This is a genomic window from Fodinibius sp. (assembly GCF_034521915.1).
Classification (GTDB): domain Bacteria; phylum Bacteroidota; class Rhodothermia; order Balneolales; family Balneolaceae; genus Fodinibius.
Genome location: NZ_JAXHLU010000019.1, coordinates 1 through 109,223, shown reverse-complemented (window position 1 = coordinate 109,223; position 109,223 = coordinate 1). Strand labels below are relative to the sequence as shown.

Annotated in this window: 114 protein-coding genes, 2 tRNA genes and 6 pseudogenes; 29 read left to right on the top strand and 93 right to left on the bottom strand. The window is 43.8% G+C overall.

Annotation, left to right across the window (positions count from 1 at the left end; translation table 11 throughout):
- The 3 genes and pseudogenes from U5J89_RS14865 to U5J89_RS14855 form a co-directional block, all read right to left on the bottom strand.
- Positions 1–364, bottom strand: a pseudogene (locus tag U5J89_RS14865) ((Fe-S)-binding protein); the annotation flags it as partial.
- A gap of 158 nt (positions 365–522) precedes the next feature.
- Positions 523–2,025 carry an FAD-binding and (Fe-S)-binding domain-containing protein gene (locus U5J89_RS14860; protein ID WP_322576433.1) on the bottom strand — a complete coding sequence of 501 codons (1,503 nt, stop codon included), beginning with the start codon at positions 2,023–2,025 and terminating at the stop codon, positions 523–525.
- A gap of 72 nt (positions 2,026–2,097) precedes the next feature.
- Positions 2,098–2,580 carry an FAD-binding oxidoreductase gene (locus U5J89_RS14855; RefSeq protein ID WP_322576432.1) on the bottom strand — a complete coding sequence of 161 codons (483 nt, stop codon included), beginning with the start codon at positions 2,578–2,580 and terminating at the stop codon, positions 2,098–2,100.
- A 1,016-nt stretch (positions 2,581–3,596) separates the two neighbouring features.
- On the opposite strand from U5J89_RS14855, the gene U5J89_RS14850 reads away from it, so the two are divergent.
- The 3 genes from U5J89_RS14850 (at position 3,597) to U5J89_RS14845 (ending at position 4,570) form a co-directional block, all read left to right on the top strand.
- Positions 3,597–4,085 (top strand): PAS domain-containing protein, encoded by a 489-nt coding sequence (locus tag U5J89_RS14850; RefSeq protein WP_322576431.1) that lies wholly within the window; start codon positions 3,597–3,599, stop codon positions 4,083–4,085.
- Positions 4,048–4,182 (top strand): histidine kinase dimerization/phosphoacceptor domain -containing protein, encoded by a 135-nt coding sequence (locus tag U5J89_RS16125; protein WP_416208545.1) that lies wholly within the window; start codon positions 4,048–4,050, stop codon positions 4,180–4,182. The genes U5J89_RS14850 and U5J89_RS16125 overlap by 38 nt, the downstream gene beginning before the upstream one ends.
- A 130-nt stretch (positions 4,183–4,312) precedes the next feature.
- A complete protein-coding gene (locus U5J89_RS14845) occupies positions 4,313–4,570 on the top strand; it encodes an ATP-binding protein (RefSeq protein ID WP_322576430.1) in 258 nt (85 codons plus the stop codon).
- 54 nt (positions 4,571–4,624) lie between these two features.
- Here the strand turns inward: U5J89_RS14845 and sucC are convergent.
- Positions 4,625–5,834: pseudogene (gene sucC / locus U5J89_RS14840) on the bottom strand (ADP-forming succinate--CoA ligase subunit beta).
- Between the two features lie 596 nt (positions 5,835–6,430).
- Here sucC and U5J89_RS14830 point away from each other — a divergent pair.
- Positions 6,431–6,625 (top strand): hypothetical protein, encoded by a 195-nt coding sequence (locus tag U5J89_RS14830; protein ID WP_322576427.1) that lies wholly within the window; start codon positions 6,431–6,433, stop codon positions 6,623–6,625.
- A 100-nt stretch (positions 6,626–6,725) separates the two neighbouring features.
- On the top strand, positions 6,726–6,926 hold the full coding sequence (locus U5J89_RS14825) for a hypothetical protein (protein ID WP_322576426.1): 201 nt from the start codon (positions 6,726–6,728) through the stop codon (positions 6,924–6,926).
- Positions 6,927–6,947: 21 nt separating this feature from the next.
- Here U5J89_RS14825 and U5J89_RS14820 read toward each other — a convergent pair whose 3' ends face one another.
- Entirely contained in the window at positions 6,948–7,730 is a 783-nt protein-coding gene (locus U5J89_RS14820; RefSeq protein WP_322576425.1) for an outer membrane lipoprotein-sorting protein, read from the bottom strand.
- 478 nt (positions 7,731–8,208) lie between these two features.
- Between U5J89_RS14820 and U5J89_RS14815 the strand changes: the two genes are divergently transcribed.
- A tRNA-Ile gene (locus U5J89_RS14815) sits at positions 8,209–8,282 on the top strand.
- Between the two features lie 240 nt (positions 8,283–8,522).
- On the top strand, positions 8,523–9,707 hold the full coding sequence (locus U5J89_RS14810) for a tyrosine-type recombinase/integrase (protein WP_322576424.1): 1,185 nt from the start codon (positions 8,523–8,525) through the stop codon (positions 9,705–9,707).
- On the opposite strand, the gene U5J89_RS16120 is transcribed toward U5J89_RS14810, so the two are convergent.
- The 17 genes from U5J89_RS16120 to U5J89_RS14730 form a co-directional block, all read right to left on the bottom strand.
- Positions 9,699–9,914, bottom strand: a complete 216-nt coding sequence (locus tag U5J89_RS16120; RefSeq protein ID WP_416208544.1) for a GDCCVxC domain-containing (seleno)protein — start codon at positions 9,912–9,914, stop codon at positions 9,699–9,701. The genes U5J89_RS14810 and U5J89_RS16120 overlap by 9 nt on opposite strands.
- Complete coding sequence (locus U5J89_RS14805) at positions 9,911–10,372, bottom strand: heavy metal-responsive transcriptional regulator (protein WP_322576423.1); 462 nt, start codon at positions 10,370–10,372, stop codon at positions 9,911–9,913. Before U5J89_RS14805 ends, U5J89_RS16120 begins: the two co-directional genes overlap by 4 nt.
- 421 nt (positions 10,373–10,793) lie before the next feature.
- On the bottom strand, positions 10,794–11,192 hold the full coding sequence (locus U5J89_RS14800) for a cytochrome c (protein ID WP_322576422.1): 399 nt from the start codon (positions 11,190–11,192) through the stop codon (positions 10,794–10,796).
- A 63-nt stretch (positions 11,193–11,255) separates the two neighbouring features.
- Positions 11,256–11,729, bottom strand: coding sequence for a DUF411 domain-containing protein (locus U5J89_RS14795; RefSeq protein ID WP_322576421.1), 474 nt, complete (start codon positions 11,727–11,729; stop codon positions 11,256–11,258).
- 35 nt (positions 11,730–11,764) lie between these two features.
- A complete protein-coding gene (locus tag U5J89_RS14790) occupies positions 11,765–12,130 on the bottom strand; it encodes a P-II family nitrogen regulator (RefSeq protein WP_322576420.1) in 366 nt (121 codons plus the stop codon).
- Between the two features lie 63 nt (positions 12,131–12,193).
- Positions 12,194–15,337, bottom strand: coding sequence for a CusA/CzcA family heavy metal efflux RND transporter (locus U5J89_RS14785; protein ID WP_322576419.1), 3,144 nt, complete (start codon positions 15,335–15,337; stop codon positions 12,194–12,196).
- A 60-nt stretch (positions 15,338–15,397) separates the two neighbouring features.
- Entirely contained in the window at positions 15,398–16,825 is a 1,428-nt protein-coding gene (locus U5J89_RS14780; RefSeq protein ID WP_322576418.1) for an efflux RND transporter periplasmic adaptor subunit, read from the bottom strand.
- A 38-nt stretch (positions 16,826–16,863) separates the two neighbouring features.
- A complete protein-coding gene (locus U5J89_RS14775) occupies positions 16,864–18,141 on the bottom strand; it encodes a TolC family protein (RefSeq protein ID WP_322576417.1) in 1,278 nt (425 codons plus the stop codon).
- A 175-nt stretch (positions 18,142–18,316) separates the two neighbouring features.
- Entirely contained in the window at positions 18,317–18,751 is a 435-nt protein-coding gene (locus tag U5J89_RS14770; RefSeq protein ID WP_322576416.1) for a hypothetical protein, read from the bottom strand.
- Between the two features lie 178 nt (positions 18,752–18,929).
- On the bottom strand, positions 18,930–19,373 hold the full coding sequence (locus U5J89_RS14765) for a nuclear transport factor 2 family protein (RefSeq protein WP_322576415.1): 444 nt from the start codon (positions 19,371–19,373) through the stop codon (positions 18,930–18,932).
- 162 nt (positions 19,374–19,535) lie between these two features.
- Complete coding sequence (locus tag U5J89_RS14760; RefSeq protein ID WP_322576414.1) at positions 19,536–20,024, bottom strand: YybH family protein; 489 nt, start codon at positions 20,022–20,024, stop codon at positions 19,536–19,538.
- Positions 20,025–20,048: 24 nt separating this feature from the next.
- Complete coding sequence (locus U5J89_RS14755; RefSeq protein ID WP_322576413.1) at positions 20,049–21,134, bottom strand: DUF2231 domain-containing protein; 1,086 nt, start codon at positions 21,132–21,134, stop codon at positions 20,049–20,051.
- 11 nt (positions 21,135–21,145) lie between these two features.
- Positions 21,146–22,606 (bottom strand): multicopper oxidase family protein, encoded by a 1,461-nt coding sequence (locus U5J89_RS14750; RefSeq protein WP_322576412.1) that lies wholly within the window; start codon positions 22,604–22,606, stop codon positions 21,146–21,148.
- A 10-nt stretch (positions 22,607–22,616) separates the two neighbouring features.
- Positions 22,617–23,054, bottom strand: coding sequence for a hypothetical protein (locus U5J89_RS14745; RefSeq protein ID WP_322576411.1), 438 nt, complete (start codon positions 23,052–23,054; stop codon positions 22,617–22,619).
- A gap of 61 nt (positions 23,055–23,115) precedes the next feature.
- The gene (locus U5J89_RS14740) at positions 23,116–23,337 is read right to left on the bottom strand and encodes an SHOCT domain-containing protein (RefSeq protein ID WP_322576410.1); all 222 of its coding nucleotides are present in this window, start codon (positions 23,335–23,337) and stop codon (positions 23,116–23,118) included.
- 47 nt (positions 23,338–23,384) lie between these two features.
- Positions 23,385–24,098, bottom strand: coding sequence for a copper resistance protein B (locus tag U5J89_RS14735; protein ID WP_322576409.1), 714 nt, complete (start codon positions 24,096–24,098; stop codon positions 23,385–23,387).
- Between the two features lie 77 nt (positions 24,099–24,175).
- Positions 24,176–25,996: a copper resistance system multicopper oxidase gene (locus U5J89_RS14730; RefSeq protein WP_322576408.1), complete on the bottom strand. Its 1,821-nt coding sequence runs from the start codon at positions 25,994–25,996 to the stop codon at positions 24,176–24,178.
- 145 nt (positions 25,997–26,141) lie between these two features.
- Between U5J89_RS14730 and U5J89_RS14725 the strand changes: the two genes are divergently transcribed.
- Entirely contained in the window at positions 26,142–26,864 is a 723-nt protein-coding gene (locus tag U5J89_RS14725; protein ID WP_322576407.1) for a response regulator transcription factor, read from the top strand.
- Positions 26,865–26,869: 5 nt separating this feature from the next.
- A complete protein-coding gene (locus U5J89_RS14720) occupies positions 26,870–28,303 on the top strand; it encodes a sensor histidine kinase (protein WP_322576406.1) in 1,434 nt (477 codons plus the stop codon).
- Here U5J89_RS14720 and U5J89_RS14715 read toward each other — a convergent pair.
- The 4 genes from U5J89_RS14715 to U5J89_RS14700 all read right to left on the bottom strand — a co-directional run bounded on the left by U5J89_RS14715 (position 28,300) and on the right by U5J89_RS14700 (position 32,046).
- Positions 28,300–28,938 carry a class I SAM-dependent methyltransferase gene (locus U5J89_RS14715; RefSeq protein WP_322576405.1) on the bottom strand — a complete coding sequence of 213 codons (639 nt, stop codon included), beginning with the start codon at positions 28,936–28,938 and terminating at the stop codon, positions 28,300–28,302. The genes U5J89_RS14720 and U5J89_RS14715 overlap by 4 nt on opposite strands.
- A gap of 122 nt (positions 28,939–29,060) precedes the next feature.
- On the bottom strand, positions 29,061–30,353 hold the full coding sequence (locus U5J89_RS14710; RefSeq protein WP_322576404.1) for a hypothetical protein: 1,293 nt from the start codon (positions 30,351–30,353) through the stop codon (positions 29,061–29,063).
- Positions 30,354–30,516: 163 nt separating this feature from the next.
- Positions 30,517–31,215, bottom strand: coding sequence for a hypothetical protein (locus U5J89_RS14705; RefSeq protein ID WP_322576403.1), 699 nt, complete (start codon positions 31,213–31,215; stop codon positions 30,517–30,519).
- 24 nt (positions 31,216–31,239) lie between these two features.
- Positions 31,240–32,046 (bottom strand): potassium channel family protein, encoded by an 807-nt coding sequence (locus U5J89_RS14700; protein WP_416208547.1) that lies wholly within the window; start codon positions 32,044–32,046, stop codon positions 31,240–31,242.
- Between the two features lie 57 nt (positions 32,047–32,103).
- Here U5J89_RS14700 and U5J89_RS14695 point away from each other — a divergent pair, with 57 nt between their 5' ends.
- Positions 32,104–32,247, top strand: a complete 144-nt coding sequence (locus tag U5J89_RS14695) for a hypothetical protein (protein ID WP_322576401.1) — start codon at positions 32,104–32,106, stop codon at positions 32,245–32,247.
- 27 nt (positions 32,248–32,274) lie between these two features.
- Here U5J89_RS14695 and U5J89_RS14690 read toward each other — a convergent pair whose 3' ends face one another.
- The 25 genes from U5J89_RS14690 to U5J89_RS14575 form a co-directional block, all read right to left on the bottom strand.
- Positions 32,275–33,744 carry an NADH-quinone oxidoreductase subunit N gene (locus U5J89_RS14690; RefSeq protein ID WP_322576400.1) on the bottom strand — a complete coding sequence of 490 codons (1,470 nt, stop codon included), beginning with the start codon at positions 33,742–33,744 and terminating at the stop codon, positions 32,275–32,277.
- A complete protein-coding gene (locus U5J89_RS14685; RefSeq protein WP_322576399.1) occupies positions 33,642–35,120 on the bottom strand; it encodes an NADH-quinone oxidoreductase subunit M in 1,479 nt (492 codons plus the stop codon). The genes U5J89_RS14690 and U5J89_RS14685 overlap by 103 nt, the downstream gene beginning before the upstream one ends.
- Positions 35,121–35,123: 3 nt before the next feature.
- Positions 35,124–37,010 (bottom strand): NADH-quinone oxidoreductase subunit L, encoded by a 1,887-nt coding sequence (locus U5J89_RS14680; RefSeq protein WP_322576398.1) that lies wholly within the window; start codon positions 37,008–37,010, stop codon positions 35,124–35,126.
- 5 nt (positions 37,011–37,015) lie between these two features.
- Positions 37,016–37,324 (bottom strand): NADH-quinone oxidoreductase subunit NuoK, encoded by a 309-nt coding sequence (gene nuoK, locus U5J89_RS14675; RefSeq protein WP_322576397.1) that lies wholly within the window; start codon positions 37,322–37,324, stop codon positions 37,016–37,018.
- 7 nt (positions 37,325–37,331) lie between these two features.
- Entirely contained in the window at positions 37,332–37,847 is a 516-nt protein-coding gene (locus U5J89_RS14670; RefSeq protein WP_322576396.1) for an NADH-quinone oxidoreductase subunit J, read from the bottom strand.
- Positions 37,844–38,737, bottom strand: a complete 894-nt coding sequence (locus U5J89_RS14665; RefSeq protein WP_322576395.1) for a complex I subunit 1 family protein — start codon at positions 38,735–38,737, stop codon at positions 37,844–37,846. The genes U5J89_RS14670 and U5J89_RS14665 overlap by 4 nt, the downstream gene beginning before the upstream one ends.
- 19 nt (positions 38,738–38,756) lie before the next feature.
- On the bottom strand, positions 38,757–39,875 hold the full coding sequence (locus U5J89_RS14660) for a hypothetical protein (RefSeq protein WP_322576436.1): 1,119 nt from the start codon (positions 39,873–39,875) through the stop codon (positions 38,757–38,759).
- Positions 39,876–40,195: 320 nt separating this feature from the next.
- A complete protein-coding gene (locus tag U5J89_RS14655; protein ID WP_322576394.1) occupies positions 40,196–40,927 on the bottom strand; it encodes a hypothetical protein in 732 nt (243 codons plus the stop codon).
- 496 nt (positions 40,928–41,423) lie between these two features.
- Positions 41,424–41,786, bottom strand: coding sequence for an NADH-quinone oxidoreductase subunit A (locus U5J89_RS14650; protein WP_322576393.1), 363 nt, complete (start codon positions 41,784–41,786; stop codon positions 41,424–41,426).
- A 268-nt stretch (positions 41,787–42,054) separates the two neighbouring features.
- Positions 42,055–42,825: a glucose 1-dehydrogenase gene (locus U5J89_RS14645; protein WP_322576392.1), complete on the bottom strand. Its 771-nt coding sequence runs from the start codon at positions 42,823–42,825 to the stop codon at positions 42,055–42,057.
- 341 nt (positions 42,826–43,166) lie between these two features.
- Entirely contained in the window at positions 43,167–43,385 is a 219-nt protein-coding gene (locus U5J89_RS14640; protein WP_322576391.1) for a hypothetical protein, read from the bottom strand.
- A gap of 283 nt (positions 43,386–43,668) precedes the next feature.
- The gene (locus U5J89_RS14635) at positions 43,669–43,881 is read right to left on the bottom strand and encodes a hypothetical protein (protein ID WP_322576390.1); all 213 of its coding nucleotides are present in this window, start codon (positions 43,879–43,881) and stop codon (positions 43,669–43,671) included.
- Between the two features lie 49 nt (positions 43,882–43,930).
- Entirely contained in the window at positions 43,931–44,719 is a 789-nt protein-coding gene (lgt, locus tag U5J89_RS14630) for a prolipoprotein diacylglyceryl transferase (RefSeq protein WP_322576389.1), read from the bottom strand.
- Between the two features lie 25 nt (positions 44,720–44,744).
- Positions 44,745–45,890: an NAD(P)/FAD-dependent oxidoreductase gene (locus tag U5J89_RS14625; protein ID WP_322576388.1), complete on the bottom strand. Its 1,146-nt coding sequence runs from the start codon at positions 45,888–45,890 to the stop codon at positions 44,745–44,747.
- Positions 45,891–45,985: 95 nt separating this feature from the next.
- On the bottom strand, positions 45,986–46,132 hold the full coding sequence (locus tag U5J89_RS16115; RefSeq protein ID WP_416208546.1) for a YHS domain-containing protein: 147 nt from the start codon (positions 46,130–46,132) through the stop codon (positions 45,986–45,988).
- Positions 46,133–46,174: 42 nt separating this feature from the next.
- Complete coding sequence (locus U5J89_RS14620; protein WP_322576387.1) at positions 46,175–46,393, bottom strand: hypothetical protein; 219 nt, start codon at positions 46,391–46,393, stop codon at positions 46,175–46,177.
- 82 nt (positions 46,394–46,475) lie between these two features.
- Entirely contained in the window at positions 46,476–46,661 is a 186-nt protein-coding gene (locus U5J89_RS14615; protein WP_322576386.1) for a YHS domain-containing protein, read from the bottom strand.
- Positions 46,662–46,813: 152 nt separating this feature from the next.
- Positions 46,814–47,191: a cupredoxin domain-containing protein gene (locus U5J89_RS14610; RefSeq protein WP_322576385.1), complete on the bottom strand. Its 378-nt coding sequence runs from the start codon at positions 47,189–47,191 to the stop codon at positions 46,814–46,816.
- A 20-nt stretch (positions 47,192–47,211) separates the two neighbouring features.
- A complete protein-coding gene (locus tag U5J89_RS14605; protein WP_322576384.1) occupies positions 47,212–49,908 on the bottom strand; it encodes a heavy metal translocating P-type ATPase in 2,697 nt (898 codons plus the stop codon).
- Between the two features lie 160 nt (positions 49,909–50,068).
- Entirely contained in the window at positions 50,069–52,477 is a 2,409-nt protein-coding gene (locus U5J89_RS14600; RefSeq protein ID WP_322576383.1) for a hypothetical protein, read from the bottom strand.
- Positions 52,478–52,578: 101 nt separating this feature from the next.
- Entirely contained in the window at positions 52,579–52,845 is a 267-nt protein-coding gene (locus tag U5J89_RS14595) for a DUF5676 family membrane protein (protein WP_322576382.1), read from the bottom strand.
- Positions 52,846–52,919: 74 nt separating this feature from the next.
- Entirely contained in the window at positions 52,920–54,251 is a 1,332-nt protein-coding gene (gene nhaA / locus U5J89_RS14590) for a Na+/H+ antiporter NhaA (RefSeq protein ID WP_322576381.1), read from the bottom strand.
- A gap of 17 nt (positions 54,252–54,268) precedes the next feature.
- Positions 54,269–54,475, bottom strand: a complete 207-nt coding sequence (locus U5J89_RS14585) for a DUF2933 domain-containing protein (RefSeq protein ID WP_322576380.1) — start codon at positions 54,473–54,475, stop codon at positions 54,269–54,271.
- Positions 54,476–54,480: 5 nt separating this feature from the next.
- On the bottom strand, positions 54,481–54,774 hold the full coding sequence (locus U5J89_RS14580) for an SHOCT domain-containing protein (RefSeq protein WP_322576379.1): 294 nt from the start codon (positions 54,772–54,774) through the stop codon (positions 54,481–54,483).
- Between the two features lie 184 nt (positions 54,775–54,958).
- Positions 54,959–56,167, bottom strand: a complete 1,209-nt coding sequence (locus U5J89_RS14575) for an MFS transporter (protein WP_322576378.1) — start codon at positions 56,165–56,167, stop codon at positions 54,959–54,961.
- A gap of 337 nt (positions 56,168–56,504) precedes the next feature.
- Here U5J89_RS14575 and U5J89_RS14570 point away from each other — a divergent pair, with 337 nt between their 5' ends.
- Positions 56,505–56,999 (top strand): AraC family transcriptional regulator, encoded by a 495-nt coding sequence (locus U5J89_RS14570; RefSeq protein ID WP_322576377.1) that lies wholly within the window; start codon positions 56,505–56,507, stop codon positions 56,997–56,999.
- A 255-nt stretch (positions 57,000–57,254) separates the two neighbouring features.
- On the opposite strand, the gene U5J89_RS14565 is transcribed toward U5J89_RS14570, so the two are convergent.
- The 10 genes from U5J89_RS14565 to U5J89_RS14520 form a co-directional block, all read right to left on the bottom strand.
- Positions 57,255–57,578: a hypothetical protein gene (locus U5J89_RS14565; RefSeq protein ID WP_322576376.1), complete on the bottom strand. Its 324-nt coding sequence runs from the start codon at positions 57,576–57,578 to the stop codon at positions 57,255–57,257.
- Between the two features lie 45 nt (positions 57,579–57,623).
- Entirely contained in the window at positions 57,624–58,292 is a 669-nt protein-coding gene (locus U5J89_RS14560; RefSeq protein ID WP_322576375.1) for an isoprenylcysteine carboxylmethyltransferase family protein, read from the bottom strand.
- A gap of 37 nt (positions 58,293–58,329) precedes the next feature.
- Positions 58,330–59,358: a type II glyceraldehyde-3-phosphate dehydrogenase gene (locus U5J89_RS14555; protein WP_322576374.1), complete on the bottom strand. Its 1,029-nt coding sequence runs from the start codon at positions 59,356–59,358 to the stop codon at positions 58,330–58,332.
- 18 nt (positions 59,359–59,376) lie between these two features.
- The gene (locus U5J89_RS14550; protein WP_322576373.1) at positions 59,377–59,592 is read right to left on the bottom strand and encodes an SHOCT domain-containing protein; all 216 of its coding nucleotides are present in this window, start codon (positions 59,590–59,592) and stop codon (positions 59,377–59,379) included.
- A 278-nt stretch (positions 59,593–59,870) separates the two neighbouring features.
- Positions 59,871–61,193, bottom strand: a complete 1,323-nt coding sequence (locus tag U5J89_RS14545; RefSeq protein ID WP_322576372.1) for an APC family permease — start codon at positions 61,191–61,193, stop codon at positions 59,871–59,873.
- A 391-nt stretch (positions 61,194–61,584) separates the two neighbouring features.
- Positions 61,585–62,085 (bottom strand): hypothetical protein, encoded by a 501-nt coding sequence (locus U5J89_RS14540; protein WP_322576371.1) that lies wholly within the window; start codon positions 62,083–62,085, stop codon positions 61,585–61,587.
- A gap of 36 nt (positions 62,086–62,121) precedes the next feature.
- Positions 62,122–62,508 carry a DUF302 domain-containing protein gene (locus tag U5J89_RS14535; RefSeq protein ID WP_322576370.1) on the bottom strand — a complete coding sequence of 129 codons (387 nt, stop codon included), beginning with the start codon at positions 62,506–62,508 and terminating at the stop codon, positions 62,122–62,124.
- Between the two features lie 132 nt (positions 62,509–62,640).
- Positions 62,641–62,982, bottom strand: coding sequence for a P-II family nitrogen regulator (locus U5J89_RS14530; RefSeq protein ID WP_322576369.1), 342 nt, complete (start codon positions 62,980–62,982; stop codon positions 62,641–62,643).
- A 224-nt stretch (positions 62,983–63,206) separates the two neighbouring features.
- On the bottom strand, positions 63,207–64,052 hold the full coding sequence (locus U5J89_RS14525; protein ID WP_322576368.1) for a nucleotidyl transferase AbiEii/AbiGii toxin family protein: 846 nt from the start codon (positions 64,050–64,052) through the stop codon (positions 63,207–63,209).
- Positions 64,027–65,019 (bottom strand): type IV toxin-antitoxin system AbiEi family antitoxin, encoded by a 993-nt coding sequence (locus U5J89_RS14520; protein WP_322576367.1) that lies wholly within the window; start codon positions 65,017–65,019, stop codon positions 64,027–64,029. Before U5J89_RS14520 ends, U5J89_RS14525 begins: the two co-directional genes overlap by 26 nt.
- Before the next feature lie 379 nt (positions 65,020–65,398).
- On the opposite strand from U5J89_RS14520, the gene U5J89_RS14515 reads away from it, so the two are divergent.
- The 5 genes from U5J89_RS14515 (at position 65,399) to U5J89_RS14495 (ending at position 76,160) form a co-directional block, all read left to right on the top strand.
- On the top strand, positions 65,399–68,614 hold the full coding sequence (locus tag U5J89_RS14515) for a type ISP restriction/modification enzyme (protein ID WP_322576366.1): 3,216 nt from the start codon (positions 65,399–65,401) through the stop codon (positions 68,612–68,614).
- Between the two features lies 1 nt (position 68,615).
- Positions 68,616–71,408 (top strand): TrlF family AAA-like ATPase, encoded by a 2,793-nt coding sequence (locus U5J89_RS14510; RefSeq protein WP_322576365.1) that lies wholly within the window; start codon positions 68,616–68,618, stop codon positions 71,406–71,408.
- A 505-nt stretch (positions 71,409–71,913) separates the two neighbouring features.
- Entirely contained in the window at positions 71,914–72,759 is an 846-nt protein-coding gene (locus tag U5J89_RS14505) for a DUF3800 domain-containing protein (protein ID WP_322576364.1), read from the top strand.
- 431 nt (positions 72,760–73,190) lie between these two features.
- Positions 73,191–75,137: an ATP-binding protein gene (locus U5J89_RS14500; RefSeq protein WP_322576363.1), complete on the top strand. Its 1,947-nt coding sequence runs from the start codon at positions 73,191–73,193 to the stop codon at positions 75,135–75,137.
- A gap of 135 nt (positions 75,138–75,272) precedes the next feature.
- Positions 75,273–76,160, top strand: a complete 888-nt coding sequence (locus tag U5J89_RS14495) for a DUF4238 domain-containing protein (protein ID WP_322576362.1) — start codon at positions 75,273–75,275, stop codon at positions 76,158–76,160.
- A 97-nt stretch (positions 76,161–76,257) separates the two neighbouring features.
- Here U5J89_RS14495 and U5J89_RS14490 read toward each other — a convergent pair whose 3' ends face one another.
- The 29 genes from U5J89_RS14490 to U5J89_RS14350 all read right to left on the bottom strand — a co-directional run bounded on the left by U5J89_RS14490 (position 76,258) and on the right by U5J89_RS14350 (position 101,071).
- Complete coding sequence (locus tag U5J89_RS14490) at positions 76,258–76,557, bottom strand: hypothetical protein (protein ID WP_322576361.1); 300 nt, start codon at positions 76,555–76,557, stop codon at positions 76,258–76,260.
- Positions 76,558–76,588: 31 nt separating this feature from the next.
- The gene (locus U5J89_RS14485) at positions 76,589–76,876 is read right to left on the bottom strand and encodes a hypothetical protein (protein WP_322576360.1); all 288 of its coding nucleotides are present in this window, start codon (positions 76,874–76,876) and stop codon (positions 76,589–76,591) included.
- On the bottom strand, positions 76,833–77,408 hold the full coding sequence (locus tag U5J89_RS14480) for a hypothetical protein (RefSeq protein ID WP_322576359.1): 576 nt from the start codon (positions 77,406–77,408) through the stop codon (positions 76,833–76,835). The genes U5J89_RS14485 and U5J89_RS14480 overlap by 44 nt, the downstream gene beginning before the upstream one ends.
- Positions 77,409–77,411: 3 nt before the next feature.
- Positions 77,412–77,645, bottom strand: coding sequence for a hypothetical protein (locus U5J89_RS14475; RefSeq protein WP_322576358.1), 234 nt, complete (start codon positions 77,643–77,645; stop codon positions 77,412–77,414).
- Between the two features lie 17 nt (positions 77,646–77,662).
- Positions 77,663–78,049: a hypothetical protein gene (locus U5J89_RS14470; RefSeq protein ID WP_322576357.1), complete on the bottom strand. Its 387-nt coding sequence runs from the start codon at positions 78,047–78,049 to the stop codon at positions 77,663–77,665.
- Between the two features lie 5 nt (positions 78,050–78,054).
- Positions 78,055–78,609 (bottom strand): transglycosylase SLT domain-containing protein, encoded by a 555-nt coding sequence (locus U5J89_RS14465; RefSeq protein WP_322576356.1) that lies wholly within the window; start codon positions 78,607–78,609, stop codon positions 78,055–78,057.
- Positions 78,609–80,018, bottom strand: a complete 1,410-nt coding sequence (locus U5J89_RS14460; RefSeq protein ID WP_322576355.1) for a hypothetical protein — start codon at positions 80,016–80,018, stop codon at positions 78,609–78,611. Before U5J89_RS14460 ends, U5J89_RS14465 begins: the two co-directional genes overlap by 1 nt.
- A gap of 20 nt (positions 80,019–80,038) precedes the next feature.
- Complete coding sequence (locus U5J89_RS14455; protein WP_322576354.1) at positions 80,039–80,617, bottom strand: hypothetical protein; 579 nt, start codon at positions 80,615–80,617, stop codon at positions 80,039–80,041.
- Positions 80,617–81,030: a hypothetical protein gene (locus tag U5J89_RS14450; RefSeq protein ID WP_322576353.1), complete on the bottom strand. Its 414-nt coding sequence runs from the start codon at positions 81,028–81,030 to the stop codon at positions 80,617–80,619. The genes U5J89_RS14455 and U5J89_RS14450 overlap by 1 nt, the downstream gene beginning before the upstream one ends.
- 3 nt (positions 81,031–81,033) lie before the next feature.
- Positions 81,034–81,810 (bottom strand): hypothetical protein, encoded by a 777-nt coding sequence (locus tag U5J89_RS14445; protein WP_322576352.1) that lies wholly within the window; start codon positions 81,808–81,810, stop codon positions 81,034–81,036.
- 78 nt (positions 81,811–81,888) lie between these two features.
- The gene (locus U5J89_RS14440) at positions 81,889–82,500 is read right to left on the bottom strand and encodes a hypothetical protein (RefSeq protein ID WP_322576351.1); all 612 of its coding nucleotides are present in this window, start codon (positions 82,498–82,500) and stop codon (positions 81,889–81,891) included.
- Between the two features lie 91 nt (positions 82,501–82,591).
- On the bottom strand, positions 82,592–83,107 hold the full coding sequence (locus U5J89_RS14435; RefSeq protein WP_322576350.1) for a hypothetical protein: 516 nt from the start codon (positions 83,105–83,107) through the stop codon (positions 82,592–82,594).
- A gap of 28 nt (positions 83,108–83,135) precedes the next feature.
- Entirely contained in the window at positions 83,136–90,365 is a 7,230-nt protein-coding gene (locus U5J89_RS14430; protein WP_322576349.1) for a helicase-related protein, read from the bottom strand.
- Between the two features lie 4 nt (positions 90,366–90,369).
- Positions 90,370–91,656: a hypothetical protein gene (locus tag U5J89_RS14425; protein WP_416208543.1), complete on the bottom strand. Its 1,287-nt coding sequence runs from the start codon at positions 91,654–91,656 to the stop codon at positions 90,370–90,372.
- Between the two features lie 5 nt (positions 91,657–91,661).
- Positions 91,662–91,994 (bottom strand): peptidoglycan-binding domain-containing protein, encoded by a 333-nt coding sequence (locus U5J89_RS14420; RefSeq protein ID WP_322576347.1) that lies wholly within the window; start codon positions 91,992–91,994, stop codon positions 91,662–91,664.
- A 1-nt stretch (position 91,995) separates the two neighbouring features.
- Positions 91,996–92,385 carry a hypothetical protein gene (locus tag U5J89_RS14415; RefSeq protein ID WP_322576346.1) on the bottom strand — a complete coding sequence of 130 codons (390 nt, stop codon included), beginning with the start codon at positions 92,383–92,385 and terminating at the stop codon, positions 91,996–91,998.
- Positions 92,382–93,059 (bottom strand): hypothetical protein, encoded by a 678-nt coding sequence (locus U5J89_RS14410; RefSeq protein ID WP_322576345.1) that lies wholly within the window; start codon positions 93,057–93,059, stop codon positions 92,382–92,384. The genes U5J89_RS14415 and U5J89_RS14410 overlap by 4 nt, the downstream gene beginning before the upstream one ends.
- A 6-nt stretch (positions 93,060–93,065) precedes the next feature.
- Positions 93,066–93,335 carry a hypothetical protein gene (locus tag U5J89_RS14405; protein WP_322576344.1) on the bottom strand — a complete coding sequence of 90 codons (270 nt, stop codon included), beginning with the start codon at positions 93,333–93,335 and terminating at the stop codon, positions 93,066–93,068.
- Positions 93,336–93,337: 2 nt separating this feature from the next.
- Positions 93,338–93,670 (bottom strand): hypothetical protein, encoded by a 333-nt coding sequence (locus U5J89_RS14400; protein WP_322576343.1) that lies wholly within the window; start codon positions 93,668–93,670, stop codon positions 93,338–93,340.
- 8 nt (positions 93,671–93,678) lie between these two features.
- The gene (locus U5J89_RS14395; protein WP_322576342.1) at positions 93,679–94,101 is read right to left on the bottom strand and encodes an LPXTG cell wall anchor domain-containing protein; all 423 of its coding nucleotides are present in this window, start codon (positions 94,099–94,101) and stop codon (positions 93,679–93,681) included.
- A gap of 2 nt (positions 94,102–94,103) precedes the next feature.
- The gene (locus U5J89_RS14390) at positions 94,104–95,117 is read right to left on the bottom strand and encodes a transglutaminase-like domain-containing protein (RefSeq protein ID WP_322576341.1); all 1,014 of its coding nucleotides are present in this window, start codon (positions 95,115–95,117) and stop codon (positions 94,104–94,106) included.
- Complete coding sequence (locus U5J89_RS14385; RefSeq protein ID WP_322576340.1) at positions 95,117–95,338, bottom strand: hypothetical protein; 222 nt, start codon at positions 95,336–95,338, stop codon at positions 95,117–95,119. Before U5J89_RS14385 ends, U5J89_RS14390 begins: the two co-directional genes overlap by 1 nt.
- Complete coding sequence (locus U5J89_RS14380; RefSeq protein ID WP_322576339.1) at positions 95,339–95,719, bottom strand: hypothetical protein; 381 nt, start codon at positions 95,717–95,719, stop codon at positions 95,339–95,341.
- A 47-nt stretch (positions 95,720–95,766) separates the two neighbouring features.
- The gene (locus U5J89_RS14375) at positions 95,767–96,495 is read right to left on the bottom strand and encodes a hypothetical protein (protein WP_322576338.1); all 729 of its coding nucleotides are present in this window, start codon (positions 96,493–96,495) and stop codon (positions 95,767–95,769) included.
- Between the two features lie 153 nt (positions 96,496–96,648).
- Positions 96,649–96,888, bottom strand: a complete 240-nt coding sequence (locus tag U5J89_RS14370) for a hypothetical protein (RefSeq protein WP_322576337.1) — start codon at positions 96,886–96,888, stop codon at positions 96,649–96,651.
- 399 nt (positions 96,889–97,287) lie between these two features.
- On the bottom strand, positions 97,288–99,603 hold the full coding sequence (locus U5J89_RS14365) for a hypothetical protein (protein ID WP_322576336.1): 2,316 nt from the start codon (positions 99,601–99,603) through the stop codon (positions 97,288–97,290).
- Complete coding sequence (locus U5J89_RS14360; protein WP_322576335.1) at positions 99,600–100,367, bottom strand: CHC2 zinc finger domain-containing protein; 768 nt, start codon at positions 100,365–100,367, stop codon at positions 99,600–99,602. Before U5J89_RS14360 ends, U5J89_RS14365 begins: the two co-directional genes overlap by 4 nt.
- Before the next feature lie 199 nt (positions 100,368–100,566).
- Entirely contained in the window at positions 100,567–100,824 is a 258-nt protein-coding gene (locus U5J89_RS14355) for a hypothetical protein (protein WP_322576334.1), read from the bottom strand.
- Positions 100,793–101,071 carry a hypothetical protein gene (locus U5J89_RS14350; protein WP_322576333.1) on the bottom strand — a complete coding sequence of 93 codons (279 nt, stop codon included), beginning with the start codon at positions 101,069–101,071 and terminating at the stop codon, positions 100,793–100,795. The genes U5J89_RS14355 and U5J89_RS14350 overlap by 32 nt, the downstream gene beginning before the upstream one ends.
- Before the next feature lie 74 nt (positions 101,072–101,145).
- On the opposite strand from U5J89_RS14350, the gene U5J89_RS14345 reads away from it, so the two are divergent.
- The 4 genes and pseudogenes from U5J89_RS14345 (at position 101,146) to U5J89_RS14330 (ending at position 103,699) form a co-directional block, all read left to right on the top strand.
- Positions 101,146–101,556, top strand: a complete 411-nt coding sequence (locus U5J89_RS14345) for a hypothetical protein (RefSeq protein WP_322576332.1) — start codon at positions 101,146–101,148, stop codon at positions 101,554–101,556.
- Positions 101,557–101,773: 217 nt separating this feature from the next.
- Positions 101,774–101,847, top strand: a tRNA-Ile gene (locus tag U5J89_RS14340).
- Positions 101,848–102,200: 353 nt separating this feature from the next.
- Positions 102,201–103,376 carry a tyrosine-type recombinase/integrase gene (locus U5J89_RS14335; protein WP_322576331.1) on the top strand — a complete coding sequence of 392 codons (1,176 nt, stop codon included), beginning with the start codon at positions 102,201–102,203 and terminating at the stop codon, positions 103,374–103,376.
- A 198-nt stretch (positions 103,377–103,574) separates the two neighbouring features.
- Positions 103,575–103,699: pseudogene (locus U5J89_RS14330) on the top strand (type II toxin-antitoxin system VapB family antitoxin).
- Between the two features lie 279 nt (positions 103,700–103,978).
- Here U5J89_RS14330 and U5J89_RS14325 read toward each other — a convergent pair.
- From U5J89_RS14325 to U5J89_RS14320, 3 genes and pseudogenes are all read right to left on the bottom strand, one after another.
- Positions 103,979–105,538 carry a Fic family protein gene (locus U5J89_RS14325; RefSeq protein ID WP_322576329.1) on the bottom strand — a complete coding sequence of 520 codons (1,560 nt, stop codon included), beginning with the start codon at positions 105,536–105,538 and terminating at the stop codon, positions 103,979–103,981.
- Between the two features lie 188 nt (positions 105,539–105,726).
- Positions 105,727–105,942: pseudogene (locus U5J89_RS16110) on the bottom strand (HigA family addiction module antitoxin); the annotation flags it as partial.
- 9 nt (positions 105,943–105,951) lie between these two features.
- Positions 105,952–106,208, bottom strand: a pseudogene (locus U5J89_RS14320) (type II toxin-antitoxin system RelE/ParE family toxin).
- A 256-nt stretch (positions 106,209–106,464) separates the two neighbouring features.
- Between U5J89_RS14320 and U5J89_RS14315 the strand changes: the two are divergent.
- The 9 genes and pseudogenes from U5J89_RS14315 (at position 106,465) to U5J89_RS14285 (ending at position 109,121) form a co-directional block, all read left to right on the top strand.
- Entirely contained in the window at positions 106,465–106,737 is a 273-nt protein-coding gene (locus U5J89_RS14315) for a TOTE conflict system archaeo-eukaryotic primase domain-containing protein (protein ID WP_322576328.1), read from the top strand.
- Positions 106,691–106,789 (top strand): hypothetical protein, encoded by a 99-nt coding sequence (locus tag U5J89_RS16105; protein WP_416208542.1) that lies wholly within the window; start codon positions 106,691–106,693, stop codon positions 106,787–106,789. Before U5J89_RS14315 ends, U5J89_RS16105 begins: the two co-directional genes overlap by 47 nt.
- A gap of 281 nt (positions 106,790–107,070) precedes the next feature.
- Positions 107,071–107,133, top strand: a pseudogene (locus tag U5J89_RS16100) (SWIM zinc finger family protein); the annotation flags it as partial.
- A gap of 3 nt (positions 107,134–107,136) precedes the next feature.
- On the top strand, positions 107,137–107,796 hold the full coding sequence (locus U5J89_RS14310) for a hypothetical protein (RefSeq protein WP_322576327.1): 660 nt from the start codon (positions 107,137–107,139) through the stop codon (positions 107,794–107,796).
- Positions 107,772–108,026 carry a hypothetical protein gene (locus U5J89_RS14305; RefSeq protein ID WP_322576326.1) on the top strand — a complete coding sequence of 85 codons (255 nt, stop codon included), beginning with the start codon at positions 107,772–107,774 and terminating at the stop codon, positions 108,024–108,026. Before U5J89_RS14310 ends, U5J89_RS14305 begins: the two co-directional genes overlap by 25 nt.
- Before the next feature lie 54 nt (positions 108,027–108,080).
- Entirely contained in the window at positions 108,081–108,212 is a 132-nt protein-coding gene (locus U5J89_RS14300; protein ID WP_322576325.1) for a hypothetical protein, read from the top strand.
- Complete coding sequence (locus U5J89_RS14295; RefSeq protein ID WP_322576324.1) at positions 108,213–108,467, top strand: hypothetical protein; 255 nt, start codon at positions 108,213–108,215, stop codon at positions 108,465–108,467.
- Positions 108,468–108,484: 17 nt separating this feature from the next.
- Positions 108,485–108,610 (top strand): hypothetical protein, encoded by a 126-nt coding sequence (locus U5J89_RS14290; RefSeq protein WP_322576323.1) that lies wholly within the window; start codon positions 108,485–108,487, stop codon positions 108,608–108,610.
- Between the two features lie 268 nt (positions 108,611–108,878).
- The gene (locus U5J89_RS14285) at positions 108,879–109,121 is read left to right on the top strand and encodes a FitA-like ribbon-helix-helix domain-containing protein (RefSeq protein ID WP_322576322.1); all 243 of its coding nucleotides are present in this window, start codon (positions 108,879–108,881) and stop codon (positions 109,119–109,121) included.
- The last annotated feature ends 102 nt before the right edge of the window (positions 109,122–109,223 follow it).

Sequence of the window (109,223 nt, the reverse complement as noted above, 5' to 3'; positions counted from 1 at the left end):
CCAGGGCTTTGGTATGACAGTGTCCGTGAAGCTGTACTTTTTTTCCTTTTCCAAGATCGACAGGGTTGGAAGCCACAAGTTCTGATACCAAAAACTCCTCCCAAAGAAAGCTGTTTTCCGCAATTTTTTCGGCTTTATCCAGGCTCACATCACTACAAAGATCGGTGTATTCATCGCGCAACGTCAGAATTTCACTTGGCTCAAGTCCCACAATTGGAATACCAAGCTCAGCAAATGGAAAAAATCTTCTGATATTCTCTTCGCAGATGTCAGCGGCCTCATCAAGCAGGCCCTTTGAAATCTGCGGGCGGCCTGTGGGCCAGATGCCGGGTACCATCACACTGTAACCTAACGATCTTAACACCTGGCAGGCAGCAATGGCAATGTTCAGGATCGTGATAGTTTGTGAACAGATCCACCATCAACACCACTTGCCGGGCGCCTTTCACGTTGAATTCCGTCTCATGTTTTTTGAACCACGATTTGAATGTCTGCGAGGCAAATTCCGGAAGGTCGCGACGCTCAGTCAATTCCAAAAATCTTTTCAAGTATAGCTTTTGTCGGGACTTGTTTATTGATGAAGTTTGTGATTGGGGCAAAAAGTGACGCCAGTGGATAAAGCTTTTCAGGCTGACCAAAAAACCGCTCGCCGGCAGTGGTTCCATTTTCTTTGTGATAACCGTTCATAAACTCGGCTTTCATCTTGGCCATATCCACGTTCGCGGGACACTCACTTTTACACGCTTTGCAGCTGAGGCAGAGATCCAGCGCTTCCTTCAGTTCTTCGGAACGAAACGCCTCCTTTTGTTTACCTGAAAAAAGCTGACGAAACAGGTTGGCGCGCCCGCGAGTATTGTCTTTCTCTTCGCGGGTGGCGTGATAGGAGGGGCACATGGTTCCGCCGCTTTCGGCCAGCTTTCGGCACACACCGGCGCCGTTGCACTGTTCGATAGCGTTGTCGAATCCTTCGGCTTTTCGCCAGTTAAACGCGGTTGGAACATCGGGCCGATTGTAATCCGGGCTGAATCGGAGGTCGCTGTCGATTGGTTTTGGATCCAGAATTTTGCCCGGATTAAACCGGTACTCCGGATCCCAAATCTCCTTGGTTTTCCGCAGCAAAGGCATCATCTTTTTGCCGAGCACGGTTTCAATATATGGTGCACGCGCCCGGCCATCACCATGTTCGCCGGAAAGCGATCCGCGATATTTTTTCACCAGTTCGGCAACTTCTCCGGCAATTTGTTTCATGGTTTCAATGCCTTCCGGTTTCATTGTGTCCACCACGGGGCGTAGGTGCAGCTCACCTACTGAGGCGTGGGCGTAAAACACACATGAAGTGTTATGGCTGTCTAGAATTTGCTGGAACTCAGCTACATAATCCGGAAGATCTTCTACCCGCACGGCTGTGTCTTCCACAAACGTGGGCGACGGGCTTTTCCGCCCCAGCCCCATCAGCAGGCCGAGCCCGGCTTTGCGTAGGTCCCACACGCGTTTCATTTTATCTGGCTCAGACAAAAACGGATGGGCATAGCCAAGCCCAAGCTTTTTTAATTTTGATGCGAGTCCTGCGGCATGTTTTTCAAGATCGTCGAGGTCATCGCCTTCAAACTGTATAATCAGAATACATTTGGGATCCCCATCAAGAAAAAACCGGTTTTTACTCTGCTCGATGTTGCCTTTGGTTGCACTCAGGATAATGTCATCCACCAGCTCAACGGCCGCCGGATTCCATTTTACAATCTCAACTGTGGCACGCATCGCCTCCCGGATGGAGGTGAATTGAGGTATTACCAGCGTTTTGGCTTTGGGCAGAGGCACCAGATTTACTTTTGCTGATGCAGTCATTGCCAGCGTACCTTCACTTCCGCACAGCAGTTCAGCCAGGTTAAACGGCCGTCCGCCCGGTGTGATGGGATCCATCTCGCACATACGGTCGAGGGCATAACCGGTATTTCTCCTGATAATATCGGGATGGGGATAGTGGTCGAAAATCTCGTCACGATGTTTTTTGAGCAAATCCATCATGCCGCGGTAAATGGATCCTTCAAGCGTATCAAGCCTTAGTTTCTCCTTGCAGTTCGGCGTCGCTCACATGGTTTAAACACCACACTGTGACCCATCACTTAAAATGGTGTCCACTTCCAGAATATGCTCCCGCGTGGTTTTATGCTTGATGGAGAACGAACCGCAGGAGTTGTTGCCTATCATTCCGCCAAGCATGCAGCGGTTTGTGGTGGCTGTATCGGGTCCGAACTGAAGGCCCGATTTGGCTGCCTCGCGATTCAATGTATCACGGATCACCCCGGGCTGAACCCGCGCGAATCGTCCCGCCGTATTTATTTCAATAATTGATGTCATATGGCGCGACACATCCATAATAACGCCATCACCAGTTGTTTGACCTGCAAGGCTGGTTCCTGCGCTGCGAGCTGTAATCGAGAAATTCTTTTCGGCCGATTGAGTTACAAGAGCGCGAATGTCATCTACCGTTTCAGGGAAAGCAACGCCGGAAGGGAATTCTTCATATAGGGATGCGTCTGTTGCGTAGAGCCGGCGGGTAAGCGAATCGGTTTTAATCATGCAATAAGGGTAATCATTCTAAGAGCGGTCGTAGAAACTCAAACAGAAAAATAACAATGAATATTCATAAAACTTACAAATAAATGATATTTATCCGATAAAGAGAGCGGTATCATAGCACAAAATTCGGTATCTACAGTACGGGTCCATCAGCCCGAAAAACTGAGAATAAGTGAATTGTAAAAAGTTAGGCTAATGAGAACGATCCAGAACAGTAGGGTTAAATTATATCGAATAGTAGCAATATTTGTGTTGCTTGGCCTTTCTTTGAGCGCCGTTTCATACTTTGGTAATAAGATTCAGTCGGGAAACAGGGCTTTATATAAGTGGAGAATCGGAGTGGTCTAAAGCTCAGAAAGAAGCCTCTATTAAATTTGTTGCAATATGTAAGAACCGAGGATGAGCGATATCATGAAAAATATATTCAATCACTTCAGGTAATTTTAGGTGACAGGATTAGCCGAGCAAGAACTATTCAAAAGCTACACCAGATATTGAATCGGGCCCGTCAGGGATTTATTCGAGGGTAATAATCATCCTGATAATGTGGATTCAATGATATGGCTGATACAGAATTTCAAGTTCTTTAACTCAAATTCAAAACGCTTTATTTATCTGGGAGGCGGCTGATAGAATTGTTGTAGATTCAATGGAGCTTGCCGAAGAGATACATCAGGAGATTCGCTACGGAGGGCTGGATGATGATGCCAAAGAAGCTTATACAAACAAGGTAATCGGTATTAATGAGACGACTGAGTGGTAGCCGGGACAGAATTTTTCAGAGGCAATGAGTTCAGCCGGGCGTCTTTTTGGAGGATATATTTTTTGGTTCAATGTATTTTTATCCACGACTTTCATCTTTTTTGCGGCATATTATTCCATTTCGTACATGCGCCATCTGACGAGGTGCAAACGCGAAGCTGTTCCGGTCGGAGTACAAATTTCGAAACGTGCTTGAATCACTCGCGCGATGTTATTTATCAGATTAATATCGGGTGCGGTATAAATACGACTATATGAGCAGCTCAGTGAAAGATATGCTTGGATTAAGTGCAAAAGAGGTGATGGAGGGAGGGCCGAATTTAATTTTAGAGAGAGTTCACCCTGATGATATCGATCGGATGAAAAAGCGCCAGGAGCAAAACCAGTCGGAGAATGTTGAAGAATCCATGGTTCAGGACAGTGAGTTCCGAGTGAAACGTGCTGATGGCACCTATATTTGGGTGAATAATAAGCGGGCGGTTGTTCACGACAGTGATGGGAAGCCGGTCGCTATCGTAGGAAATGTGCGCGACATATCTGTTCATAAACACCAGATGGAGAAACTGGATCAATCGCTGAGCGAAAAACAGACACTGCTTGCTGAGATCCATCACAGGGTAAAGAATAACCTTGCCATTGTGTCGAGCCTGATTGAACTTCAGAAAGATGAGGTAGACCCTGAGACTGAAACCGGCCTTCAGAAATGTGCAGTCGCGTATCAAATCGATTGCATTGATTCATGAAAAACTTTACGAAAATACCATATTCTCAGAAGTGGAGCTGGCCGATTATCTTCGGGAGCTTTCGGAGATGATTTCCAATACCTACTCATTCACATGAAAACCGTGATTTCTATCGAGCTGCAACCTTGACGACGTAAAAGTGGACATGACAACTGCAGTACCCGTTGGTCTGATCTGTAACGAGCTTGATTAATAACTGCTTTAAGCACGCATTTAAAGGTCATTGAATGAAGGCAGCTGTAACAATAGGCCTTAAAGATTTGGGAGGCTATGTGGAGGTGTCGGTTTCGGATAACGGCATAGGACTGCCGGAAGATTTCAGCCTGGATGACACACAAAGTCTGGGTGTTACATTGCTGCAGGTGCTTACCAAGCAGATTAATGGAGATCTAAAGGCGGCCTCCGGCGAAGGATCTAAGTTTACACTCACATTTCCGGTAGAACATGAGGCCAATAAAAAAGCGAAAAAGAAAACCGGCAGTTAGGCACCGTTTCCCTTTTCGCTTAATGTATTTGATTCAGAATGCTGCTTGCAACAATTATGCGGCAAGAACTTTTGAAACAGCCTCTGCAGCCTCTTTAAGAAGCACGGCTGAGATGACATTCAGGTCGCTGTTGTCGATGATCTCTTTTGCTTCAACAGCATTGGTTCCCTGCAGACGCACAATAATCGGCACGCCTTCAACTTTTTTGGCAATTTCGGGATCTTTGATCGCCTCAATCACCCCGTTGGCCACGCGGTCGCACCGCACAATTCCACCAAATATGTTGATGAGGATCGCTTTTACATTTTTGTCTTCCAGAATAATGCGAAATCCGTTTTTCACGGTATCTACGTTAGCACCACCGCCCACATCAAGGAAGTTAGCCGGATCGCCACCGGAAAGCTTAATGATGTCCATGGTTGCCATAGCAAGTCCGGCGCCGTTTACCATGCATCCTACATTGCCGTCGAGCTTGATGTAGTTCAGACCAAATTTTGACGCTTCCAGTTCAATAGGGTTTTCCTCTGATTCATCACGCAGTTCAGCATACTTTTTCTGACGGAACATGGCGTTGTCATCGAACGTGAATTTTGCATCAAGCGCCATCACATCGCCGGTGGGTGTTTTTACGAGCGGGTTGATCTCCACGAGGTTGGCATCGGTCTCTTCGTAGCATTTGTAGAGCGCCATGATAAACTTTACGGCTTTTTTAAACGCATCGCCTTCAAGACCGAGTGCAAATGCAAGGCGCCGTGCCTGGTTTGGCTGAATATCCATGCCCGGCTCTACCCACTCCTTAATAATTTTTTCCGGAGTCTCTTCCGCCACTTTTTCAATTTCCACACCGCCTTCGGTTAGACACCATGATCACATTTTTGCTATTGCCCCGATCAAGCAGAATACCGAGGTAATACTCCTGCTCGATGTCCACGCCGTCGGTCACATAAATTGTATTTACTTTCTGGCCTTCGTCACCGGTTTGAATGGTGACCAGCGTATCGCCCAGGAGATCAGTAGCAGCCTTCTTCACTTCGTCGATCGTTTTGCAAAGAATTACACCTTTGGCATTGCTGCTTTTCGTGCGCCCTTTCCCGCGGCCGCCGGCGTGAATCATCGCTTTCACGACAAACAGGGTTGATCCATTTTCTTTCATTTCTTTTGCTGCGTTTACAGCATCATCAACACTATCAGCGGCAACGCCACCGGGAACGGCAACGCCGTACTCTTTTAAAATCTCTTTGGCCTGATACTCATGAATTTTCATAAATAACCACGTTTTTCATCAAAAATTACGGTTTAACAATTTCGGTTTAATAATACCCAAACTGGCAGGTAAAAAAAAGTTGAGTTCTTGGATGAGAGATTCATGTAGAACAAGTGCTGTATTTAGGAAGAGATAGATTAAATTAATTTAGACATATTAATCTACATAGATGCTTAACCTGAATTATTCACAAAAAATAATTGATGGAGATTATCTGTATGTTATTTTTCAATTTACATCAAGAAAAACTAAATTTTTATTCAACGTTTTGACACACGCTTCGAAATTTACCCGTGGGCTGCGTTGTCTCAAAAATGGTTTACTCAACGTCCGTCAGCCGACGGACGTTTCCACCACCCATTTCCTATACGCCTTGCCCACGTCCAAATTTCTTGGTGAATAATGCAGGTTAAATAACTCTTTCGAAAAAAAGTGTAAGGAGTACGGCAAAGAGAGATCATACAATAAAAAGAGATGTTATGGCACGACGATATAGAAAAGAGAAAGAGCTGAGTTACGTATCCCTTCAAATAGTGGCGGGTGTTCCGCTGTTTACGGACGGGCGAATGCTTCGATAAAATTAGTAACGGCCTAAAATGGTGCTGCGATCGCAGGGGGCTACGGATTTACGACTATGTGATTTTGCCCGACAGAATTATGCTGATGGGAAACGCTGGCCTGATGGAACGTTTGATGACATCATTGAGCGGATTTCGGATCTGTTCAGCTCAAAAGCGGTAATGCTGGTTTTGAGAGAAGGAATGGCCGGTTTGCAAGAGCATCATGGATGATCCCGGTCACTGAACAAAGTATGGATCAACCGATGGCCCAAACGGCCCAATGATTTGGAGGGAAGATCAAACAAACGTGTTCTGTATCAAACACATGATATTGATGCGACTGCCCTTGCTATTCGGCGGGCACCCTGTAAACCGTGGCATTGTCGAGAAAGAAGAGCATTACGTGCACAGCAGCGCTAATCCACGAAATCCGCTTGAAGGGTGGCAGGTAGCCGTAACCGACAGGGGATTTGAAAGCATTCGTTTTTTTGATTGTCGACACCAATGTCCACACGTATGGCAACATTTATAACAAAATTATGTCTCAGGTAATTTAAAGAATCAATGCCTCGTCTGAGGCCACGTTCAGAGAAATCGCCAGTCGGGAATGGATCACATTGGTTTCGCGGTTACTCCATGTAATTTCTGTGTTGCGATCATCTCTGAGATCGTACATCGTCATTGTTGAAGGCGACCAAAGTTCGTCAGTTATCTGCTCAAACTCTTCTGCTTCCAGGCGCTTGATCATCTCATCATTACTGTTAAAATAGTGTATTTCATTTAGCGTATAGCGCTCGCGGTCAATGAAGAATTCTACATAGTCATACTGATCAGATTCAGGTTTATTTGCTCGCACGCGATAAACAGAATCTTGCTCTTCAAGCCACATAAATTCATAGTCTTCCGCCTGCTGATCGCCCAGATCCTCAAATGTGAAGTCACTTCCCATAAATCGATCGCCTCGTTCGCCGGATGAGATTGTCTGAACTCGACCTACAGATGGTAAATATAGCTTTTGTGAACTATTTCCGTTTTCACGGATTGTCAGAAAAGCCGTACCACTCACATTGCCCGGATCTGAGAATACGATCAGGCTGCTTGAATTATCGCCGTTAGTGCTGCTCCACATGTTCATCGTACGGTTTCTCGTCCGCCCGCCTGAATCGGTAATTGTCATATCCATGATAGCAGTTTCAGTCGAAATGGAATTTCGCCGGTCTTCCACCTGCTCAAAAATAGCCCGTGCTTCGTCTTCATCGGTAATACGCTCCTGGGCAATGGATTGAATATTTAAAATTAGAGTCAGAATAAGGACGAAGAAAAGGCCGGATTTCACAGTATTGGATATTTGATTAAATATTAGTTTCGAAACCAGATAAACGGCATTAAATGGTTGTTCGTTCGAAAGGAGAGTTGCGAATAGTGAGGGGCAAGACGATGTGGAATGTGTTCAGAAATAAAAATTGCCACGCCCGTTAAGGCGTGGCAAATGTCAGGATCACTGAATAAGCTATAAAACTCAATCAGAATCCTTAACCCCAATTAAATATACGAGAAATTATGAGTCGAATAAAGTTATTTATTATTTAATAAAAACAATTATTTCGGTGTAAAGTATTGGCCAACAAATGCTAAGGAGATGATATATAGTATTATATACTTAGCTGAGAAGTAATTATAATTCAGTTTAAAAAGTGGTATAAAAGGTTCTTAGGGATCGAACGAGCGTTTGCAAACACAATTCTATCGGTTCAATTATTTGAGTTATTGTATCTGACATAGAAAGCCCTTAATTTTAGGGCTGTTTCAAAAAAGGGCCCGTAGCTCAGTTGGTCAGAGCAGTCGACTCATAATCGATTGGTCGCAGGTTCAAGTCCTGCCGGGCCCACATTTAAAAAAAACGAATGAGAGGGTGTAAAAACCCTCTCATTTACCCCTCCAGTTAAAAAAAAGCCTTATTTCTTACAATTTGTAAGCGAACCCAAGGGAACAAAAGTGTACACTTTGCTTCCCTTCTTTTCCCAACTACTATGTACACTACTATGTACAGTTTTGGAAGCTGGGAAAAATGATAAGGCTTCAAATTTGATGTTCGCACATCTAACATCAAATTTAGTGGAGAATACTTATGGCTTTTCTTATCAAACGTGGTAAGGTTTATTATGTGAATTTTTACTCTGAGGAATTGGGTAAAAAAAATGTTCGGAAATCTTTGGGCACTCGTCATAAAGATATCGCTCAAAAAATGGTAACCGAACTTGAGAAACTTGAATCCTTGGGTAAAATCAATCCCTTTTCAAAAGGATTCAATCCCAAAAAAGTACTGCAACAAAATACTCGCAAAGAAACGGTACACTGCGATACGGTTAGTGAGTCCATTGAGCTATTCTATAAATCTAAATCCCATCTTTCTCCGGCTACCATTGGTGCCTATCAAAGAGCTTTAGATCATTTTGTGGAATTAAATGAGTTAGAAGATGAACATCCGACCAATGTTTTGGCTTACCATTTTGAAAATGTAATTTTCAAAAAAGGCATTACCTCTGCCACACGGCACTACTATTTCCGACACTTTCGGTCTTGGTGGAAGTTCCTTTTGAAAAAAAAGATCGTTGAGAAGGACTACTTCCCTATGCTGAAAGAAGATTTACCAAGAATTAGAGAAAATACCCGGCCTAAAATGATTTCTGAGGAAGAATTTGGAATTCTTTTTAAGAAATTCGATGAAGAATTGGAGCGCAAGAAAGAATTACCTGAATTTGATCCTGATTTGGTTCAATACTGGTTTAAGCCCATTGTTGCTTTGTATTTTTATGGTGGACTCCGAAAACATGAAGCAGCTTACGATCCAGAGCTTTCCTATTCCGGCCTGCAAGGTGAAAACCTGATCTATGAAGATGGTAAGCTAAGCTACATTTCATTACCTCCAACCAAAGGCCGAAAAGAACGTCTAATTCCGATCATTAATGAATTAAAAGAGGAATTAGATGTCTATTTAAAAATTCGTGGGAAAATAAGCCCAGGTGATTACGTGTTCATTTATACGGGTGGTAATACAAAAGGTCAACCTGTTCGTGGAATACGTGTGTACAGAGAATTCAAGCGCTATTGTAAAGAAGCTGGTATTCCTACTACTCGAACGCTACACGGAATGAGACACCAAGCAGTTACTACGTGGATTGAAAAAGGATTTCATACAGCTGAAGCAAGCTATATGGCTGGACACTCAAGCCAGAAAGTGACGGAAAAATACACGCACTTGACATCGAGAAAGCTAAAGGAGAAAATGGACACGCTTATCAATTTAAAATGAGTGTTTCTGAACAGATGGGCATGGATTATCCCCATAAGAGCAAAACACACAACAGTCTTCCTTTTTGGGTTTTATAATCTTACTGCAATTAGGACACGCCCAAAAATACTGGCAGGAGTCGGTCAGCATTCTCTCTTTAGACTCGTATCCACATTCGGGACAAATTATGGTTGACTGGAGTTCTATCTGCTGATCCCGTTTATTCATTTTCTTAGTTGTTTTCCGGTTTCACTTTCACCTTTAAGAGTTTTCAAAATCGGGCAGTCTCCTTTCGGGCCATCACCGACACAGGAATCGATCAACTCCAGTAGCGTATTTTTAATCCGCTGCAGATCATGGATTTTTTTGGTAACATCCCGGAATTTTTCCTGGGCTTCACTTTTAATTTCCGAGCAGGTAGTGTCTTCATTTATACGAAGTTCCAATAGTTCCTGAATTTCACTGAGCGTAAAACCCAGCTCCTGGGCACGTTTGATAAATCGGATTTGATCAATATGTCGCTTGGTGAAAATACGATAGCCGGACTGCCGGCGGTCAGGTTTAGGGATAAGCTCCCGTTTTTCATAATAACGAACCGTTTCTTTGTTGACATCAGCTCGTTTGGCCACTTCCCCGATTTTATAGGTGACTTGGCCCTGGTATTTTTCTTCCATATCCTCAATCATAGGCAACCAATTTTTTTAAACCATCCGGGGAACGATGCCCCGAATGTTCTTATCTTAATTTTTCTTGACCATAGTTTTACCACAGCAACATGTTGGGTTTTGAGTACCCGAACAGTCGCTGGGTGCTCCCTTGGTTACAGTCACTTCGCAGCCGCAACTATTATCGGGACATTGGTAAACTTCTCCTTTTTGTAATGGCATAATAAAGCCTCCTTATTTATTACAGAATATTACTAATCTGTAATATAAGCCCTGTACCATGGTCGAGAGTCAAATTTTAAAGGAATATTAATATTCCATTTCTTATCTAATCTGAATAGATCACATTCCTTATCTGATATTTTACACATTAACCCAATGTAAGTACAAATCACGGAGGTTTTGAGTAAACAAAAATCAGATTAAGTTTGTCTGAGATGAATTAATAATCTGCATTCATCTTTACCCAGCGATTATAGGTTTGTTCATCCCAGTAGCTTTGGAAGTAGGCAATTACTGCGATTACCTCTTCATCACTAAGGGTATCTCCAAAAGCTGGCATAGTGCCGCCAAGTTTCATCCCTCCCTCGTTGACTTGCTGAACCAATACTTCCAGAGGGTGATGCCAAGCATGAGCTGAACCGTCGAGTGGTGGTGGAGGAAATGATCCATCTGGATTCCGCTGTTTCCAATCTTGAACAATTCCTTGGGCTTTTTCACCATGGCAACTTGCACATTGTGATATAAACACTTGTTTACCTAACCGAAATTGCTTTTCCGTAAACCAACGGCCTTCTGTTACAGGATCTGAATGTTTTTCAGACTTTTCTGAACAACTCAACAAAAAAGAACTGATAATAAATATTATTACGTAGAGTTTTTTCAAGATCTAAAATATATTCCATTAATGAGTTGCAAATAATGAGGAATTACCTTCTTTGTCAAAAAGCCTGACTTCGTAGGTATCATCGGTATCAATATCCATACCCGGTGAAGCTGCAGGCATACCAGGTGCGGCAATACCTACCGCTTCCGGTCTGTCCTTAAGCATTTTATTGATATCTTCTGCCGGCACATGGCCTTCAACAATATAATCATCTATAAATGCAGTATGGCATGATGCAAGATTTAAAGGCACGTTATTGGTTTCTTTAATTGAGATCATTTCATCCGAAATATTTACGGAAACTGGGAAACCCTGTTTCCTCAGGTAATTGGCCCATCTGTCACAGCATGTACATTGAGGGTTTTTATACATAACTACTTCAGGGAGATCTTTGTTAGCTGCTTCATTTATTTGATTTGACCTTTTAGCAAAAGCCCATACAGCTAAACTGGATAATAGAATTATACTTAGATAAATAATTGTTTTTTTCATCAGTTTGTGGGTTATAGATTTTTGAAATTAATTCTTTAAAGTGTTTTATCTCGGCGCTCATGTTGTAAAAAGCCACTACCGGAATCTCCCGATCGTATATGGATAGAGTTAGTGACTGGCGTTACATAAATAATCCCATCACCTGGCTGACCACTTCGCGCCTTTTTACGAATAATCTCGATTACCTGGTCGGTATCTTTTTCACTGCATACAACAACAAGCTTAACAATATGGGTAAATCGTTCAGCTATGCTTATTGACAATTGTGATTTCTCAGGATCAGACATGCGGCCGAGCCCCATAACATCGATAAGGGTCATGCAACAGAAGCCTTGCGCTTCTAGCCCGTCAATAACCTCTTCTGCTTTTCGTTTGCGAATAAATGCTTTGATTTCATTCATAATAGTCACCTTTTTTTAGACCTGTCAAGTATTCATAACCTGACAGATCTGGTTTATTGTTTTTTAATTGTTTACTTGTTGGTCTTCACTGGCTGTTTTTGGCAAGCGCTTTATTTCTCTGCTTTTCCAGAGATAATAGATAACAGGAAGTACAACAAGGCTAAGTATCGTTGCTGAAACCATACCGCCAACCATTGGCGCAGCAATCCTTTTCATAACAGTAGCGCCAGTTCCCACACCCCACATAATAGGGAGTAGGCCAGCGATGGTGGCAAAAACCGTCATGAATATCGGACGGATGCGCTGAGCCGAGCCTTCAATAATAGCCTGTTTCAGGTCGTCCAGACTATTCATCTTGTCGCTATATTTCCTGTTGTTGTATGCATTGTCAAGATAAGTAAGCATAATCACGCCAATCTCAGCGGCCACCCCGGCCAGGGCAATTGCACCGACACCCACAGCTACACTAAGATTGTAATCTAACAAATAGAGTAACCAGAAAGACCCTACCAGAGAAAAGGGCAACGTGAGTAATACAATCATACTTTCTTGCAGGTTTTTGAAGTTAAAATAAAGCAACAGGAAGATAATCAGCAGCGTAATCGGCACTACGATTTGCAGACGCTTTTTGGCCCGTTCCATATACTCATACTGGCCACTCCAGGCGAGGCTATAGCCGGAAGGTAAATCCAGGCTTTTGTCCACTGCCTGACGGGCCTCGTTTACATAGTTTCCAATATCGGAAGTGGTAAGATCTACATAGATCCAGCTTGAGTATCGGGCGTTCTCTGTTTTTATTACAGGTGCATCTTTTCGGATCTGAAGGTCAGCAACGTAGTTAATAGGTATTTGTGCTCCGGAGGGAGTGGGGATTAGTACTCGTCCCAGGTCGGTGAGGTTTTCCCGGACTTCCCGAGCGTATCGCACGTTAACCGGGTAGCGCTCGCGACCTTCCACCGTTTCCGTAACATTCATGCCACCAATAGCTGACTGGATTACATCCTGAACATCTCCGGTTGTCAGTCCATATCGTGCCGCTTCCTTTCGGTCAATGTTAAAATCAAGGTAATTGCCACCTGTCGTCTTATCTGCGAATACGCTTAGGGTACCAGGTACATCTCGCACCACTGAGGCGATATCCTGGCTGAGTTCGGAAAGTACCTGAAGATCCGGCCCCGTTACTTTAATACCTATCGGGGTTTTAATACCGGTAGAAAGCATATCGATCCGGGTTTTTATGGGCATGGTCCAGGCATTTGTGAGGCCTGGTATTTTAATGGCGGCATCCATCTCCTGTTTCAGTTTATCTATGGTCATCCCTTCACGCCACTCATCTTCGGGTTTCAACTGGATGATGGTTTCAAACATCGACAGTGGAGCCGGATCTGTAGAAGTTTGGGCCCGTCCTGATTTACCAAACACTGATACCACTTCAGGGAAACTGGCAATAATTTTGTCGGTTTGTTGCAGCAGCTCCTTAGCCTTAGTGATACTGATACCCGGATCGGTGGTTGGCATATAAAGTAGGTCACCCTCTTCAATGGGAGGCATGAATTCGGACCCCAGTCGCTGCAGAGGTACTATAGTAATAGCAAGTATTGCAACAGAGGCAATGACGGTAGTCCATTTAAATCGTAGTGCCAAATTAATCACCGGTCGATATATCCAAATGAGAAAACGGTTGACCGGGTTCTTATGCTCTGGCTGGATTTTCCCGCGGACAAGGTAACCCATTAATACAGGAACCAGTGTTACGGAAAGCAAAGCCGCTGCGGCCATGGCATAGGTTTTTGTATATGCCAAAGGCTTAAACAGGCGTCCTTCCTGACCCTGCAAGGCGAAGATTGGGAAAAACGAAACCGTAATGATTAAGAGGGAGAAAAACAGTGCTGGCCCCACCTCTTTGGAGGCATCTACAATAATGCGCCAATGATCTTTTTTACCGCGATCCTGTTCCAGGTGTTTATGAGCATTTTCCACCATAACAATGGCACCATCCACCATAGCTCCTATAGCAATAGCAATACCACTGAGCGACATGATATTGGCGTTAATGCCCTGAAAATACATAACGATAAATGCGATTAAAATTGCGATAGGCAAACTTATGATTACTACCAGAGAGCTTCTGAAATGCAATAGGAAGATGATTACGATAATTGCAACAACAATACTTTCCTCCAAAAGCTTATCCTCTAAAAATGAAATCGCCCGATTAATCAGGCTTGATCGGTCATAAGCTGTTTTTATAGTAACGCCTTCGGGCAGACCTTCTTTAAGTTCTTCGAGTTTGATTTTTACATTTTCGATGGTCTGAAGGGCATTTTCACCAAAACGCATAATCACCACTCCGCCTACGGTTTCACCTTCCCCATTCCAGTCGGCTACACCGCGGCGCAAGTCGGGCCCAAGGTGTACATTGGCAATATTTTTAATAGTTATGGAGGTGCCGTTTTCATCTACCCCAACAGGCACATTTTCAACATCTGAAACCGACTGTAAATATCCCTTGCCGCGCACCATAAATTCGGTTTCACTCATCTCCACAAGGCGTCCGCCTACATCGTTATTGCTTCGCTTGATCGCCATTTTAACTTTGGAAAGCGGGATATTGTAGGCCAGCAGCTTGTCTGGGTCCACCTCTACCTGGTATTGTTTGACGTGGCCACCAATACTGGCAACTTCAGCTACTCCGTCCACACTCAGTAGTTCGTATTTCAGGAACCAATCCTGGATGGAGCGTAATTCCTGGAGGTCGTATTGATCTCCTCCGTCTAACACGTATTCGTATACCCAGCCCACACCTGTGGCATCAGGACCGAGCGTGGGCGTGACCCCTTGGGGCAAGTTGTCAGTTGCGGTATTTAGATATTCCAACACCCGGCTGCGGGCCCAATACATATCGGTATCATCCTCAAAAATGATATAAATAAAGGAGAGCCCAAAGAAAGAGTAGCCACGCACCACTTTTGACTTGGGCACGGACATCATGGTGGTGGTCAAAGGATAGGTTACCTGGTCTTCCACTACCTGTGGGGCTTGGCCCGGATATTCTGTGAATACAATGACCTGCACGTCACTAAGATCGGGAATGGCATCCACCGGGGTATTATACATCACATACGTACCGCCTGCCAGCACTAGAATACTGGCAATGATCACCATAAAGCGGTTGTTGACGGATAGTTCGATTATTTTCTGTAGCATTTCTTAAATCTCCGAAATCGTTTAAAAGGGTTTCTTACTGAATAGGTTTTCAGGTGTTTGTTACATGTCCATTTCTGAATGATCGACGGTATCAGCGGTGCTGTCGGTGCCAGAATTATGGTTTATTTCCGTTTCCGGGGTTTCCATATCCATTTCCTCATCGGGAGCATCTTTTTGTTGCAGCATTTTCTGGATGGCTTCTTGTAGGCGGCTTTCACTGTCGAACAGAAACTGTGCAGAGGTGACAATCTGTTCCCCCGCTTTTACCCTTTCCAGCACTTCAATTTCATTATTGCGCTGGCCGCCTTCCATACCCAAGGTTACTTCACGCGGTTCAAAGGCACCTTCGCCCTTGGCCACAAAAACGATATTACGTTCCCCGGTTCTGATGATAGCCTCATTTGGGATAACTGTTACATTACTCTTAGGACGTGTTTGAATACGTACATTGGCAAACATCCCTGGCTTTAATTCAAGATTAGGGTTAGAAAATTCCAGCCGTACCTGAACAGTTCGCGTCTTTTGGTCTAAGGTCGGATACACGTAGGCCACGGTGCCGTGATATGTTTTTCCTGGCTGGTAGGAAAGTTCCATCTGGGCTTGTTGTCCTACTTCAATCCATGGAACTTCATAATCATAAACACTGGTTTGCACCCACACGGTTGAAAGATCTGCGATTTTATAAGCAGAAGTTCCGGCTTTAATAAATTCGCCTTCCACAGCATTCTTGTGCAATACCATACCAGTTGCGGGCGATGTGAGTGTGACCGCTTTTTTTATATCACCGGTTTTCTCCAGTTGATCAATCTCGGATGAGGGAATATCCCAATATTCCAAGCGTTTTTTGGTAGCCTCAAGCAAACTGTTTCCCCCTGCACGAATGGCTTCAAAACTACTGGCTTCCACTTTATCTCTTGTTTTCAGTGCAAGAAGATATTCTCTCTGTGTAGTAACCAACTCGGGGGAATAGATACTGAACAGAGGTTGTCCTTGTTGTACCATTTTCCCTGTGTAATCCACATAGAGTTGTTCTACCCACCCGGAAATTTTGGGGTTAACATTGAAAAGTTTCTGCTCGTCGAATTCCACTTTTCCAACGGCACTCACCACTGTAGAGAGATCTTTCTGTTGTACTGTTGCCGTACGTACATTCATGTTTTGAACCACTACGGGATTTATCTTGACCATGCCCTCTGAACTGGTGGCTTCATCGGCATAGACAGGTACCAGATCCATACCCATTCTGGACTTGCCGGGTTTATCATAGATTTCGCTGGGGTTCATTGGTGCCTGCCAGTACAAAATTTCACGATCTTTTTGGTTTTTGGTATCAGACTGTGCATCACTCTGCATGTCCTGATTCTGCATTTCCGAAGTTGTTTCAGTGGATGATATTGAACTAACTGTAGTTTGAGTGCCTAACCAATACCCACCAAAAGTAAAAGCGGCAATTAGGCTAAGGATGAGAAGTAAATATCTGGTTTTCATTTTGTATGTCCTCAATTCTGTTTTATTAAAAAAATGGTTTAAAACTCAGTGCCGGTAAGGGCTTCAATTTCTGAGATAGTTTTATGGTAGTCGGTTACAAACCGGTGGTAATCCAATTGAAATTGAAAAAGGGTCAATTCACTGTCGAGCAGTGATAGAAAGTCTACTTTATCATTCTGATAACCGGCCATTGAGGATTCTAATGACTCTTCTGCCTGAGGTATGATACCCGTTTGATAGAGGTCAATGAGCCGTAGATTTTTTTCAAGATTTGTAAGTGCTTGCTGAAGGTTTTGTTCAATAGCGTTTTCAACATTTTGGTAGCGATACTCTATTGAAGACTTCTTAATTTTTGTTTCCTGTATCTTTTTATCCTGCTTTTTATTGTAGAAAAGCGGGATTTTTACGTTAAACATGGCAGAAACAAAATCATACCCTGGCATACCGTTCTGCAATTCATTCCGCTGGGTATAGGCAACGCCAACAGAGAAATCAGGGTAGCGGTCTTTCAAGGCTAAATCTACCTGTTGGTTACTTTGCACAATAGCTGTCTTCCATGCGGCTAACATTGGGCTGGTACTATCGGCTTGTTGTATTAGCGTATTGAGCTCGTGTTTCGAGGATACCGGTTTAGCAGCTACCGGATTTCCAAGTGGGGTATCGGCAGGTTCATTTATTAGAGCATTTATTTGCGCTTGAATATCTTCACGTCGCTGACGAAGCTTTAATTCGCGATTAATCATTTTGGATTGTGCTACTTGGGCACGAAGTACATCCTGCTGGATTCCCTTACCCACGCTGTAGCGAGTTTCGGCTATTTCTACAAATTCCCTGAGCAATTCCTGATTTTTGGCAATGGTAGCAAGAGCTTGATCTATATAATAAAGCTCGAAATAGGACTGTTTTGTTTTTTTTATGAGTTGATTTTTGAGCTCCTCATACTGAAATAAGGTGATTTCTGATGCGCTTGTGGCGATGTCTCCTTTCAATCCTAACTTTCCGGGGAAAGGAAATGGTTGCATCAGTGAGATCTGTTTTCCGGTCATCGGTTCTTGATCTAATGCAAAACTGTTGACCGGAAGATTCATAAAGTTTAGGCCCAGCGTTGGGTCGGGTAATGCCTCTTGTTGGGAGATTCGGGTTTTACTGGCCTCCCAATCCTCAAAGGATGAATTAAGCTCAGGATTATGAGCCAATACTTTTTGAATGAGCTCATCCAGAACAAGTGATGAGTTTGTAGGCTGGGCGTTTCCTGCTCTGGTAATTACAAGACTCACTAAAAGTATAATGGTTATTAGATATGCATTGTATTTCATGGGATGTTTTTTATATAGTTCTATCGGGAATTAGATGTAAAGGTAGTTTAAATACTATGTTTGAGGTTCTTAATTATAAACTGTGCGTGTTACTGAGGGGTTAAGCACCGATAGTCATTGAACACAGTAGCCTTTATAGACTATTTGAAAGAACCTTTAAGAAAAGTGAGGTGGGCTAAATCAGGAACGTACTATTTAACAAGTATATCTCTTGGGTATTTAGGTTGTCCAAGAGTGATTTTTCAGGGAATAATTTATCTGCAATTTTTAAGGTAGGACTAAAAATTGAACCGGTTAATGGTATTCCAGGAATCTGAATATCCTGATGTTGGATGACCGGAGTTTCATTAAGTTCAAAATTTATTGCTTGTTCACAAACCTGATTCAGTAAACAATGATTTGTAAGATGCTTTTTTTCTTTGGTATCAGCTCCCATGTTCATCCAGCAAGAGAGGGATGTCTTATTCTCCGTTACAACATGTGTCTGAGCTGAATCCTTCTCGCAAAACAGTTGTGCTGCTTTCATTCCTGCTGGATAAACAAGATTTATGAGTACAGCAGCAAGTAGCCAAAAAGTCAGAAGTCGATATGTATTTGTATTTTTATTCAACGATTAATACAGTCTTATTAAAACTTGATGGAATTAATTTCTTAATTCTTTAAAAACAGTTAAACATCTCATTTCTGATAAAACTACAACCTGATTCCTTAAATGAACCTTAAATTGTTCAGGAAATTTTTATAGCCTAAAAAAATGCAATATTCCGAAAAATGTATAGGTTTTATTTTTAATTCAATCCGGCAGAGGACCAGTGTAACGCCGTTATTTTCCAACTACCATTTTTTCTTTCCAAAACAGCTAATTCAAGGCTGCTAAGGTTTAACTCCCGCTCATTGTAGGTGCCCCGGACATGTGTCCTGGTGGAAACCCAAGCCACGGTGCCCTCAATAGAAACGTTTTGGGACTCTATATCTCGTTTCATGGAACTTAGAAATTTTCCATCAGAATGAAAGTGGTGCGAGAGGTATTCCTCCTTAGTTTCAATATTGCCGCCTTCCAAAATTCTGACCGAATCGGATAACAACTGCCGCGCCTTGTCGGAGTCATTATCGACGATAGCCTGTTTGAAGTTGTCGAGCGTTTCAAGCACCGATTCTTTTTCGGTTTGCTGGCCATGGGCAACACCGAAGGTGATTAATACGACAAAAAGGGTTGTATATACGTTTTTCATAAATCTCGGGTATGGGGTTGAAATTAGAACTTCATATTAAAGGCTTGTTTTCAGAATAATAAAAATTGGTTGACTTTTATATGTATTTGTTTGTTACAACCGCAGGAATTACTGTGGCCTACGGTTGGTAGCCCATATAAACTGGGCATCAACAGGCCGGTTTTACTGTATAGCCCGCGATGACCCGTGGTTTTGAATAATTTTCCAATTGTCATTGATTTTCTTAAGTACGGAAGTGGCCACACCCTGTCGTTCGATGGTACGGGACTCTTCCCCAGCCGTTACGATCTTATAATTATACGTCTCGTAGGCTACGGCTATATCACCTTCCATGCGAATAGTGACGTTGTAGTCGCTAAAGGTAAATTCTTTAAAATGGCCGAGTTCAGGCCCTATATGATGATCGAGATAATCCTGGTAGGTACCTTCGTATTTGCCGTTTTCAAAGATGGCGGCATTTTCTGCAAAAAGCTTTTGAGTACCGCTGACATCCAGGCTTTCGAGTGCATTCTTGTAGCTTTTCAATACTTCTTTTACGGCTTCTGTATCCGGCGATCCGGACATGTTTTCGTGATTTTTATGATTGCTGTGCTGTCCGAAGACCAAGCCAGTTGTTAAGATTAGGATGAGGCTTAATATTGCTATTTTCATTGCTTTTTTTGTTGTCTTTGTAGGTTAGTTGTTGAGTTGAGTAAGTTTGATTTCCTTTATCTGGATGGTACCACTACCTTCCAACTTGAGCCCTATACTTCCAGCTTCCGGAGCATCTCCGTGCCCGTGTACGGCCATCTCTTTGTTGATATAGGCTCGGAAGTGAGTGTCGTTCACCACGGTGCGAATAAAAAGCATTCCAGAAGCTGAGTAAGATTCTTTTCCAAACACTTCCTGGTTCCCATTACTAACACGCCCTTGGGATATAGTGCCATCGGAAGACAGGGTTACAAAATCGTAGTTCCGGGCATCCTGTGCATGGTTTACCAGCGAAACCTGCCCTTCAAAACCAGATAGGTCCATATAATAATCGACCTGCACGTTTTGATAACTGTCGTGCGTCACAAAAAAATTGTTCAGGGCATTGCCGGACAGCTGCAGCAGATGAGTATCCCCGCTTTTGACCGAAGCGGGCTGCAAATCCTGAACCGATCCCTCCACCCAATGAAACCGCTCCAAATGGGTACTTACCGCATTCGGTCCTATATCCCAAGCCCAGTCGCCGTTTTCTTTCACGATAAAGGTAGATTGGGCCTCCGAGATCAAGCTGTCGGTTGAAGCCGGTGTCGCCTCCTCTTCCGGTTGTAGCAGGTTACCGGTACCGGCACCATATCCAAACACCAACTGCGCCCCGTGATCACCGGTTTGATAGAGTAAAAATACCCCGGGCAACGCAATCACAAACAGTCCGATTTTCATTGCCTTTCGATCTATTAATTGATACCAGTGCATCGCAATTCTTAATGCTGCATAAATTCCGAAAAACCATACCGTCCATAGCGCCCAGTCGGCATGATTATTTAGGACTGATTGCGCTTCGGATGGAAGGAAAACGCTATCAGCCGCCCAAGTTCCTGTGTAATAGGCGGCAATAGCAGCAATGGCACCAATTCCATAAAGCATGGTTGTTTTTAAGTCATCCCACCACTTGTCGGGTAGAAATAGGTTTAGAAAATCCATTAAAACCGCCAACAAAATAATGGCGATGGGAAAGTGGATAATTAAGGGGTGTATATTGGGAGCCCAATCGGGTACTAATAATGATTCCATTTTTTTTATGATTAATTTATTATTTGAAAGTTCGCCATCATTCCGGCGTCCTCATGCTCCAGGTTATGGCAGTGAAATACATACATGCCTAATGGGGCATCAAACTTCATGATAACTTTCACACGCTCACCCGGCATCACCAGTACGGTATCTTTCCACCCGGTTTCAGTTGGTAATAATCCACGATTGCCATTTCTCTCCAATACCTTGAAGTGAACGGCGTGGACGTGCATGGGATGGGGGAAATTGGTGTTATTGATGAATTCCCAAATTTCAGTATCTCCCTGATTCACTCGTTCATCCACCCGTTCCATTTCAAACTGACGGCCGTTGATGGTGTGACCTTGCATCATTTGCATATCAAGCTGAATCTGGCGAGTGGTTGTAGCATCACCTTCACTTGGAAAATCAACCGCTGAAAGCTGTTCGGGCAGTTCAAATGAGGTGTTGGCGTCGGATTTGGTGATGCGAAATTCCATGATTGAGAAACCTGTTCCCTGTTCAAAGCCCCTTCCCATCATATTTTGCATTCCCATCATCCCGCCGGATGGAATATCGAATGATTTGCTGATCAGCTGCACTTTTTCTTCATTAAACCCGTTTGAAAAATCCACAAGGATGTCGGCACGTTCTCCGGGTGCAAGAAGCAGTTCGTTGGTTTCTATGGGCTTGGGAAGAAGTCCACTATCTGTGCCAATGACCGTGAATGAAGCATCATTTTCAAAAGCGAGATTGTAGATCCGTGCGTTGGAGCCGTTAAGAATTCGCAGGCGATAGTAACCCGGGCCAACCTCATGAAAAGGAGTGGGTACTCCATTCACCAGGATCAAATCCCCTAAAAACCCGCTCATCATTCGATCCGGCATGGAGGGGTTATAAACGATCTCGCTGCCGTTAACTCTTCGGTCCTGTATTACCAAAGGAATTTCATAGTCGCCGGAAGGTAAGTTCAGGGCTTGTTCTTCCTCATCTTCAACAAGATAAAATCCTGCCAGGCCCTTGTACACCTGCGGACCGGTAATCCGATGCGGATGCGGGTGATACCAATAGGTGCCCGCTCGCTGATTGATAGTATATTCGTAGTCATAACTGCCTTCAGTAAAAGCATCTTTTGGATGCCCGTCCATATCGGGCGGGACAATCAACCCGTGCCAATGGATGATGCTTTCCTGGCCGATATTGTTTTCGAAGCGAATACGTACTGTATCTCCGCGCTTTTTTCGAATGGTTGGACTGGGTACGCTATTGTTAAACTGAAAAGCGGATAGCGAGTATGAATCTCCAATTTGAATATTGGAAGGAGATGCATTCAGGGTACTATTGGTTCCTGGTAACTCAGAAGGCAGGGCCAGCGGAAGTTGAAAGTCTCCATTCTGCACTGAGTTTACATCAAGGCAAGATACCAGAAGAGGAGAAAAAGTTACTGCACCTGCACTGAATCCGATTTGTTTAATAAATTCTTTTCGTTTCATATTCTGTCACTCATTTTTTCCATTTTATCTCAAACCTATCAGCCAAATAAATACTGGCTGCAGGAAGTAATGTAATTTGCACTATCGGGGAAAGTCCAACCTCATAGCCGAATACCGTTACTGCCGGCATTGCATCGGAATATTCCCACAGATCGAGCGCAATTGCTATCCATTCCAGTAAAATACTTACTGCAAAACTGATGAGGATCAAAATAAAATAACTTTTCCGATCCGGGTTGTAGTAGTTTATGAAAGGCACGACTACTGAAGTAATTTTCCAAAGTGCCAATACAATGAGGATATCCCCAAAAATAGCACCCCACATCCAAATGGTTGCTTCCCAAAATGGCCAATCCCACATATCGTATAGAAACAGGCATTGCCCAAATTCCCACCCGGTATGCAGGATAAAAGCCCAAAGAATGATTTGTTTGGTTAGATTACTCACGTACTACATCCATTTAATTTAGACTGACAAAGTGTGTTATATCCCTGGAATATTCACTCCTTTACGAAATCAGATCTTTCTTCCGCTTTTCAAACTCCTCTTTGTCAATTTCACCGTTGGCATATCGCCGCTTGAGAATATCCATAGGAGTTTCCGCAGGCGTGTTGGCGTTTTGTTTAGTTGAACCCATCAGTGCGCGAACGACGATTACAATAAGCGCGATAATCAAGAACCACCAGAAAATCATCATCCAGCCACCTCCAAAAAAATTAAAATCATGCATAAAGTAATATTGAAATTTTTAGTTTATTTGGTAACAAATGTTAAGCATTAAAACCACATGCGAATGCCACCTACCAGGCCGAGCGTTCCAACTTCTCCTCCTTCGAGGCGCGTAAAATCGGCCGTTTCTCCCAACTTTCGGTTCCAGGAAATGCCCACATAGGGTGCAAACTCCCGCTTTATTTCGTACCGTAACCGAAAACCGAGTTGTACGTTGTTAAATCCGGAACCCACGCTCCACTGCTCAACTTCCTGAAAAGCAAATGCGGTTTCGATTCTGGGTTGACCGATCAGCCGCTGGGTGAACAACAGGTCGTATTCCGCTTCAAAATTGGCTGATATATCGCCGTCTTCACTGACAAACAATGCGCCATCGACTTCAAAGAAATAGGGCGCCAGTCCCTGGAGTCCGATAACTCCAAATGCTCTTGACTGATTGAAATTCCTGCTATAAGCAAGATCATACCTGATACCTGCCTGCAGATCAAAATACGGGTCGATAGCCCGACTATAAAGCCCTTGAAACTCCATTTCGGCCTCTTTTCCAACAGTCAATGCTTCACCTTCGGCCTTAAACCATACCTTGTTGAAGTCCTTGCCGATATAGCCCTGAGCGTCCCATACCAACGGGTTGGGTCCACTGATAAAGCTGTACTCTAAGCGATCGGCTATAAAAAAGGTGTAGGTTTCATTATCCATCATTAGGTCATTGCTAAATTCAGGCGCCTTTTCTTGTGCAAAGGCTTGGCTGCCAGTCGCCAAAATTATTAAAAAAACCGCTATAAAAAAGATTCTAAATCGCTGCAACATAATTATTTACTTAATTTTTACTCGTTATTTTATAAGTTGGATTCTGCGTAAATGTCACCCTTTTCGTCAGCAACCTGTACAACGCGGAACATGCCGCGCTCCATGTGATAAAGAATGTGACAGTGGAATGCCCACCGACCCTTGTCGCGCGGGGTAACCCGGGCGGATATGCGTTGTCCGGGCTGCACCAGTAGTGTGTGCTTACGCGGATTGTATTGCCCGTTGCCGTTTTCCATTTCCATCCACATACCATGCAGATGAATCGGGTGCTCCATCATGGTGTCATTGACCAGGATTAGCCGCAGCCGTTCATTATGTTTGAACTCAATAGGACCGTCCACTTCGTAGAACTCTTTCCCATCGAATGACCACATATACCGCTCCATGTTACCGGTTAGGTGTAGCTCTACCTCGCGCCCAGGTTCCCGCTCGTCCGTGTTGGGATCCAGGCTTTTGAGGTCGCGATATACCAGCACCTTACGGCCGTCGTTGCCCAGGCCGATACCCGGCTCGTCCAGCCGGTCGAACTGGTAGTCGGCAATGGCTGCGGCGCTGATGCCGTGTCGATCCGAGCCGTGTTTGACCGGATCGGCGGCTTTGGCAGGCATCTGCATGTTTCCATGATCCATATTCATATTTCCGTGTTCTCCATGATCCATGCCTTCCATCTTCATGTTGCCATCGTCCATATCCATACCGGCCATGTCCATCTTCATGCCCATATCTTTCATGCTGCGTACCGGACGCGGGCGCAGTTCAGGCACCGGGGCTTCCATGCCCTCGCGGGGTGCAAGAGTGCCACGTGCGTAGCTGCTGCGGTCAAGAGATTCCGCAAAAATAGTGAATGCTTTTTCTTCTTTAGGTTCCACAATGACATCGTAGGTTTCGGCGATTCCAATGCGAAATTCATCCACCGCTACAGGTTCCACATTTTGTCCGTCTGTCTGAACGACCGTCATTTTCATTCCGGGGATGCGAACGTCAAAAGCCGTAGTGCCTGCTGAGGCATTGATAAACCGCAGGCGTACTTTTTCGCCTTTTTTGAACAGAGCCGTCCAGTTGGAATCCGGCCCGCGACCGTTCATGAGGTGAGTGTAAGTGGCCCCTGTGATATCCAGCAGGTCGGTCGCACTCATCCGCATTTGACCAAACATCCCATAATTTTTAAGTGCACTTCCAAGTCCGTCTTTCCTTGCATCTCGGAGAAATTCTCCCATAGTTCGTTGCTGGAAGTTGTAATAGCCGTCCTGCTTGACCAGGTTCTCAAGCACTTCATAAGGGTCTTCGAAGGTCCAGTCGCCGAGCACAACCGGATATTCCCGGTCATACTCCACAGGATCATTGTCAGCCGGATCAATAATCATAGGTCCGTAATGCCCGAGCTGTTCCTGTAGTCCGGAGTGGCTGTGATACCAGTAGGTACCGCTTTGCCGCACGGGATATTTATACTCAAACGTTTCACCGGGTTTAATGCCGTCGAAGCTTACCCCCGGTACCCCATCCATTTGGAAGGGGAGCAGAATACCATGCCAATGGATGGAAGTATCCTCATCTAGATTGTTGGTAACCCGGAGGGTAATATCCTGCCCCTCTTTAAGTCGAATAAGGGGGCCGGGAACGGTTCCGTTGATGGTGGTAGCCTGTGTTTTTTTGCCAGCTATAGTTATCGTTATTTTGCTGATGGTCAAATCGATTACATTATCGGGCCCTTGTGGAGTCAGCACATCCCTTTTTTTGAAGCCAGAAAAGGCGTATGCCGGCAGCAGAGAACTTACCCCGGCCATGGTGCCCATTGCGGCCGTATAGCGTAAAAAAGTACGGCGAGATATCTTGTTTTCTTTTTCCCTCATAGCGGTTGATATTTATAATTGTAAAATAATTTTTTTGAATGCAGTCTCTAATATAAAAGGCGAACCTTAAATAAAGCTTAAAACATTATTCGTCATCGTCTTTTATCTTAGATGGTGTTAATTCATAAAACCAATCTATAATTTTATGTGGATACTATTAGTAGAAGATGAAAAGCAGCTTGCAAATTCTCTGAAACGGGGTCTTGAAGAAGAGGGGTACGTAGTTGAAGTTATTCACGATGGAGAAGAAGCAGAGCTTGAGGGAATTGTCAACGATTACGACTTGGTAGTACTGGACTGGCGTTTACCAAAAAGAGATGGAAAAGAGATATTAGAGCGCTGGCGGAAAGAGGAACGAAATTTTCCAGTGTTGATGCTAACGGCGATGGGGGATTTGGATCACAAAATATCAGGACTGGATGCCGGGGCGGATGATTACATGAGCAAGCCCTTTTCATTCGAGGAACTGCTGGCCCGCATACGAGCTTTAAGCAGGCGTTCTTCTGATATCACCCATTCGGAGACAAAAAAAGTTGGCCCTATAGAATTGGACACGCGCAAACATAAGGTTATAATATGCGGGATAGAGCGAACGTTGCGACCCAAGGAATTTACGCTGTTGGAAATACTGCTTAACGAACCAGAAACGGTATTTTCAAAAACCCAAATTGCCGAGCGGGTTTGGGGATCCGCATATTACGTTAGTGATAATACGATTGAGGCCACCATTTCTACGCTGCGGCAAAAACTGGCAGAATCATTTGATGAATGCGAAAAGGTTTATTTAGACGATCATTCTCACATTATTGAAACAATTCGTGGTGCCGGCTATCGACTAAACAGCAGTCTAATTAAAGAGGGCGAATAAATACATTGGGTAAATTAACTTCATTTTTCAACCGGCTATCCATTTCAAAGAAACTCGCTTTTTGGTATGGGGTGAGCCTCTTTTTGATGCTCAGCCTGTTCGGCTATTTTTTATATGAGACATTCCATCAATCCATCCATCACAATTATGATCGTCATCTTCGTTTTGAAGCTGAACAGCTACTTTCATATATCCAAACGGAAGATTCCCTGTCGATAGATCTGACCGGTTATAGCAGAAACGGAGCGCTTAAGAGCGGGGTAGAGTATGGTACCTTTGTACGTTTATTTGATCAAAAAGGTAACCTCATGTATAGAAGTCCGAACTTTTCCGATGTTGAAGAACCGCTTGAAAATCAAATCCCCGACGATGTACAGGAAAATTCTTATAGCAGCCAGTGGCAGTCGCTGCCTGCTCGTACACTTTACTACCCTATAAAGGACAGTCAGGGAAAATTATGCGGCTGGCTGGAGCTCACTGGTTTTGAATGGACGCTCCATGAAGAATTAAACCGCTTCAAACAGTATTTATTTGTACTCATAGCGATAAGTGTGGCTTTTTCGATTCTCGGTGGATATTGGCTTTCAAGAAGAGCTTTATCACCGGTAGCTTCCATTATTGAAGCGGCCAAATCAATCACCGCCACCGATCTTGACAAGCGAATCCCTGTCAATTATCAGGTAAGAGATGAATTGACTGACCTGGCTGAAACCTTCAATATGATGCTCAATCGCCTACAAAAGGGGTTTGAGCGGGAAAAACGGTTTACTTCTGATGCCTCTCACGAACTTATGACCCCACTCTCCTCTCTCCAAAGTGAGGCGGAAATTATGCTTCGGAAACCCCGGTCCAATGAAGAATATCGGGAGACCCTGGAACGCATGTTAGTAGAAGTAAAACGAATGAGCGAAATGGTGCATCTGCTTTTACAGCTTTCAAGGGTTGAATCGGTACATCGTTCCCAGCCGGAAGTCGTCAATTTCAGTCGCATAGCGAGTCTTATAGCTGAGAAATACAAAAAGGTTTATCAAGACAAAAAAATTGATCTTAAAGAAAATATTGAGGCAGAATTGTATATTTTCGCCCATGGAGCATACATTGAAGAGGTAATAAATAATTTGTTGGAAAATGCCCTGAAATATACTCCTATAGGTGGCACCGTACATCTGGAACTAAAGCGATCAAGCAGCAAAGCCGTACTTCATCTCAGTGACAGCGGAATCGGTTTTGATAATGACACAAGAGACCACCTTTTTGAACGATTTTACCGGGCCACGCAACTGGAAGTACAGGATCAACCGGGTAGTGGTTTGGGCCTTCCACTTGTCAAAGCAATCATCAATCTATATGGTGGTAAAATCAGAGCATATAGCGAAGGTCCCGGCAAGGGTAGTACATTTGTAGTGGAGTTGCCGTTGGTTGACGAACAAAAAAATTAAGTAGATTTAGTAGCTGCAATCATTTTAAAAATATCGCCTGCGGCTAAATCATTGATCATATTAATTGTCCAGCCCGCTTTTTCTACATTTTCTACTGTTTTCCTGGCAATGTGAACACCACTCAGGTAATGAATAGGGCTGTCAAGTTTTTTCATGACGGAAGCAAAGTGCTTGTTTTTTGATCGCATGTGTTCCAACATATAGAGTTTGCCATTGGGCTTAGTTACTCGCAAGGCCTCCCGAAGACCGAGTACGGGGTCAGGAACCGAACAAAATACAAACGTAGCCACTACTTCATCGAAGGTATCATCAGGAAATCCCAACTGCTGGGCATCCATCTCATGTAGGGTAACACGATCCTTCTCTCGGTTCTCCAAGGTCCTCTTTGCCCGTTTGAGCATCCCTTCAGATAAATCAATTCCGGTAATATGAGCGCCTTTTGGATAAAAGGGGATGTTCTTCCCAGTACCCACACCAATTTCCAATACCTTGGGTTCTTTAACATGATTCCATAACTGTCTACGCCATTTTCGGTACCATATTTGTTCGATGGGCCATTCCATCAGATCATAAATCACAGAAGTGGTGTTATATCGTTTTCTGGTAAATTCGGTTTGGGGGGAATTAGGGTTCATAGCAGGACTCAATCTTTCAGAGTATGGTCTATATGCAATATTGATTATTGTCTTAAGTCCAAAATATAATGTATGGTGCAGTTTTGAACTGCACCATACAGGTGATAAATTCTGTACTGTTTTTAAAAACTTATGACGGCTTCAATCATAACACCGTTGAATTCAGCTCCTTCATATGGACTACCAGCATACCCATCTCCGCTATAGTTCTGGGTTACATACTCCAGTTTGGCCAGCACATTTTTGGTCAGGAACCAACCGCCTCCGATATTGAAACGGTCAATCTCGATGTCGCCATTGGTTGTCTTTCCGTCGACCAAATTATATCGGCCGCCGATATAAATATCTTCATTGGTGCCAAACCGATAAAGAAGTTCCGCTCCATACTGGTTAAAGGTGCGGCGATCGGGTGCCGATTTTAACTTGCCGGAGGTGTTTTCAAATACTCCGTAGAATTCAAGCCCTTGAAATTTAATGAAGGGGTTGATCATGAGTGCAGTCATTTCACCTGGGGCCGCAGGCTGGCCAAATCCAGGAGTGAAGCTAGGAGAGAAGCGACCCGCACGGAAGTTGCCTGGTGTAATTACATCATAATAGCGAGAACCAGCCCGGTCGCCCGAATACAGGTATATGGATGCCGACTGTGTAATATTTAAAATAGATCCGGTCAATCGTACTCGTAGATCTTCATTGACCTGCTTATCATAGCCGAGCTTCCCGTAAACAGAGGGCTTAGTTTTAAAACCATTACCGTCGGCATCAGTAACGCTTTGATTCAGTTTGCCATTGCTGATTCCAACCATGGCAAGCAATCCTTCATTAAAATAATATACTTCACCGGCTACTTCAGTGGTAAAAGAATCCATAATGTAGTTACCAACAAACGGATTATAAATAGCCTGAGCGTTATCGGTTCTCCTGAAATGGTTGTCGCCATAGTTCAGTTCCATATGTCCAACTTTAAAACGCACTTTATCCATCATTCCGTCAAACAATCCTTCCTGTATAAAGTCAAGCCGATCGATTTGCAGGTAGCCGCCTTTGACGTACGCTTCATTATGATTTTGTGAAGAAAGGTATGTGCGCAGATGCATGCGTACGCCATTGGCTAATACAGCATCAAGATCCAGGTTAGACGTAGCTAAGTTAAAATTAGATTCCAAGTCGGTAAGTGAACCTGCGGCATTATCATTTCGCAGTCCCTGGAATTGAATTGTATTTGCTCCGCCTATCCGAATTTTGAGGCCATCAAATTTGAAGTCAGTTTCAAACGGTGCTTCAAATTGATTGAGTCCACGTTGATCTGAATATCTAAAATATTGCAGATCCCGCGTAAATTGTTGGGCAAATGCACTTCCCGCCGATATGGAGAAGGCGATAAGTATAAGTGTAAAATGTTTGATTGGGAGTTTCATAATGGTGTCCTTTAATGGTTTTTATATTTTAAAACAGGGTTTTGAGTTAAATTTTTGTCTGTGATAAAATCAATACCGGTGTATGTAAAACAATTGGTATTAGGAATTTATACTCAATGGTAAGACCCTGATCCTTAAAGGAACCTTAAATCAGAAAAAAATCTCAAAGCAAACGGATCACAAAATAACTACCATCATCGATACTGGTAAATTTTTGCCAGATAATACCCAAGTCTTTATCAACGATCTCGGCAATGCGATACCCGAATCCTTTCACTTTGATGCCCACCACATAGACACCGAGTTCTACGGTTGAATTGATTTGGTACTGCCCGGCCTGCAGGGTATCGTTGGCTGCCACCTGACGGTCGGAGATGGTAATTTTGCTGTTGCCTCCCAAAAACCCGACCAGTCCTTTATCGATTTTCAACGAAAATTCTATCGGTTTCATCTCCCAGCCGGTTTCAGGATTAACAGGATAAAAAGCTTTATCGTCCTCCACATTCACTTTGATTTCACTCCCTTTTCCATAGTCGGTAAACGGGAATATATTCAACAATACGCTCCGTTCTTCAGGCTGGCATGTGTAGATGGTTCGGGTGCTGTCTTTGAGTTGTCCCTCCGCATTGTATGAATACAGTTCCACCTGAAGACGATAGGTATTGGCATTTTCTTCAATGGAACCGACAATAAATTTTTCAAAGGATTGCACCTCTCCCTCTTTGTTGTAGTTGCACTTTTGGTACCGGTTGTCCTCGATTTCAAACAGCAGCATCTCTCTGGATTGTTGGGCGTGCAGCGGGCCAATAACGAAAAGGCCGGTTCCCATTAAAAAGCTGATAAAAATAAATATTTGACGCATCAGGTTTGTATTCTCTTATGAATATTAAGATTGAGGTTTAGCAAAAATATGCTGCCAATTCCAGCCGTTGCTTTGTAAAAGTCCGGTCAATTGTGCCCTTCGCCGTTCTATGTTTTGCCAGTCGGCAGATGATAGAATGGGCTCGTCGATCGTCGGAATACCCTGCCTTCCCAAAGATTCCAGGGCCGGCGTATCGCGCAAAGCTGTTTTCGTTATGGGCTTATAATGATGGCTTGCAGTAACCAAAAATTTTGCAATCGCATCCTGTAAAAGACGGAGTTCCTTTTCAACCGCGCTATCGTATTTTATGAAATATGTAATGATTATAATGGCTTCATTCAGGTTGGCCAAATTTATGGAAAAAGATTCTTTTTTGGCAGAGCTGTGGAAATAATGCACGGCGGGATGGGCAAAATGATTTTGATTGTGGCTGTTAATCATATCCTGCAGCACGGGAATACGGTCCATAAGTAATGCTGGCTTCCGGCCAAGATAGGAATTCAGAACGATCTCTTCAGGCGAATCTCCCAAATTGGATATGAATAGAGCGAGTTTTTTCTTGTGTGTAACCGCGTTTGTGAGGCTCATCAGGTAGGTCATAGCCGTGGTGATAAAGATAAATCCGGCAAAGGAAAAAACGGAAGTAACAACCTGCCACGCTTTTGTACCGGGAATGTAGTCGCCCATGCCGAGAGTGGATAAGGTGTAACCGCTGAAGTACAGTTTGGTAAAAGCACCTGCGGCTGTGCCGGTTCCTGCCTCAACTACGGAAGCTGGAGTACTCATAAGCAGTAGAAAAAAACCGAACCACAGGGAACCAATCCATAACACGATCAGGCATAAAATATGTGTTACTCCTGAAAATTTTAACGCTCTACGGTTAGGGATATGCCGGTTCAAAAAAAGAAACAGGCCGGACAAGGCCCGGTTTGTAATCCGGGTGAGATGACCTGCACCGTTAAAGGAAAGGGTGGTATAGAAAAAGTCAACACCTATGGCAATGAGAACCAGTATTCCGGAAAGCAGGTATAATATGTTCATGTTTTAATTAAATCAACTTTAATTCAGAAACCACTGCACGCCGATACCCACAAAAATTGTCAAGACGAAGGTGCTTATCCAGACTATCGAGGTTCCCGGGGCGTAGGAGAGCGGCTCTTTTGTTTCGGATTCGTGAAAAAACATCGGTACGACGATTCGCATATATACCGCAAGGGAAATAGCACTGTTCAGGATGGCGATAACGGCCAGCCAGGTGTAGCCAGTTTGTATGGCGGTACCAAAGAGCAGAAATTTTCCTGCAAATCCGGCAAGCGGCGGCATACCCACCAGGGATAACAGGAAAACCGTCATGCCCACAGCCGGCCAGGGACGCCATCTGCCAATGTTTTTAAAATCATCCAGTTTCGTACCTTCTGCCAAGGTGATAGCAAACGCCCCGGTGTTCATAAGCATGTAGGCAACTCCGAAAACTACGAGAGAATCCAGGGCCAGCGTACTTTGGCCAAACCCTATAACCCCTAACAGGTAGTATCCCGATTGGGCGATGGTGGAGTAGGCCAGCAGCCGTACCACGTTGTCCTGCCACAGCGCAACAACATTTCCGTAGGTCATCGACAGGGCGGCAATTACAGCCAGTATCAAGGGCCAATCTACTACCGAAACAGGCAAATCGCGTACGACCTGGGTCAAAGCAAACAGGGCTCCTATTTTAGGGATGACTGACAAATACGCCGCTACGGATACCGGAGCACCTTCGAAGGTATCCGGAGTCCAGAAGTGGACGGGAAACAGGGAAGCCGCATAGCCGAGTCCCATTATTAAACTTATGAATCCGATCAGAACCACCGAGGAAGACAAACCGGGATTACTTAGCCCCGATATAAGAGTAGTTCCCGTCAGCCCCACCCAAAACGTGATACCGAACAGCATGATCGCTCCGGCCACCGATCCGTAAATAAAATATTTCATCGCCCCCTCGCTGGAGAAGGTATCGCGGGGATGTGCCGCCATAGCCGTTCCGGATAGCGTACCGATCAGCAACCCCAGTACAATAAACATGAGATCACCGCTTCCGGCCAAAATCATGGCACCAAGTGCACCAAATACCATCAAGCTGTACACCGTACCTTCCCTTGGTGTATTTTTTAATTCCGCCCGGCCCATCAGCGCAAATAGTATGGTAGCCGGAGCCAAAATGACGACGGCCCACAGACTCAGGGCATCGACCCGAAAAGTTTGTGAAAATGCGGTAGTGTCGGTTCCCAGCATAGAAATGGCCGTACCCGTGGCGATAGTCATACCGATGGTCAACATCCATACCCCAGGCCGCGGCAGCCGGGCCATCTCCATGCATAACACTACTACGGCGGTAGCGGCAACAATGAGCAGCGGTGCAATTGCGATCAAATCCATTGCCATCTGGCTCATAATCCGAATAGTTTGGTGGTTGCATGTATGATAGAGAGCAGCGAATCGGGATAGACGCCGATAATCACTGTTGCCGCTATCAGCGGAACAATAGCCCAAAGTTCGCGCCTGTCAAGATCGGGCTGCGGAGTATACGCTTTCGGCAGCGTCCCCAGAAAAACTTTCTGAATAGCCCTAAGATACAGAGCCGTAGTCAGGGGCAGGCCGATAATAATGAATCCAACCGCAACCGGATATACATCGAAGCCTCCCAGGAATATTTGAAACTCGGCGGGAAAGTGTGCGAGACCCGGAAGCCCCAGAGAGGCAAATGCAGCGACAATAAACATACCACTCAGTAACGGATAGGCCCTTAACAAGCCGCTCATCTGATCCATATCACGAGTTTTTGTACGGTCCTGAAGGGCTCCCACTAATAAGAAAAGCACGCCGGTCACCACCCCGTGGCTTATCATCTGGAGCACGGCCCCGTCAAGTGCAATCATACCGCTGGCGGTGGTTGTTGCTGCGGCAATTGCCACACCGAATACCAGGTAACCCATGTGGTTAACACTGGTATAGGCTACCATCCGTTTTATATCGGTTTGCGCCAGGGCAACAAAGGCTCCGTAGAGGGCTGTGATAACTGCTATTACAATAATATAAGGTGCAAATTCGCGGAAGGCATCCGGGGTCATCTGTAACGGGAATCGGATAAAACCATAGGTACCCAGTTTCAGCAGTACTCCGGCCAGAATGGCGCTGCCGGCCGCAGGGGCTTCGGTATGGGCTAACGGAAGCCAGGTGTGGAATGGGAAAAGCGGTGTTTTTATAGCAAACGCAATAAATAATCCCCAAAACGTGAGTGTTGCCGCCATTCCTGTAATCTGAGGATTGGCGATCAGTTGCTGCATGTCAAAGGTGTTGGGGGAAGAAAACAGGTACAATCCCAGAAATGCCAGCAGCAGGAACAGGCTGCCTACCAAGGTGTAGATGAAAAAGGTGAGCGCGGCTTTTCTGCGATGCTCATGGCCCCATTTGGCAATAATGAAATACATTCCTACCAGCGTAATTTCAAAAAATACATAGAACAGAAACAGGTCAAGCGACAGAAAGACGCCAAGACAAGCGGTTTCAAGCAGCAACACCAGCTCTATAAAGATATTGGCGTTATCTTTTATTTTTGAAGAAAAAATCAGCGAGGTCAGAAAAAGAACGGCGGTAAGCAATACCAGCGGATAACTTATTCCATCTACACCGAGCCGGTAGGCAATGTCAATGGAGGGAATCCAACTGAATTCCTCTACCTGAGAAATGCCCGGACCGATTCCGCGAACCCAGATCAAAATAGCACTCAGCAAAGTAAGTGCGGTGGTTGTAATGCCAATGGCGTAGGCGGTTTTGGTTTTTTCCGGCCGCAATAACAACAGAAATATAGCACCGAGGATTGGTAAAAAAGTGGTAATGGAAAGAAGTGGTATAGCTGATAAATCCATGGTTTACAAATTGGTTAGTATTAAAATGATTAATGCAAGGCCCATTCCAAAGACCGACCATGCGAGTTCGCGGTGTATCAGACCGGATTGAATACTGCGTCCATAATTCCCCAGTTGCTGTACCCAATCGACGAGACCGGCAATCCATTCCACAATGCCTTTGTCGTCCGATAGCTGTGTCAGGCGGGCAATGTCCAGGTTAAGAATTCCGAATCGGTCAACCAGGTACGCCACGGAGTGGTCGAGAGTCTCCGACAGCCAGCTGGCCAATGCCAGAAACAGATTTCCGATGCCGAAAACCGACTGAAGCAAGGCTACTTCAACGGTATTAAGTATATTCGCCGATGCGTTCATCGGCTTATCTACTACTTGGTTATATCCTCCGAATACCGGATAATTTTCCTGAATGAATGTCCATAACCGGTGCTGAAAAGATGGGGCCGTGACAAACCAGCCGGCAGTTAATCCTGCAGCGGCGGCGGCCAATCCGGAGATTACAGCCAGAGATGCTTTCGGAATGTCGAAGCCGGCAGCGGCCACCATCGGCTCTAAATAGAACCCCCCGGAGATTACGACCGCCACAAGAACCAGCAGGCCGGTCAGCATCCAAGCCGAATGATGTGCTTCTATTTTTTGCATGGAGTCTCCTTTCCACAGAATGCCAAAAGCCCTGCCCATGTACACGGCTGTGAAAAAGGCTCCGGCAAGGGCTGCCGTGAAATACCATCCGGCGGGTTCACTCAGCAATCCCGCAGCAAGGATGGCATCTTTCGACCAGAATCCGACGAACGGGGGAATTCCGGCCAGTGCAAGGCCGGCCAGGGCAAACCCCGCAAAGCTCCATTTCATTTTTCTACCCAATCCTTGCAGTTGTTTATACTCGGTAGATCCGGCTTGATGCTGAAAGATACCGGCGCCCAGAAACAAGCTGCTTTTCATGAAAGCATGGGCCACCAGATGGGCAAGGGCCGCACCGGGAAACCCGGCACCTACGGCCAGTACCATGAATCCGAGCTGACTGGAGGTTGATGCAGCCAGCATGCGTTTGATGTCTTCAGAAAAGATGGCTGTAGCACCGGTCAGCAGGATAGTGAGGCCTCCAAGGCTGCCGATCCAGATCAGCGCTGCAGGTGAAAATAAAGGAAAAGCCTTGAGCAGAAGAATGATTCCCGCGGCTACCATAGTGGCTGAGTGCAGCAGAGCCGACACAGGTGTGGGGCCCGCCATGGCCGAAGAAAGCCAGCTTTGGAAAGGAACCTGGGCCGATTTGCCCATTACCGCTAGCAAAAGAGCCATTGCACCAAAGGTTGAAATAACTTGCAATGGTTCGGTTGAGATTTGGCTGGACCCACCGGTAAGGATAATGGCAAAGACGCCAATATACAGCCCGAGGTCGGCTACACGGTTCATAATAAAAGCTTTGTTGGCAGCATCGCTTGCTTCTTTTTTCCGGTACCAAGTTCCAATTAACAGGTAAGAAGCAAAACCCATAATTTCCCAGGCAATCACAAAAAGAATCCAGTCTCCGGACAACACGAGAAGCTGCATGGCCCCCAAAAACAGAGTAATTCCGGACCAGAATCTTAACCGGCCTTCCTGTTCCGCCATATACCCGATGGCGTAGATAAATATAAAGGTGGTGATCACAGAAACGACGGATGACAGGGTGGCCGTCATGGCTGTGGCATGCAGGCGAAAGGGCATCTCAGGCAGACCGGCAAACCGTAATTCAATTATTGTACCTTCCATCGTTGACAGATAAAGCAATATGGAACCGGTCACTGAAATAAGAGCTCCAACCGTTGCGATATATCCCATTTTTTTTCGCAGGATTAGAATAAGCAGGCTGGCTGCCAGAGGAGCTAATATGGTAAGTAGCAATGCCGTCATAGATATTATCCTTTTAGATCTGCTGATTCTTCCATTTCTACGGTACCGGAAGTGCGAAACCGCTGGGTAGCAATAGCAAAGCCCACCGCACCCTCCAGGGCCATAACCGTCATGGCAACCAGAACAAACATTTGAATGGAAAACGATTCGGGATGCAGGTACCGCCAAAAAGCAACCAGGTTGATCATGGCTGCCCCCAACATCAGTTCAATTCCCATCATAATCATCACCAAATTAGTTTGACTGAGTGCGCCATATAAACCAATTCCGAATAGTACCAATCCGATAGCCAGAGCCGTAAGCAGTAATTCCATAATTCTTCTAATTTCGTTTGTTTTTAACAGACAATGCAACAGCAATAGCCGCAATCATACCCGTAAGGATGGTAAAACCGGCCGTTTCAAAAATCATCATGGAGCGTTCCAAAATTTCGAGGCCCAGCAGGCGGTTTTGTTCATGAGGACCGGGAATGTTAACCGCTATCGGTCCCCAGTCTATAATCAATGTCGCTCCGCCTATCAGCAATGAAATAATCACGGCTCCCGTGATTGAAAGATTTTTTTGGTGCGACATGTCCATCTCTCCCAGCCCGCCGGGGTCCATCATGTACATCATCATAAAAATAGCCATGATGCTCATTTCGGTACCCATCATCATAATTTGAAGCACTCCTAAAAATTCGGCCTCCATCACCAGAAAGAGTCCGCCGATGGCTATCATGGAGGCCATAAGCGAAAGTGCAGAGCGTACCATGGAGCTGGTCATAAATACACGCCACCCGAACCAGATGGCCACAAGTCCGAGAACAATAAGAAGTAGTAATTGAATAGATATCATATTATTAATAGCCCCCCCACCAAAAATATGTTAAAAAGAGCCAGTGGGATGCCGAATTTCCAGTGATATTCCAGCAGATGATCCTGCCGGATGCGGGGCACAAATCGGCCAACGGCAAAGAATGAAGCGGCTACCAGCAATGTTTTTAGAAAAATCCAGACGTAACCGGGAAGCCACGGTCCCAGCCAACCTCCCATATATAATACGACTACTGCCACCGAAAGGGTAAGTATCAGGGCTAGTCGCCCCAGCCGAAACAGCAGTTTTCGAATCCCGGTAAAATCGGCCCATACTCCTCCTGCCAGTTCACTTTCGGCGGTGGGAAGATCAAAGGGTGGAAGAAAAGCTATGGCCATCGCCGAGAGGTAAAACAGAATAAATCCTATGGGTTGATACAATATATTCCAAAGCGATTGCTGTGACTCAATAATGTCGGGTAGGAACATGGATTCGGCACGCATAACCGTGGCCGTCAATACCATTACTACGGTCATAGAGTAAGCGATGAGTTGCGCCAGAGCACGCCATCCGCCAATCATGCCATAGACGCCATTAACACTCCAGCCCGCCATCAGCAGACATACCATAACGTACACCAGTGCCGCATTGATAAAAAGGGCTCCGGTTCCAAGATCAATCAATACCAGGCCTTCACCGAAGGGGAGAATGGAGATTGTTAACAGTATGACGGCGATAAAAAATACGGGAGCAGCTTCAAAAAAGATGGAATCGTGTTTCCGGGGTTTGATCTCTTCCTGAATGAATAATCGCAATAACGAGCGCACCGGACTTGACCATTGCATGGTGCCCGATAGCGACCAGCGCTCCAATACCGCCACAAAATATATACCGGCTAAAAAAAACAGGGTTATTAGTATGCCAATTATCATTGCATTCGTGCGTTACCGTTTAATAGTTTAATTCCTGCGGCAAAATATCCATCGAACTCACGGCTGTGAGTGCATCTGCCAGCTCCATCTGTTTTGTCATCGGGTTTACCAGTGCGGCCATTGCCGCTGAAGACGAGGCCAGCTTCAGGTGCGCCAGCTTGCCTTCATGGATATGAAATTTCAGTATAAGTTCTCCGCGCGGGCTCTCTATGGATGCCGAACCGTTACCCATACCTGTAGCGGGGATGCTGACGTCAGGAGAAGCTTCTTCTCCGGTGACTGTTTCCGCATGCGCTATAAACCGCAGGCTCTGTTCTATTTCTCCGAGCCGAACTAATAACCGGCTCCAGGCATTGTTTCCGTCAGTGGTAACTGGCTTCCACCCGCCCTCCCGGTAAACAGCTTCTTCTGTACGGAGATCTTTTGAGAATCCCGCTGCTCGTGTTACCGGACCTGAAAAGTCCTCCAGTTTGAGGTTCTGAGGCTCCGAAACCCTTTCGCCCGAATGATCGTGGCTTTCATGGCCCCCATGATGTTCATGATCTCCCGATTCGGGTTCATGTGCACTGTGTCCGCTCCTGGATTGATGGGATTTGCCGTGTTGGTGTTCCTCATGATGGTGCTCGTTGTCTCCGTGGTCATGCCCGGCGTGGTGGTCATGGCCCCCATGACTGTCGTGGTCGTGTTTGTGCCCGGTGTGGTCATGCCCTTCATGATTTTCATATTCCTCATGATCATGATCACCATAGTTGTGTCCGTGCGAACTATGATTTTCATGTTTATGCTCGGAATGATCGTGACCGTGGTTATGATCATGTCCTCTATGATCGCCGTGTCCATGTTGGTGTTCGGAGTGGTCGTGCCCGACGTGCCCTCCATGATTATGGTGGTGCCGGTGCTCTTCATCATGTTCGACAGGGCTGCCGGCAGCAGAAAGTTTGATCTTCAGATAAGGTATGTTTTTAATCCGGTCTGTGAATTTGAGCAGGGCCTTTTCATCACCGGTATTATTTCTGAATTTGTAAAAATGCCTTATGGCTTGATCACGCATCCAGTTGCTGCCCAGCAAGAGGGCAAAATCCGCCAGCCAGCTCAAATGACTCACAATTCGTTCCTTTTCCAGTGCCGCCGCCTCCACTGCTGTCAATCGAGCGCCTGCGGTGTTGCCGGAATAATTTTCCAGCGCCTTTTGAGCAAGCAGACGGTAGCTAACCGCCGCCATTGGGTTCATTTTTTCAAGAAAATCGGGCAATAATAAAGGATTATTTCGAACTGAAGTCGGCAGGCTTAACGGAGAAAAGTCACTTTCCGCTTTCGCCTCGGCAACGGTGTCCCCATCCAGTTTCATGGCGAGCCTCAGTCCGCCGGGTAGTCCCGGGTGAAAAGGCCCAAACTGTACGTCGCTCCATTCCATCGGCAGCCCGTCCGGGCTTAAAGGAAGGTCTTTAGTCATGGCGATCATCGACATGAAACCGGAACCATGACCGCTGTGATCATGCCCACCATGAGCATGGTTATGATTGTGTCCTGAATGATCATGTTGATGCCCGGCAGGGTCGTGCCCATGGTTATGATCGTTTCCATCATGTCCACCGTGATCTTGGTGATGGTCATGCTCGTGGCTATGATCTGCCTCGGATTCATGCGCACTGCGTCCACCCGCTTGTTGATGTGAGTCATCATGACAGTGTTCATCATGGTCGTGTTCTTTATGATGATCATGAGGATGCCTGCTCTCTCCATGTTTGTGCCCGGAGTGATCGTGGCTGCCATGACTGCCGTGGTCGTGCGCGGAGTGGTCATGCCCTTCATGTTCCTCATGATTATGATGCTCATGGTTGTGTGCTTGTGCATCATGATCCCCATGCTGATGGTCGTGAGGGTGATCATGTCCACTATGACTGCCGTGTTCATGTTTGTGCCCGTGGTTATGATCATGTCCCCCATGATCGCCGTGGCCGTGTTGGTGCGCAGAATGGTCGTGCCCTTCATGCCCCCCATGATCGCCGTGGCCGTGTTGGTGTGCAGAATGGTCGTGCCCTCCATGATCCCCATGCTGATGGTCGTGAGGGTGATCATGTCCACTATGACTGCCGTGATCATGTTTGTGACTGTGGTCATGATCATGTCCGCCATGATCGCCGTGACCGTGTTGGTGTGCAGAGTGGTCGTGTCCGCCGTGCTCTCCATGGTCGTGGTGATGATGCATATGCCCCTGGTCCTGTTCGGCTTCTTTAATTTTTTCCAACAACTGCTCCGGCTCAAAGGGTTGTGTATATTCTCTCCAGGCAGCGCTATTGAGGCATCCCCTGATTTCGCTAATAATTCCAGGAAGAAAATCCGGTTTCAGCTCCGTATGCACATCGGGAGGGTAAAGCGGTTCAATACGATCGGGGCCGGCCATCACCAGTACCCGCGGACGCGCCATTTGGGCATAGGTATAGGCAGCCCGCTCGGCCATCGCCCCACTCAGATTACCCATAACCAGCAGTACATCGGCTTCTTTTGGGGTTGCAACCAACTGTATGGTGTCCGGTAGAGCCTCCGTATGATAATATCGTAACAGGCTGGCGCCCGGGACCGGAAAGATGCGCAATTCTTTGGAAATCACTTTTGCAAGTTGCTTCCGTAAAAACGTCATCGATCCCTGTCTTGCTCCATATGTCATTTTTTCTTCCATAGTTGACTATTGACGTTCAAGCCCCAATTGCGTCCAGGTATATATCAATCCCAGGAAAAGAATCATCAGGAAGACCCCCATATCCAGCAAAGCTACGAGGCCGACTTCCTTATACACCACCGCCCAAGGATACATATAGGCCATTTCCATATCGAAAGCCAGAAAAAGAAGGGCATACCCGTAATAATGCACGTGGTATCGGAGCCATGCAGGTTTGGCCGCAAGGTTTCCACTTTCGGCCGGAATATTTTTACCCGGTTCAGATATCGTACTTCCCAGTGATTTTTTTATCAGGTAGAGCATCCATACCAAACCGGAAGTGGCAACCAACATGCCAAATAGAAGGAGATATTGTGTGAGTGGAGCCATGTAGTTTGAATTAATGATGCTTGATAACTAAACCTATCTTATACTTAAGGTAAATAGTTAGAAGGTGTTTAATGTATAAAAAGCTGCATCTCTTTTTAGCCCAAAGCAGCGCAATATATCGTTCATTCCAATTTTCTTTAAAAATCTATCAGCGGATACAGTCAAAAAAACATGATATTCTAAACAAGTGCAATTCCCAACATAGCAAAAGCCGGGGATGGTCATCCGGCTCTTGCTAACTGTAAAGATTAATATTTTACATTTTTGTTTATTGAGCCGTATATCCACCGTCTATGACCAGCTCGCTGCCGGTCATAAAGCCAGACTCTTCAGACGCCAAAAAGGCGATGCCGTTGGCAATATCTTCCGGCTGCCCAATATGGCCCATCGGGTGGAGGCTGTCGAGCTGACTGCGGAATTCCTCGGCGCTGATGTTCTTGCGCTCGGCCAGCTCGTCCACCAAAGGCGTATCAATAAAGCCGGGATGTACCGAGTTGATTCGGATATTGTCCTCGGCATACATCAAGGCATCGTTTTTCGTCATGAGACGAACCGCGCCCTTCGAAGCATGGTACGGAGGCAAATCCTTATTGCCGATAATGCCATAGATAGAAGATAGATTGATGATACTACCGCTCCCATTTTCTTTCATGTAGGGAATAACGTACTTGGTGCATAAAAACACCCCATCTACGTTAATCTTCATCACCTGTTCCCATTCCTCTTTGGTCACCTGATCGGTGGGCTTATCCACGCCGCTGATGCCGGCATTGTTTACCAGCCCATCGATAGCGCCAAAGGTTTCTTCTACCTCTGCGAATACCTCTTTGATCTGGCCTTCATCGGTAACATCCAGGTTCCAGTAGCGGGCGCTGCCCCCGGTCTCGTTGATTTCCTCCGCCAGTGCTTCGCCGGCCGAATCCTGAATGTCGGTAATGGCTACATTTGCTCCTTCTTTTGCTAATTTGCGGCAGGCGGCTCCGCCAATTCCCGATGCTCCACCGGTTACAATAATCGCTTTATCTTTGAGTCCATTCATAATATTCACCTTAATAGTTACTGTTGAAAATTTACTGTTATTGGCTCTCTGCTTATTGGAGTGCCAATTTTCTCACGGTTGCACAAACAAGTTATGAGTGCTGCCGTTACTTTCTTAAAAATAAGTATGACTCCTTAAATTGAGCTTAAATTGAGAAAGTAATTTCCAATTTTATTCATTCTATTTACTCATCATAATGAGAATATAATATGGCCTAATTTAATTTCTTGCGTGATTGAATTTGGACACTTTCAGTAACCCGTGGATCATGACAGGAGCGCCCATAGTATCTTCAATTGATAGTCCGTCCGCATACGGGATGATATGTTACAATGAGCCTCTTATCGGTTAGCATTGGATTTTAGGATAGTTGCATAGGCCGGCTGGCCACTTGTGGGATAACGTTTTTCGGCAAATTTGACTAAGTTCCGATCGAAAAAATCTTTGCAGGTCGAGGTGCAGAAGGTGAACATTTTTCCGTTTACGCTGCTGCGTGGCGCCTCCTCAGGTTCGCTAACTTCTCTGCCTGTGACTGCGCATTCTTTTGTTTCGTTTTTCATAATGTACTCCGTGTTTTTGGGTAGAAGTTAGAAGATGGCAGCCCCGACCTATTAAAGGAATGATCAGGGAGTAATCATATGGCCGGACCGTCTATCATGGTTGATATTTGTTCGAATGCTTTTTCATTCATTACTATCGTTTGTCTATCAACGGGAGTTTTGTTGGTTTTGAACGCTGATGGTTAAATGTGTTACATGTTCAATGTAGTATGTTCATTAGCCATGGATTTCTCCGTTACAGGTTAATATTGAGTTCCATAAAATTCACCTTTTAGCGATTTAATTATCTTTCCGGCTCATCTTCTAACACTTCATACTCTGCCTCAGGAATGGCTGCGATATCGGGATCTATATTGTGTCGCTGATCCCTTTTGTCATACGGTGTCCGGTTATGACCGCCACCACCGCAACCCATGCCGCCCCCGTGCGTTCCACGCCCGCGATGCATAAAGAACATGAAGGCAGTGATCAAAATGAACCAAAGTAGTGTTGACATGGCTGAATCCGTTTCAATTTAATTTGTGTAATCAGGTTATTTAAATGGATTATTGGGTTTCAAGCTTCAACTTTTTGTACCGGCGCCATTTTGTAAAATAGAGCCAGAGAGCCGGCACAATCACCAGCAGGCTGATGATCTGCGAGGTGGAGATCAACCCATCCAAATAAACCCCACGGGGGTCGTTTCTGAAGATCTCCACAAAGGAGCGTACCAGTGCATACAGCATGATGAACGCCAGAAACAACTCTCCCTTGAAGCGCTGATGCTTTTTCCACCATATCAAAATGCCAAACACCATCAGGAGTATCAGTGTGGAATAGATTTGGGTGGGGTGCAGTGGGATACCCGTTGGGGCCATCGACATTGAATCGGTAAAGGTGACCGACCAGGGCAGATTAGTCGGTTTACCATAACTGTCTCCCGAAAAGAAGCAGCCTAACCGGCCAAAGGCGATGCCCAGCGCCAGGCCAGGCGCCGCCATATCGCTGATTTGCCATAAGTCCAGATTATGTTTGCGAACATACCAAATCCCGGCTCCAAGTCCGAACAGGAAGCCTCCGTAGAAGGTAAAGCCCCCGTTCCAGAGCATCAGTATTTTCATTGGATTTTCCAAGTACCACTGCAGGCTGCCGTCAAACAGGATGGAGAACAACCGCGCACCGATAATGGCCCAAAGAACAATGGCCACCGACAGGTCCATAATTTTCTGCGGATCAATCTGGTTCTTTTTGGCCTGTTGGTAGAGCCACCAAATACCAATGAGAATACCGCCTGTGTGAAACAGGCTGACTGTGTGTATGGTAATGGGTCCGAGTTCAAAAAGTACAGGTAACATAGTATCTAATTTTTAGGTTTCGTAGTCAGCACTCCACTTCGGCGTAGGCATGTTCACCATGCTTGCACCATACGCACGAGCAGTCTTCGTGCATACACTGTTTGTCTTCCAGTCGTGTTTTAAAGGCTCGCTTGGCCACCGGTAGTATGACCTTCTTGTACCAGCTTGGGTTATACTGGCTACGTAGTATGGGAATGATATCGTCCTTATCTATTAGCCGGTCCAGCATGATTGTATAGCCAAGGTCTTCCAACCGGGTAAACAACCAGCGGTTGGCCAGGGAGGTTTCCATCTTCGGGATGATATGTTCTTTGCACAAATCCGGGTAAGAAAGATCTTCTATGATACTTTGGGCTGCCAGGTATCCCGAATGCATGGCATAACGCATGCCGAAGCCGAATAACAAATCCTGGAAGCCTGCACTTTCGCCCACGTAGTAGATCCGGTGATCTTTCATGAGCGGACGATCCAGGAAGAAATTCACATACCCGCCGAATCCCTGGGAGTCGAGGATATCGATATCTACGTATTTCTGCATGCGTTCGAGGGCCGCATCAAAATATTCAAATGAATCTTTAAATTTCTCAAACAAACAGGTGGCGAAGGTAGCCCTTCCCTCATTGACCAACAGGTAGGCGTAGCCCTGCGGGGCAATCTCATCATCCAGGAAAGCCGCGTAATAGTTTTCATGAGTGGTTTTGAACACCATACCCCGGGCCACTGCGTCTGCCGCTTTGGGCCCTGTACTGATGATCACTTTACCGGACGGGGCGTGGGTCATGCGCCGCCCCCACTCAAACTGCACGCCCGTCTGTAGCGCCTGCCGTTTGAGTCCCTGGTCCAGGCTCCATTCGCTGGTGCCTCGTTCCACCAGGTAGAAGAGCGGGCGGGACATATTAAAATTGTACTTTTCCCCGGAGGGATTAAAGAAGTCGCCGTCGGCGTACGGTTCAAGGCGGAAATTCGTTTCAAGATCGACGGTCTCCAGAAATTCGTGAGCGTCTTCTTCGGTCGACCAGTTTTCGATGCCCTGGTAATCACCGTTGAATCGATGTCCCACATCCCGGTTCATCTCGTAAACGGTTACGGGATATCCGGCTTTTGCCAGGGTGATGGCGGCCACCAGCCCGGCGGGACCGGCGCCGATGACGTGTATATGTTCATTACTCATGGCAGCGCTTTTTTTATTTAAGGTTTAAATGCGCCCGGCCGGTTCAGGGCCGGACGCATGAGAATGTTAGGGATGGTGTATGAGTAAATTAGTATTTAATGGCAGCACCCCTGGGTAGGGCCGCCGTTTATATATTTGTTCGGATCCTCCAGAAACGTATCCTGGCAAGAAGGACAGCAGAAATAGAGCGTCTTGCCTTTATACTCCATGTTGGGAGCCGTGGCAAGGTCGTCGATCTGCATACCACTTACCGGACAGGTTTCATGATGGGCCATAATCGCCTCCTATCGTTTAAAGTTAGTGTTAAGTATGGTTGCATAAGCCGGCTGGCCGGTTGCCGGATAACGCACTTCGGCAAACTTGACCAGGTCGCGGTCAAAAATTTCTTTGCAGGTAGAGCAGCAGAATACAAACGAGACCTCGTTAACTTTACTGTGCTGAGCGTGGGCAGGGTCGCTTACTTCTCTGCCCGTGACAGCACATTCTTCGCTTCTATGTTTCATAGCAGGATGTATTTTTTTGGATGATATATCCGCCGGATAGCACTATTCTCCATCCGGCGGATGGTTCAAACGAATTGTTTGTTCAGTGATGGTGGTGCCCGTGATGGCCATAGTTGCCTCCGGCATATTCAGCCGGATTTTCATCAAATGACTCTTTGCAGTTTTCACAGCAGAAGTAATAAGTAGTACCTTTATACTCACTGCTGGGTGCGGTTGAGATGTCTTCGATTTCGTGGCCCATTACGGGGCAGGTGATTGTGTTGCTCATGGTATCCTCCATGTTAGGTTGCGGTTAAAAATGGACGCCCGGCCCGGGGTTGCGGAGTAATCGTGCAGAGAGGCCAGTGCGCCCATTAGGGGTTGAGATTTTTTCGAATGATTTTTCATATCTGTTTTGCACGTTTGTTGGAAAGTATTTCATTATTCTACGATCAATTTGCCGCGAAGCATTCCCATTGCGCATTGAAATTCGTATTCGCCAGGGTTCTCCGGGGTAAACTCAACCGGGATTGTTTTATGTGGAGTTAGCGTAGCCTGTTTAGCAAAATCAGGAAATATAACCTGTTCTGAACAGGCGGCTGTTTCTTCGCGCAGGAAATTAAGTCTAACCGGCTTTCCGGCTTCAACGACTATAATATTTGGGCTGTAGCCTCCTTTTACTTTAATCAACGCTTCCTGAATACCGCTTGCACCGCTTTTAATGTGTGTACCTTCCGATCCGGAAAGCCAGAAATACCACACAACAAGCGCAATCAACAGAGTGCCTCCAATTAGTACAATTAGTTCATCGGGTGTCATAACAATCTCCTTTCAGTGGTTTAACTTTTAGTTGTAAATTTGGGTTGGAATTTACGCAGCCGGTTGGCATTGGTAACTACCGTTACAGAGCTGAAAGCCATCGCTGCTGCTGCGATTAATGGTGAGAGCAAGAGACCGAAAAACGGGTAAAATACTCCTGCGGCAATTGGAAGGCCGGCTGTATTGTAAGCAAAGGCTCCAAACAGGTTCTGCCGGATGTTTTTCATGGTTGCCTTCGACAGCTGGATGGCAAGGACCACGCCTTTCAGGCTGCCCTTGATCAGGGTGATATCGGAAGCTTCGATCGCCACGTCAGTGCCGGTTCCAATAGCCAGACCAATATCAGCTTGCGCCAGTGCAGGGGCATCGTTAATGCCGTCGCCCACCATGGCTACACGCTTGCCTTCGTTTTGCAGTTTCTGAACGTTCATAGCCTTGTCTTCGGGCAGTACCTCGGCCATCACGCGATCCACGCCTACCTGCCGGGCAATGGCATCGGCCGTGCGTCGGTTGTCGCCGGTAATCATGACGACCTCCAGTCCCATCTTCTTGAGCTGGGCGATGGCCGCTTTGGAATCCGGTTTAACGGTATCAGCCACGGCCACTATTCCTGCTGCCTGGCCTTCAACGGCCACAAACATCGGGGTTTTACCGTCGTCGGCCAAGGCAATACTTTCATCTTGCAGGCTGCCGGTATCGATGTTATTGTCAAGCATCATCTTGATATTACCGAGCAGCACTCTGTGGCCGTCCACTTCGGCTTCAACACCGTGGCCGGGTACGGCGTTAAAGTTTTGGGGATCAAAAAGTGTAAGCTCTTGTTCTTCGGCTCCCAGGATGATGGCTTCTCCCAGTGGGTGTTCCGAAGCTCGTTCTACACTGGCGCTCCATGTTAGTACCTCCTCTTCTTTGAAATCATTTACGGTAACCACGTCGGTAAGCGATGGCTGTCCCTCAGTGATTGTTCCCGTCTTGTCAAGAACGATAGTATCAAGTTTTTGAGCGGTTTCCAGGGCTTCACCACTGCGGATCAAAATACCGTTTTCTGCTCCTTTGCCTACTCCAACCATAAGTGAGATGGGAGTCGCCAAGCCAAGGGCACATGGGCAGGCTATGATTAGAACCGTTACGGCTACCACCAGCGCGTAAATTAGTGCTGGAGCCGGACCGACAATATACCAGATCATAAAAGCAGCAATTGCCAGGATAATAACCGCAGGAACAAAATACCCAGAGACCTTGTCGACCACTCGCTGAATAGGTGGTTTGGAGCTTTGGGCTTCCTCGACCATCTGAACAATCTGTGCCAGGGCGGTGTCTTTACCTACCTTTGTTGCTTTGAATTTAAAAGAACCGGTCTTATTGATTGTAGCGCCGATCACTTCATCACCTTTATGCTTTTCAACCGGAATGGATTCTCCGGTGATCATCGATTCATCAACGGCTGATGAGCCATCGACAATCTCGCCGTCAACCGGGATCTTTTCTCCGGGACGTACCACTATAATATCGTCCAGCACCACTTCCTCAACAGGTATATCTTGTTCTTTTCCGTTGCGTACAACACGAGCCGTTTTTGCCTGTAGCCCCATTAGTTTTTTAATTGCTTCTGAACTGCGTCCTTTTGCTTTAATTTCTAAAGCCAGCCCTAAGTTTACTAAGGCTACAACCACAGCTGTTACATCATAAAAGACTTCTGCCAATGCTTCAGTGGGAAAAATTTCCGGAAACAATACAGCCACTGTAGAATAGAGCCAGGCTGCCGTGATGCCCACCGCGATCAGGGTATGCATATTGGCCGAACGGTTTTTAAACGCGGCCCAGGCGCCAGTGTAAAAATGTGATCCGGCCCAGAACATGACTGGTAGTGTTACCACGCCCATAGAAAACCAGATCCAGTATAACAGGTCGGTACCTCTCTGGAATTGTTCAGGCAATCCCAGAAAATCAGGATAACTAAAAACCATTACGGGAATAGATATTACAGCTGAAAAAATGAATTTGCGCATCAAGGAATTATATTCTCTTTTACGTGCACGTTCATTCTCATCAACCGGATCATGATCTCCTTTTTCATTCGAATTAGGTGTTTGTTTCCTGGAATCATCACCTTCCTGGAAATTTTCAGAAACTTGGTATCCGAGTCGTTCAATAATTTGTTTTACTAAGGGATAATCAACTTTTGATGGAAGATATTTTACCAAGGCTGATTCTGTTCCGAGATCGATACTTGCTTGAAGTACTCCTGCTGTCCCTTCCAGTTCTTTCTCGATTTGGGTGACACATGAGTTGCAATGCATCCCGGAAATATGAAGTCTCAGTTTGGCATATCCGGTTTTATAACCAGCCTTTTTTATCGTATCGATAATTCTTGTCAATGACATCTCGGCTCGATTAAACTCTACATAGGCGTTTTCGGTTGCACCATTTACAACCGCTTTATTTATCCCTTGCAATTTTTTGAGTTCTTTTTCAATAGTTTCTGCACAGGAAGCACAATGCATATCAATGATGGGCAATTGAATTTTTTCCATACCACTTGATGTTATTTGATAGGTCGCTGAAGAATCCTGTTGACTTGAAATGTACTTCTCTGGATTCTTATCAAACTCTGATTTGCAATTTTGGGAGCAGAAGAAAAAATGTTCGCCCTCATAGGTACTTTGATAGGGAGAGGAATTGTCAACTTCCATTCCGCAAACGATGTCTTTAGCCATGACTTGCTCCGTTTAAAGTTATAATGAATGTTATTCATCAGGTATAATTTCAAGTTTCTACCTAATGATAATGCAACATTCCTTAAAGCAAGCTTAAATCAGGTTGACAATTCTCAAAATAGTTTAACATCAAGTGATTTTTTTGGTTAAGAGCCTAATCCTAAATCACATGAGGTTTTCGAATTAGGGAAAAAAGTGTAGTGAAAAAGTATAAAGTTCCACCTAACATAAGGGCTGAAGTAAATCCCCATTCAATACCGATGATCATAGCTAACACAGCTCCGGCGACCGAAGCCAAACCATTAGAACCCCACATTGCAGCGGTAAATTCTTCCAGACCGTGCTGTTTCATGAGTCTAAGTGCCAGGGGGAAAGGAAACCCCATGGCAATCCCGAACAGGCCGGTTAACAGTCCGGCCCGAAATGGACCAGCAACAGTCGATGCCATCAGCTCGTCAAGCAAATAGGTATAGGCCAGGCTGAATATGAAGACTGCCAAGGTGCTGATGACTAAAGCGGCTGAAAGATTTTTGATGATCCGGGCGCTGATCAAACTACCGATACCTACTCCCAGCAACAACGAAAAGAGCAGCATCGAAGTGGCTGAGACCGGGTTGCTAAGGTACAGGCTAAGTTTTTGAAATAGAGAGACCTCCAACATCATAAAACCAGCCCCAAGCAACACAAATACCAAGAGGAACCTTTTCAATTCAGAGTGTCGGGCAAAGGGTCTAATAAAACTCGTCCGTACCTTTGCCGGTTGTTTCTTTACCGACAGTGGAAATATTAAAACAACGATCCCCAGCACTATTAAACCGTAAAACTGAGGAAAGGGGGCGGGGAGATTTTTATCGAAGTTATAGAAGAAAGGACTGTCATCATAAACCGGAGATATATTCAATGGAAAATTTTTGGCAACTTCTTCCATAGTCATTGTGCCTTCGGAAACAGTGTACATGGTTTCATCAAACATACTCCAGGTTATGGTAGAAGATGAATCATCTGGCACAGGTAATACATAGGAAGCTTGTTCCTGAAATGGAACAAAATATTCTCCTTGATCATAACCTAACTCATGCAATGCCGCATGCCTGGTTTGCATATCTTTTCCTTCAAATGGCTTCTTTTTAACAACCAGTGCCGGCATATTATGCTTCGAAACAACATAAAGGTAGTTCATGGCCTGTTGATTGGATATCCCCTGTTGTTCAAAAGCGGTTAATGCTAAAGAAAGCAGTTTATAAAGTTCCGCATTCCCATGGGTAACAAATATAATGCGCCCTTCGGGCGTCAGCCTGTCTAGGTAATCGCCGAAGGCTTCCACTGTAAATAAATAGTTTTCGGTAAGAGCATATCCGCTGATACTTCGGCTGCTTTTAGTGACCGGCAAGGCTAGCATGATAAGGTCGTATTGTTCAACTGAGTTGCGAATAAAGTTACGCCCTTCTTCAACGATCACTTTCAGATTAGGCAGCCGCGTATATAATCCTCCATTAAAATCTTCGTAATCTTTAACTATTTGAACAAGATCGGGATTGACTTCAACGGCCGTTATAGATTTCACCCCTCCGAATAACGCAACTAATACATCGCGCCCGCCACCGGGCCCAATTATAAGAGCGCTGTCTTTTTCACTGTCCTTTAAAAAATAAAACGGGAAAAACTGACCAAAATTGGAGGTCAGGTCGCTTCTAAGTGTTGAATCCTTCAGTAGGGCCTGGAAACTAAACATAGAAGTACCGGCTGCTCCGTCAATATAAATCATTTTTTTATGGGGTTGTTGGTTGCTTTCAACGAGGGTAGTTTGTCCAAAAGCGCTCCAACGTGTTTCTACAATACGTCCATCATTGGAATCTTCGTACAATAGGCGATTAATATCTTTGTGCTGATCAGTCTTAATAGGCAGGATTTCCTTTGGTACCAGCCATATACCTCCCGCAACAAAGAAAATTGCCACCATGGAAAGGATAATAGTTGATATCCTTGCTGGAACCGTAACGGTCAGAAGTAAACCGGCAAGTAGCGCTATCCCTGTAACAATAAACGCTACTGCCGGTGCCGGCACAATATTGAGTAGAGGTACAGCGAAAAGAGCCGCCATTGCTCCACCGAGGATATCAAAGCCGTAAAGCAGTGAACTTCGCTCCGGGGCTTGCTGGAAAAAGGAGGCAATGGTCATTCCGAAAAAAAGGAAAGGAACAATGGGCAGAAACAGCAGGCCCCAGGTAACTACAGCTGCCCATGAAGCAGAAGTAACCTGCGTAAAATAAAGGATGAGCGCCGTAGTAAAACCGAGAATCAGAGCTGTGATTATAGCCATCAAATAGGTATCCGATGAAGGCCAAATTCTTCTCACCTTTTGTAGCAGAAGGCCACCCATGCCTAATCCCAGCATAGCCAGAGAGAGTATAGCAAACACGTAGTGGTAGCTCAGGATAACGGAAAAGATGCGGGACAGTACGATCTCGTACAAAATCATACTAAAGGAGACGAGCGCCAGAGAAATCAGGATAAGTACCTGTTTGCCTCGTTTAGAGGAATACTTTGTCATCGCTGATTTATCAGGCATGATGTCGATTCGTTTTGAATTTCCTTCATCTTTTTGATACGTCTCAACAGATTGGGAGCCGGATTGAATACCCGGCCCCCTCGAATGCTGTTAGTTATGTATCACGCGGCGGTGGTTCCCCATCGCTTATAGAAAAAATTATAGATTGGAACATAGACCAACCCGAAATAAGCGCCCCAGGCAAAACTCTCAACTAACCCCAGAAAAAAGCTGCCGGTGGAAATCCATTCAAAGGCGGGTAATACAATTTCAAGGAACTGGTGCATATGAATACTCTCGGGCGTAACAAGCCCGTAAATAACGCATAAGATGAAACTGAACGATGTAAACGTTCCTGCCGCCCAGCTTACGATTTTGATATTAAGCATAATAAAGCCTCTTTTTGTTTAGTTAATAATGCTGTTTGTCTTTATGAGATTAAAAACATTAGAATAATTTTCCTTCAAGTGTAATTTTCATATTTCGATTTTGAACTGATCCAGATCACCAATGAACCCAAAATACCTGCTACAGTAGATGTAAACAGTATGCTCAGTTTGGCCACAAATTTAAGCTCTTCATTTTGAAATGCGAGGTCGGTCACAAAAAATGACATCGTGAACCCGATACCTGCCAACAAAGCCACCCCACAAATTTGTCCCCAGGTAATATTCTCTCCAAGCTCGGCTATTTTCAATTTTAACAATATCCAGGCTGCTCCTGTGATACCAATAAATTTTCCGGCAATCAGCCCGAAAGCAATTCCAAGGCTTATGTCCTGGCTCAGGATATTGGGAATATCTCCGTGAATGTGAATTCCTGCATTTACCAGAGCGAATATCGGCAAAATAAAAAAGCCGACTACAGGGGATAATCCATGCTCAATCTTTTGTAAGGGAGTTGTGGCATCATTGGTTTTACTTTTTATTTCTTCCAAAATTTCCAACTGCCGTTCTGATACAAAACTTCCTTGTATCGGCTGGGCATCCAGAAAACGTTGATGAAGTTTATTTAAATCCTTTAGATACTGTTTTTCACTGATTTTAACCCTGCCCGGTATAGCAAATGCGATAAGTATTCCCGCTACCGTAGGGTGAACACCAGAAAAGAAAAAAGCCAACCAAACTCCGGCAATGCCTAAGAGAGCATAAAACCAGGTATTTCTGACGCCCAAATAGTTGCCCCCCAATAGTACAAGGAAGAACAGAAAGCCATGAAACAAATCCATACCTGAAATTCCAGAGCTATAGAATACTGCTATTACTAATACGGCCCCTAAGTCATCCACAATTGCAAGAGCAACTAAAAAAACCTTTAACGCAATTGGTACCCGGTTTCCAAAAAGCGAAAGGATACCTAACGCAAATGCAATATCGGTAGCCATGGGTATACCCCAACCACTCTGACTGACAGTCCCATAATTAAATAACATGTAGAACAAAGCAGGTACCAGCATTCCACCTATGGCTGCTCCTATAGGGAGAATAGCCTTTCGGGGATCAGAGAGCTTCCCTCCAAGGAGTTCGCGCTTTAACTCCAGTCCCACAAAGAGGAAGAACACGGCCATCAGTCCATCATTGACCCAATGAACCAAGGACTCTGATAAAACAAACTCATTTATTTGGAGGGTAATCTCTGTTTGTATGAATCTTGTATAGTATTCATTAAAGGGTGAATTTGCCCATATCATTGCGATAATCACTGCTAATAATATTGCAATTCCCACCCCGGCCTGACTTCTGCTCTTCAGGGATTCAAAAAATATTACCAGCGGATTTCGTTTTAACAGTTCCATCTTCAAACCAGTTCTGGTTAATGATGCCGGTGTTTCTGATTCTCGTCTTCAGGATGGTTGTGACCTTCGTGCGAACCGGAGTCGTGTTTGTGTCCGTGACCTCCGTTCTGTTTGCCGTGTCCACCATGTCCGCCATGTCCGCCATGCCCGTGGCCGAACAGGTGCATAGCAACAAACAAAATGGTAATTATTATAAGAAACCAGTTTTCAGCTATCCATTCCATAATATTTATCTTACAGGTTGTTTGTTGTTACCCCGTATGTTCATACGGGGTGTTGGTTTACATTTTTTTGTTGTATCGAACTGTTTTTCAAATTCCAGCAAATCTTTTTTCAACTCTTCAAAATCTTCCCGATTTATCTCACCCCGGGCATAACATCGACAAAAATATTCCAGGTTTTCTTTAACCGGCTCGGCTCGGTTACGTCTCCGCAACAAGGTTGTTATGAAGACAACTGCTGCAAAAATTACCACAAGGAGCCAAACATAAAGGGGTATGTTCCAGATGTCTTCAAACCACATAAGTACCTCCTTTGGGGTTTAACAAACATTAGTTTTTGTTCTATAGAAAAGTGTATCAGTCCTTTTCTATAGATATATTAACATATGGAGGCTTAAAACAAGCTTAAATATGGAGAAGAATTTTGGCTAATTAATTTTTTATCAATTCTAGTTCAGTACATAAGAGTAGCCTGAGAAGGGCTAACTACTCAAAAGATTTTATCATGTGTATCGGAACGGTGAAGACTATAATCGTAAAAACCAAATACGGTAGATGGATATTCACAGAGTACAAACCAGCACCAAGGAATGAACCAATGGTCAGACCCAAGCTACTGTAAGAAGCTAGCAACCCCATGCATTTACCTATATTATTATTAGTACTTATTTTGCTGGTTAAAGATGCAAGTGTTGGTGTGACTAGAGCTATGCCTAAAGCCATATAGGAAACCAATAAAATTATCATCGTGAATGTATCTACAAGCATCAAAAGAAAAAGAGAGAGCCCAACAAAAAGAAAGCCTATTAAAAGTATTCTTTTTTCGCCCCACCGATCTAAGAGAGGGCCGGTAAGACCAATCTGACTTAGGCTCATACCAAGTCCGCAGGCCATAAATATGTATCCCATTTCCAGTACGCTGTATCCTAATGTCTGTTGTGCATGAAGGGCAAAAGTACTTTCAAACATGGAAAGGGCTCCCTGTATTACCAACGCATAAAGTAAAAAGGGAATCATTTTTGCTTTTGTTAGGGCCCAATCCGCTATTTTTGTTTCTTTATGGACTTCATATCTCATAGTCATTCGTTTATTGGGAAGCCATAGAAGTACGGTTGCAAAAGCAAATATGGCCATGAAACCGGCGATCATGAATGCCACCGTATAGGGATTAGCCGTCAACAGCTTCCATGACCATTCGCTGAACCAGTCAATTCCCAAAAAGAAAGAACTCAACACCGGCCCAAAAATAACACCAAGACTTGCCGCCCCACCTGTCCAGGCAAGTGCTTTGCCCCGATAGTTCGAATCGCTCAGATCCGTGACCCAAGAGTTGACCGTTGGAAGTACGGAAGCTGAAAATATACCGCCCACAATCCGGAGTATATATAAAAACATCAGGTCAATCGTCCATCCGAATAAGATCAATGAAAGAGCATATCCCATCATTCCCGCCGCCAAAACAGGGCGGCGGCCGATACGATCAGACAAACGTCCCCAAAGCGGGGCCGTTAAAAACTGCATCAACGGAAAAATTCCGGTCATTAATCCCACATGAAGAGCCGGTGAAAAATTCAGGAACCCATTAGATTTAGCCGATTGTTCCACCAGGAAGGGAAGTATGGGTAGCGTGAGGCCGTAGCCGATCATCACAAGGAACAGGCACACAAGCAGAATACCGATCTCTTTTTTCTTCATCCAACCGGAGTTTATTTTACTATAGTTATTTCTGACAATTATATAACCGTCATCCTTAAGAGAAGCTTAAAAGGGCTAAAATAGTATCAATAAGTAAGAAATATTTTTTAATGGCTTGTTTTATACTTCTGTTTTAAATGAGTTATCTGACGATTAAAAAAAATGCAGACGATTTAAGGTTTATTTAAGGCTTCTTCGTCTATTTTTTAGTGGTTATGCTAATGTGTATTCACCTAAAATGTGGAGAATATTTATGAATAACGGCAGGTATATAATATATATAAAAAACATGGTCTGCCCTCAGTGCATACTTGTAGTGAGGCAATCGCTGGTACAATTGGGGTGCACCGTACATGATGTTGAATTGGGACACGCAGTAATCAATAAGCCATCTGATACTATTATTCAACAAATAAAAGAACAGCTGAAAAAATATGGTTTTGATCTGCTGATCTCTGAAAAAGCTCAGATGGTTGAAAAAGTAAAGACATTACTCATTCGGTTACTTTACTTTAATACAACCATAAAATGGATTGATTCTTATTCTGAATACCTGGAGTTATTCATGCAGGTTGAATACGACAAACTGGACAAGCAATTTTTATCCGAAAGCGGGTGCTCCATCCAAAGATATTTCGACACCCTGCGGTTTGAGCGGGCTAAAGAATTGATTTCTTACAAAAACCTTTCTCTTCGATGCATCGCTGAACAATTGGGATATGGTAGTTATGAAGAATTATCTCTTGATTTTGAACAACGACTAAAAATGGATATCAAAAGCTACAACGATTCGGATAGCAACTACAGGCAGTCTCTTGATAAAATCATCTAAGCTTAATATGAATTTATTTTACTTCCATTTTTCAGCTGTTGCCATAGCTGTATTAAATTCTAAGGTTTGGGATAATAAGAACTTTGTTGGATCATTTTGAACTGGGGAAATATGCGACTTGTTCAATGGCTGTGATAAGTTCAAAGATTTGATTTCTGGTCTTTATAGTTGCCAAGCGGGTTTTAGCTACATTTGTAAAGAGACGCGTTACTTAGAACTGGATTGTTATTTGTGAATTTGTGAAGTATAACAACCTTAAACCTTTTGGTTTGGCGACGAGCCATAGAGTAAGTTATCAATACCATTCTCCCACGCACTCTGCTTGAGCAATTTTGTGATTGTTACATAAGCCGGTTTTTTAAAATAAGCACCATTAATTTCAAGTAAAGGCAAGGGTAACGGTGATCCTATTATTGACGATAATTTTTCGAACTTTGGTTTATCAAATCTTAAGTCAACATATTTAAATGAGATATTATTTTCCGTCAGAGCATTAGCTAGTTTACGAAGATAGCTGCACCAGCCTTCACAATAAATTGTAAGTGTTGGGCTCTTTTTAGTTTGTTTTTTCTTGATCATATCGTTCGTCTTTATCAGGTTGAAATTTTTTTGAAATACATTATATCATTTAGGATGGTTATTTTGAGTAGTTGAAGTTCCTTTAATAAACTGTTTCCACTTACCTTTTATAGGTAAGAAGGCCGGAACGCTCTGCTTGTATTCAAGATATTCTTCCCCGAATTCTTCGATTACTTTCTGCTCTTCCCTGCGGGCCAGCAGCACATAAGCGATAACGATAACCGGAAACAGACCTACAGAGAATAGGGTGGGCCAGTGAATGACCCCCTCTCCAAAAAGCGCGATAAACAGCCCCGTGTATTGCGGATGCCGTACAAAACTATATAAACCGTCCGTTGCAAGTTTGTTTTCCTGTTTGGCATGATAAAGCTGCCTCCAGCCCTGAATAAAGATGCCAAACCCGATAAAAAGAAGGGCGTATCCCAGCAACATCGAAATCATCATGCCGGTCGGTCCAATACCTAATAAGGTAGACCATAGATTAGCATCTAAATTGCCACTATCCAGGCCCAAAAACCTTACCATAAGATAAATAGTAAGCGGAAAACCGTACATCTCTGCATACAGTGCGATGATGAAACCCTGAATCAGCCCGGCACCCACCCATTCCCGCCAGGTTTTTGGAGCCATATATTTATACAAAAGCCAGGAGGCGATTACAATAACAAATAATGCAATGATCCAGGCACCGGAGTGTTCAATTCCTCTTTCCATCTTACAATTCCTCTTATTCTGATGTTATGTTGATTGATTAAATAAACCGTTGTCTGATACCCAGGGAACGGTTGGTTTTTTTAATTGATTTTGCAGGATCAGATTCTATGCCGGTTAGTGCTCGAATGGCATCGATTGTTTCGGGAATTACAATTGCTTGATTGTCCACCAAATAGGCGTAGTACAGCTCGTCCCCTTCTACTTTGAGCATATCTTTCCAGATGGCTACTTCGTACATATCGCCGTGCGGACGGCCCAGATCCAGCATTAATTCCTTTACCGCATTGTTGGCCGAAAGATCATCACTCATGTTGATAAAGGCGGTTCTTGTTGAACTTCCAAATGCCTCCAGAACTTCATCTTTGGATGCTTCTTTGGTCAATTGAACCGTCCAGTAGTGCAGGTGGCTCAGAGTTTGGGGTACTTTAACGGCTGCGGTTACCACATCCAGATTCGGGTCTACACTTTGGGCATCCGGTCCTTGATGGCTGGGTATTTCAGGTTCGGGGACCAAGGTATTCATGATTCCATTCTTATGACTCTCCCACGGGTCGGTGGCCCTTCGCAGGAGGGTACCCCGCGCTTTGTTGAGCAAACCGGCCCGTTTTAAGGCACTCAGCGTTCGCACAATTGAAGTGGTATTGCAGGACACCACCCGAGTTGCGTCTCTTCCTATTGCCAAGGTGTAGTTGTTTTCTGCGCTGAACGAATGCCCGGTGGTCTCGTGTTTTTCCCCACCCTGCACGATAAATTTCACTCCTGCCTGTCTGTATTTTTCAGCATTTTGGGCCCCGAATTTTTTTGGGGCGCAATCAACTACTACATCAGCGGCATCCAGTAGATCATTAAGATCTCCTGCAACTTCGATTTTCTGGTTTACCATTGCCCTGTGGCCTTCTTCAGTGTTTGCAAATACGGCATATTTTTGGGCGGCTGTCTTTATTCTCCAGTCAGCAGCTACATCACCGATGCCGACCAACTCCATATCTTTTTGCAGAGCTACTGCCTCTGCCACTCGTTTACCGATGACTCCATATCCATTAACGGCTACATTTATCTTTTTCATAGTATTATTCTTTTTAGGCTATTTACTCTGTTTTAATACCTGTTTACGCTCTTCAAACTCCTCCCGTTCTATCTCGCCCCGAGCGAATCGTTTTTTTAGAATATCCAGTGCATCTTCTTCTGGCTCTATTCGGGATCGGTAGGGAATGACATCGAATACCACCAGCAAGATAATGGCGGTAATAATAAGCCACCAGATCCAGTGCATGCCTATAAAATGATGATCGTAAAACATGATACCACCAATATATTTGTTAACAATTAAAGTAGACTGCACAATCACTAATTAAATGCAGCACGTTACTGCAAGCAAGATACGGAAGGAGGCTTAAATCAAGCTTAAATTAAGAACAGATTTAGAATGCTATGCAGGGTTATTTTAATTGCAATTATTTTAATTGAATAATGTCAAAAGCTCTTCCAATTCAGTACCCACGTGGTGTTGTTTTACCACCTTTTCAAAGGGCGTCATGCTCAGAGAATTATTTACAATTCCGGCTATTACATTTTTACTTAAATATCTTCTTCATCCATTCCCATATGCATTTTTCCTTCCTTGTCCGTATGGGATATCATAAAAAGACGTTCGGCTATAATGATGAGCGTTATTCCAATCAGCGCTACAATCAGAACGAAGGGGTCATCCAGGTACTTGAGATAAATAAATGCAGCAAGTATGACGGCGTCCATTACTAAGGCAATTAAAGGAATAGCAGGATTAAAGCTAATTTCTTTTCTGAGATGTCGCAGCAGCCCCCAGTGTATGGCCATATCCATGATCAGATAAAAAATAGCCCCAATGGAAGCAATTCGAGTCAGATTAAATAAGACCGTTAAAAGCATTGCCAGGACTACAGTAAAAATAAGTGCAGGATTTCGGAAATTTCCAATCTTTAGTATGGGCACTTGTTTCATACTGCTAAGCATCCCCAATAATCTTGAAGATGAAAAAATGCTGGCTATTACACCGGATACGGTAGCTACCATAGCGAGTAAAATGGTTAGCCATGTGCCCCATTTACCAAAAACAGGTCGCGCTGCCTCAGCCAGTACGTAATCTTTGGCGGCTATGATTTCAGGGATGCTCAATCCTGCCGATACAGACAGTGCTAAAAAGAAATAGATCAAAGTGCATATCAAGATTGAAATAATTATAGACCGCCCCATATTTCTATGCGGTTCTTGAATATCATCCCCCTGATTGGTGATCGTCGTAAATCCTTTATAAGCAAGAATCGAGAGAGCCAGCGCTGCAATAAAACTCAAACCTGCAGGCAATGACTGACTTTTTTCTGATACAAAATTACCGGTAATATCCGGAAATCCTGCTATGGCTATTCCCGTAATAGCAAGCAGTGCGATGCCCAACACTTTAATAATAGCTGTTACGGTTGCAGTTGCTCCAATAATCTTGTTGCCCAATACATTGATAATAAAGGCCAGTGCCAAAAGTCCTACACCCAAGGCGGAAGCATAGCCAGCATATTCTTCCGGAAATAACCTGAGGGTATATGCTCCAAAAGTTCCGGCAACTAAACTTTGGGCAACAACCATGGATGCATACATTAGTAATGAAAGGGTACCCGCAGCCGTACCCGGCTGATAAGCTTTAGTTAAAAATTTTACAACCCCGCCGGATGAGGGATACGCATTAGAAAATTTGACGTACGAATAAGAACTAAACCCGACAACGATGGCACCTGCCAAAAAAGCTATAGGAAATAAATCGCCAACTAACTCAGCAATTTGCCCCATAAGTACAAAAATCCCGGCCCCTATCATTACTCCTGTGCCTAATGACACAGAACCTGTTAAAGACAGCTTTTGATTATCCATGACCAATTTTTCCCATTGGGGAGTAAAAATTTAACAAAATAAAGATTAATAAGGATACTGCAATAATAAATAAGGTTATACTGCTATCAAGCCCAAACAAGGGCACTATAAAAAGAAGCAAAAGCGGTATGCCACATCCTTTGATCATCCAAAGAGCATGTTTGCTCATTTTCTTAATTATTATAATCAGTTGTCGGATAATGATTGTTCGAGTCTGTTAAACTCTTCTTTCGATATCTCACCGTATTCAAACCGTCTCCGGTGAATCTCGATGGCTGAATTGCTTATTTCAAGCCGGTGCTTTCCCCGCAGGGACAGATACCAGATCAAAAGAAAACCCCGGCATCTTGTTAAATACCAGGGCAAGCGATCAAGGTCTTACGTCGACTTTTTAATTATGATGTTGTTGATGGTTACTTCCTTCCATACCGTCCTTATTCTCCATCTTGCCTTGTCCATTCATCATGCCATCCTTATCCATCATGCCGCCTTGCATCATTTGCATGCACATCATATGCATCTTCATCATGGATGAATCGCCCATTTGTTCCATCATCTTGGAATGGTCCATCTGTTCTCCATCCATCATCGACTGCATCATTTTCATATGCTTTTGCATACGCTGTTTCATCTCAGGATTATTTTTCATCATATCCTGCATGTTGCCCATATTCATATTACCGTCCATGTTTTGCATCATGCTCTGCATCATTTTTTGACGCATTTCAGGATTTTTAGCCATTTGCTCCATCATCATGGATTGCATGGTGGAATCCTGCATCATCTCCATCATTTGTTGTTTCTTTTGGTTCATATCTTCTTGCGTTTGCTGAGCTATACTCATGCCGGCAAAAAGAAGAATCATTGAAAGTGTAAGTGTTAAGCGTTTCATAATAGGTACCTGTTTTTGTGTTTGAATTAATATTCTTTAAAGGTGGTCTATAACTCTTTCCAGATTTGTTTTGACTTGGTCTGCGATGGGCTGCAACGCCTCATTGGAAACGGCCTGCATGGAAGCCACCGGATTGACGGCTGAGACTTCTACCGTGCCATCTTCGTGTTCTTCCACGATGACATTACAGGGCAGCATCACGCCAATTTTGTCCTCCGCCTGCAGTGCCTTATGAGCAAAGTTTGGGTTGCAAGCACCCAATATTTTGTACTTTTTGAAATCTACGTCCAGTTTCTTTTTCAGCGTTTCCCTGACGTCAATTTCAGTTAAAACCCCAAAACCTTCATCTTTGAGCAGTTCTGTTACTTTTGCAATAGCCTGATCGTAAGAGAGATCTACCGTTTTTGAAGTAAAATATTCCATTTTCTTTTTAGTCTATTTAATGATTAATCGGTTATGTGTTCTACTATAACATAAGGCTGTTACCCTTAAAACAACCTTAAAGTGAGTTTTACCTAAATCAGGTCAGCATAAGTTTCCAGCAGGATGTTGGTTTCAAATAAGAACATCCGATCCTCTTGTTCCATCTTTTATTCGAACAGCTTCTTCAATAGTAGATATAAAAATTATTCCATCTCCTTCTGATCCCGTGGAAGCTCTCTTTTGGATGATATCTGCTACTTTTTCCGCATCTTCATCATGTGTTGCAATTTCAATTTTTACAACTTCAGCATGCATTGCGGGAAAATCCAATGAACCATGTTCTTTGGTGGGGTCAATATACTTGCCTGTACCCTCACCATGATACACAGTCATACAGCATACACCGTGATGTCGTAATTCTTTGCTAATTTCTTCGAGTAAGATGGGTCTGATTAAAACTTTTAAGAGCTTCATGGCATCACCTGTTAAGATGTATTAAAGGTCACTTCAATCAGATAATAATAACCCTTGCTTAAATTAAGCTTAAATGACCGATAAAGAGCATGGGCTAACAAAAAATATAGACAACTTAGTCCGGGGTAGTCTCACTTGGGAGGGGGCATGGTGTTTGTTGTTTTTTGCAGGTTCCATGTGTCTGAGTTAATTATGACACACTTAATTGAACAGTCTCCGATAAATCATGAAATCCCTTCAGACAAACCCGTTTTAAATTCTTCCAGTAATGAAACGCAGTACTCCAAGTCCCATCCTTTCTCCATAGCCCAGGATTTTGCGATCCGTGATTCTTTCGCCTCTACCGTATTATTTTCTAACACTTCAAAAATTCTGGCCTCTAAATCCTCCGATTCATCCAGATAAGCTTTCGCTTTTCTGCCGAGGATTCTGGCCGAAAACATTCGATGATCAAATTCCTCCTGTTCAGAGATCAAATCGTAATGCTCCATCATGTTGGCATCAAATTCGAGATCGTTATAGTATTCAATGACCCTAAGTATGTCATAAGGATCGTTCCCCCGATCTTCAGGGCGGTCACTCCAGGCAACAAGTTTTAATAAAATCATTCCCGGAATTGGTGGAACGTTTACCACCCGATCTTCAATCTCATATTCCCGGCTGTCTTTCATCACTTCCTTAAAGCCTAACACATGCAGGTCTGTATATCGCTCATTAAAACCAACCGTATAGTTCTCCTCAATTTCACCGAAGGGTAACAGGTCAACAACTACATCATAGTCTGGATGTACCAGTGTCCACGGAGCTTCTACTTTATTAAATCCTGCTTTTTCCAAATCATTGACTACCTCTTCAAACTGATCTAATGAAGAGATCATAATTGCAAAATCAATGTCTTTGGTACCCCTTGCCGGCTTTATGCCTTTTTTAAGCAATTCCAGTGCAATTGCGCTTACTCCAATCAGGTAGTAAGGGATTTCTCTGTTTTTCAGCACATCATCAATGAGCTCAAAGACTTCTCTGAAAAATGGAATAGCAAGGTCTTTATAATTCTGGCTTGATTCGCTCATTGTATATCATTTCTGCTGTTTCTATACATCTTTTGTCTTGGGTATTCATTAGATCTGCGTAAACAAGTATATCCGGTGCAGTTTTTTGCTCTTCATCCTGTTTCCAGAATTTCTCATAGACCTGAACAGGGCCTTCTTTATCCGGCATCAGTCCATAGTGCATCATGAGGTTCTTTTTGGTTTCGCTCGTGTAGATCGTCAATGTTTCCGGGCGCAGGTAATTGGTTAAGACATCTCCTGCCGGTTCTCCTCCCCAAACTGTGTCAGGCGTGTGTAATTTTAGTTCTCTCCAGTCTTTATTTGGGGGTTTCAGGGTAAACCGTCCTTTTTCAAGAGTTGGCTGCAAAACGTTTTTATACTCCTCAACCCATTTATGCAGCAACTCTTCATTGTTATTCAGAGCATATTTTTTCTTGTTGATCTTGTATAAGAATCCGGTTTCTTGCAGTCCCTTTAAAACCTTTGGAATATTTCCCAGCGCTACTCCCGTTCGTTTAGCGATCTCCCGCTGCGTGTGATGAATGAGCTCTTTATCCCGTAAAAGTTCAAACAGCACTTTTAAGCCTGTTGGAGTAAAAGCCCGGTTCCCTGTGGTATCGGGTGTGTGAAGTTTTTTGTCCCGGTCAAGAAACAGAAGCACATGATCTGTATGTACAAACAGATTTCCATTGGCCTCAAGATAATTTATCCGATGCTCCTTTAGCTTATCCTTTAATGCAGGAAATAAACGGTAAGCAATCACCATCGGATTTTGATACCTGTCCGCCTGATCAATAATCTGTTCAATTTGATAGGTGCGGAATTCTTTTTTTACGATGGCATCAAAATGAATTCTTTGATGTTCATATATCAGAATAAGCTCACCATCAAGTTTCTTGTTTTTCTCATTAAAAGGATGCCATTCTCCTTTCAATAAAGCAGGCTCCAGGTGTTCTAAAGCGGTATGTATGATTTCTTTTTCTTCCATGTTCACGTATTTATATGGTTCACGTTACGTGAACACGCTTAATTTGTGAACAAAAAAGATGAATAGCAATAACAGAAGCTCTAAACTTTGTCTGCTGCAATATCATAAAACTGAGGTAGCACTTTGTCTTCCATTAGCACAAAACAGCTTTAAATGTCTGAAAAAGAGCATAGACTAACTAAAGGCATACACAATCTTGTCCAGGGTAATCTCACTTGGGAGGAATCCTGGGGGTTATTGAGTGAGGTTGTGGAGTCAAAGTAATGGATTGAATATTGGGAAATAGAAAGACTCTTATTGATGATTTCCAATGACGATAAATAGTATTGTCTTTATCCCCTCATTTTATTAGCCTAAGTGCCAACCAAATTATTTATTTATGACCGTACAAGATTACGTTGAAGAGCTAAATCGGAGATACAAATCCGGAATCTCTCGGGAACACAGTTATCGGGGTGATTTACAAAGCTTACTGGAGTCTCTTTTACCTGGCATACTTGTTACCAATGAGCCCAAACGCTCTGATGTTGGAGCTCCGGATTACATTCTCACCAAAGGAAAAATCCCTGTTGGCTATGTTGAAGCCAAAGATATTGATGACCCTGACCTAAGTGGAAAGAAAAAGAACAAAGAGCAGTTCAACCGCTACAAAGATGGACTTCCCAACCTCATCTTCACCGACTACCTGGACTTCCATTTATATCGAGATAGTGAATTTATCACTTCTATCCGTATTGCTGAAGTTAAGGATGGAAAGATTATTGGGAAGCCAGCAAAATATGCTCAATTTGAAGATCTGATTAAAGACTTTGGAACACATGTTGGACAAACTATCCGGAGTGCCAATAAGCTTTCTAAGATGATGGCCGGTAAAGCCCGGTTGCTAGCTAATGTTATTGAGAATGCGCTCAATGTTGATGAGAAAGAAATTGAAAAAGGTAATGTTCAGGCGAATAATACACTTAGAGAACAACTTTCAGCCTTTCAGAATATCCTTATACATGATATAGATGCTAAAGAATTTTCGGACATTTATGCCCAGACCATAGCTTATGGTATGTTTGCTGCACGATTGCATGATCCGTCTTTAGATACTTTTGATCGACGAGAAGCGGCTGAATTAATACCAAAAACTAACCCGTTTCTCAGAAGGCTTTTTGGCTATATCGCAGGCCCTGATATTGATGAGCGCATTGTTTGGATTGTTGATAGTCTTGCCGACGTATTCCGAGCCACAGACGTTGACGGATTGTTAAAGAACTTTGGGATAGCAACACATCAGCAAGATCCCATCATACACTTTTATGAAACCTTCTTGGCCGAATACGATCCTTCATTACGCAAAAGCCGGGGTGTTTGGTACACCCCTGAACCGGTAGTAAATTTTATTGTTCGTGCAGTTGATGATATTCTGAAAGATGAATTTGGGCTCAAAGACGGCTTAGCTGATACTTCAAAAACCACAGTAAAGGTAAACACCGATGTTCCAGATAAGCGTTCTTCTACGGGGTATAAGCAGGAAGAACGGGAAGTACATAAAGTTCAGATTTTAGATCCCGCCACCGGAACGGGTACCTTTCTAGCAGAAGTGATCAAACAAATTCATACTCGTTTTGAAGGACAGCAAGGCATTTGGAAACAATATGTAGAGGAACACCTTATACCACGTCTTAATGGATTTGAGATTCTGATGGCCAGCTATGCTATGGCGCATTTGAAACTGGATCTACTACTCCGTGAAACTGGTGTGGAACCAAGCGGGAGTCAGCGGTTCCGGGTGTATCTCACCAACTCGCTGGAAGAACACCATCCTGATACCGGAACCCTGTTTGCAAACTGGCTGAGCCAGGAGGCAAATGAGGCCAACCATGTAAAAAGAGATACGCCGGTGATGGTAGTGATGGGGAATCCGCCTTATTCAGTGAGTAGTTCCAACAAGTCCGAGTGGATTGAAGAATTGATGCAGGATTACAAAAAAGATTTGAATGAAAGAAACATAAATCCACTCTCTGATGACTACATAAAATTTATACGATATGGCCAACATTATATTCAAAAGAATGGAGAAGGAATACTTGCTTACATATCAAATAATAGTTTTATAGATGGAGTCATTCACCGTAGAATGAGAGAAATGCTACTGAATGACTTCGACCTTTTATATATAATTGACCTTCACGGGAACTCTAATAAAAGAGAAGTAGACAGCAAAGGAAATAGAGATCAAAATGTCTTTGATATTCAACAAGGTGTATCTATCAATATCTTAGTAAAGACCCATAAATCAACAGATAAAACATCGGTTAAGCACAGTGAAATTTTAGGAAGTAGAAATGAAAAATATAACTTTCTAAATGAAAATGGGATAGAAACAATTGATTGGAAGACACTTAAAGCTTCAGCACCTAATTACTTTTTCGTGCCAAAAGACTTTTCATTAAAGAAAATCTATGAAACCTATTTTTCACTGAATGACCTATTTCCTTTTAGTAACAGTGGAATAAAAACACATCGCGATGATTTTATAATAGATTCCAAAGAAGAAAATTTAGTTTCCAGAATAAAGGAATTTTATTCTGACTCATTAACAGATAAGGAAATTATATCAAGGTATAGCCTTAAAGAATCAAAAACATTTAATGTCAATGATGTTCGAAATTCAAACTCGTTCAAGCCATCAAAAATAAATAAAATCCTTTATCGTCCTTTTGATGATAGGTCTATTTATTATGATTCAGGATTAATTGATAGAGCACGAGAAGATGTAGTAAGTCATATTATTGAAAAAAAAAATCTGACTCTTATCACAGTTCGTCAGGCGGTGTCTCCTGGAGAATACATGCATTTTATGGTTTCCCAGTCAATGTCTGATAACAGAGTTTTTTACAGCAATAAAGGAATACCTCAAATCATCCCCCTCTACCTCTACCCCGAAGAATCCACCCAACAAACCCTCGACGGCCAAACCGAGCGCACGCCCAATTTAGACAAGAAAATCGTTCAGGAAATAGCGGAGAAGCTGGGGCTGAAGTTTGTGCCGGAGAAAGAAGATACTGAAGGCACGTTTGCCCCTATCGACCTGCTGGATTTCATTTATGCTGTTTTGCACTCCCCCAGCTACCGTGAGAAATACAAAGAATTCCTCAAGATCGACTTCCCGCGTGTGCCCTATCCCAAGGACACCGAACAATTCTGGAAACTGGTGGAACTGGGCGGCGAGCTGCGCCAAATTCACCTGTTGGAACATCCCGTGGTGGAAGATTTTATTACCACCTATCCTGAGTCGGGAGATAATGTGATTTCCAACCGTCTCACTAAAGCCGATCCTGGCTTTATTCCCGAGGATGACGATGAATCAATTGGCAAAGTATGGATCAACGAAAAGCAGTATTTCGGCAACGTACCTAAGAAAGCCTGGGAGTTCTACATCGGCGGCTACCAACCCGCCGAAAAATGGCTCAAAGACCGCCGAGACCGAGAGCTTTCCATCGAAGAAATACAACACTACCAAAAGATCATTGTGGCACTTATGGAGACGGATAGGATTATGCGGAAGATTGATGGGGTTTGGGGTTTAACAACTAAGGAGAAATAATATGAATGATCCAAGAGGTTCAGTTTGGCGTAAATGGGATTTACAAGTACAAACCATTTTAGATGATGGTTATGTGTCACTGTCAAATTATTACAATGATTTAAAATCCCGAGATTTAGCCAAATGGGATGAGTTTGTTAATAAAGTCGGTGGTGAAGAAAATGCCTTAAAATATGATAGTAAAGAATATTTTTTTGGAAATAATGATGATGAGAAAACGCGATGCCAAAATTATGTTAGAAATCTTTTTGCATTTATATCTGTCTATAATCCCAAATTAGGATTGATTGGTATCACTGATCATAATTACCATCACAATTCACTATTGGATAGTTTTATTGATTACTCATCTAAAAGTAATCATTTGAAGGTTATTTCTGGTGTTGAAATCAATGCATCCGGAGTTCATATTCTAGCTTTTTTTGGGACGATCCCTTATGGTAAAACAACAATGTCAAAAGGGATTGAGACCTTTTTGTCAAGCATAGAAGTTCATAATCCTAAAACCAATGATGTTTTAACTGTATCGAAAAAATCGGTAACAGACGTACTTAAAGAAATTGTAGCTCAAGAGGGTTTATATATTTTTCCTCATTGTAATTCTGACAATGGATTGTTTCAAGAAAGAGGGAGAACAGATAGAACTCACTTATCAGATGTTTACAACTGGAAACCCGTCATTCTTTTACAATCAAGACATAAAAGAGATATAGAATCCTTATCAAGTTATATCCATAGCAAAAATGACGACTTACGATCTATCCCTGTTTTTTCAACATCCAATGACAGTAGAAAGCTTGAGGATATCGGGACTGCTGATTCAGATGGCAATTTCACATGGATTAAGGCTGATCCTACTTTTGAAGGTTTTAAACAAATAGTTTTCGAAAAAACAGAAAGGGTTCGTGTACAAAATATTGACCCTAACAAGGATTATCTCAAACCATACTTTTCTAATATAAAAATTGAGGACACGAAAATTTTTATGGACGGAAATGTGAAGTTCCGTACAAAAGAATTACCACTTAATCCTAATTTAGTTGCAATAATTGGTGGCAGAGGAACTGGAAAAAGCTTGCTCCTAGATGCGGTAGCAAAGACTTTCAATAAAATCAGTATAAATAATCGTGCTGAAAAAATTGCGATAGGAAATAATGATTTTCAAATAACTTATAAGAAACATGACAGTGAAGAAACCATCTATAATATTGAGGATAGAAATAACTTAGACTATTTACATATTCATCAAGGTGAGGTAAAAAGCATTGCAGATCCAGAAAATCCCGGAAAATTAGATACTGAAATTAAAAGCCTATTAAAACTTCCGTCGCATGACGAGGTGCAATCTGATTTTCCCGATTCCACAATTGAAAAGCTGATCAATGAAATATTTGATATTAAAGACTGGTTTAAATACAAAGACGATGATGGAAATTTATCCAATTCACCGGAGTACAATAAAGAGAAAAAGAAAGAGATAGAAGATCTTATTGGAACAATTACTACCGAAGAAAGCAAGAAGTTAATTCAACAATACATCGAGAATCTTAATCAAAAAAATGAAGCGTATAATCATATAACTATTGCAAACACGATTCTGGATGAGCTGAATGAATTTCAAAGTCAAAAAAATGAGGATTTATCATCTCTCAATGAATTGATAGAAGAAACGGATAAGAAAATTCCTACTATTGATTTTAAAAACCAAAAAGATGCAATAGAATCATTTATAGTGTCTAAAGAGACACAAATAAAGACCTTAAAAGCCGCTAATACTGAAATTGAAAAGTCATTTGAGGAAGAAGGAATAAAAGGAGATATCAGTACTTTATTAGAACAGCTCGAAATTTATCAGCGTGACATTAATGCTCTTGACCAAAAAATTAAAGAAGCTGAATCGAAAGAAAGTGAATTAAACCAAAAGATCACTAAAATAGGAGAGATTACTGATTCAATAGCGAGCACACAGCAAACATATATTGAAGAAATACAAAAAAGATGGGATCATTTAAAACGAGGTAAAGAGATTTGGAATGATGATCAGAAAGAATTGATCTCTCAACTTCTATTGGATGTTGAAATTGAAGCAGAAGAGAAGTTTAATTCTAAAACTTTTTATGATCTAATTTCAGATTATTTAAACCTCCAAAAATTCAGACAAACACAAACGCAAAGTCGACACGAGCGACTGTTGGAAACATTTAATATTCATGATCAAGAAAGCTTTAAACGCTTATTAAAAGGTGAAAAGATAGTCTCATTAGATGAAGGTGAACAGATTGGATTGACTGAGTTACTTGATTCCGATCTATTTGTTCGCGATGGGTCTCGTGAGTTTTTACGAGTCTGTTTGCTGTCGAGGTATAGGGAGAAATTCTGGAAAGTTTTATCGAGTTCTAAATACAAAGGAAAAGAAATATATCAACTGTCTGTAGGCCAAAGAGGTACTTTTTATGTCTGTTTGAAACTTGCAACTGATCCTTTTCTGAAACCCTTCATATTTGATCAACCCGAAGATGATTTAGATAATGATTTTATCATGAATGAACTGGTACCAATTTTTAAGAAAATTAAAAAATATCGTCAGGTTGTTATAGTTACACATAATGCAAACTTGGTTGTAAACGCCGATGCTGAACAAGTGATAATAGCAGATAATGAAAACGAAACATTAAGATACGAGTCCGGCGGTATTGAAAACATTACTATTCGGGATCAAATTTGCAATATCCTTGAAGGAGGGAAAGATGCTTTTACAAAAAGAGAACAAAAATATGGCTTTGTAAATATTTAGAGACTTAATAACCAAAGAATTTGTCCTCGTTTCGATAGACCATCTTCTCATTAAAAATTAATGGCTCTCAACTTTTTTACCCCACCCAATAGCAACCTTTTGCTAAAAAAATTAGTTTTTACACCCATTTTTACTGCAAGTGATTTTACTATGTGTGTTCACCCAATGAGATGGGTGTTTTCTGGTATCAACTCCACAGCCTGTTGTCCCACCTTTACTGCCACTATGTACTTCGCCGGTTGGGGTATGTTTTACAGCCATTTATTTTTCTCCAATTAGTTTTATGAGTAATTGCTAAAACTAATCTATCAATAATTTGCTCATAGTCAATAAATTCCATTTAAAACCACATACCTATGTGGTTAAAAAATCCCTGTATTATAATTATGTATGGCATTGTTAAAAATTTGTTCAAAAAATGTTGAGTACGACTAATCTTTCTTTAATACCTTTGTCATGACAATGGTGAAAATAAAATCACCTAATTCTACAGGCGAATATTTACATGTTAAAGGAACTTATTTTATATGCTGACGAATCCGTCAAAAGCGGAGAATTCTATTCTAATTTTTATGGGGGATGCTTAATCCGGAGCGGGGATTTAGAAACAGTAAAAGAAGCATTAATCAGCAAAACGGAAGAGTTACACTTAAACAGTGAATTGAAGTGGCAAAAAGTTACCTCTCAATACCTTGATAAGTATTTCGAGCTAATGGATCTGTTTTTTGATTTTGTCCAGGAGGATGTCATCAAAGTCCGGATTATGTTTATGCAGAATAATGTAGAAGCTGTTGGCATTGAAGAATATCACAAAGAGCATGAATATTTTTTACTGTACTATCAGTTTATTAAACATGCATTCGGTTTAGGGTATCTCCCTTCTCAAGATGATCCTATCCGTTTAAGAGTATATTTTGACCGTTTGCCTGACACGAAGGAAAAAGCAGCACTATTCAAATCTCATATCACATCATTATCAAAAGCCCCAGAATTTAGAAGAGTAGGTTTGATTATAAATGAAGACCAGGTAGCTGAAATAGATTCAAAGAAACATATCCTTCTTCAATGTACCGATATAATTTTGGGAGCTATGCAATTTCGCTTGAATAATTTGCACAAGGTAAAACCAAAAGGCTCTTATCGTCGTGGTAAACGTACCATTGCTAAAGAAAAGTTGTACAAATTTATTAATCAGCGAATCAGAGAGATCTATCCCAATTTTAATATTGGGATTACTACCGGAACCCAAGGTGATATACGAAATAGATGGCACCATCCATACAGGCACTGGGGCTTTGTACCTGCTAACCACAAAAGGGATGATTCTAAAACAAAAAGAAATGCCCCGTAGCTGCTATGAAATTAAATTCGTTTCCTAAGTGGAACTTAGGACTTCGCAACATACAGGGCACTACCTGAATATACTGTTAAACGTAGATTTTGACAAGGTATTTTTATTCTACTTGATCTGCATATAAAAATCACGCCTTATAGCTGATTCCCATGAATTCCCTCTTGTTTTTAAGATACCGCTTCCGGGAATAGTTCAAATAAAAAATCGTCAACAATGTGGGTAATTACCATTCAGCAAATATAGATTCAGGATTAACAGCTCGTTACTAACCTATGTAAGATAATGGTTATTCGGAAGGAAATTTACTGCATTATTGGCGAAATAATCATCAAGGGTATTCCTCATAATTATGTTGAAAAACATGTGTTTACTTGGTTTTTTGGGGCTATTAGAATATAATTAGGGGTATTAATTCTAAAAAAGCAAAAATGATTAATTTTATATCCATAAATCTAGAAAAAAATCCTCAGAATTCTAGTGATATATCCTCAAGTGGAGAATTAGTTTTATCGAATGATGTAACTTTCATCGCAGGTCCAAATGGATCTGGTAAGACACAAATATTAAAATTTCTTTCAAATCAATTTAATAGTGTTAATTCTTTGCCAGTTGGAACAAAATTTAGGTTTGAGAAGGAGGATATTGATTCTAAGTATGATCACATCATAAGCTCAAAAGTGAGTGAAGGGCATGATTATTTTGGTGAAGTAGTAGATGGAAACATTATAAACGCCAGGATTAGTGAAACTTCAAGTAATATCGTTCTTCCAGATTGGTTTAAATCTAATGACGGGAGTATTATTAGCCGGTCTTCTAAAGAAAGTGATGAATTATTTGAACTAATTGGTGAAGCAAGAATTAATCAGGCTTCAGGTAAAGTCATTAAGGTCAATGATAGTTTTAATATACCTGCCGCTTATTTTAAGATTCCGCACGCAAAATTTTTAGACGCAAAAAGAATGAGGAGTATTTCTATGGATCGTCATTCAACTCCTCAAGATTTCATTTTAAATCAAAATCCAAGTAATACTTCACCTAATGAACTATTCTCAATTCTTGAAACAGATCCTGAACTCGAAGTTGAAATACTAGCCAGAATTGAAGCTCTTACTGGCGTAAAAATTGATATCGAAAAAGAGGGGCGGCAATACAGCATAAAGTGTAGTAGAACAGGTAGAGATGGTAGTTGGGATTACAATTCTGAAGCAGATGGAATTATTAGTTTACTTGTTTTACTACCCTATCTTTACTCAGAGGTATTCCAAATTGTTTTTATTGATGAACCAGAAGCTCATTTGTATCCCGGACTTCAGCAAACTTTAAGGACCTTAATTTATGATGCGTGTGAAAAAACAGGGAAAAAAGTTGTTCTAGCAACACATTCTGAAAAAATTGTAGCACCACCAATGACCAATTTCCGAGATTCGGTCCATGTTACTATCCCACATCCAAACAGCCACGAAGTAATTCAACTTCGAAAAGCAATTTCAAATTTAGGTAATGATTCTTCTGAAATACATCAGTGGTTAAGTGAACAGGCTTTTGGAGACAACCAAGATAGTGTTTTCTCTTCATTATTTGCATCTGAAACAATCATTGTAGAAGGCCCCTTCGATATGATTTTTCTTGACCGTGTTGCAAGATTTGTAGGTAGAGAGTTTAGAGCTGGGTCAGTGGCTTTTCTCGAGGCTGGTGGTAAAGGTGGAGTGTATCGCTTAGTTAGGTTATTAAAATCTATGGGTAGACTTACAAAAGTTATTGTTGATTCAGATGTAGTTGAACAACCTGGGGTTTTACTAAACATCGCCCGCGAAATGGGAGATTCAAATGAAGTAATTAAGCAAGCAATTAATTCAGATAAAAGTTTCGATGAGATAAAGGCTTTAAGTCGAAATTTTGATATACATATACTGTCTCAACCAGGAATAGAATACTATTACCATGAAGAAGATAATCCACAAGACTTACATCATTCTTCACAAAAGCGTATCTCATTGATAAGAGAATTAAAATCATTGGAGGGATTAAGCTTTAATGAGGTCAGAAATAAGTATAGTGATCTAATTGCAATAATTGAGTCAGCTGTGCATAAAATGCCCTTAGAGTGGTTGAAGGCTCATTCTAGAGAGACTAATAAATTATTGGCAGAAATTTTACATGAATGGCGTTTCTTTGTTAATGAAAATGGTGATGATATTGAAAAATTAGAACTCAAATTAAAGCCATTACTACAAAGATTTGCAAACCATGAGTTCGATCAAGATAAAAACCTAATATTAACTCATCGATTTTTATCAGCTGTTAATTTAAAAATCAGCATAGATGACAATCCAGTAATGGTTAATTCAAAATGGATTGAAAATTTTGAAATATGAAATTCCCATAACTCTTTAACCGCAATGTAGGCGCGCCGTTGGTTCCGGTATTGCTTGTTTTATAATTTAAAACATTTATTACTTCATTATTTCCGCACCAGTTCTCCTTAATGTCTTTATTCAAAGAGATTTGAAATGTCCAAACACAAAAATCAACATTACATACCACAGTCATATTTGAATGCTTGGACTGATCCAGATAAACCTCCCAAATATGAGCCTTATGTTTGGATCTTTGATAAAAAAAGATCTGAACCAAAACGAAAAGCCCCATCCAATATATTCCATGAGAATAATATGTATACCATTTATGATGAAAACGGTGACAGGGACTTAAGATTAGAGCATGGGTTAAGTGAATTAGAAAGTGATTTTAGTGAGTTACGAGAACACGTCATTAGTAATCATGAAGAACTAGATAAGTATCAACAATTTTTGTTGAATGCTTTCATTTCTGCCATGTGGTCCAGAACTAAGGTTCAAAGAGAACACTTACGCAAGCAATGGGGACGACCTTTAAACTTAATGCGACAAATGAAAAAACAGTTGGATGAGGCTGATGAGCATGAGAGAAAAAAATTATTGAGTATGCCAAATCTTGGATCAACGGGTAAAGGCATGCGGTTAGATGATGTCGAGAAAATTGTTGATAAACCACTTCAAGAGATGCTTGAGCCAATGATTACTACAATTACTCCATTGTTAACAAAATTGGATTGTCTATTTTTCACTACTGATCATGAAGTTGGATTTGTAACATCAGATGCACCCTGCATATGGGCTGACCCAGCAGCACATAAAAGGCCACCAATTTATAGAGCTCCTGCTTTGATGTATGAAACAATAGAGATTACATTTCCAATTTCTCCACAAGTTTGTGTACTACTAAACAGACAATCTTTAAATGGGTATCGGAAAGCATCTTATCATGAACTCTCTGAAGTCAATAGACGAACTATTGGAAATTGTGGAGAACATTTTATTGCTAAAAAAAATAAATTAGAAGAGGAATGGACAGTGTAAAACTTGGCAGAACGGTTTCAACTTGGACTTGTTACAGTCTGTCTTTTCAGAATTAATTGGGTAAATAAAAGACCAAAACCGAAAAAACCTAAGACCGTTATTCTATTTCATTATTTAAATTAGTAGTAGTTTTGCTATCCGGGCGAACTTGTACATTTCCAGCCAGTATAGCTACTACTCCATACAAATACCCAATCGCTTCAACGATGGCCAGAATGATAATCACTGTTTCATCCAGCTCACCAGCATTCAATCGACCAGTGGTGATCATTCCTGAAATACCCAAACTGGTAAGTCCACTTTGAGCAATATCCTTTCCTTCCTGCGGAGTTTCCTTTCTGAATAGTGTAATAAGTGTTGGTACTGATTTGGCTAAATTGCGAAGTAGTTTTTTCATGTTTATCAAAGTTTAAAAGGGTTAATAAAGTTTAGTAATCCCCTCTTTCAAGGGACTGAATGCGCTGTTGGTGATTGTCTAATTCCTGGTTGGTTTGGATCTGAAAAGTCTCGATGGACTCTTTTATGAGTTCCAGATCCACACCCTGAATCTTTTGCTCCGCCTGTATATTGATCATCAGCTCATACCACCGTTTGATTTCAGCGGTTTGGTTGTTGATCGAATCGTAAATGCCTGTCAGAAACAGGCAAATGATGGTCGTAATGATCAGCTCTTTATACTTGCCGAGATAGGTTTCGGTGCTGTTTGCTTTGCTCATAGCGCTGGGAGTATTGCCGAATAGCTTCCGGTAGAGTTATGGTTTGTTTGTTCGTTTTGCAGTAGAAGGCTCCGGTGCTGGTGGACTGATAGTAGTACAGTCCATCAATCCGAAGCCAGCGAAGTGGACGTTCGCCAATCCTATGCCCGCTCCAGCCGTCAATGTGCAGGCCAATGGCCGGAACCTTTTCCCCGGTCAGCTTATGGGTGAACTGCCAGTCAAAGTACAGCCCCACTCCCTGAAAGGGCCATGTCGTTGCCAGAAGCCAATGTTTTAATGGAGAAGCCTGCCTGGTAAGCCACTGATCAAAAAGCAGGCAGTCGATCGCCAGCCCTTTCCCATGTGATTTGAGATCGTTATCACGCCAAGCTGAGGTGACGAGCATTTTAGTATTTGTCCAGTCTCTCCAGGCAAGAAACGACCGAAGGAAATTGGTGTCCATCCGGTCAATGTTTCCCTGAAGCTCAAAATCGGTTATGGAAAAATTGCCCCCATAGCTTTCTATAAGGGCAATGTAGTCGGCTCGTTTCATGGGCTATTTTTTGAATTTAAACCACAGAAAACCGGTTCCAAGGGCGATGGCTGCCGCTTTGTACTTCATGGGAACTTCGCCATTGATGTACTTCTTGGCTTCATCGACCAAATCCATTTTGGTGTTTTCAGCCTGGGTGTTTTTCACGTCCACTACGGGAGAAGAACCCAGTCCGGCTCCTGTGCATCCACAGCCACAACCAAGGCCGTTGTCAGAGGTATATGTTGATTTACTCATGTCTCAGTTTTTTTAGGTTAGCGTAAGATTTTGAAGAGAATTCCGGCTCCGACAATACCGGCTCCAGCCAAGGCGATCATCTTCTTATTGATCGGTGGTTTCTGTGTGGCCACGGGTTCACTTTTGGTGGAAGCAGGCTGAGTAGCAGCCGTTGGTTTTTTCGCCAGATCCCGCACTACCGGAGTTACTTTAGGTGGTGTGATTTTGGGCAGCCGTGGAAGAACCGGTTTCCTGATTCTGGGAGAAAGCCCCCGAGAAATGGAGATGGTTGGTCGCCGCAAGCGGTCAGAGGAAACAGGTTGAATAGCGGTGTCCATTTCTCCAGGGAGTGTTGGGTCTAACATCATTAGGCCCAGGCCGGGAGTGGTTTCATCGCTGTAAATAAATCCGGAAGAAGATTTCATGGTGGTTATCGTGTGTTAAAGATTTGGTAGGAAATAAATCCTGTGATGATTAGTGGAAGAAGTACCATACTTGCCGTTGAAGCCTTGGAGATGCCAAGCACGGATTCGACGATTTCTTTTCGGGCCAGCACATCGGAGGCGTAATTTTGCCCCGTAGTAACCAGATTTGGATCAACACCAGCGCTTATGGTATTTCGTACTTTGGTGTAGCCGGCATTGTAGGCAGCGACTGCCGGCGTGAGCCTGCCGTTAAATTTTCCGATCAAGTCGGCCAGGAACTTACTGGCGTAGTGCACATTCGCCCGGTGATCATTATTCGGTGTTGAACTGGTGAACTCCCTGTGGTATCGCCGGTCAATTTGCATGATGCCTATTCCATTTCCATGATCGCCCGTCCAGTTGCTATCCAGAGCGAGTCCCATATTGCTTTCTCGGGAGGCAATGGCCAAAAGCAGCGATACCGGAACCTTATGCGCTCGGGATGCTTCATAGAAGTACCCTAAGATGCCTTTAATTCGCAGGTAGCTAAGCTGGGAGGATATGGAAAGTGAGCTGATCACTAAACGATGGCCTTGCAGTTAAAGGTGACCTTCACGGTCTCACCGGCCCCAATAGTGAACTGATCCACGGGAGCCAATGCTTTTCGTGCCAGCAGGTGCGGGTGGATATTGATGGAGTTATTTTTGTTGCCGAACAAGCCAATCTCTCGAACGGTGATAGCGGTCGCACCCCGGTTTTCAAAGATTCGTTCTACCGGGAAGTACACTTCATTGGCCACATCATCGACTACCAAGTTTCCGATGTGCGTACCGTGATGAACCAACTGCCCATCCCCATAGCCATGTGGCACGCCATTCACCTCAGCATTTTCTGGAGTGAGCGAAGTATCGGTCATGGACACAAACTTGTTGGACTCGCCTACACGGACTCCAAATTGCCAACCTTCAAGATTACGATCGACATTGAAGTTTACTCCCGTTCCCCCGCCCCCTAAGCCTGCGGTAAAGTGGTATTCATTCTCCCAGTTATACTGAGCTGCCGGATTAGCGAGTCGGTGCAGGATATACATAAAACTTTCGGTCCACCCCCCATTCGTGCCAAAGGCATCGGTGTCCTGGTTGAAGTTTTCAATCATGGAAATAACTTCGTAGTCCAGAGATAAGGTTGAGGTATTCCCAAGACTAATCGGAGCCCCCAGCACGTCCCGAGCCATAAGCATATACGCACTTTTGGTATTGCCCGACATAATGCCGATTTCCCTAATATCCCGAATGGCCCCCGTCATGTTGGTAAACGGGCGGGAAAGGGTAAATTTAGAGCTTTCCTGATCGGTAATAAGAGAAGTAATAGAGACCGCCCCTTGGGTACACCCTCGCTTAAAATATCCCGGAAGACATAAGTCAGAGGCTTTTACCGGCTGATTACTCATGCCGATAATGGGCTCCCAGTTTATAGGCAGGTGGTAATCCCTGTCTGTCCAGGAATTTCGGTATTTAGCCGCAATCGAAACTCCAGAACTCCCGTCCCATACGCCGGTGAGGTGTGGTACAATTCCCCGAATGTAATATTTGTACGTGCTATGCCTGTCCAGTGGAAACTGGCCAATAGAATTATCATGAAAGTACACCCCATTCAATCCTTCTAAGCCAAGCACGCCTTGGATGGTGATCAAATCATGCTCAACACTGCTGTATTCATGGTACCTGTGAAGCTCAATAATAAGATCCTGTCCGGACTCCGTAATGCTGGTAATGTTACTAATTTCTTTGCGGGTACTATTCCCATCCCAGTAGTCATCCTGATTGGTTTTTCCCATCTGAATACGCATCCACTTGAGCAGATTGGCCACAAAGCTTTCGCATTTCATGCGGTACAAGTGTTTCTGCTCCAGTGACAGGTCGCAAAACATATCAAGTCCGCTTCCGGTTTTACCTACGTTTAAGTCCGTTGTGATTGTTTTTAAGCTCATGTCTTTATGCAAATATGGGTTTATGTAATGGTGTAGCTGATATTTGTTTTCAGCGAACTGCTGTTATTGGTGTTGATTTCCTTTACCGCATCGAGTGGTTCGGGGGGTGAATACTGGTGATCAAAATGGGCGGGCTGATCGGAAACAATAGGCTCGGTTCGGTATCCGGATATGGACGTGCCTGGAAAGTTGGCGCAGTCGATAACGGTAGTTTTGACGACTACCAGCTCCAGTTCGACTGGGGTTGTCATTTCGCCACGATTCTTAATTTCCAGATCCGGGGGAACCACGACCATGTAGATATCGGAAATACCTGATTTCCCATCTTCGGTCTTGGATCGCACCCTGAAATAATGCCGCTGATCGACCAAGGTCTGTGGCAGGTAGAGCTGGTGATAACGCACCATTTCTTCCGGTTCGCTGTGGTACTCCGGAGTCTGGAAAGGAACCGAATCATCAAAGCCCCAGTCAATTTGACTCGAAGCCGGTTCTCCGGTTGCCCATGAGATTAAAATGGAGCCGTCCACAAGCATACCGCTCACGACTCGCATTTTAAATGCTTCATTCATTCCATATTCCTGTCCGGTGATCTTACTCATCAGCTATTCCAGAAGATTTCCGTTACCAGCGCCTTGGACTCCGGCCCAGGATTGGTCTGCTCATCCCACAGGCCCATGAAGCCACCTTTGTATAACTCTCCGAAGTTCCGGATATCAAAATGAAGGGTTTCTCCGGCTCGCAGTTTAAAGGTGTAGTACTTGTCAGAGATGCGCTGGCTGTCGAGGGCAATCATCAGTTCGCCTTCACTGTTATTGTGAATAACGACGCCAAGACGATGGGGATTTTCGTTGACCAGTCGCACCGGCTGCTCGCCCTGTTTCATTACCGGTGAGATGGAGGAAGCAATTTTCGATTGCCCCGTAAAACTTCCGGAACGCTTTTGAATGTCCTTCACCAGCGCTTCAATATTAGTGGACAGGTCGCACAGCACTTTAATCAGATCATTGATCATAGGTTACACCTCGGGAGAAAACACTGTTTTCTGTTGCACGTAGCTCTCGCACAGAAAGCTTACTTCGGCGGGCTGGCTTCCAAAATTGGAGGCGTACACATCAAAGGGTACATTGGAGCCGACGACGAAGGGAACGTTGATGTACTTGTCATTGAACTCGTCGTTGAGTTGCTCTATGAAAATTTCATCCCGGACGGTGGTGTTGTACACTTTCATGGATGCGGTTACCGCTCCGGGGCGGTCACTACTCATGGCCATTCGCCGGACTTCCACATCCACGCTTTTGCTTTTCACGCCCAGGTCAATGTTTAGCCCGTTAACCGGAACCGTGCCATGACCGTACAAAAACCGGGGAACAGGAACGGAAGCTCCCATTTGCTGGTAGGCAGCGCTGAGTTTGCTAAGGGCAAACTGATCATAACCGACAAGCTGAATGTTGACGGTCTGCTTGGTAGTGCCTGTGTTGGCGAGTTCAAACACCACATGGTTATTCTTCTGAATAATGAACGGGGCAAATAATCCGTCAATGGATTTAAAAAGGTTGTGAACGACGGAAAGCTGGATATCCCGAAACAGGTACAGGTCTTCATTCAGGCGAGCCGAAATCAGGATCTTGTCCATGTTTGGGCTGAAGGGCAAAATTTTGCGCATGCCATAGCGCTCGCCACCCATGCCGTTCATAATAATTTGGGCGGTTGAACCCGCTTCAATGTCCGTGGACTTTGCCGGATTGTAAGCGGAGCTTTCTTTAGGTGGTAAAAAATTCTTTATGATTTTCATGGGATCTATTTCTGCTCATCTGATTTGAAATTAAAGACCCACCGGAACCAGAGACCTGATTCCGATGGGTTGGATGGATTACTCAACTTCTGCGACTACCAGAGAAGCTCGGAGCCAAAGTTGTCCCTGACCGGATTGCGTCCAGTTTTCGATCGTTGGGAAAACAGAGGCGTCATCAAAATGCACGGCAAGGGAAACCGTTTGATTGACGGCCAGATCGAAGGGATCGGCAAGGCGGTATTCACTGGCAGATTTCATGGTAACCAAACGGCGGTATTCGGCCACCGCGTCAACGGTGTTATTGGTGGCAGATGTATATTGAATACCGGTCCCCGAGAAGTTGGAAAACTCACTCATTGGAGCACGCAGGAATTCCTTGTTGTCGTTGTCTGCCTGAAGCAAGATGGCAGCGTCTTTGAGACCGTTCACAATGGCTCGTGCATCGATGCCATTTGCGGGGTCGTCTTCGATGAACTGTTTGGTAAGTTCAAATGAAAGACCGAGAATTCGACGTTTCATTGCACCGGGAAAAGGGTTACTTACATAATTGTCCCGTGTGAGTATTCGATCTGCATTAGCAGGAAAGAAATTTAGTACAGATTGGTTTTGCTGAACCTTGCGCGTGTCAAAATACGTTTTGATGCGAGCGGTAGCTGGAACAAGTGCTTTTTTAGAGATTTTATTGCTCATAACTGTGTTTTAAAAGGTTTAGAAGTTGGCTGATTGCCGTTTCGGTATTACCAGTACCCCTTTTGCAATGCAGAGCTATGAGACGTTGCCTTTATACTTCGATGGTGTTGTCTACCTCCACTGATGTTTCTATTTCTTCCACGTGGTGCGTTTTCTCCTGTATTTCAGGTAATCTATCATACACTTTATCATACAAGTAGCTGGATCCATCCATCAGACCTTGCTGGGGAGTCCAGTCGGGCATGACAAATTTTATCATTTCCATTACGCCTTGCACGCCCATACCCATGGCCAGCCCACGAACGTGTTTGTTCTTGGACATCAGGGTTAGGAGTACACCGGCGGTGAGCGGAATGCCCGCTCTGGTAGCCTGTTGAATGGTAGCAGAGGCATTGCCCGTCAGCAATGGGACGGCCAGAACATTCACCTGCGCTGCTACAGCTTGGCCACCAAGAATGTATCCGGCGGTGATCGCCTGCTGCTTGAATTCAGATACCGCTTTCTCGGTAGTTATTTTGCTTTCTTTTGCCATATTACTGCGTCGTTTGTTTGGGTTTTCGATAATTTGTAGCTCGGAAGGATTTTTGGCGAACACTCGCTCTTTCATAGGTGCCTTCGTTGGTTAGACAGGTTGATCAATTAAGAATGCCCCTGCCGTCTATGTTGACGTTTGCGATGATATAGACATCACCGTATTTGAATACCGGTCGCTTTCCCGCATCGAAGTAATGGAAATAATGGTTCGCTTTGCCTTTTTCGTCATCGGCGTAGATCACCTTGTCACTTACATACATAATGCGGTCGGCGTAACCGGCACTGAGTAGTTTCTCACCCGCTGGTGGAAACAGCTCATAATCGTAATCGTCCGCCGGGAAGTGATGAAACTCCTCAAACATCTCGGCGGCTTGTTCATTGTTGAATGCGCTTTTGGATAGGCGCATAAGCTTGGTCGGGAATACAAAAATGCTCGTTCCCTTTGCGTTGATAATCATGGCCAGATCGTCCTTTTCAGCTTCCATGCGCTGCATGTAGCCTTTCTCGTCAATGTATTCAAGCTCTTTGACGATGCCGGAATACACCAGCGGTTCCTCGTAAAGTGTTTTTAGCACGCCTTGTCGCTTGCTGGATTTCCCCGGCAGGCTACCAGCTTTGTTTTCCCGAAGCTGTGGAGCGCCTTTGGGGGCATTGCCTTTGAGCGAGCCCACATCACGCACGGTGATGGTTTTGCGGATCTTGTATTTCGGAGCGATGCGATTGATCTCTTCATAGAGTTCATTTCGATCATCGTAGCTTACCGCTACCAGCTGGTTGACCACATCGTTGAGTTCGATAACCGTTTTCTGATTCTTTTCACGGGTCTCTTTAGCCGCTTCAAGTTCTGCCTTGGTTGAGGCCAGAACCCGCTGAAGTTCGGCCAGCGTTTTCTCGGTTTGCCTGAGCTCACTTTTTAACAGTTCCATCCGGCTTTCGGCGGTGCGCACCCAGGCGTTTTCAAGGGCCAGGAATAACTGCGCCAGCTTTCGGGTGATAATGGGCTGCCATTTTTTGAGGGTGAACATCCCGATGGATCCTTTGAGCGCCTTAAAACTTTGCTCGTTGCCAGCCTCATCCTTTTTGGCTTTCTCGGACTCGAAGTCAACGCCATACTCGTCGTAGAAATCTTCTTCGGTGGCAACGATGTTTCCAAGGTTGCCGGAAATGGATTTGCCCTGCCCGGTTTTTTCTTCCAGCGTCCAGCCGAACGACTCGCCCAGCTCTTTGGCGGCCATTCGTTTGATGGAACCCCATGTCTGCTTGTTGTAAAACGAGCGGTCGGGAGTGTTGCTGTCGGGGATTAGGTGAAACCACACCCGCCCGTTGGCGTTGTTTTCGGGCACATCGAGCACCGTCTTCATGCGGTAGCCCGAGATGCGTTTGGAGTCCGAGCTTAGCTCAATGTCGAGCTGGTACGGCTCTCCATTCCAGCCATATTGCACCTGAAACAGGTTTTCCTGAAGGGCTTTTTCAGCCGTGGCCGGAAGCTTAGAGGCTTGCAAGGCCGATTCCCTCTCCACCACGTTTTTCATGCGCTGCTGTTTCTGCTCAATATCGGTGGCGGCCTGCGCCTGACTTGCCTCCAGTCGCTGAACTTCAGATTCCAGATTACTAATCCGGTCATCGAGTACGTTTTTCTGGGCCAGGGCTTCAAAGAACTCTTTCACTCTCGGGTCGGAGTTGGTAGCGGCTACCATCTGCTCATATTCCAGCGATTCGGAGTCCCCGCCCGTGTCCACTTCTCTGCCGGTTCCAAAGAACAGGTCATCAATCCAGCTCTGCTTTTTGGAAACCAGCTCCAGCCGGTACTGATCAAAGGAGTCCTGCATGAGGTAATAATGAATAGTTACCTCCCCATACTGATTGCCTTGACGTAGCCCACGGCCATTGCGCTGCTGGATTTGGGAAGGCGTGTAAGGAACATCCATGTGGTGCATGTCGGTCGTCCACTTTTGAAGGTTCATGCCTTCGGCGATGGATTGATTGCCAATGACCACCCGGTATTTTCCTTGGTTAAAATCGTCCTGAACCTCTTTCTTTAAAGCTTCTTTATCGTCCTTGCTGCTTACGGAATAGTCATCCCCATTTTTTTGGGTTCCAATGATGGAGCCGTTGATAATGGCGATCTGCTCTTTGGGAATACCGGCTTTCACCAGTTCGGATTTGATAAGCTGATGAAAACTTCCCCCCTCAGAGTTATGAAGACTAATCCAGTCGCAAAAGATGATCTGGTTGCGAATGGCGGTGCCGGATGGATTTGAACGGTTTGCCTGTATTTGTTCCCACCGCTCGTTGAGGTACTGAGCTCTCTTTATGGCCTCTTTTTCGCTGCCAAAGATGCCTTCACTCCAGGTGTGTTCGGGTTTTTGGGCCTCCAGAATATGCAAGGGTTCATAGGTCTGCTTCTTCTCATTCCAAACCACCCAGTAGCCGTCTTTTTCTTTTACCACCCCTTTACTGGTTATGACCTCAATATGAGATGGATTTGATCTCATATGTGGGGGCAAGCCAGCTGTCCGTTCTCTGCCAGGCCGGTTAAAGAAATCACCGTAGAGATCTTCAGAAACCATTTCGGGGCCCGGATTGGATCGTGCCCCGTAGGAAGCGGCCACGTTTTCCACCATCGCACCAAGTTTGAGGTACGAGCGGTCGATGCCTTCAAAGTCCTTGTCGTACACCCGCAGGTCGGTGGCAATCTTACTGCCATCGCCCGTTATCACAAGAAAATTATCCTTGGTTTCGCATTGCCGGTCTTTCATGCAGGCAATCACGTCATTGGCCCGCAGGATGATATCATCAAAAAGAAGCTTGTGCAGCTCGCTGGGTTCAATGATCACGTTTCGGGAGTTGGCTTTCGGGCGCTTGAATTTCGGCTCCAGTACTTTTAGTTTGCCGTCTTTGCCCTTTACGGTTTGCCCGTTTTCGTCCTGAATGTAATCGGGATGCTCTTTGTAAAACCCGATGAGCTGGTCATAGCTTTTAATGTCCATAAGCTCATCGACAATCTTGCGCATTTCGGGCAGGTTGTAATACCCAGCCACCACTCGCTCAGAGCGGTATTCCCCGTTGGTCTTTTTGACAATCTTTTCCTCTTCCCGGACAAACAAGTTGATGAAGTTGTCAAGGTTTTCAATTTCGTATTTAGCCAGTAAATCCGGGGCGCACAGGTTAAGCATGTGCCATACTTCCACTGGGGAGTTCACCACAGGTGTAGCGGTAAGTACAAACACATTTTTATATCCCACTTTGCTGAACAGCCAGCGGGTTTTCTGAAGGGCGTCTTCGGCCCGCTGGGAAGGTTTGTTGGCTGAAATTCCCAGCTTGGCAGCTTTGGCAGAGCCAAGGGCATTTTTATAGAAATGCGCCTCGTCAAAAAACAGGCAGTCCACCCCCAGCTCGTCAAAGAAAATATCGGTTTCCAGGCGTTTGGAGTGTGCCACATTGCGAAGCTTGGTTTCCCATTCTTCCATCTGCTTTTCCATGCGTTTCATCATGGACGTTTTGGCCGCCTTCGATATGGCCTGATCTTCTTCGAGCAGGTCTTCGAAGTTCTCCAGCATCTCGTTGAAGTAGTCGATGCGCTCGGAATAAATGCGAGCCTGTTCCGCCGGTGAAAGCGGAAGTGATTTGAAGGCGTGGTCGGCAATAAAGATGGCGTCCCAGTTATAAAGCTGGGCCATCGTAAGTTCTTTGTGCTTGTCGCCACCGCTCATTTTCATGTTGAGCACTTTGGCGTCGGGAAATAGCATCAGGTATTCCTCCACCCATTTTTCCTGCACTTTTCCGGGCACGACAAACATGGGTTTTCGGGCCGCTCCCTGCTGGAGCAGCACCTGCGAGGTGATGATGGAAGCCAGCGTCTTTCCGGCTCCCACATCGTGGCAGTTGGCCCCTTTGCCGTTCCACACCAGTTTTTCGGCAATGGCACGGTTGTGCTTGTACACGGTGAAATCCTTCACACCGTAAAAGGTGTCGCTCATGCCCCGAACCCGAAGCGTTCGCCCGTCAAAAGGCGGGTTAATAACGGCGTTATAGGTCTGGTTATAGGCGGTTTCGATAAGCGAGCGCACTTCTTGAGAAGCTTTGGTGCGCACCCAGTTGTTGAACTTTTTGGGCACGTGCGTGAGCATCCGATTGTTGTTCTGGCGCTGAATTTTTCGCGCCCGTTCAATAAGCATCTGGCCCCGTTCGCCTTTCATCGACTGCGCTTCTTTGAGCGTCATGGAAGGCATCAGGTTATCGTCCTCATCATAGAATTTGAGCGGGAACGTGCTGTCCTGAATGTAGGAGTTGATGATTTTGGTGAACGACGTCTCGCCCCATCCGAGGTTGTTATCGTCGGGGGTTTCATCGCCCGTTCCCACATACCGGCCCCATTTTCGGAGCTTCATGTAAAACCGGTTTCCAAGATCGGCTTTGTCTTTGACCAGGCCAATTTCCACCCGGTCGTAATTCATTTCGCCAGCAATCCACTCCTCAATGGCTTTCGCTGGCAGGTAGGTAAAAATATGCTGTGGGTCAACGGTAATGTTATATACGTCAATCCATTCAGGCACCACTTCTTCGAGCGCTTTGATATTCTTTTCCAGCTCATTCTCCTGGGCGAGTTGAAGCTTCTCCCGAACATTACCGGCTAAATACTGATAGCGGAATTCGTACGTTTCGGTGACCGGATTCCAGTAGAAGTCGGGATGGGATTCCAGCGCTTTTTCAAGCTCCTCCTTGGTGGCAGTACCCCCTTTATACACCGACTGGTAAAAATCCATATCCAGCGTCTCGCCTATGCTTCGGCCAAACATAGCCAGCTCAGCCAGGTCGTCGGAGTCTTTCACCGCCGGAACATAATTGCGGTTGAACATCGAATCCGCATCAATAATATCAGCGTGCACCAACTCCCCGTTAAGCGGATCTCGTTTTACCAGTGTGGTAAGTTTGTACAGGCGGTTATCGAATTTGAAGACCTTTCGCAGATCCTCATCTTCATCGGGAATCCCGTAGGTTTCAATGTGCGTAGCCAGTAGCTCTTTAAACTCTGCCCGAAGCGCCTCTTTTTCCGGCGTTTCCTGTGCCAGCGCTGTTATATAGTCCTCGTAGGCGTCAAGCAGCTGGCAGGCCGAGGAAATACGGCTGGTAAGTCCGGAGCCGCCCCCGAGGGTGAGCCGCTTATAAAATCTTCGCTGCCTCTCATAAAACTTCCCTTCATGGAAGACGATGTTACCCGGATGATAATTCCGGGGCAGATCAAGCATAATGCCATCATCGGGAATGTTGTACAGGGGCATTTCATCCGGCAGCGGGTAGGGAAAGGTAAGCCCGTCAGCCAGTACTTTATCAATAGCAGAGCTGTTTAGCTCGCCTTTAACGCCCATTCGGGAATAAAACTGGACATGATGCCCTTGAATATGCTCGCCCAATACGTGATCGGGATGCTCTTTGTAATATGGGTTATAAAAGGCGGTGTAGGTTTCCCCGTTGTAGGACACCTGACTTTCAATAAGATCGTCCTGGGCAAACAGGCGGTTGAGTTTGGAGTCCTGGTCTGGATGACGTTCTCCGGCATGTTCGGAGTACTTTTGAAAGAACAGGATATCAGTGGTTACCGTGGTATCGGCGTTGTCTTTAAACGCCGTTGAGGGAAGCCGGTAAGCGCCCACAAATTTTGCCCGTGCGATCATAGCTTGCCGGATGGATGGATCTTTCTTATCCATCGTGCCGGTGGAAGTGATCACGGTCAAAAAGCCACCCGGTTTAAGAGCGTCCAATGATTTAAGAATAAAATAATCGTGAATCCGTGGGCTGAGGGGTGCCAGTGGATCTCTTTGCGTATGAATCTTTAAATCCCCAAAGGGCACATTACCCACCACGCCGGTAAGGTTGTACAAAGATAAATCCGTATCGGCAAAGTTCTCATGGCGAACAGTCTGCATCGGGTATAGAAGTCTTGCTATGCGGGAGCTAATGGCCGAACGTTCCACCATAATCATACGGTATTTCTGGCGGTCGGGAAGAAATCCGGCAAAATTGCCCACGCCCGAACCCGGTTCCAAGATATTACCACCAGCAACACCCATTTTTTGAAGCTTATTCCAAATGAGTTGCACTACGGGGTAGGACGTATAATGCTCGTTAAGAAGTCCCCGTTTGGTTTGCTCGGTGGATTCGGTGTAGCCAAGACCACCGGCCCCGGTGTAAGACCGAAGCACTTCAATGTCGGCATTGGTAATCGCCCGATCTTCTTTTTGGAGTACGGCAATGGCCGATTCATTGGCTTTTCGGCGCTCGGAGGCCGTGAGTTTAATGGGGGCGTATCCCGAAAGATCAATATCGGTAAACCCAAAGGTTGACTGGGATGACTCTTTTTTGGGCTGCTTGGGGGGCTCCGGTTGTTCGGTGGAGGCACTGTTAAACACCCCGTCAAAATCGACGCCAATAATCTGCCCGTGCGCCCTGAATAACCCGAGCGCCTCCTCTTTGTATTCGGAGGGAAATTTATCCAGCTGAAACGCTAGGGCCAGTTTACGTGTGGTAAGCTCAAAGGCGGTTTGGAGTTCTTCCAGCTCAGAACCCGGATTCCCGCGCAGGGTGAGCTGCTTTTCAAGCTGGTCAAGGTTGGTGAGTTTAGGGTCAATTTCTTTGGCCGCCTGCTCGTCTCCCTGGTCGGCTTTCCAGGCCATATCGGTAAGCTGCTCCAGCAGCGCTCCGTTAAGCTGCCCCACTTTATACGGGTGGTGCGAGGCCGCCGAGATCATGGACATGCGTTTGGTCTTCACCTGAATTTCGACCGGAAACTCCCCATCCACGATGAGTATAAAATGATGGGCTCGGTAGCCGTTGGCGGGATTTTCGTATTTGTCTTCATGCTCCCAGACCTCACCAAGGGCGCCCGATTGAATGCGCTCAACGATGGTATCTACCTGCGATTGAGTTTCCACAATAGCCATACAACCGGCGACATCGGTCAGTCCCGTGGTATATTTTTCTCCGGCTTTGGTGGCTATTTTTTCGGTAAAAGGAAACCGCTTGCGTATGAGTTTTCCGAGGGTGGAATACACTTCCTTGATGCGCCCTTTAACCACCAGCGCCACATTCATCTTTATGAGGCTGTTCATGACGCTTTTCAAGGCCGGGATGTACCGGTTTTTGGTTTCGATAACCGCCTCGATCTGAGGAGCCAGCTCGGCTTCGGAAACCGGGGACGTATCCCCCGGAGTCAGCGGATTGGGATCGTCGATGTTGACAATCCCGTCGGAATCCCAATCGCCCAGCCAGTGATCAAAGTCGTCTTTGGCGATGTAGGAAATCTGGTCGATATTTGTTTTTGTGATCGGCATAGGGTTAGCTAAGAACTTTCTCTAAAAAGGTGTCAAGTTTGGTCTGGCTCTTTCGGGCCGCTTCCAGATCAACCGCTGGTTTGCTTTTCTTAGCAGCCGCTTTTTTAGGTTGAATGTTCTTTTTGGCCTTGGTTTTAGGCGCAGCTTTCTTTGGGGAGGCTGATTTCGCTTTTTTGACCGGAGTTTTCTTTTTGCTCTTCTTTTTGGCTGGCAGGCAATCCGGTTTGGAGCCTTGCTGCCTTTCCTGCCTCCGGTACTCACGAGCGCCCAATACTTTCTTGGCATGATCCTGAGCCAGAATCTGAATCTCTAAATTCCCATGCTTTTTGACGAGCTGTGCCCAAGAAGCTTTGAAACCGCCTTTTGCCCCTTCGGTGCAGATTTGGGTTTTAAGCTGCCCGTCAATGAGGAGCTCAACGATGTACCGCTTATTCAAATAGTCCGGTACGTATCGAATGCTGAGGGTAGCCCGTTCGGATTCTCCGGAATGTTTTTTGGCGTAGCATGGCATTTTGGAGCCGAGCAGTGAATTCACCCGCTTCCAAGAGCGAAGCTTGTGAAGGGCGTCAATTTCTTTGAGCGTTATGGTAAAGGGAAGTTCAACGGGGTTTTCTCTCGTGTTCAAGTCGTTTTCCTCATCCGTTTCGGGTTCTGGCTTTTGGGGTAGATCTTCTTGGGATCCGGCATGGCTGCCACCGGCATCTTTTGCGGTGAAAGGCACGTCAATGGCATTCAGCATCTGGTAACGGTTCTTTTCGGTTTCAGCCAGTCCCTCTTTGGTGACTTTGATTTCGATATCGCACTCATGAGCGATGCTGGTATTGCCTTTGTATTTTCCGTCTTTGGTAGCGTGGGCGACCATAACAAAGCCTATGCCTTGCTCGCGGCACCACTGGGCCAGTTCGACCGTAGAGGTATCTTTGGCGTCGATTACAGAGATAGAATCCAAAAAGCAAAACGCCGACCTGTTCTTCAGTAAGGTTTCCTTAAGAGAGCTTATCGATTTCCATTTCGTGAAATTCAAGTTGGAATGAGTAGCCCGGAGCCGTTTGACACGGTCAACCAAGGTCTTTCCAAAGTGTTCTTCGGCTGGGATATATTCGACCCGCCCATGTTTAGCCAGCGCATTGGCAAGACCAAGGCTAAAGGTGGATTTTCCGGCCCCTTTCTCTCCCCAAATAAAGATCACAGCGTTCTTTTCCGGCTCGCCCAATAAGGTGCCGTAGGGTTCACTGACTTTGATCCCTTTAATATTGAGTTTGGATAGTTCCTGGGCGGAGAGGGTATTCAATCCACTCATTTTCTTTTGCTCCTGAATTTTTTAACCAGCACAAACAGCCCACCGATGGCAATGCCTGCCATGATGGTCTTTTTCATTATGTGTGAGTTTGCATTGCCTGATTGCACTATTCCAGAGGAGGAAGGGATATTCAGCCGCTGGAGTAGCGCCTGATCCACTACACCTGTGACTGGCAGGGAGAATCTTCGTTGAGCTTGCCGGACAGCCGCCTCTGTTTCGAGGCCAAACTTTCCATCAATGCCATATTGAGGCAGTGCAATTCCCATGTGCTGAAGGGCTGCCTGTAACCGCAAAACCTGTTGACCGGAGTCGCCTTTTTTGAGTGTCATCTTATTTCTTTGGTTTAAACATTCGTTGAGCGGCTACACCGATGGCAATACCAACCAGTAACAGTGAGCCATTTTTAATGAGGGAAGAAGAGACAGTGTCGGATACCACCTCATCGACTTCGAGTTTCTTCGACATAGCCACCAAATCCACGTACTCGAAATAGTCATCAATAACCGAAGCGTTTTGCTGATACACGGTGGTGATGCCCTGCTTGTCGGTGGTGAGATTGGCTAAATTCAAACCCATTGTGGCAAGTTGACCTCTGCGACCACTGGTTACGTCCTGAAGCTTTCCTGCAAACACCTTGAACGCATTCTGTGATGTATTTTGCAGGTAGTCTTCTAAGCCATGCAAAGCGGAATCCGTATGTGATATAAATCCGGATCTCATTGGGAACTCCCTTTTGGTGCTAAGGCTTTGACTCCGGCCCGTAGTCCGGGAAGCATGGGAGCCAAGAAATACAGTCCTGCGCCCACACCGGCAATCACAATCACACGTTTAAGGAGCGTGTTAACCTCACCAAGAGTAGATCCGGGACCCAGTTCCGGCATTTTATACCAGGACTCGGTGGGGGGAGAATACACCCCTGACTTTTGTCCTTCTTCCACGCCCAAATCCAGCGATATAGGCATGGATTTGTCAATCATATCCTTTGCTGAAAGATTACTGGTGTCCACTCCATCGGGGTACAATTCAAACACCACCTTATGACCGGAATTCGGCATAAACGAGCGGTCAAACACAAGTCGCGCCTGCGCACGGCAATTATCCATCATGGACGTGCGAAAACGCTGGACACCCAAAACCTGCCCGCTTTGATGGGAACGAGCCACAACCAGTGCGTCGGGGCATTGTCCCCAACTGGCCAAAAATGGTACAAACAGCACTTTTCCCCAATTGCGGAAGGTTTCGATTTCCAGATCCAGCGAAAATGGAATCCCGCTTGCCGGATTTCCCGATGAGGGGTTTCGTCCAATAATGCGGAGCTCAGCACTATCTGAACTGATGATATTGCTGGACAAAGTTAGGCCGCCAAAACCGGTATCTGTGTAGCTGGATTGCATAGGGTGTTATTTTATGATTACCCGATAGCCGAGGTACAGCCCGCCAACTATCAGGAGTGTTTTTTGATGCTGCTGAAGCCACTGCGAAATGGATATCGGTTGGGCTTCGATGCGTTCACATAATGATTGAGATGCGCTTTTTTTGCCTTCCCCAACATCGGTGATCTCAATATCCGGCTGGGAGTACGCGGCTTCTTCACCGCCTGCCATAACCACGGCACTCATCACGCCCGGAACACCTCCATCTACATAGGTTGAAATTCGTGCGGTTTCCATGCTTACTTCTTTAGCGCTTTAAGCAGAATAAACCCGCCACCAATAGCGACTCCTGCTATGGCAGCGTATTTTATCATATCGTTTGATCCGGGCGATGGCGCTGCGCCCTGCCCCGGATAATGTGCCGCCGGAGCTTGGGAACCACCTGACCGGTTGCCCCCTTTATTAATTACTCCATCTACGGTAACCAAGGTGTCCGTAGCGGTTCGGAGCAGGTCATTTATACTGGTGATAGCAGAGCCAAATTTGGTGGTCTTTTGCGTAGTTACCGGATTCGTTGCGGCTACCTGGTTCAGCGCATCAAAGCTTTCATATCCACTGGGTTTTAGAATCATCGGGGGGTTTATTTAGAGTTCTTTGATTTCTTTTTTCGCTTGATCAGCACAAACGCCAATGCGCCTACCAAGGCAACACCACCGAGGGCGACACCGGATTTCATAGCCGAGTTTGCCGTTTTCTGATGAGTGGCAGTGGTAGTAAGATTGGTTTGGAGCGCTTGCATCATTTCTTCACGCTGGCCTTCCCACTCGGCTTTCTTTACAATAGAGGCTTCATTGGCTTTACAGAGCGCCTGACTTTTTTCTCGTTGACGGCGACAGCTTTTTAGTTTGCCGAACATTTTGCCTTTACAGCTTTGATTGGCGTATCGGCATGGATCGGTCTCTTCCCAGTTGCCTAAACCCGGACTGAGGGAAACAGCAAAACCTGAGTCCTCCTCACCAATTACGGTGTCATTCATGGTTGTTATATATCCGCTTCTACTCATATCTATGGTTTTAGGAGCATGTACCCACCACCGATCAGAACAAGCGTTCCAATGGCAAGTCCGGCATATAGCCCCATTTTTTTGGTTTTGTTAGATGATCGTTGCTCAGATACCCAAACCTCGGAAAGCTGACCGTACCGGTTGAGTCTTTGAATGGCTGGAGCACCAAGTTCATCAATGATTTGTGCGTATCGCTGAAGCGTAGCATTATCCTTCTGGGAAAGACTGATCACTTCGGACTTCACGCCACGTTGCATTAAATAATCACGGAGCGTCCCACGAAGCTGGCGTTCATCCTTATCCTTGGCTCCAAAAATGTTAGATAGGGTATTCTTTAGTGTCATCCCCGTGCTGGCCATCGTTGTGGCGGTGGTCAAAAGCGTAATCGGGTCAATGCCTAACCCTTCTGGCATAGCATTGGTTACGTGGCGGGATTTTTTGATCAGACGCTCGTCAAACACGTATCCGGGGTATTTTAGAACCGTCGTATCGAACGACTTCCAGCCCGCTGGTGAGTGATAGACGGCGTAAATGTGATCAAAGTGCCGACCGGTTCTCGATACGATTCTAAAACCGGTTTGAATGCCTAAACTTTGCAGGAGCGCTGCCCCCAAAATGGCATGATCATCACAGTCTCCGGCCCGCTGTGTAATGGTGACAAAAGGAGATTGAAGGCGTTCCACATCCCACGGGTCACGAACGTAATTCACGTTACGAACCATCCATTTGTAAATAGCGGAGGCAATGGCGTCAATATTTCGCAGATCCGGTTGTCCGGTTAGCCGGTGCCTACGGATGGTGCTTGTGATTTTCAAAGCAAGGGAGCGAATGCGTTCATCACCGGTGTACTTGGTCACGAGCCGAGAGGAAGCAGATAATACGCCATCAACACCGGGATAAGCCACACGCCGGGTAGAAAGTGGTACTGTGGATGCTCCCAAAGAAGCATCCACAGACCTTGCCCTGACGGTTTGCTGTTGGGTATCTGGTAATATGTTTACGTAGCCGCTCTGCATTATCCGAGCACCTGTTTGGCTAACTCGGTTACCGTGTGCACGGGATTATCTAAAAGTCTTTTGTGGTTCAGTTTCGCCATTGCGGGGACGGGTGAATCACAGGTAATTAACACCCCAACGAACTCTCCGTTAAGGGTAATAGCGGTAATCCCATTTTCCATCGCCTCCGAATAATTTTGACCACGGATTTGGGAAATAGATTTGGTTTCTACTATGCTCATCTATTTTGGGCTTTGTGGGTTTCGAGTCAGATACAGTTTTTGTAACTCGGCGATCACATCTACAAGAAGTGCTTTTTCTTCTGGCCTGAGTGTCCCGAACGTGCCCGACCAAAGCAGCAAAAGATGGGTAGCGGCACCGGCAGAGATTTTGGCGTAGCTTGAAAATTGCCCGGATCCATCCACAAGGGGATATATGCTTTCTGCAATTCGTCTTGCGCCTATGTCTCTTTCCAGTGCCCGTCTACCTAATTCGATAGCCATATTGATCCAGTCTGATAGAGTCAGCGTTCTATTCTCCACCTTTCGGATGATCTCAACTTGGGTTTGAACTGCACGGGCGTATTTAACGTACCGGGCAGCTGAAGGTGAGTCGAGACTCATAAAATCCAAAGCAGACTGTATTAAATTCTTATAGGAGTTGTACATACTTATTGGCCCGTGTTACTATTTTCCAGATTCTTACTTTGCTGCTTCTTGGGCGCTGTATCCTGGGATTCAGTTGGGCCTTGATGTATTGAATCTTCTTCATCAGCAGTGGACTCAGAAGTCTCAGAAGGATGTGTTTCAAAGGTGTGAGAAGTGTTAACATCCGGGGTTGAAGTCATTCCAAAAGGACCTAAACCATGTCTTTGTCCGGCGATAATACTGATGACCCCACCAAAAGTATCTATCAGGTCGGGGGCTTTTTTTAAAAAATGCTCAGTAAGCTGGTTACCGGGAGACTGTTGAGAAGTTTGATATTCCAGGTCTTTTTTAAACTGCTCTCGATCCAACTGTTCAATTTCCTTCTCAAGCACACTGATCTTGGTCTGGTACGTTTCCTTTAGTCCATCGACCTTATCCCGGGACTCTTCTTTGAGTCTGGCAATCTCATTTTGATGGGCTAACAGTAATTCCGTTTTATCTTGAGACAAGTCTTTTCTGGCTTGAAAAAGCTCATCAGTAATTTGCTGGTTTTTTCGATTTGCATCGTTTAATTGCCCTTCCAGCTGAAGGCAGCGTTCGTGGTAGTAATTACCGGCAACCGAAAAGCTTGGTTGGCCATGCATCGAATTAGAGTAAAATTCGGCCGGTGGCCGCCCACGTGTAGCCTTTGTTGCTCCACCTTTTGGCTGCTCAATAGTTGAATCGTTAATGTGTTCGGAGGTTTCTGCCATCTGTGTTCTGTTTGGTTCGAACACAGATTAAGCAAGAAAAAAACGGATTTAAATGACCGTTAGAACGATATGAGCGTACAGGAAGAGGTGAATATTTTTAAAAGAAACATAAAATTGGATGGAATTTATTGAGTTAAATGGAATTCATTTTATTCAATAATTCTTCTTCATGTTGTAGATAATCTGGTCAACCTGTTCTTTTGTTACAACAAAATGGGCTGGTTTGTTAGTTCTCCTATTCATAGCCATAGGGCGAGGAGTTAGTTCCGGACGCACGCAGTCATAAAACAAGCTGCTTTTCATCCCTGTTTTTTCTTCTACATATACCTGGGCTTCTTTAATGGTCATTACTTGCTGGTCAATAACTTCCTGTATGGATTTTTTTGGTTGCATAGTGGCTCCTCATTAGGGGTGTTTGTTTAAAATTTTTGCCTTAAAACTCATTTTATTCCAACAAAATGTTTCAAATCCTTAAAAACAGCGTTCATGTGCTATTAAAGAACGATTTTTATGAAACATTTTTTGAAACATGCCTGTTTCAAGGCCATTCGTTCAACAAAATTGGGTTAATAATTTCAATGGGTTACCTAATTTTCTTTTGAAACAGAATTGAAACATCGCTGTTTCTTTAAAAGAAGAGAATGTTTCATGGTGTTTCATAAAAGTTTCAGTAAATGTTTCATAAAAAAGTGAGTTTAAAGTATCATTAAGTGTGTTTTTAGTATTTTGAAACATTGAAACATAGATTTATACCTTTTTCTACGATTCTATTCTTTTAAATAAAAAAATAGCTCAGAACGGAGCTACTTCACTGCCTACCGGTTCCGTGTTTCCTGTCCAGGTTGGACTGCCAACTGGTTTAAACTTCTCCCAGTTAAAGGCGTTGCGAAACAGCTCATTTTCTACCGCTTTCCGAATGTAATAGCCTCGCTGCCGGATCGTATCCGTCTTAATATTGCTGTAACTGTCGGTAATCGTCCAGTTTACCACCTTTAATTCACCTTCCGGGGTCAGTTCGCTTAAATCTCGAAGCTTCTCGTCCACAATTTCCCGTCTAACCATACCATCGGTTCCTCTTTTCTCATATTCATAGATATCCCACAATGCCTTGGCCCAAATTTTGAGTGTACCGTCCTTTGTCCAGTTGAAATGATGCATGGTTACCTTTAACGATTGGATCAGGGTGCCTATCGTTTCAATGAATTCGGTTAATGGATCTTGGGATGAGTAGCGAAGGGCGGTTTTAACCACTTCATCTCGTGCAAACTGGAACAGGACAGTGCCTGTGATTCCTTCAATTTGCTCATTAATACGTGTAGTCTGATACCTGATGTAGGAGTCATCATTTTTATAATCACTCTCGATTTCGTCAATTTCTTCCAATGAACGTGAAATAATGGAACGGTACTCCGGATTCAGCCAATAATAAACGGTTAAAAGGGCAGCAAACTGGTTGATTTGCCTGTCCTGAAGTACAACATCTTTCATTTTATCACCCAGTTCTTCCTTAATGGCCTCTTTTAATTTTAGCCGTTGCCGTTCTAAATCCGCAATAAAGTCTTTCCGGTTTAGCTGGTAATAGTTTTTTAGAAAAGAGAGCATCAAATACTGAAGAGTTACCCGGTCATTTATAAGCTCCTTCACATGTTTTTCAGGGCCACGGGTTTTCTTGCTGTAATGAATGATAAGCGAACGGCTAAGAAGATGATCTGTGGCTGGCAGGAAATTACTGCAAAAAAGCGGCATGGTTCGTACCGTTTTATGCTCCTTTCCCCATTTATTGCCCTTCTTAATGTTGGTTGGCCGTGGTTTTAATTCAAACCAGGAGTTCCATACCTGATCATCAATCTTGGCTTTTTTACCAGGAACTTGAGGTACGTGTTCGTCTATCCATTGAGGAATTTGGGATTTTTGTTCCAAGGCTTCATCAACGGATCGAGCCGGTGGAGTGTTCAAACTATCCAGGTGATTTATTCCAAAAAAATCCTGAATAAGCTTTGCCATCTCACCTTTACCGACGTTTCCCTCTCCGTAAAAATACAGGAAGATGATATGTTTGTAATGGGCATAGATTTCATCAAAAAACACGAACGAGAAGACGTAAGCGATGATGATCTTCCCCCAATTTCTGTATTCTGAAGTGCCCCCAACCATACCGCAAAAATTGTCTTCAACTTCCATTAGTTTTTCATAAAACTCATAATCATTGTAGAGCTTATTTTCGGCCCTGCTGAAAAATCCATCTGAATTTGGCACCCCTAATTCGAAATTAGGCAAATGAACGACGTCCTCCGGTGGCTTCAGAAATTTGTTATCCCCAACCGGAAAGGCCCCATCTTGCTGAGAAATTAGCCTAATTTGGTCCGTCGGTTTCTTTGGAAAACGAACAAGGGCGTTACCAGAAAGCATATAGCGATTGTTTTCAAAGGTGATGAACCCAAAGTGATCAAATTCTCTGACGATTCGTGGTTTGAATTCCAGATTTACATGCAGCCAAAAGCTTCGCATGTCCTCATTCTTCATGTTTTTTACCTGAAGTACGTCTTTATTCCATACGCTTTTTGAGAATTCTTCCACGCTATGGGTTTGAACGGGTTCAAAGTTGAAGGGTTTATAAATAGGTATGCCACCTCGCAGGTAGCGAAGCTGGCCAATATAGGTGCGTTCCCATTCTTTTTTCTCCGGATTCCATTTTTCGATAATGGACTCCAGTATGAGATCAAATTCCGTAACGACTACCTTTTCGCCACCCCGTTTGCGAACCCACTGGTAATTATCAAAGTCCCGTTCATATTCTTTGGCCGCATTTTCTCTGATTTTTATGGCCAGCCAGCGTTCATAATCAACTTCGGTTTCAATAAGGGCGAATTTCCGTTCATTATTCGTTTTTATTGCAATGAATTCGATAATGTTGAATTCATTGCCTTCCGAATCTTTGCAAATTTCCGTTTCAAGGTTAATACTTAAAACAGAATGCGATTTTGTTGTATCAAATACATTTTTAATCCCCTCAATAAGGGTGATAGAATCGTTCAGGTTTTTAAACTCGTCAAATTCTTTTCGTAAATACCAACGCCAAAAATCGGCGTTAAATAACTGCTTTATCATAATTGAGTAATTTCTTTAAAGTTTTGTGTGAAATAGGTCACATAACAGGAGCGGGTAATGTTATCCGGAATGGCAGCTACCAGTTTTATTACATCTTTTCTTTCAACTCCCGACTCCAGCTTAGATAGGAAATAGTCCATCCAGTCCATTTCTTGGGGTTTATTGGAATTAATTGGAACAATGAAGACATCAAGGCCAGCTGATAAGGCCGTGTAGATTGATCGGCGGAGTTGATTCCATTGCGGCGATTCTACTGAAAAGACAATAGTATCGGTTCTTTTTTTTAAAAGATTTGCAGCTTCTTGGCTTAGGCTACCATCTATTGATATGGAAGGGGTGAATGGTGCATTAGCCGTATTGAAAACTGCATAAACTTTTTTGGCTTTAGATATCTCGGCTTTGATAGAGGAAAATCCGGGGATGATTTCATCAGCTTTTTTATAAGCATTTTGGTATTTCTGCCTACTTTTTTTTGAAATGCTTAGGTGATACCGGTCAGCCAATAAGTAGATGACTTCTTTAAAAGTAAAACCATCATATTTGCTTATGAAATCAATTGCATCACCCCATTGACCACAGCCATAACATTTATAGGTGCCTTTAACTTCAGACACATAAAATGAAGGTGATTTTTCGTCATGGAACGGGCAGCAACTTTTATAGTAATTGCCGGATTTTTTTAAAGAAATGCGTTCAGAGATGATATCAATTATCTCACTGGAGGCAAGTTCTTTAATGCGAGATACCGCTTCTGTAAATGTCAATCAGGTACATTGACCTATGGTAAGATCAATCGGTTAAGTTTACGTTTTGCGTCAGCAAGTATGATTGCTACTGCCTTTATATCAGTGTGTCTTTTATCCAATATTAGGTTGGAATAATTATGCAGTGAAACTTCTTCATCTATTAGTGCTGCAAGTCCCCAAATAGAAGTTCTTAGTTCTTTAGAGTGAACAGTCTTGGTTATTCTTGCCAATTTGTTAACTCCGAAATATGGATTAAGTACTGGCCGTTTCTGTTCTTTTTAATTTTTTTTATAAGCCCTTTACCAGCATAATTAGTTATGGTTTTTGGCTTTAATCTCGTGATTAAAGCAAACTCCTTGACAGCAATCCAGTCGTTTTCTGGTAATGTATCTGTAACCAGCGATTTGATGAGATTTAATTGATAAGCTAACCCATCAATCGCATTAATTATTTGTTGTTGTTTTCTTTGAGTCATTTTCGATATAAAACTCCTCCCAAATAGATGGGTGCTTGTCTTTGCTTTGATTAATAGTTGATTCAATTATTTCACGTATCCAGGGTGTTTTGTCGGTGTCTTGAGCAACACGAATTAAAGCAGTGTGGGAGATTCCTATGGAACCATCTGGTTTCTTTAAAGTGTTAGCAAATCCTTTCAGACTTTTCCGATTTATACCCAACGCAAATTTTAGTTGTTGATGTGTATTAGGTATTTGTTCTGACATATTAAATTCGTTACTTACACATTGTAAGTAGATTCATATTAGTTAATTAACGATAAGGTAACCTTTGAAATTCAATGAAGTCAAGCATAAATCATAAAAACTCCATTGCTGAAAGAATTATTTTTCTTAGCAATAGGTATAGCTCTGCAAAAGAGTTTTTAACCGAATGTGGAATTAACAATTATTCGTTAATTACTGATTTGAAGTATGGAAGAATAAAAAAACCAGGATCGGATGTTCTGGCTCAAATCGTAATTGGTTCCGGTTGTAATGGAACGTGGCTACTTACAGGTAAGGGGGAAATGTTTACCGGTGGGGAGAGTATTCCGTTTTTGTCCGTACCCGAATCTCAGAAAATTGATCAAGCATTAACTATGATTTTAAATTTTGGCTCTAAATCTAAATTAAAAGATGATGAGGCCAGAAGCTTAGAGATCAAAGTTGCTGAAGCACTCCTGACACTGATGAAAAAACAGCCAAATTAGTATTGAACCAAGTACTTTTTTATTTCTATATTTACTTACACAATGTAAGCGAACTCAAAGGAAGTGAATTTGTATTTAGTTAATTACATAAAACCAGTTTTAGCCACTAAAGTACTATGTACAGTTAGTGTTGGAATTGGAACTATGTACACTACTATGTACAATTTTATTTCATTTTTAGCTTTCGAGGTGGTAAAACAGCCTTTAAATGGTAACTGGACCAGTAGCTCAGTTGGTTAGAGCAGTCGACTCATAATCGATTGGTCGCAGGTTCAAGTCCTGCCGGGCCCACTTTTATTTTCCCTCCTTTTTATCCCAAAAAACAGCCCTTTAAAGCATTTAAAGGGCTTTTTTAGGCCAAAATTGCTTGCATTTCATAAAAGTTCACTAATTAAAACCCTTCCCTTTTTCTCCCGATTTTTGTAAAATGTGGTACACAAAGTGGTACATTTTTGGCGATTTTTTAGGCCTTTAATGAGGTTTATTTCAAAAATTTTTTGAGATGCTCGAAAAGGTTTGTCAATTGATTGTTGTAGATAAGATATGCTTTTAGAGCCTATAACCGTCGAAAGCATTTTTATGCAGCTAATTATTAGCCATGTACCACATTGTATCACTTAACCACAATTAAATAGAGGGCGATTATGGCAAGTTTAAAAAAGCGAAAAGGCACTTATTATATTCGATTTTCAGAGACTATTGATGGGGAGCGAAGACAAAAAGCATTTAGCCTTGAAGTTACCGAAGAAAGGGAGGCAAAAAAACTCCAATATGAATATGAGGATAAATTTCAGCGGGGAGAGATTGATCCTTTTCATGGTTGGTCGCCTCAACAAGAGAAGCGAAAAAGGAATTGGGAAAAGCGGGTCAGGCATATGTCATTGGCTGAAGCCGGGCAACAGTTTTTGGATGAGCGCAGTCAGGCGAACGAGCAGACCAAGAATAATTATCGCCGGCACTTTGATATGCTCGAGGATCAGCTGGGATCGACTATGCCGGTAAGGGAAATCCTGGAAAAAGATATTCGTGAATTTTGTTTCCGGTCCGACTTGGCGAAAGCTACGCAGGCCAGCTATCTCAGGCATATAAAAGCCTTGTTTAACTGGATGGAAGAAAAGGATATTATAAAAGAAAATGTGACCAAGAATATTAAGCCCCCAAAAATTCCGCAGAAGATATCGCAGAAAATGATTTCACGGGAAGAGTTGAACCGCGTTTTTGAAGCCTTTGACAAATTTTATAAAGAGCAGGAGGAGAAGGGGCATGTCACCAAGCCCCATCAAAAGCGGCTGTGGTTTAAGCCCATGATCAACATGATGTATTACTGTGGTATGCGTGCCAGTGAAGCAGTTAATTTGAAATGGAGGCACGTTAATCTTGAAGGTGATCCTGAGGATCCGGATGATCACGGACGCATTGGAATCTATAATACCAATTCCAATACGACCAAATCTGCGCTGGAGCGCGTGATCCCCATTCGCGAGCCGCTGAAACCTTGGCTTGTACAATGGCACAAGGATCAGGGAGAGCCCAAGGATGGATATGTGTTTCCGAGTTCTACTGGACTGAATAGATTTCATGGAATGACGGCCGGATCGCTTTCTCGATCCTTTAAAAAATTTGTCCGGCTGGCAGAGAACGTACCCAATACCATTACCCTGCATGGGCTGCGCCACTCTTGTACTACGGATCTACTTCGCAAGGGCGTACCCATTCACATTGTCCAAAAAATCATGGGACACTCGTCTATTGATGTGATCCAAATTTATGAGCATTTGGATGAAAGTGACTTGAAAAATGCGGTGAAAGGGATTGATTAAGAAAATGTGTTAGAAGTTTTTGAGCAGTATCCTTCATCAGGAATAAATATTTCTGTTACATCGGTAAAATAGTTTAGGCCCAAACTCTTATACAATAAGTTAGGATTTTACAAATTATGTGTATAATTATGATAAATAATACACATTAACTAAATCGATATAGTTATGTGAAAGAATGTAGTGATCGATGACGACTTGATGGATGAAGCCTTGAAGGTGAGTGGATTGAAAACGAAAAAAGATGCGGTGGAAGAAGGATTGAAGTTGTTAGTACAGCAAAAAAGCAAGAAAATATCAAAAACTTGCGGGGAAAATTGCACTGAGAAGGCAATTTAGAAGATTTGAGGACTCCCACACCCAGTGGATTGCCTTGCGCAATTTGTTGTTAAACAGACTGCGCTCGCTGGGCGGCCGGGTTAACTAACGATAGTATCCACTTCGGCTCACGCCAAAGACCCGTGACCTCGTTCGGATGGGGAATAGCTGTTTATGATCATTCATAAATTGGAAAATTACTCACTTGTATCGGGGAAGATGCCAATGGCCTTTTTTAAAATGTGAGAGTGTAAATCTAACTCTGTCTGAGTTTGGTAACTTAATACTTAAGGAGACTTAGGATGCTGTTTACTAAATATCTTTTGATATTTCTCCTCTAACATATCCACTTCATCCTTGGTTAAAGCCTCAAACTCTTTAGTACGAGCACGTTTGGATAATTGTCCATGATTTTGACGTAAGAAGCCTATAAGGTTTTCCATATCTTTATCCGGCATATCGAAATGTTCACCTATAAATGTTCTCATCTTATCATGTTGCTCCAGGTATTGAACTTCTTCCGGCAACGTATCAGTAACCGTTTTTTCTACGCACTCATAGAGAAATTCGGCCTGTTTGGTGGCATCAAAGTACCGGTATAGATCAATAGTATCGTTTAAGATTTCTATATTGCCATCTGGTGTTGCCTCCCATATAACGAAGTCAAGGCGTGGCTTGGAATAAGATTCTAATACTTCTTTATACTCATCTATTCGGTCAAGGATCACTGCTGAGACAGGGAAGATAAGTCCTTTAGGAGCGAATTCTTTTTTCGCTAATACATGATGAATTAAATATCGGTGTACACGTCCATTACCATCTGCAAAAGGATGAATAAATACAAAGCCAAAGGCAATGAAGGTTGCTGCTAACACTGGATCATAATCACTATCAATTAGTGATTGGTTCGTTCTTAGTAAGCCTTCCATAAGTTGTGGAAGATCTTGCCACTTTGCCGAAATATGGTCTGGGACAGGCTTGCTATTCACTCTGTTATGGACGCCTATAAATCCTCCTTCTTTGCGCCATCCCATATCCACAAATCGACGATCTTTTATGACAATCTCTTGTAGTCGTAATAATTCATCCTTGGTAAGATCTTTCTGGCCGGCCTGACCAATTGCTTTCCCCCAACGTTCTGCACGATTTTCCGGAGGCGTTTCTCCCTCAATGGCATAGGAGGCTTTTGAGTCTTTGAGCAGAAGAAAAGCTGCAGCTCGGGATAATAAATCGGGGTGCACCTTACCTATTGTGTCTTTTACTTTTTGTTCTAAGTCTTCAGCACTGAAATTTTCGAGCTTTTCTGTTCGGCGTACTAAAGGACAGAAATCCTTATTACCTGGCAAGTTATTCCAAACTCTATGGCGTTTAGACCTCTCTTTAGATCCTGGATATTGTAATTCGGCATCAAGAGCATTTACATAATTTCCGGTTTTTACATCATCTATATTAAGTTTTTGATCTGTCAGCCATTCATAGAAAAACCATATTCTTCTACTGTATTGACCAGTGGGTTGCTTCTTGACAATAGCTTCAATCTCACCGTCGTCAATTATTTCGAATAATTTTTTGAGTACTAAGAGATCAATTCCTTCATATCGCAAAGCAAATGTGAGATGGCCCAATAAGGATTCGTCCGGAGTATGAATATTTCTAAAAATCTGCCACGGCCCCTCATTATATCTTTTATGTTTGCTACTGATAGCAGAAATATGTTCGGGTAAAGGGACTTTTAAGTCATATCCGTAAATTAAGGCGCTATACCCTGCCAGTTTCATTCCAGACTCAGGAAGGGTATATTTACAAAAGACTGTTACATTATCTGAAAAGCGATTCCTTTCTGCCATTGCTTAGAAGCATACTATTAACAATTATATTTGTGTTAATATCATAAAAATTGATTACTTTTTATAAAAAACAATTAGATGTGGGGTAGTTTTATAAAAATCGATTACTTGTTGCGGTAGGATGGGTAGTATAAACTGAACTCTGTCCGGGTTTGATCTAAATCATACCGGGCTTGTAAGTTCATTCAGAATTTGGCAGTAGTTCTCAAGGCTTTTGACAGACGCAGGGCGGTGTCAGCCGTTATACTTCGCTTTTCGTTTACAATCTGGTTGAGCAGGGTATGAGTTACTTCGATTTTGCCAGCGAATTCACGTTGACTTATGCCCATGGGTTCTATAAACTCTTCCCGAAGCACTTCTCCGGGATGTATAGGATCAATTTTTTTGCAGTCATGGCTTTTTATAGGGTTTGGTCAATGATAATCAACAATCTCTACATCATACGCATCACTCTGGCTCCAGTAAAAACAGATGCGCCATTGGTTATTGATTCGTATGCTGTGTTGGCCTTCTCGATTTCCTGGCGGTACGCGAAGGTTATTAATATCAGCAGCAGCATTAATCATTCGAAGTTTTCGCAAGGCGTGCTGCTGAATGGTTTCCGGAGCTTCTTAGAGTAGTTTCTATTAAAAACCTTCTCAGTTTCCTTGTCCTTGAATAACTTTACCATACAATAATATAATGCGTAACGTTACGCGTCAAAACTTTATTTTATGGTGTAGATTATTTGCATAGTTTCTCAAGACTTTTTTCAGCTATTTTAATATTACGTTCATCGCTCGCCAAGATTAAATCTGTGTAAAAAGCCAAAAGAATTTATTTCAAAAAACCTAATATCTTACCTGAAAGATGTGCTTTATCTTTGTACTAACTTAATGTCAGCGGTATTTCCATAAAACAGCGTAAGATATCTTTGATCTTTTCTCATGATGATATCCAACCGACATATTAAATTATTCCAATCTCTCTTTAAGGGACGCGAAGATATTTACGCCCGCCGCTGGGAAAATGAGGATCGAGATGGTTACATGCCTGCTTATAACGTAGACTGGGATAAATACGATAAGCACAAGGCGCTTGGAGGCACCTTTCAAAACTTAAAACACAAGAAACCGGCCCCCGCTTACTCCAGCGGTTATCCGAAAGCACCTGTTGGGAAAGGAAACGATCGGCATCTACTCCTTACTGAAAAACAATAGCTGTTGGCCGCATATTTTGACAAGGAGAGCTGGTTGGAGGAAAAGCCAGTAATATAACCTTGGATTAATAAGACTTTTTTACATGGTGGAGATGCAATGCTATTTTAGCGCTAAAACAAACTTCTTCAAAAATATAAATTAACTGGATGTATGAATCTCAAAAATTTTGAAGAGCAGATAGATTCGAAAATTGTAGACAGAGGATACAGCTATTTTCTTGATGGTCTGGTTGACGGTCCAGAACTCATAGAAAAATGATACTGGCTTGCAAAAGTCTATGGCAGTCAACTCTATAGTGTTGAGCTCCGAACTGACCCACAAAACAATCAAACAATACTTGACTGGCAGTGTACTTGTCCCTACGATTACGGGCCAGTCTGTAAGCATGTAGTAGCTGCCATGTATGAAATGATCGAACGTGAGAGTGTTGAGTCAGATTCTCCTTCTACAAAAGAGATCTCAACAGGCAAAAATGACCTGCAGAAGATTTTTGAAAGTGCCACGAAAGAAGATCTGCAGGATTTTATCCTATCTTGTATTAAATCAATGGACGGATTTAGAAATCGGTTTCTGGGGCACTTTTGCGGTCTGTTGGAGGAAGATCCGATGCAACAATATCGGCAGATAATACGAAATTATGCAAAAGCGGCAGAAGGGCAGTACGGTTTTATTGATTATAGCTCTGCACGTACGCTGATACGGCCCCTGTGGGAGCTGAATAAAAAAGCTGATACGTTGCGGGAGAACGGTGAAGTTAGAGAAAGTATGGAACTCTCCCAGATCCTGATTGAAGAGATGGTAGGTTTGTACCAAAATATAGACGATTCTGGTGGTGGGGCCGGTCAAGTGGTCATGCAGGCGTTTAATACGCTTGAAAGCATAGCCAAAATGCTTCAGCAACCATCAAAGAAGATCTCTTTGAGTGGTCCATGCAAGAGTTTTCTCTTCAGAAATATCACGATTTTGGTTTTGAACGCAATTTTCTTGATCTGTTGCCCCTCCTGGTTTCTTCAGCGGAACAGGAAGAGCGTTTTTTGGCTCTGCTGGATCGACAAATAGAGCGGGAAAAAGAGAATCAATGGTCCGACTACGCTATTATGCGACTGATAAAAGCAAAAATAACGTATTTCCGGACACAGGCACGGAATCAGAAAGTTTTGAAGCTTTTGAAAACTCACAGCCGATTTCCCGACTTCAGGGAACAACTGGTAGATCGAGCTTTGGAGAATGATAATTGCGACTTGGCAAAAGAACTATGTAATAAGGGGATTGAAATTGCCAAGAAATAAAATCATCACGGGGCTCTCACCCGGTGGTGGGAAAAACTGTTTCAGATTGCCAAAATGGAAAACGATGTGCCGGAGATGCGTAAGTGGTCAGAAACATTGTTTTTCAAAAGCAGTGGAGGTATGAAATGGTACCGTGCACTTAAATCCACTTATGCAGAACAGGAGTGGTTTGAGAAATGTGAATAGTTGATTAACTGCATTAAAAGTCCCGATCAGCGCCGAGGTTACGGAAAGGTAAAAACTCTCGCGGAAATTTTTGAGGCAGAAAATTATGCTAACCGGTTATTGAAACTACTTCAAAACAATGCCAAGCAAATTTCTTTTATCGATCAGCATGCCAAGACACTGCGCAATGAGTACCCGGATGAAGTCTTGGATCTTTATGAAGAGAGTATCAGGGATTTTGCTCAACAAACAGGACGAAAAATTACCGGGAGTTGACGAGCTGGCTCCGCAAGATGAAAAAAGTAAGTGGCGGTGATGGGCGGGCGTTTGACCTTTTCAAAAAACTTCTGCGTCATTATGACAACCGTCCAGCCATAAAAGATGAGTTTGAAAAAGCCTTTCCTAAATGGAAAGTGTGAATTTTATGTAAAAAGGCGTTCGTGCGTTATTCATTCAAACAATTACTCTTGGCTATGCTCATTGTTACCGAAAAGAGATATTAAAGGAGATACACTACTCAATTTTCTCAATCATGATTTTTCAAGTCAGTTTTCGTTAGTTGTTTATTTAGGACTAAAATATTTGCCAGCAAAAAGTGAGTTAATTACTAGTCTGCCATATCGTTTTATTGAAGTTGTCACCGTTTTCAAGTAGTTTTATTCTGAAACTAAATTAAATTCAAATTTTATGCCTAAAAATATTACAATTCGGGATATTCCTGACGAAGTTTATGCTAAACTTAAAGAACAGGCTGATCTACATCATCGAAGTATTAACAGTGAAGTCATTGTCTATCTGAAGAAGTTAGTTCAAAGTAATCGTAGAGATCCTGATCAAGTTATTACTCGTGCAAAAAAACTAAAACAGAAAGCGAAGGGCAGCCTTTCTATGGATGAAATTCAACAAGCAATTGATCAGGGGCGTCCATGATTGTTGTCGATACCAATGTAATTGCCAGCATGTGGGTCCCAACTCATATGGATGAATGGGTTTATAAAGTACTCAAAAAAGATAATGATTGGATTGCTCCTC

Bases quoted from the DNA above. Each gene is read 5' to 3' on its own strand.
- U5J89_RS14860 (WP_322576433.1), bottom strand. From the start codon at position 2,025: ATGATGGATTTGCTCAAAAAACATCGTGACGAGATTTTCGACCACTAT.
- U5J89_RS14855 (WP_322576432.1), bottom strand. From the start codon at position 2,580: ATGATTAAAACCGATTCGCTTACCCGCCGGCTCTACGCAACAGACGCA.
- U5J89_RS14850 (WP_322576431.1), top strand. From the start codon at position 3,597: ATGAGCAGCTCAGTGAAAGATATGCTTGGATTAAGTGCAAAAGAGGTG.
- U5J89_RS14845 (WP_322576430.1), top strand. From the start codon at position 4,313: ATGAAGGCAGCTGTAACAATAGGCCTTAAAGATTTGGGAGGCTATGTG.
- U5J89_RS14830 (WP_322576427.1), top strand. From the start codon at position 6,431: ATGGTGCTGCGATCGCAGGGGGCTACGGATTTACGACTATGTGATTTT.
- U5J89_RS14810 (WP_322576424.1), top strand. From the start codon at position 8,523: ATGGCTTTTCTTATCAAACGTGGTAAGGTTTATTATGTGAATTTTTAC.
- U5J89_RS16120 (WP_416208544.1), bottom strand. From the start codon at position 9,914: ATGAATAAACGGGATCAGCAGATAGAACTCCAGTCAACCATAATTTGT.
- U5J89_RS14805 (WP_322576423.1), bottom strand. From the start codon at position 10,372: ATGATTGAGGATATGGAAGAAAAATACCAGGGCCAAGTCACCTATAAA.
- U5J89_RS14795 (WP_322576421.1), bottom strand. From the start codon at position 11,729: ATGAAAAAAACAATTATTTATCTAAGTATAATTCTATTATCCAGTTTA.
- U5J89_RS14790 (WP_322576420.1), bottom strand. From the start codon at position 12,130: ATGAATGAAATCAAAGCATTTATTCGCAAACGAAAAGCAGAAGAGGTT.
- U5J89_RS14785 (WP_322576419.1), bottom strand. From the start codon at position 15,337: ATGCTACAGAAAATAATCGAACTATCCGTCAACAACCGCTTTATGGTG.
- U5J89_RS14780 (WP_322576418.1), bottom strand. From the start codon at position 16,825: ATGAAAACCAGATATTTACTTCTCATCCTTAGCCTAATTGCCGCTTTT.
- U5J89_RS14775 (WP_322576417.1), bottom strand. From the start codon at position 18,141: ATGAAATACAATGCATATCTAATAACCATTATACTTTTAGTGAGTCTT.
- U5J89_RS14765 (WP_322576415.1), bottom strand. From the start codon at position 19,373: ATGAAAAACGTATATACAACCCTTTTTGTCGTATTAATCACCTTCGGT.
- U5J89_RS14760 (WP_322576414.1), bottom strand. From the start codon at position 20,024: ATGAAAATAGCAATATTAAGCCTCATCCTAATCTTAACAACTGGCTTG.
- U5J89_RS14755 (WP_322576413.1), bottom strand. From the start codon at position 21,134: ATGGAATCATTATTAGTACCCGATTGGGCTCCCAATATACACCCCTTA.
- U5J89_RS14750 (WP_322576412.1), bottom strand. From the start codon at position 22,606: ATGAAACGAAAAGAATTTATTAAACAAATCGGATTCAGTGCAGGTGCA.
- U5J89_RS14740 (WP_322576410.1), bottom strand. From the start codon at position 23,337: ATGCATGATTTTAATTTTTTTGGAGGTGGCTGGATGATGATTTTCTGG.
- U5J89_RS14730 (WP_322576408.1), bottom strand. From the start codon at position 25,996: ATGAGGGAAAAAGAAAACAAGATATCTCGCCGTACTTTTTTACGCTAT.
- U5J89_RS14725 (WP_322576407.1), top strand. From the start codon at position 26,142: ATGTGGATACTATTAGTAGAAGATGAAAAGCAGCTTGCAAATTCTCTG.
- U5J89_RS14715 (WP_322576405.1), bottom strand. From the start codon at position 28,938: ATGAACCCTAATTCCCCCCAAACCGAATTTACCAGAAAACGATATAAC.
- U5J89_RS14710 (WP_322576404.1), bottom strand. From the start codon at position 30,353: ATGAAACTCCCAATCAAACATTTTACACTTATACTTATCGCCTTCTCC.
- U5J89_RS14705 (WP_322576403.1), bottom strand. From the start codon at position 31,215: ATGCGTCAAATATTTATTTTTATCAGCTTTTTAATGGGAACCGGCCTT.
- U5J89_RS14695 (WP_322576401.1), top strand. From the start codon at position 32,104: ATGCCGGTTCAAAAAAAGAAACAGGCCGGACAAGGCCCGGTTTGTAAT.
- U5J89_RS14685 (WP_322576399.1), bottom strand. From the start codon at position 35,120: ATGGATTTATCAGCTATACCACTTCTTTCCATTACCACTTTTTTACCA.
- U5J89_RS14680 (WP_322576398.1), bottom strand. From the start codon at position 37,010: ATGACGGCATTGCTACTTACCATATTAGCTCCTCTGGCAGCCAGCCTG.
- nuoK (WP_322576397.1), bottom strand. From the start codon at position 37,324: ATGGAATTACTGCTTACGGCTCTGGCTATCGGATTGGTACTATTCGGA.
- U5J89_RS14670 (WP_322576396.1), bottom strand. From the start codon at position 37,847: ATGATATCTATTCAATTACTACTTCTTATTGTTCTCGGACTTGTGGCC.
- U5J89_RS14665 (WP_322576395.1), bottom strand. From the start codon at position 38,737: ATGATAATTGGCATACTAATAACCCTGTTTTTTTTAGCCGGTATATAT.
- U5J89_RS14655 (WP_322576394.1), bottom strand. From the start codon at position 40,927: ATGGAGAGCACGGCGGACACGACCACTCTGCACACCAACACGGTCACG.
- U5J89_RS14650 (WP_322576393.1), bottom strand. From the start codon at position 41,786: ATGGCTCCACTCACACAATATCTCCTTCTATTTGGCATGTTGGTTGCC.
- U5J89_RS14645 (WP_322576392.1), bottom strand. From the start codon at position 42,825: ATGAATGGACTCAAAGATAAAGCGATTATTGTAACCGGTGGAGCATCG.
- U5J89_RS14640 (WP_322576391.1), bottom strand. From the start codon at position 43,385: ATGAAAAACGAAACAAAAGAATGCGCAGTCACAGGCAGAGAAGTTAGC.
- U5J89_RS14635 (WP_322576390.1), bottom strand. From the start codon at position 43,881: ATGTCAACACTACTTTGGTTCATTTTGATCACTGCCTTCATGTTCTTT.
- lgt (WP_322576389.1), bottom strand. From the start codon at position 44,719: ATGTTACCTGTACTTTTTGAACTCGGACCCATTACCATACACACAGTC.
- U5J89_RS14625 (WP_322576388.1), bottom strand. From the start codon at position 45,890: ATGAGTAATGAACATATACACGTCATCGGCGCCGGTCCCGCCGGGCTG.
- U5J89_RS16115 (WP_416208546.1), bottom strand. From the start codon at position 46,132: ATGCAGATCGACGACCTTGCCACGGCTCCCAACATGGAGTATAAAGGC.
- U5J89_RS14620 (WP_322576387.1), bottom strand. From the start codon at position 46,393: ATGAAACATAGAAGCGAAGAATGTGCTGTCACGGGCAGAGAAGTAAGC.
- U5J89_RS14615 (WP_322576386.1), bottom strand. From the start codon at position 46,661: ATGAGCAACACAATCACCTGCCCCGTAATGGGCCACGAAATCGAAGAC.
- U5J89_RS14610 (WP_322576385.1), bottom strand. From the start codon at position 47,191: ATGACACCCGATGAACTAATTGTACTAATTGGAGGCACTCTGTTGATT.
- U5J89_RS14605 (WP_322576384.1), bottom strand. From the start codon at position 49,908: ATGGCTAAAGACATCGTTTGCGGAATGGAAGTTGACAATTCCTCTCCC.
- U5J89_RS14600 (WP_322576383.1), bottom strand. From the start codon at position 52,477: ATGCCTGATAAATCAGCGATGACAAAGTATTCCTCTAAACGAGGCAAA.
- U5J89_RS14595 (WP_322576382.1), bottom strand. From the start codon at position 52,845: ATGCTTAATATCAAAATCGTAAGCTGGGCGGCAGGAACGTTTACATCG.
- nhaA (WP_322576381.1), bottom strand. From the start codon at position 54,251: ATGGAACTGTTAAAACGAAATCCGCTGGTAATATTTTTTGAATCCCTG.
- U5J89_RS14585 (WP_322576380.1), bottom strand. From the start codon at position 54,475: ATGGAATGGATAGCTGAAAACTGGTTTCTTATAATAATTACCATTTTG.
- U5J89_RS14580 (WP_322576379.1), bottom strand. From the start codon at position 54,774: ATGTGGTTTGAAGACATCTGGAACATACCCCTTTATGTTTGGCTCCTT.
- U5J89_RS14575 (WP_322576378.1), bottom strand. From the start codon at position 56,167: ATGAAGAAAAAAGAGATCGGTATTCTGCTTGTGTGCCTGTTCCTTGTG.
- U5J89_RS14565 (WP_322576376.1), bottom strand. From the start codon at position 57,578: ATGATCAAGAAAAAACAAACTAAAAAGAGCCCAACACTTACAATTTAT.
- U5J89_RS14560 (WP_322576375.1), bottom strand. From the start codon at position 58,292: ATGGAAAGAGGAATTGAACACTCCGGTGCCTGGATCATTGCATTATTT.
- U5J89_RS14555 (WP_322576374.1), bottom strand. From the start codon at position 59,358: ATGAAAAAGATAAATGTAGCCGTTAATGGATATGGAGTCATCGGTAAA.
- U5J89_RS14550 (WP_322576373.1), bottom strand. From the start codon at position 59,592: ATGTTTTACGATCATCATTTTATAGGCATGCACTGGATCTGGTGGCTT.
- U5J89_RS14545 (WP_322576372.1), bottom strand. From the start codon at position 61,193: ATGGATAATCAAAAGCTGTCTTTAACAGGTTCTGTGTCATTAGGCACA.
- U5J89_RS14540 (WP_322576371.1), bottom strand. From the start codon at position 62,085: ATGAAACGCTTAACACTTACACTTTCAATGATTCTTCTTTTTGCCGGC.
- U5J89_RS14535 (WP_322576370.1), bottom strand. From the start codon at position 62,508: ATGGAATATTTTACTTCAAAAACGGTAGATCTCTCTTACGATCAGGCT.
- U5J89_RS14530 (WP_322576369.1), bottom strand. From the start codon at position 62,982: ATGAAGCTCTTAAAAGTTTTAATCAGACCCATCTTACTCGAAGAAATT.
- U5J89_RS14525 (WP_322576368.1), bottom strand. From the start codon at position 64,052: ATGAGCGAATCAAGCCAGAATTATAAAGACCTTGCTATTCCATTTTTC.
- U5J89_RS14520 (WP_322576367.1), bottom strand. From the start codon at position 65,019: ATGGAAGAAAAAGAAATCATACATACCGCTTTAGAACACCTGGAGCCT.
- U5J89_RS14515 (WP_322576366.1), top strand. From the start codon at position 65,399: ATGACCGTACAAGATTACGTTGAAGAGCTAAATCGGAGATACAAATCC.
- U5J89_RS14510 (WP_322576365.1), top strand. From the start codon at position 68,616: ATGAATGATCCAAGAGGTTCAGTTTGGCGTAAATGGGATTTACAAGTA.
- U5J89_RS14505 (WP_322576364.1), top strand. From the start codon at position 71,914: ATGTTAAAGGAACTTATTTTATATGCTGACGAATCCGTCAAAAGCGGA.
- U5J89_RS14500 (WP_322576363.1), top strand. From the start codon at position 73,191: ATGATTAATTTTATATCCATAAATCTAGAAAAAAATCCTCAGAATTCT.
- U5J89_RS14495 (WP_322576362.1), top strand. From the start codon at position 75,273: ATGTCCAAACACAAAAATCAACATTACATACCACAGTCATATTTGAAT.
- U5J89_RS14490 (WP_322576361.1), bottom strand. From the start codon at position 76,557: ATGAAAAAACTACTTCGCAATTTAGCCAAATCAGTACCAACACTTATT.
- U5J89_RS14485 (WP_322576360.1), bottom strand. From the start codon at position 76,876: ATGAGCAAAGCAAACAGCACCGAAACCTATCTCGGCAAGTATAAAGAG.
- U5J89_RS14480 (WP_322576359.1), bottom strand. From the start codon at position 77,408: ATGAAACGAGCCGACTACATTGCCCTTATAGAAAGCTATGGGGGCAAT.
- U5J89_RS14475 (WP_322576358.1), bottom strand. From the start codon at position 77,645: ATGAGTAAATCAACATATACCTCTGACAACGGCCTTGGTTGTGGCTGT.
- U5J89_RS14470 (WP_322576357.1), bottom strand. From the start codon at position 78,049: ATGAAATCTTCTTCCGGATTTATTTACAGCGATGAAACCACTCCCGGC.
- U5J89_RS14460 (WP_322576355.1), bottom strand. From the start codon at position 80,018: ATGAGCTTAAAAACAATCACAACGGACTTAAACGTAGGTAAAACCGGA.
- U5J89_RS14455 (WP_322576354.1), bottom strand. From the start codon at position 80,617: ATGAGTAAGATCACCGGACAGGAATATGGAATGAATGAAGCATTTAAA.
- U5J89_RS14450 (WP_322576353.1), bottom strand. From the start codon at position 81,030: ATGATCAATGATCTGATTAAAGTGCTGTGCGACCTGTCCACTAATATT.
- U5J89_RS14445 (WP_322576352.1), bottom strand. From the start codon at position 81,810: ATGAAAATCATAAAGAATTTTTTACCACCTAAAGAAAGCTCCGCTTAC.
- U5J89_RS14440 (WP_322576351.1), bottom strand. From the start codon at position 82,500: ATGAGCAATAAAATCTCTAAAAAAGCACTTGTTCCAGCTACCGCTCGC.
- U5J89_RS14435 (WP_322576350.1), bottom strand. From the start codon at position 83,107: ATGAAAGAGCGAGTGTTCGCCAAAAATCCTTCCGAGCTACAAATTATC.
- U5J89_RS14430 (WP_322576349.1), bottom strand. From the start codon at position 90,365: ATGCCGATCACAAAAACAAATATCGACCAGATTTCCTACATCGCCAAA.
- U5J89_RS14420 (WP_322576347.1), bottom strand. From the start codon at position 91,994: ATGACACTCAAAAAAGGCGACTCCGGTCAACAGGTTTTGCGGTTACAG.
- U5J89_RS14415 (WP_322576346.1), bottom strand. From the start codon at position 92,385: ATGAGATCCGGATTTATATCACATACGGATTCCGCTTTGCATGGCTTA.
- U5J89_RS14410 (WP_322576345.1), bottom strand. From the start codon at position 93,059: ATGCAATCCAGCTACACAGATACCGGTTTTGGCGGCCTAACTTTGTCC.
- U5J89_RS14405 (WP_322576344.1), bottom strand. From the start codon at position 93,335: ATGGAAACCGCACGAATTTCAACCTATGTAGATGGAGGTGTTCCGGGC.
- U5J89_RS14400 (WP_322576343.1), bottom strand. From the start codon at position 93,670: ATGATTCTAAAACCCAGTGGATATGAAAGCTTTGATGCGCTGAACCAG.
- U5J89_RS14395 (WP_322576342.1), bottom strand. From the start codon at position 94,101: ATGAGTAGAAGCGGATATATAACAACCATGAATGACACCGTAATTGGT.
- U5J89_RS14390 (WP_322576341.1), bottom strand. From the start codon at position 95,117: ATGCAGAGCGGCTACGTAAACATATTACCAGATACCCAACAGCAAACC.
- U5J89_RS14385 (WP_322576340.1), bottom strand. From the start codon at position 95,338: ATGAGCATAGTAGAAACCAAATCTATTTCCCAAATCCGTGGTCAAAAT.
- U5J89_RS14380 (WP_322576339.1), bottom strand. From the start codon at position 95,719: ATGAGTCTCGACTCACCTTCAGCTGCCCGGTACGTTAAATACGCCCGT.
- U5J89_RS14375 (WP_322576338.1), bottom strand. From the start codon at position 96,495: ATGGCAGAAACCTCCGAACACATTAACGATTCAACTATTGAGCAGCCA.
- U5J89_RS14370 (WP_322576337.1), bottom strand. From the start codon at position 96,888: ATGCAACCAAAAAAATCCATACAGGAAGTTATTGACCAGCAAGTAATG.
- U5J89_RS14365 (WP_322576336.1), bottom strand. From the start codon at position 99,603: ATGATAAAGCAGTTATTTAACGCCGATTTTTGGCGTTGGTATTTACGA.
- U5J89_RS14355 (WP_322576334.1), bottom strand. From the start codon at position 100,824: ATGACTCAAAGAAAACAACAACAAATAATTAATGCGATTGATGGGTTA.
- U5J89_RS14350 (WP_322576333.1), bottom strand. From the start codon at position 101,071: ATGTCAGAACAAATACCTAATACACATCAACAACTAAAATTTGCGTTG.
- U5J89_RS14345 (WP_322576332.1), top strand. From the start codon at position 101,146: ATGAAGTCAAGCATAAATCATAAAAACTCCATTGCTGAAAGAATTATT.
- U5J89_RS14335 (WP_322576331.1), top strand. From the start codon at position 102,201: ATGGCAAGTTTAAAAAAGCGAAAAGGCACTTATTATATTCGATTTTCA.
- U5J89_RS14325 (WP_322576329.1), bottom strand. From the start codon at position 105,538: ATGGCAGAAAGGAATCGCTTTTCAGATAATGTAACAGTCTTTTGTAAA.
- U5J89_RS14315 (WP_322576328.1), top strand. From the start codon at position 106,465: ATGATGATATCCAACCGACATATTAAATTATTCCAATCTCTCTTTAAG.
- U5J89_RS14310 (WP_322576327.1), top strand. From the start codon at position 107,137: ATGTATGAAATGATCGAACGTGAGAGTGTTGAGTCAGATTCTCCTTCT.
- U5J89_RS14300 (WP_322576325.1), top strand. From the start codon at position 108,081: ATGGAAAACGATGTGCCGGAGATGCGTAAGTGGTCAGAAACATTGTTT.
- U5J89_RS14290 (WP_322576323.1), top strand. From the start codon at position 108,485: ATGAAAAAAGTAAGTGGCGGTGATGGGCGGGCGTTTGACCTTTTCAAA.
- U5J89_RS14285 (WP_322576322.1), top strand. From the start codon at position 108,879: ATGCCTAAAAATATTACAATTCGGGATATTCCTGACGAAGTTTATGCT.